Source organism: Pseudonocardia sp. C8 (assembly GCF_014267175.1).
Taxonomy (GTDB): domain Bacteria; phylum Actinomycetota; class Actinomycetes; order Mycobacteriales; family Pseudonocardiaceae; genus Pseudonocardia.
In genome coordinates, this window is the sequence record NZ_JACMTR010000002.1 from 4254704 (window position 1) to 4368324 (window position 113621).

General features: G+C 72.8%; 112 protein-coding genes and 2 tRNA genes (2 of these 114 running past the window's edge). 54 read left to right on the forward strand and 60 right to left on the reverse strand.

Annotation, left to right across the window (positions count from 1 at the left end):
• The 6 genes from H7X46_RS20235 to H7X46_RS20260 all read left to right on the forward strand — a co-directional run.
• A protein-coding gene (locus tag H7X46_RS20235; RefSeq protein WP_186360895.1) for an FGGY-family carbohydrate kinase crosses the window boundary here: on the forward strand, positions 1–615 show its 3' end. The gene continues 912 nt to the left of window position 1, outside the view; only the last 615 of its 1527 coding nucleotides appear in the window; the start codon falls outside the window, past its left edge; the stop codon is at positions 613–615.
• Positions 616–637: 22 nt separating this feature from the next.
• Positions 638–1999 carry an NAD(P)/FAD-dependent oxidoreductase gene (locus H7X46_RS20240; RefSeq protein WP_186360896.1) on the forward strand — a complete coding sequence of 454 codons (1362 nt, stop codon included), beginning with the start codon at positions 638–640 and terminating at the stop codon, positions 1997–1999.
• A 44-nt stretch (positions 2000–2043) separates the two neighbouring features.
• A complete protein-coding gene (locus tag H7X46_RS20245; RefSeq protein ID WP_186360897.1) occupies positions 2044–2928 on the forward strand; it encodes a dihydrodipicolinate synthase family protein in 885 nt (294 codons plus the stop codon).
• Between the two features lie 89 nt (positions 2929–3017).
• Positions 3018–3371 (forward strand): cupin domain-containing protein, encoded by a 354-nt coding sequence (locus tag H7X46_RS20250; RefSeq protein WP_186360898.1) that lies wholly within the window; start codon positions 3018–3020, stop codon positions 3369–3371.
• 139 nt (positions 3372–3510) lie between these two features.
• Positions 3511–4848: an MFS transporter gene (locus tag H7X46_RS20255; protein WP_370588874.1), complete on the forward strand. Its 1338-nt coding sequence runs from the start codon at positions 3511–3513 to the stop codon at positions 4846–4848.
• Positions 4849–4992: 144 nt separating this feature from the next.
• Positions 4993–5787, forward strand: a complete 795-nt coding sequence (locus tag H7X46_RS20260) for a GntR family transcriptional regulator (RefSeq protein WP_186360899.1) — start codon at positions 4993–4995, stop codon at positions 5785–5787.
• Positions 5788–5864: 77 nt separating this feature from the next.
• Here the strand turns inward: H7X46_RS20260 and H7X46_RS20265 are convergent, their stop codons facing one another.
• The 5 genes from H7X46_RS20265 to H7X46_RS20285 form a co-directional block, all read right to left on the reverse strand.
• The gene (locus tag H7X46_RS20265) at positions 5865–7895 is read right to left on the reverse strand and encodes an FAD-dependent oxidoreductase (protein WP_255426180.1); all 2031 of its coding nucleotides are present in this window, start codon (positions 7893–7895) and stop codon (positions 5865–5867) included.
• A gap of 205 nt (positions 7896–8100) precedes the next feature.
• Positions 8101–8490 carry a cupin domain-containing protein gene (locus tag H7X46_RS20270; protein WP_186360901.1) on the reverse strand — a complete coding sequence of 130 codons (390 nt, stop codon included), beginning with the start codon at positions 8488–8490 and terminating at the stop codon, positions 8101–8103.
• Positions 8491–8559: 69 nt separating this feature from the next.
• A complete protein-coding gene (locus H7X46_RS20275; RefSeq protein ID WP_186360902.1) occupies positions 8560–9453 on the reverse strand; it encodes an LLM class flavin-dependent oxidoreductase in 894 nt (297 codons plus the stop codon).
• A gap of 25 nt (positions 9454–9478) precedes the next feature.
• Positions 9479–11203 (reverse strand): choline dehydrogenase, encoded by a 1725-nt coding sequence (locus tag H7X46_RS20280; protein WP_222131370.1) that lies wholly within the window; start codon positions 11201–11203, stop codon positions 9479–9481.
• A gap of 121 nt (positions 11204–11324) precedes the next feature.
• Positions 11325–12365: a CdaR family transcriptional regulator gene (locus tag H7X46_RS20285; RefSeq protein ID WP_186360903.1), complete on the reverse strand. Its 1041-nt coding sequence runs from the start codon at positions 12363–12365 to the stop codon at positions 11325–11327.
• Between the two features lie 142 nt (positions 12366–12507).
• Between H7X46_RS20285 and pruA the strand changes: the two genes are divergently transcribed.
• Together pruA and H7X46_RS20295 are read left to right on the forward strand one after the other, a co-directional pair.
• On the forward strand, positions 12508–14133 hold the full coding sequence (gene pruA / locus H7X46_RS20290) for an L-glutamate gamma-semialdehyde dehydrogenase (protein WP_186360904.1): 1626 nt from the start codon (positions 12508–12510) through the stop codon (positions 14131–14133).
• Positions 14134–14238: 105 nt separating this feature from the next.
• On the forward strand, positions 14239–15399 hold the full coding sequence (locus H7X46_RS20295; protein WP_186360905.1) for an FAD-binding oxidoreductase: 1161 nt from the start codon (positions 14239–14241) through the stop codon (positions 15397–15399).
• Positions 15400–15486: 87 nt separating this feature from the next.
• On the opposite strand, the gene H7X46_RS20300 is transcribed toward H7X46_RS20295, so the two are convergent.
• The 7 genes from H7X46_RS20300 to H7X46_RS20330 form a co-directional block, all read right to left on the reverse strand.
• Positions 15487–16071, reverse strand: coding sequence for a TetR family transcriptional regulator (locus tag H7X46_RS20300; RefSeq protein ID WP_186360906.1), 585 nt, complete (start codon positions 16069–16071; stop codon positions 15487–15489).
• A gap of 134 nt (positions 16072–16205) precedes the next feature.
• A complete protein-coding gene (locus tag H7X46_RS20305; RefSeq protein WP_186360907.1) occupies positions 16206–17384 on the reverse strand; it encodes a pyridoxal phosphate-dependent aminotransferase in 1179 nt (392 codons plus the stop codon).
• Positions 17385–17403: 19 nt separating this feature from the next.
• Positions 17404–18201: an SDR family oxidoreductase gene (locus H7X46_RS20310; RefSeq protein ID WP_186360908.1), complete on the reverse strand. Its 798-nt coding sequence runs from the start codon at positions 18199–18201 to the stop codon at positions 17404–17406.
• Between the two features lie 50 nt (positions 18202–18251).
• Complete coding sequence (locus H7X46_RS20315; protein ID WP_186360909.1) at positions 18252–19253, reverse strand: biotin-dependent carboxyltransferase family protein; 1002 nt, start codon at positions 19251–19253, stop codon at positions 18252–18254.
• A complete protein-coding gene (locus tag H7X46_RS20320; protein WP_186360910.1) occupies positions 19250–19972 on the reverse strand; it encodes an allophanate hydrolase subunit 1 in 723 nt (240 codons plus the stop codon). Before H7X46_RS20320 ends, H7X46_RS20315 begins: the two co-directional genes overlap by 4 nt.
• Before the next feature lie 26 nt (positions 19973–19998).
• Positions 19999–20805 carry a 5-oxoprolinase subunit PxpA gene (locus tag H7X46_RS20325; RefSeq protein WP_186360911.1) on the reverse strand — a complete coding sequence of 269 codons (807 nt, stop codon included), beginning with the start codon at positions 20803–20805 and terminating at the stop codon, positions 19999–20001.
• 22 nt (positions 20806–20827) lie between these two features.
• Positions 20828–22162 carry an MFS transporter gene (locus tag H7X46_RS20330; protein WP_186360912.1) on the reverse strand — a complete coding sequence of 445 codons (1335 nt, stop codon included), beginning with the start codon at positions 22160–22162 and terminating at the stop codon, positions 20828–20830.
• A gap of 354 nt (positions 22163–22516) precedes the next feature.
• Between H7X46_RS20330 and H7X46_RS20335 the strand changes: the two genes are divergently transcribed.
• The 6 genes from H7X46_RS20335 to H7X46_RS20360 all read left to right on the forward strand — a co-directional run bounded on the left by H7X46_RS20335 (position 22517) and on the right by H7X46_RS20360 (position 28391).
• Positions 22517–23152: an RraA family protein gene (locus H7X46_RS20335; protein WP_186360913.1), complete on the forward strand. Its 636-nt coding sequence runs from the start codon at positions 22517–22519 to the stop codon at positions 23150–23152.
• On the forward strand, positions 23152–24219 hold the full coding sequence (locus tag H7X46_RS20340) for a D-2-hydroxyacid dehydrogenase (protein ID WP_186360914.1): 1068 nt from the start codon (positions 23152–23154) through the stop codon (positions 24217–24219). Before H7X46_RS20335 ends, H7X46_RS20340 begins: the two co-directional genes overlap by 1 nt.
• Before the next feature lie 12 nt (positions 24220–24231).
• Complete coding sequence (locus H7X46_RS20345; protein ID WP_186360915.1) at positions 24232–25002, forward strand: SDR family oxidoreductase; 771 nt, start codon at positions 24232–24234, stop codon at positions 25000–25002.
• A 12-nt stretch (positions 25003–25014) separates the two neighbouring features.
• Positions 25015–26064, forward strand: coding sequence for an L-idonate 5-dehydrogenase (locus tag H7X46_RS20350; RefSeq protein WP_186360916.1), 1050 nt, complete (start codon positions 25015–25017; stop codon positions 26062–26064).
• Between the two features lie 197 nt (positions 26065–26261).
• Positions 26262–27266, forward strand: a complete 1005-nt coding sequence (locus tag H7X46_RS20355; protein ID WP_186360917.1) for an isopenicillin N synthase family oxygenase — start codon at positions 26262–26264, stop codon at positions 27264–27266.
• Positions 27267–27437: 171 nt separating this feature from the next.
• Positions 27438–28391, forward strand: coding sequence for a LysR substrate-binding domain-containing protein (locus H7X46_RS20360; protein WP_370588875.1), 954 nt, complete (start codon positions 27438–27440; stop codon positions 28389–28391).
• Between the two features lie 93 nt (positions 28392–28484).
• On the opposite strand, the gene H7X46_RS20365 is transcribed toward H7X46_RS20360, so the two are convergent.
• From H7X46_RS20365 to H7X46_RS20375, 3 genes are read right to left on the reverse strand one after another with little or no spacing between them, the layout of a single operon-like run.
• Complete coding sequence (locus tag H7X46_RS20365; RefSeq protein WP_186360918.1) at positions 28485–29060, reverse strand: peroxidase-related enzyme; 576 nt, start codon at positions 29058–29060, stop codon at positions 28485–28487.
• Between the two features lie 17 nt (positions 29061–29077).
• Positions 29078–30073, reverse strand: coding sequence for an MDR family oxidoreductase (locus H7X46_RS20370; protein ID WP_370588876.1), 996 nt, complete (start codon positions 30071–30073; stop codon positions 29078–29080).
• Complete coding sequence (locus tag H7X46_RS20375) at positions 30070–30735, reverse strand: TetR/AcrR family transcriptional regulator (RefSeq protein WP_186360919.1); 666 nt, start codon at positions 30733–30735, stop codon at positions 30070–30072. Before H7X46_RS20375 ends, H7X46_RS20370 begins: the two co-directional genes overlap by 4 nt.
• 159 nt (positions 30736–30894) lie before the next feature.
• Here H7X46_RS20375 and H7X46_RS20380 point away from each other — a divergent pair.
• A protein-coding gene (locus H7X46_RS20380) for an IS5 family transposase (RefSeq protein ID WP_186362799.1) occupies positions 30895–31775 on the forward strand; the annotation gives its coding sequence in 2 pieces (ribosomal slippage) (positions 30895–31294 and positions 31294–31775; 882 coding nt in all).
• A 24-nt stretch (positions 31776–31799) separates the two neighbouring features.
• Here the strand turns inward: H7X46_RS20380 and H7X46_RS20385 are convergent.
• The 5 genes from H7X46_RS20385 to H7X46_RS20405 all read right to left on the reverse strand — a co-directional run bounded on the left by H7X46_RS20385 (position 31800) and on the right by H7X46_RS20405 (position 36071).
• Entirely contained in the window at positions 31800–32150 is a 351-nt protein-coding gene (locus H7X46_RS20385) for a 2Fe-2S iron-sulfur cluster-binding protein (RefSeq protein WP_186360920.1), read from the reverse strand.
• A gap of 1 nt (position 32151) precedes the next feature.
• Positions 32152–33510: a selenium-binding family protein gene (locus tag H7X46_RS20390; RefSeq protein ID WP_222131371.1), complete on the reverse strand. Its 1359-nt coding sequence runs from the start codon at positions 33508–33510 to the stop codon at positions 32152–32154.
• A 161-nt stretch (positions 33511–33671) separates the two neighbouring features.
• Entirely contained in the window at positions 33672–34511 is an 840-nt protein-coding gene (locus H7X46_RS20395) for a sulfite exporter TauE/SafE family protein (protein WP_370588877.1), read from the reverse strand.
• Complete coding sequence (locus tag H7X46_RS20400; RefSeq protein WP_186360922.1) at positions 34508–34849, reverse strand: rhodanese-like domain-containing protein; 342 nt, start codon at positions 34847–34849, stop codon at positions 34508–34510. Before H7X46_RS20400 ends, H7X46_RS20395 begins: the two co-directional genes overlap by 4 nt.
• Positions 34850–34874: 25 nt before the next feature.
• Positions 34875–36071: an FAD/NAD(P)-binding oxidoreductase gene (locus tag H7X46_RS20405; protein WP_186360923.1), complete on the reverse strand. Its 1197-nt coding sequence runs from the start codon at positions 36069–36071 to the stop codon at positions 34875–34877.
• 210 nt (positions 36072–36281) lie between these two features.
• Here H7X46_RS20405 and H7X46_RS20410 point away from each other — a divergent pair, with 210 nt between their 5' ends.
• From H7X46_RS20410 to H7X46_RS20435, 6 genes are all read left to right on the forward strand, one after another.
• Positions 36282–37646 (forward strand): rhodanese-like domain-containing protein, encoded by a 1365-nt coding sequence (locus H7X46_RS20410; protein WP_186360924.1) that lies wholly within the window; start codon positions 36282–36284, stop codon positions 37644–37646.
• Positions 37647–37748: 102 nt separating this feature from the next.
• Entirely contained in the window at positions 37749–38108 is a 360-nt protein-coding gene (locus tag H7X46_RS20415) for a BlaI/MecI/CopY family transcriptional regulator (protein ID WP_186360925.1), read from the forward strand.
• Complete coding sequence (locus H7X46_RS20420; protein WP_186360926.1) at positions 38105–39043, forward strand: M56 family metallopeptidase; 939 nt, start codon at positions 38105–38107, stop codon at positions 39041–39043. The genes H7X46_RS20415 and H7X46_RS20420 overlap by 4 nt, the downstream gene beginning before the upstream one ends.
• A gap of 138 nt (positions 39044–39181) precedes the next feature.
• Entirely contained in the window at positions 39182–39877 is a 696-nt protein-coding gene (locus H7X46_RS20425) for a DsbA family protein (RefSeq protein ID WP_370588878.1), read from the forward strand.
• A complete protein-coding gene (locus H7X46_RS20430; protein WP_186360928.1) occupies positions 39874–40734 on the forward strand; it encodes a cytochrome c biogenesis CcdA family protein in 861 nt (286 codons plus the stop codon). The genes H7X46_RS20425 and H7X46_RS20430 overlap by 4 nt, the downstream gene beginning before the upstream one ends.
• Positions 40731–41237, forward strand: coding sequence for a hypothetical protein (locus tag H7X46_RS20435; protein ID WP_186360929.1), 507 nt, complete (start codon positions 40731–40733; stop codon positions 41235–41237). The genes H7X46_RS20430 and H7X46_RS20435 overlap by 4 nt, the downstream gene beginning before the upstream one ends.
• A gap of 253 nt (positions 41238–41490) precedes the next feature.
• Here H7X46_RS20435 and H7X46_RS20440 read toward each other — a convergent pair.
• Positions 41491–41561, reverse strand: a tRNA-Gly gene (locus H7X46_RS20440).
• A 97-nt stretch (positions 41562–41658) separates the two neighbouring features.
• The gene (locus H7X46_RS20445; RefSeq protein WP_186360930.1) at positions 41659–42534 is read right to left on the reverse strand and encodes a hypothetical protein; all 876 of its coding nucleotides are present in this window, start codon (positions 42532–42534) and stop codon (positions 41659–41661) included.
• A gap of 205 nt (positions 42535–42739) precedes the next feature.
• Here H7X46_RS20445 and H7X46_RS20450 point away from each other — a divergent pair.
• A tRNA-Pro gene (locus H7X46_RS20450) sits at positions 42740–42816 on the forward strand.
• 80 nt (positions 42817–42896) lie between these two features.
• Positions 42897–43301, forward strand: coding sequence for a glutaredoxin domain-containing protein (locus H7X46_RS20455; RefSeq protein ID WP_186360931.1), 405 nt, complete (start codon positions 42897–42899; stop codon positions 43299–43301).
• A 115-nt stretch (positions 43302–43416) separates the two neighbouring features.
• On the opposite strand, the gene H7X46_RS20460 is transcribed toward H7X46_RS20455, so the two are convergent.
• The 8 genes from H7X46_RS20460 to H7X46_RS20495 all read right to left on the reverse strand — a co-directional run bounded on the left by H7X46_RS20460 (position 43417) and on the right by H7X46_RS20495 (position 49585).
• On the reverse strand, positions 43417–44142 hold the full coding sequence (locus H7X46_RS20460) for a (2Fe-2S) ferredoxin domain-containing protein (RefSeq protein WP_186360932.1): 726 nt from the start codon (positions 44140–44142) through the stop codon (positions 43417–43419).
• A gap of 49 nt (positions 44143–44191) precedes the next feature.
• The gene (locus H7X46_RS20465; RefSeq protein ID WP_186360933.1) at positions 44192–45004 is read right to left on the reverse strand and encodes an ABC transporter ATP-binding protein; all 813 of its coding nucleotides are present in this window, start codon (positions 45002–45004) and stop codon (positions 44192–44194) included.
• Positions 45001–46050 (reverse strand): iron chelate uptake ABC transporter family permease subunit, encoded by a 1050-nt coding sequence (locus tag H7X46_RS20470; protein ID WP_186360934.1) that lies wholly within the window; start codon positions 46048–46050, stop codon positions 45001–45003. Before H7X46_RS20470 ends, H7X46_RS20465 begins: the two co-directional genes overlap by 4 nt.
• Complete coding sequence (locus H7X46_RS29940; protein ID WP_370588879.1) at positions 46047–47039, reverse strand: FecCD family ABC transporter permease; 993 nt, start codon at positions 47037–47039, stop codon at positions 46047–46049. Before H7X46_RS29940 ends, H7X46_RS20470 begins: the two co-directional genes overlap by 4 nt.
• 56 nt (positions 47040–47095) lie before the next feature.
• Complete coding sequence (locus H7X46_RS29945; protein ID WP_370588880.1) at positions 47096–48130, reverse strand: ABC transporter substrate-binding protein; 1035 nt, start codon at positions 48128–48130, stop codon at positions 47096–47098.
• A 272-nt stretch (positions 48131–48402) separates the two neighbouring features.
• A complete protein-coding gene (locus tag H7X46_RS20485; RefSeq protein WP_186360935.1) occupies positions 48403–48792 on the reverse strand; it encodes a VOC family protein in 390 nt (129 codons plus the stop codon).
• A complete protein-coding gene (locus tag H7X46_RS20490) occupies positions 48789–49085 on the reverse strand; it encodes a metalloregulator ArsR/SmtB family transcription factor (protein ID WP_186360936.1) in 297 nt (98 codons plus the stop codon). Before H7X46_RS20490 ends, H7X46_RS20485 begins: the two co-directional genes overlap by 4 nt.
• 257 nt (positions 49086–49342) lie before the next feature.
• Entirely contained in the window at positions 49343–49585 is a 243-nt protein-coding gene (locus tag H7X46_RS20495; protein ID WP_186360937.1) for a hypothetical protein, read from the reverse strand.
• A 110-nt stretch (positions 49586–49695) separates the two neighbouring features.
• Here H7X46_RS20495 and H7X46_RS20500 point away from each other — a divergent pair, with 110 nt between their 5' ends.
• Positions 49696–50049 carry a UPF0158 family protein gene (locus H7X46_RS20500; RefSeq protein WP_186360938.1) on the forward strand — a complete coding sequence of 118 codons (354 nt, stop codon included), beginning with the start codon at positions 49696–49698 and terminating at the stop codon, positions 50047–50049.
• Between the two features lie 134 nt (positions 50050–50183).
• On the forward strand, positions 50184–50507 hold the full coding sequence (locus tag H7X46_RS20505) for a DUF4180 domain-containing protein (RefSeq protein WP_186360939.1): 324 nt from the start codon (positions 50184–50186) through the stop codon (positions 50505–50507).
• Positions 50508–50513: 6 nt separating this feature from the next.
• Here H7X46_RS20505 and H7X46_RS20510 read toward each other — a convergent pair whose 3' ends face one another.
• Positions 50514–51377, reverse strand: coding sequence for a universal stress protein (locus tag H7X46_RS20510; RefSeq protein WP_186360940.1), 864 nt, complete (start codon positions 51375–51377; stop codon positions 50514–50516).
• Positions 51378–51562: 185 nt separating this feature from the next.
• On the opposite strand from H7X46_RS20510, the gene H7X46_RS20515 reads away from it, so the two are divergent.
• Together H7X46_RS20515 and H7X46_RS20520 are read left to right on the forward strand one after the other, a co-directional pair.
• Positions 51563–53014 (forward strand): NAD(P)/FAD-dependent oxidoreductase, encoded by a 1452-nt coding sequence (locus H7X46_RS20515; RefSeq protein WP_186360941.1) that lies wholly within the window; start codon positions 51563–51565, stop codon positions 53012–53014.
• Between the two features lie 65 nt (positions 53015–53079).
• Complete coding sequence (locus H7X46_RS20520) at positions 53080–54558, forward strand: AMP-binding protein (protein ID WP_186360942.1); 1479 nt, start codon at positions 53080–53082, stop codon at positions 54556–54558.
• Positions 54559–54590: 32 nt separating this feature from the next.
• On the opposite strand, the gene H7X46_RS20525 is transcribed toward H7X46_RS20520, so the two are convergent.
• From H7X46_RS20525 to H7X46_RS20540, 4 genes are read right to left on the reverse strand one after another with little or no spacing between them, the layout of a single operon-like run.
• Complete coding sequence (locus tag H7X46_RS20525; protein ID WP_186360943.1) at positions 54591–54749, reverse strand: hypothetical protein; 159 nt, start codon at positions 54747–54749, stop codon at positions 54591–54593.
• 43 nt (positions 54750–54792) lie between these two features.
• Complete coding sequence (locus H7X46_RS20530) at positions 54793–55542, reverse strand: HAD-IIA family hydrolase (RefSeq protein WP_222132216.1); 750 nt, start codon at positions 55540–55542, stop codon at positions 54793–54795.
• Between the two features lie 55 nt (positions 55543–55597).
• Positions 55598–56416: an Fpg/Nei family DNA glycosylase gene (locus tag H7X46_RS20535; protein WP_186360945.1), complete on the reverse strand. Its 819-nt coding sequence runs from the start codon at positions 56414–56416 to the stop codon at positions 55598–55600.
• Positions 56416–56883: a ribose-5-phosphate isomerase gene (locus H7X46_RS20540; protein WP_186360946.1), complete on the reverse strand. Its 468-nt coding sequence runs from the start codon at positions 56881–56883 to the stop codon at positions 56416–56418. Before H7X46_RS20540 ends, H7X46_RS20535 begins: the two co-directional genes overlap by 1 nt.
• A gap of 18 nt (positions 56884–56901) precedes the next feature.
• Between H7X46_RS20540 and H7X46_RS20545 the strand changes: the two genes are divergently transcribed.
• From H7X46_RS20545 to H7X46_RS20580, 8 genes are all read left to right on the forward strand, one after another.
• Positions 56902–57576 (forward strand): DUF429 domain-containing protein, encoded by a 675-nt coding sequence (locus H7X46_RS20545; RefSeq protein WP_186360947.1) that lies wholly within the window; start codon positions 56902–56904, stop codon positions 57574–57576.
• Positions 57577–57595: 19 nt separating this feature from the next.
• Positions 57596–58330, forward strand: a complete 735-nt coding sequence (locus tag H7X46_RS20550) for an MBL fold metallo-hydrolase (protein WP_186360948.1) — start codon at positions 57596–57598, stop codon at positions 58328–58330.
• 246 nt (positions 58331–58576) lie between these two features.
• Positions 58577–59860: a sensor histidine kinase gene (locus H7X46_RS20555; protein ID WP_370588881.1), complete on the forward strand. Its 1284-nt coding sequence runs from the start codon at positions 58577–58579 to the stop codon at positions 59858–59860.
• Positions 59857–60297, forward strand: a complete 441-nt coding sequence (locus H7X46_RS20560; protein ID WP_186360950.1) for a roadblock/LC7 domain-containing protein — start codon at positions 59857–59859, stop codon at positions 60295–60297. Before H7X46_RS20555 ends, H7X46_RS20560 begins: the two co-directional genes overlap by 4 nt.
• A 17-nt stretch (positions 60298–60314) precedes the next feature.
• Complete coding sequence (locus tag H7X46_RS20565) at positions 60315–60692, forward strand: DUF742 domain-containing protein (protein ID WP_186360951.1); 378 nt, start codon at positions 60315–60317, stop codon at positions 60690–60692.
• Positions 60667–61308 carry an ATP/GTP-binding protein gene (locus tag H7X46_RS20570; RefSeq protein ID WP_186360952.1) on the forward strand — a complete coding sequence of 214 codons (642 nt, stop codon included), beginning with the start codon at positions 60667–60669 and terminating at the stop codon, positions 61306–61308. The genes H7X46_RS20565 and H7X46_RS20570 overlap by 26 nt, the downstream gene beginning before the upstream one ends.
• On the forward strand, positions 61301–62530 hold the full coding sequence (locus H7X46_RS20575; protein WP_186360953.1) for a styrene monooxygenase/indole monooxygenase family protein: 1230 nt from the start codon (positions 61301–61303) through the stop codon (positions 62528–62530). Before H7X46_RS20570 ends, H7X46_RS20575 begins: the two co-directional genes overlap by 8 nt.
• Positions 62531–62649: 119 nt before the next feature.
• Positions 62650–64548, forward strand: coding sequence for a prolyl oligopeptidase family serine peptidase (locus H7X46_RS20580; protein ID WP_186360954.1), 1899 nt, complete (start codon positions 62650–62652; stop codon positions 64546–64548).
• Here H7X46_RS20580 and H7X46_RS20585 read toward each other — a convergent pair.
• The 3 genes from H7X46_RS20585 to H7X46_RS20595 form a co-directional block, all read right to left on the reverse strand.
• A complete protein-coding gene (locus tag H7X46_RS20585) occupies positions 64535–66079 on the reverse strand; it encodes a serine/threonine-protein kinase (RefSeq protein WP_186360955.1) in 1545 nt (514 codons plus the stop codon). The two genes, H7X46_RS20580 and H7X46_RS20585, sit on opposite strands and share 14 nt — an antisense overlap.
• A gap of 154 nt (positions 66080–66233) precedes the next feature.
• Positions 66234–67922 carry a transglycosylase family protein gene (locus H7X46_RS20590; RefSeq protein ID WP_186360956.1) on the reverse strand — a complete coding sequence of 563 codons (1689 nt, stop codon included), beginning with the start codon at positions 67920–67922 and terminating at the stop codon, positions 66234–66236.
• A gap of 986 nt (positions 67923–68908) precedes the next feature.
• Positions 68909–69532, reverse strand: a complete 624-nt coding sequence (locus tag H7X46_RS20595) for a DsbA family protein (protein ID WP_186360957.1) — start codon at positions 69530–69532, stop codon at positions 68909–68911.
• A gap of 107 nt (positions 69533–69639) precedes the next feature.
• Between H7X46_RS20595 and pepN the strand changes: the two genes are divergently transcribed.
• Positions 69640–72255, forward strand: coding sequence for an aminopeptidase N (gene pepN / locus H7X46_RS20600; RefSeq protein WP_186360958.1), 2616 nt, complete (start codon positions 69640–69642; stop codon positions 72253–72255).
• 1062 nt (positions 72256–73317) lie between these two features.
• Here pepN and H7X46_RS20605 read toward each other — a convergent pair.
• From H7X46_RS20605 to rfbB, 9 genes are all read right to left on the reverse strand, one after another.
• The gene (locus H7X46_RS20605) at positions 73318–73671 is read right to left on the reverse strand and encodes a hypothetical protein (RefSeq protein WP_186360959.1); all 354 of its coding nucleotides are present in this window, start codon (positions 73669–73671) and stop codon (positions 73318–73320) included.
• A gap of 148 nt (positions 73672–73819) precedes the next feature.
• Positions 73820–75373 (reverse strand): HAMP domain-containing sensor histidine kinase, encoded by a 1554-nt coding sequence (locus tag H7X46_RS30830; RefSeq protein ID WP_186360960.1) that lies wholly within the window; start codon positions 75371–75373, stop codon positions 73820–73822.
• 81 nt (positions 75374–75454) lie between these two features.
• The gene (locus tag H7X46_RS20615; protein ID WP_186360961.1) at positions 75455–76120 is read right to left on the reverse strand and encodes a response regulator transcription factor; all 666 of its coding nucleotides are present in this window, start codon (positions 76118–76120) and stop codon (positions 75455–75457) included.
• 128 nt (positions 76121–76248) lie between these two features.
• Entirely contained in the window at positions 76249–76728 is a 480-nt protein-coding gene (locus tag H7X46_RS20620; RefSeq protein ID WP_186360962.1) for a DUF5130 family protein, read from the reverse strand.
• Positions 76715–76951 carry a hypothetical protein gene (locus tag H7X46_RS20625; RefSeq protein WP_186360963.1) on the reverse strand — a complete coding sequence of 79 codons (237 nt, stop codon included), beginning with the start codon at positions 76949–76951 and terminating at the stop codon, positions 76715–76717. Before H7X46_RS20625 ends, H7X46_RS20620 begins: the two co-directional genes overlap by 14 nt.
• Before the next feature lie 11 nt (positions 76952–76962).
• The gene (locus H7X46_RS20630; RefSeq protein WP_186360964.1) at positions 76963–78393 is read right to left on the reverse strand and encodes a DUF2252 domain-containing protein; all 1431 of its coding nucleotides are present in this window, start codon (positions 78391–78393) and stop codon (positions 76963–76965) included.
• Between the two features lie 65 nt (positions 78394–78458).
• The gene (locus tag H7X46_RS20635; protein WP_186360965.1) at positions 78459–79808 is read right to left on the reverse strand and encodes a UDP-glucose/GDP-mannose dehydrogenase family protein; all 1350 of its coding nucleotides are present in this window, start codon (positions 79806–79808) and stop codon (positions 78459–78461) included.
• A 9-nt stretch (positions 79809–79817) separates the two neighbouring features.
• Entirely contained in the window at positions 79818–80423 is a 606-nt protein-coding gene (locus H7X46_RS20640; protein WP_186360966.1) for a dTDP-4-dehydrorhamnose 3,5-epimerase family protein, read from the reverse strand.
• A complete protein-coding gene (gene rfbB, locus H7X46_RS20645; RefSeq protein WP_186360967.1) occupies positions 80420–81379 on the reverse strand; it encodes a dTDP-glucose 4,6-dehydratase in 960 nt (319 codons plus the stop codon). The genes H7X46_RS20640 and rfbB overlap by 4 nt, the downstream gene beginning before the upstream one ends.
• Positions 81380–81450: 71 nt before the next feature.
• Between rfbB and rfbD the strand changes: the two genes are divergently transcribed.
• The 4 genes from rfbD to H7X46_RS20665 all read left to right on the forward strand — a co-directional run bounded on the left by rfbD (position 81451) and on the right by H7X46_RS20665 (position 86205).
• A complete protein-coding gene (gene rfbD / locus H7X46_RS20650; RefSeq protein ID WP_186360968.1) occupies positions 81451–82287 on the forward strand; it encodes a dTDP-4-dehydrorhamnose reductase in 837 nt (278 codons plus the stop codon).
• Positions 82284–83177, forward strand: a complete 894-nt coding sequence (rfbA, locus tag H7X46_RS20655; RefSeq protein ID WP_186360969.1) for a glucose-1-phosphate thymidylyltransferase RfbA — start codon at positions 82284–82286, stop codon at positions 83175–83177. Before rfbD ends, rfbA begins: the two co-directional genes overlap by 4 nt.
• A 13-nt stretch (positions 83178–83190) precedes the next feature.
• Complete coding sequence (locus tag H7X46_RS20660; RefSeq protein ID WP_186360970.1) at positions 83191–85146, forward strand: hypothetical protein; 1956 nt, start codon at positions 83191–83193, stop codon at positions 85144–85146.
• Positions 85147–85524: 378 nt separating this feature from the next.
• Positions 85525–86205: a GPP34 family phosphoprotein gene (locus H7X46_RS20665; RefSeq protein WP_186360971.1), complete on the forward strand. Its 681-nt coding sequence runs from the start codon at positions 85525–85527 to the stop codon at positions 86203–86205.
• A 56-nt stretch (positions 86206–86261) separates the two neighbouring features.
• Here H7X46_RS20665 and H7X46_RS20670 read toward each other — a convergent pair whose 3' ends face one another.
• Positions 86262–89393 (reverse strand): BTAD domain-containing putative transcriptional regulator, encoded by a 3132-nt coding sequence (locus tag H7X46_RS20670; protein ID WP_186360972.1) that lies wholly within the window; start codon positions 89391–89393, stop codon positions 86262–86264.
• A 95-nt stretch (positions 89394–89488) separates the two neighbouring features.
• Here H7X46_RS20670 and H7X46_RS20675 point away from each other — a divergent pair, with 95 nt between their 5' ends.
• The 4 genes from H7X46_RS20675 to H7X46_RS20690 all read left to right on the forward strand — a co-directional run bounded on the left by H7X46_RS20675 (position 89489) and on the right by H7X46_RS20690 (position 91306).
• Positions 89489–89857, forward strand: a complete 369-nt coding sequence (locus tag H7X46_RS20675) for a cupin domain-containing protein (protein WP_186360973.1) — start codon at positions 89489–89491, stop codon at positions 89855–89857.
• Positions 89854–90207 (forward strand): nuclear transport factor 2 family protein, encoded by a 354-nt coding sequence (locus tag H7X46_RS20680; RefSeq protein WP_186360974.1) that lies wholly within the window; start codon positions 89854–89856, stop codon positions 90205–90207. The genes H7X46_RS20675 and H7X46_RS20680 overlap by 4 nt, the downstream gene beginning before the upstream one ends.
• A gap of 121 nt (positions 90208–90328) precedes the next feature.
• Complete coding sequence (locus tag H7X46_RS20685) at positions 90329–90751, forward strand: ester cyclase (RefSeq protein WP_186360975.1); 423 nt, start codon at positions 90329–90331, stop codon at positions 90749–90751.
• A 222-nt stretch (positions 90752–90973) separates the two neighbouring features.
• Complete coding sequence (locus H7X46_RS20690) at positions 90974–91306, forward strand: GYD domain-containing protein (protein ID WP_186360976.1); 333 nt, start codon at positions 90974–90976, stop codon at positions 91304–91306.
• Between the two features lie 67 nt (positions 91307–91373).
• On the opposite strand, the gene H7X46_RS20695 is transcribed toward H7X46_RS20690, so the two are convergent.
• Positions 91374–91967 carry a dihydrofolate reductase family protein gene (locus tag H7X46_RS20695; RefSeq protein WP_186360977.1) on the reverse strand — a complete coding sequence of 198 codons (594 nt, stop codon included), beginning with the start codon at positions 91965–91967 and terminating at the stop codon, positions 91374–91376.
• A gap of 26 nt (positions 91968–91993) precedes the next feature.
• On the reverse strand, positions 91994–92386 hold the full coding sequence (locus H7X46_RS20700; protein ID WP_186360978.1) for a DUF6463 family protein: 393 nt from the start codon (positions 92384–92386) through the stop codon (positions 91994–91996).
• Between the two features lie 63 nt (positions 92387–92449).
• On the opposite strand from H7X46_RS20700, the gene H7X46_RS20705 reads away from it, so the two are divergent.
• From H7X46_RS20705 to H7X46_RS20715, 3 genes are all read left to right on the forward strand, one after another.
• Complete coding sequence (locus tag H7X46_RS20705) at positions 92450–93043, forward strand: TetR/AcrR family transcriptional regulator (protein ID WP_186360979.1); 594 nt, start codon at positions 92450–92452, stop codon at positions 93041–93043.
• A gap of 272 nt (positions 93044–93315) precedes the next feature.
• The gene (locus H7X46_RS20710; RefSeq protein WP_255426182.1) at positions 93316–94473 is read left to right on the forward strand and encodes a Gfo/Idh/MocA family protein; all 1158 of its coding nucleotides are present in this window, start codon (positions 93316–93318) and stop codon (positions 94471–94473) included.
• A complete protein-coding gene (locus tag H7X46_RS20715) occupies positions 94361–95122 on the forward strand; it encodes a metallophosphoesterase (RefSeq protein ID WP_186360980.1) in 762 nt (253 codons plus the stop codon). Before H7X46_RS20710 ends, H7X46_RS20715 begins: the two co-directional genes overlap by 113 nt.
• A gap of 10 nt (positions 95123–95132) precedes the next feature.
• Here the strand turns inward: H7X46_RS20715 and H7X46_RS20720 are convergent, their stop codons facing one another.
• Together H7X46_RS20720 and rfbC are read right to left on the reverse strand one after the other, a co-directional pair.
• Positions 95133–96416 carry an NAD(P)H-dependent oxidoreductase gene (locus tag H7X46_RS20720; protein WP_186360981.1) on the reverse strand — a complete coding sequence of 428 codons (1284 nt, stop codon included), beginning with the start codon at positions 96414–96416 and terminating at the stop codon, positions 95133–95135.
• A complete protein-coding gene (rfbC, locus tag H7X46_RS20725; RefSeq protein WP_186360982.1) occupies positions 96413–96982 on the reverse strand; it encodes a dTDP-4-dehydrorhamnose 3,5-epimerase in 570 nt (189 codons plus the stop codon). Before rfbC ends, H7X46_RS20720 begins: the two co-directional genes overlap by 4 nt.
• A gap of 129 nt (positions 96983–97111) precedes the next feature.
• Here rfbC and H7X46_RS30835 point away from each other — a divergent pair, with 129 nt between their 5' ends.
• The 4 genes from H7X46_RS30835 (at position 97112) to H7X46_RS20745 (ending at position 101715) form a co-directional block, all read left to right on the forward strand.
• Positions 97112–97756: a phosphatase PAP2 family protein gene (locus H7X46_RS30835; protein ID WP_186360983.1), complete on the forward strand. Its 645-nt coding sequence runs from the start codon at positions 97112–97114 to the stop codon at positions 97754–97756.
• Between the two features lie 265 nt (positions 97757–98021).
• Positions 98022–99767, forward strand: coding sequence for a nucleoside-diphosphate sugar epimerase/dehydratase (locus tag H7X46_RS20735; protein ID WP_222131375.1), 1746 nt, complete (start codon positions 98022–98024; stop codon positions 99765–99767).
• A complete protein-coding gene (locus tag H7X46_RS20740) occupies positions 99764–101005 on the forward strand; it encodes a DegT/DnrJ/EryC1/StrS aminotransferase family protein (protein WP_222131376.1) in 1242 nt (413 codons plus the stop codon). The genes H7X46_RS20735 and H7X46_RS20740 overlap by 4 nt, the downstream gene beginning before the upstream one ends.
• Positions 101002–101715 carry a sugar transferase gene (locus tag H7X46_RS20745; RefSeq protein WP_186360985.1) on the forward strand — a complete coding sequence of 238 codons (714 nt, stop codon included), beginning with the start codon at positions 101002–101004 and terminating at the stop codon, positions 101713–101715. Before H7X46_RS20740 ends, H7X46_RS20745 begins: the two co-directional genes overlap by 4 nt.
• On the opposite strand, the gene H7X46_RS30840 is transcribed toward H7X46_RS20745, so the two are convergent.
• Genes H7X46_RS30840 through H7X46_RS30845 form a run of 7 tightly spaced genes read right to left on the reverse strand, consistent with a single transcriptional unit; the run spans position 101688 to position 108978 of the window.
• Positions 101688–102638: a GNAT family N-acetyltransferase gene (locus tag H7X46_RS30840; RefSeq protein WP_186360986.1), complete on the reverse strand. Its 951-nt coding sequence runs from the start codon at positions 102636–102638 to the stop codon at positions 101688–101690. The two genes, H7X46_RS20745 and H7X46_RS30840, sit on opposite strands and share 28 nt — an antisense overlap.
• Positions 102635–103582, reverse strand: a complete 948-nt coding sequence (locus tag H7X46_RS20755) for a hypothetical protein (protein WP_186360987.1) — start codon at positions 103580–103582, stop codon at positions 102635–102637. The genes H7X46_RS30840 and H7X46_RS20755 overlap by 4 nt, the downstream gene beginning before the upstream one ends.
• Entirely contained in the window at positions 103579–104610 is a 1032-nt protein-coding gene (locus H7X46_RS20760) for an NAD(P)-dependent oxidoreductase (RefSeq protein WP_186360988.1), read from the reverse strand. The genes H7X46_RS20755 and H7X46_RS20760 overlap by 4 nt, the downstream gene beginning before the upstream one ends.
• Positions 104607–105197: a GNAT family N-acetyltransferase gene (locus H7X46_RS20765; RefSeq protein ID WP_186360989.1), complete on the reverse strand. Its 591-nt coding sequence runs from the start codon at positions 105195–105197 to the stop codon at positions 104607–104609. Before H7X46_RS20765 ends, H7X46_RS20760 begins: the two co-directional genes overlap by 4 nt.
• The gene (locus H7X46_RS20770; protein ID WP_186360990.1) at positions 105194–106429 is read right to left on the reverse strand and encodes a glycosyltransferase; all 1236 of its coding nucleotides are present in this window, start codon (positions 106427–106429) and stop codon (positions 105194–105196) included. Before H7X46_RS20770 ends, H7X46_RS20765 begins: the two co-directional genes overlap by 4 nt.
• A gap of 3 nt (positions 106430–106432) precedes the next feature.
• Complete coding sequence (locus H7X46_RS20775; protein WP_186360991.1) at positions 106433–107722, reverse strand: hypothetical protein; 1290 nt, start codon at positions 107720–107722, stop codon at positions 106433–106435.
• The gene (locus H7X46_RS30845) at positions 107722–108978 is read right to left on the reverse strand and encodes an O-antigen ligase family protein (RefSeq protein ID WP_186360992.1); all 1257 of its coding nucleotides are present in this window, start codon (positions 108976–108978) and stop codon (positions 107722–107724) included. Before H7X46_RS30845 ends, H7X46_RS20775 begins: the two co-directional genes overlap by 1 nt.
• Before the next feature lie 158 nt (positions 108979–109136).
• Here H7X46_RS30845 and H7X46_RS20785 point away from each other — a divergent pair, with 158 nt between their 5' ends.
• Entirely contained in the window at positions 109137–110573 is a 1437-nt protein-coding gene (locus H7X46_RS20785) for a Wzz/FepE/Etk N-terminal domain-containing protein (RefSeq protein ID WP_186360993.1), read from the forward strand.
• A gap of 13 nt (positions 110574–110586) precedes the next feature.
• The gene (locus H7X46_RS30850) at positions 110587–112152 is read left to right on the forward strand and encodes a DUF4091 domain-containing protein (RefSeq protein WP_186360994.1); all 1566 of its coding nucleotides are present in this window, start codon (positions 110587–110589) and stop codon (positions 112150–112152) included.
• On the opposite strand, the gene H7X46_RS20795 is transcribed toward H7X46_RS30850, so the two are convergent.
• Positions 112136–112954, reverse strand: coding sequence for a GNAT family N-acetyltransferase (locus H7X46_RS20795; RefSeq protein WP_186360995.1), 819 nt, complete (start codon positions 112952–112954; stop codon positions 112136–112138). The two genes, H7X46_RS30850 and H7X46_RS20795, sit on opposite strands and share 17 nt — an antisense overlap.
• A 433-nt stretch (positions 112955–113387) precedes the next feature.
• Between H7X46_RS20795 and H7X46_RS20800 the strand changes: the two genes are divergently transcribed.
• Positions 113388–113621: the beginning of a glucose-1-phosphate cytidylyltransferase gene (locus H7X46_RS20800; RefSeq protein WP_186360996.1), read on the forward strand. 564 nt of this gene lie beyond the right edge of the window; the window shows 234 of its 798 coding nt (coding positions 1–234); its start codon is at positions 113388–113390; the stop codon falls past the right edge of the window.

The window sequence follows — 113621 nt, forward strand, 5'->3', positions numbered from 1 at the left end:
GTCATGCGCTGGTACCGCGACCAGTTCTGTGCCAGCGAGGCCGACATCGAGCGGCTCTGCGGCATCAACGCCTACTACCTCATCGACCAGGAGGTCGCCGAGGTCGAGCCGGGCTGCGAGGGCCTCGTGGTCGTGCCGCACCTGCAGGGCTCGGGGCCGCCCGACCTGGACCCGAACGCCCGCGGCGTGATCTTCGGGCTCACCCTCGCCCACGGCAAGCAGCATCTCGCCCGAGCCATCATGGAGGGCGTCGCGATGGTGCTGCGGCGAATGATCGACTCCACCGCGGGCCTCGGAGTGGAGGTCAAGGAGATCATCTCGCTCAGCGGTGGTTCGAAGAGCGACGCCTGGTGCCAGATCAAGGCCGATGCCACCCAGCTGCCGGTGCGCACCCTCAGCGGTGCCGGCAGTGCGGCGTGCCGGGGGGCGGCGCTGATCGCGGGCGTCGGTGCGGGCGTCTGGGAGTCCGCCGTGCCCGTCGCGCGGTCCGCCGTCGACTACGACCGCACGTTCGAGCCCCGGGCCGAGAACGCCGAGGCCTACGAGCAGCTGCTCACCCGGTTCACCACGCTGCAGGAGCTGCTGAAGCCGCTCCTGCGGCCGGCCGACAAGTAACCCCACCCGTTAGGAGCGTCCGATGAAGGATGCAGTGATCATCGGAGGCGGCCTCGCGGGTCTGTCCGCGGCATGGCGCCTTCGCCACTGGGACATCCAGGTCCTGGAGTCCGACCACCGGATCGGCGGCCGGATCATGTCCGAGAAGCGCGGCCCCTACGTCCTCAACTGGGGCGGCCACATGTTCGCCGGAGAGGGCAGCTCCACCACCGCGCTGCTCGCGGAGACCGGCACCCGCTCGATCCGGATCCCCGGCTCGTTGCAGGGCATGGCCATGAACGGCAAGTTCATCACGACCGGCCCGGTCCAGACCTACCCGTTCCGGTTCCCGATGCCGTTGTCCTCGCGGCTGTCGATCCTCAAGACCGGCGCCAAGCTCGGAATCGACGTGCTCCGCTACACCCGCGCGGTCAAGTCCCGTCCCGGTGAGACCGGCGAGGTCCGCCAGCAGCGCATCTACGACTTCGAGAACGACCGCACGTTCGCCGACTACATCGGACACCTCAACGAGGATCAGAAGAGCTTCTTCCTCCCGCCGGTCACCCGGTCCGCCGCCGACCCGGACCAGCTCTCCGCCGGTGCCGGGATCGGCTACTTCAGCCTGATCTGGAACATCGGTCAGGGGCTGGGCCGCAGCATTCTCGGTGGCGCCGCCACGCTCACGGAGGGCATCGCCCAGTCCGTGCGCGACCGCATCGATCTCGGCGCCGATGTCCACGAAGTCGTCCAGAACGCCGACCACGTCGTCGTCCGCTACTCCAAGGACGGTGTGTCGCACGAGGTCAAGGCGCGTACCGCCGTGCTCGCCACCCCGGCCCCCATCAGCCACAGGCTCGGGGTCAACCTGCCCGATGATCTCCGCGAGGCCCTGTCGAAGATCGTCTACGGCCCGCACGTCGCCGGGGCGTTCCTCACCGACGAGACCGGCCGGATGCCCTACGACAACACCTACGGCATCGCCGTCGCGAACAAGTCGTTCAGCGTCGCCCTCAACCAGGGCAACATCGTGCGCGGCCGGGAGGCGGTGCGCCAGCGGGGCGGCAGCATGATGACCTTCTCTCCCGCCAGCCTCGGCCGGCGCCTCTGGGACCAGGACAAGGACGCCATCGCCAAGACCTACATCGACGAGCTCGACGACATCTTCCCGGGCTTCGCCGACATCGTCACGGAGGCCCGCGTCGAGAAGTTCGAGTTCGGGTCGCCGTACTGCTTCCCGGGCCGCAGGCACCTGCAGCCGATCCTCACCCGGCCGTCGAAGCGGGTGTTCCTGGCCGGTGACTACCTCGGAACGCTCTACACCGAGACCGCCATCAACTCCGGGTTCTCGGCGGCCCAGGAGGCACTGAGCCTGCTGTCCACGCAGCAGCAACGCCCCACGACCTGACACCTCGGCGACATCCCGTCCCGGAATCGGAAAGGACCCATTCCATGACCGAGAGTTTCGGTGGCATCCTCACCGCACTCGCCACCCCGTTCGACGAGAGCGGCAAGGTCGACGACACCCTGCTGCGCCGGCTCGTCGACCGCTCCGTCGACGGTGGGGTGGACGCGCTGGTCGTCGGCGGCGGCACCGGCGAGTTCACCACGCTGAGCGAGGAGGAGCGGCTGCACTTGTTCGACGTCGTCGTCGAGCACACCGCCGGGCGGGTTCCCGTGGTCGCCCAGACCGGTGCGATCACGACCTCGGCCGCGATCCGTCTCTCCCGAGCCGCAGAACGGACCGGCGCGGACGTCCTGATGCTGTCCCTGCCGTACTACGAGCCGCTGAGCCCGGGCGAGGTCCGTCGCTACATCACCGAGGTCGCGGGGTCGGTCGAGCTCCCGATCATGCTCTACAACAACCCCTCCACGACCGGCGTGAACATGGATGCCGGGACGCTCGCGGCGTTCGGGCGCGAGATCGAGAACGTCCGCTACGTCAAGGACTCCAGCAAGGACTGGGAGCAGGCGCTGCGCCTGATCCATCACCACAGCGACGACATCGGCCTGATCATGGGCTGGGACAGCTACAGCTTCAGTGCGCTCCTCGAAGGAGCCACCGGCGTGATGGTCGGCGCCGCGAACGTGGTACCCGAAGAGATCTCCGCCGTCGCCCGGGCGATCCGCGCCGGCGACGTCGCGACGGCTCGTGAGGAGTGGCGCCGGGTCTACCCGGTGATCGACGCGATGCTCGCGGTCCCGTTCGTCCAGGCCGTCAAGGCCGGCTTGCGGCTGCGTGGCGAGCCGGTCGGTGCACCGCGCGAACCACTCGAGGAGCTCGCGCCCGAGGACGTGGCCAGCCTCGAGGCCGCGCTGAACGCGCTCTACCGCTGAACGACCGCACCGCGTCGGGCCCCGGGCACCACCCGGCTCCGGGGTCCCGCGCGGTGTCCCTACCCCAACACGTGCGAGGAGGAAGAACCATGAGCGAGTCCCCCACCGTCGTCGTGCGCAAGACCGACACGACGCCCTTCTACGAGGGCCCCGAGGAGTGCCGCGAGTACTTCCGCAACGAGGACTTCTGGTTCGGCAGCTCGCTGGTCCACCCCGGCGACGTCGGGGCCGTCGACCCCGGCCACGTCGGCGCCTGGGAGGTCTTCTACTGCGTCTCGGGCGAGGCCGTCATGGACGACGGCGAGAAGGAGTACACCGTTGCCGCCGGCGACACGGTCGCCTTCCCGCCGAGCGTGCCGCACCGGATCCACAACCGGGGCACCGAGCCCGTCCTGATGGTCTGGGCGGGCGGCCCCGGACCGGGCGAGCCGCCCGCGAACTGACGGCGCATCCGCACCGTTTCATCTCGGCCGCCGATTCCGTCTCCCCGGCTACCGGGAGCCACACATGCACAAGCGACCTCGCCCGAGGCCGCGGACAGGGTAGTCCCATGTCACTGAACCGGACCGACTGGAGCAACCAGTGTCAACCATAAAGAACACGCCCACCGGGCAGAGCGCGCTCACCCCGAGCCAGCGACGACGATTCCGGATCAGGCTGATCGTCGTCCTGCTGGGCGGCATGGTCCTCGACGGCTACATCCTCGGCATCGTCGGGCCCGTCTCGGACACGCTCTCCGACGATCTCCAGATCTCGGCGCTGACCGAGGGCCTTGTCGTCGCCGCCGCGCTGGTCGGCATCTTCGTCGGTGGACCGCTCGGCGGGTGGCTGGCGGACAGGGTCGGGCGCAAGCCGTTGTTCACCTTCGACATCGCCCTGTTCACCGTCGCATCGTTCCTGCAGCTGTTCGCCGAGTCCGCGGTGCTGCTCATCGCGATCCGCCTGCTCATGGGCCTCGCGATCGGCATCGAGTACGCCGTCGGCTGGCCCCTGATGAGCGAGTTCGCCCCGGCGAAGCTGCGTGGTCGCCTGCTCGGCGCCATGTCGATCGGTTTCTACGGCGGATTCATGATCGCCTTCACCATCGGTTACTTCCTCAGCGAGTACGTCCGACTGGATTGGCATCTCATCCTCGGAACCAGCACCGTGCTGTCGGTGGCGCTGCTCATCGCCCGGATCGGGATGCCCGAGTCACCCCGTTGGCTGTGGAGCAAGGGCCGGCAGGACGAGGCGCGCGCCATCGCCCACCGATACCTCGACGACGACGCGCTCTTCGACATCGAACAGGAGCACGTGAAGAAGGGCAATTTCCGCGAGCTGTTCTCCCGTCGCTACTGGCGGGCGACGTTGTTCACGTCGATGTTCTGGTTCTGCGCCGTCACCCCGTACTTCGCGATCGCCACCTTTGCCGACAGCGTCCTGGCCCAGTACGGCCTGAGCGGTGGGCTCGCCGGTGGTGTGGGCCTCTCGGCGGTCGCCGTGGCGGGTGTCGTGGCCAGCGTCGTGCTCATCGACAAGGTCGGGCGGCGGGTGCTCACGGTGCCACCCCAGTGGATCGGCGCCGCCGTGCTCGCCGTCATCGCCCTCTGGGCGGGTGCGCCCCCGATCGCGATCCTGACGCTGTTCCTGGTCTTCTCCTTCGTCAACGCGCTGTACACCACGCTGACGGGTGTCTACCCGGGCGAGGTGCTGCCGACCGAGATCCGCGGTGCGGGAACCGGGTTCGCTGCCGCGATCAGCCGGATCGGGGCCGCGATCGGGACGTTCCTGCTACCGGTCTCGATGGAGACGCTCGGCGCCTCGGTCACGATGCTGTCCGCCGCGGGAGTCGCCGTACTCGGTGCCGCGTTGTCCCAGTGGCTGGCCCCGGAGACACGGGGCAAGAGCCTCACGGAGGCGGCGGAGAGCTTCGCGCACTGACGCCGGCCTCAGCCGTCTCACCAGCACCGATCCGGCTCCCGGAAGCGCTCCGAGTGGCCGTGGGGAATTCCCTACGGCCACTCGGAGCGTTCCGGTTTTGTCTGGTTGGAAGACAGTTGTCCTACTTCTAGGTAGCCTGGCTGCATGTCCGAGAGTACCGAGGTCGGGGACCAGGTCGGCGGTCGAGCCGCGTCCCCGCGCCGGCAACGTCCCAGCGTCACCGCGTCCGTGGTCCACGTCCTGAAGCGACGGATCGCCCAGGGCGACTGGGCTGCCGGCGACCGGATGCCGTCGGAGCCCTCGCTCGCCGACGAGCTCGGCGTCAGCCGGGTCACCGTGCGCGCGGCGCTCGCCCAGCTGGAGAACGACGGGATCGTCAACCGGCGGCACGGCTCCGGAACCTATGTCAACTCGATCCGACCCCTCGTGAGCAGCCTGCACCTCAACATCGGCTCCGACCAGATGATCACCTCGAGCGGGCGGACCTCCGGGATCGCCGAGATGTCATGGCGCCAGGAGGCCGCCGGCCAGGACGTCGCCGACCGGCTCGCCGTCGAGGCCGGTACCCCGGTCGTCCACCTCTACCGCGTACGCACGGCCGACGGTGTCCCGGTCACGGTGTCCGACGACTACTTCCCGGCCGAGTTCCTCCCCTCGGAGTCGGTCACGCTCGGCCCGTCGCTGTACTCCTTCCTGTCCAAGGTCTGCGGCATCGACGTGGAGTTCGGCATCGCCACCCTCACGCCCGCGCAGGCGGGGCCGACCCTGGGCTCTGCACTGGGTGTCGGGGAGGACGAGCTGTGCATGGTGATCAGGCAGGTGGACTACGACGCGGACGAGCAACCCGTGTCGTACTCCGTCGAGCACCACCTGGCGAGCGCGCTCACGTTCCAGCTCGTCCGGCAGGGTCCTCACGGGGGGCGCACCCCCGGACGGTAGATACGGCACCCTGTCGGCTACCCCGTCGTCGCGGCCCCGGTGGCGACGACGTCGCCCGCGCGGTCCAGGTACCGACGTCAGATGGCCCGGCACAACCGGGCGGCGTCGAGGATCGCCGCGTGGACGTTCCGGCTGCTCACGGCGTCACCGATCCGAAACAGCCGGAAGGAACCGTCCGGGTTGGACACCGCGGTCTGCTCCCGCAGCGCGAGGAGGTCGTCGGGGCGGACCTCGCCGCCGTTGCGGGAGTCCGCCCGCAGCTCGGTGTACAGCTCGTCGTGCGGCGTCGTCCCGCACTCGGCGACGACCAGATCGTAGGTGCGGACCTGGTACCAGTCACTGCCGTCGATGCCGAGTTGGACCGTGTAGCCGCCGCCCTCCCTCCTGGCAACGCCACGAAGCCTGCGCAGCACGGCGATGTCGATTCCCTGTTCGGCGAGCGCGGCGAAGTAGAAGGACGCGACGAGCCCACCGACATCGGGTGACACGGTTCGTTCCGGCGTCACCACCTCGACGGACGCGCCACGGCGAGCGAGTGCCTCGGCGACGTCGAGCGCCTGGTTACCGCCGTGGTCGTCGTACACCATGACCCGTCCCGAGACCGGGCGTTCCTCGGCCAGCACGTCCCAGGAGTCCAGGACCAGCTCGCCGCCCGGCACGTCCGGCTTCGCCGGGAGGCCACCGGTGGCGACGACGATGTCGTCGTAACCCGCCGCACGCAGGTCGTCCGCCTCGACGTAGGTGTTCAGCCGCACCTCGACGCCCAGCCGGGCGAGCTCCTGGCGGCGCCAGTCGATGACGCCGCGCAGGTCGCGCCGGCGCGGTGCCAGAGCCGCCATCCCGAGCTGCCCGCCGACCGCCGACCCCGCCTCGAACAGCGTGACCTCGTGCCCGCGTTCCCCGAGCACCCGGGCGGCCTCGAGGCCGGCCGGCCCGGCCCCGACGACGGCCACCCGGCGCACGGTCCCGGCACGCTCGACCGTGTGCGGCAGCTCCAGTTCCCGACCGGTGGACGGGTTGTGGATGCAGTGCGCCCGGCCGGTCTGGTAGATCGCGTCGATGCACATGCTGGCCCCGACACAGGGCCGGATCCGGTCGCTGTCGCCCCGCTCGAGCTTGCGCACCAGGTGCGGGTCCGCCATCAGGGCGCGCGTCATGCCGACCATGTCGAGCAGGCCGTCACGGACGGCATAGCGGGCGGTCTCCAGGTCGGCGATCCGGCTGGCGTGCATGACCGGGACGGTCAGCTTCTGCTTGATCGCGCCGGCGAACTCGAGGTGCGGGGCCGACGGGGTTCCCATCGGCGGGATCAGCCGGGCGGACTCGGCGTCGGTGGCGATGGAGCCACGGACGACGCTGATGAAGTCGACACCGGCCGCGCACACCTCGTCGGCGATCGTCAGGGCCTCCTCGGTCCGCAGTCCCGGCTCCCGCTGCTCGTCGAAGCTCATCCGGGAGCCGATCAGGAAGTCCGGGCCGACCGCCTCGCGGATCGCGGTGATCACCTCGAGCGGGTAACGCATGCGGTTCGCGTGGCTGCCCCCGTACTCGTCGTCCCGGTGGTTCCAGTACGGCGTCCAGAACGAGTCGAGGAACTGGCCGTAGAGCATCAGCTCGATGCCGTCCAGGCCGGCCTCCCGGCACCGCTGCGCGGCGGCGACGAAGTCGTCCCGGATCCGGTCGAGATCCCACTTCTCGGCCGCCTTCGCGAAGGCGCGGTGGGCCGGTTCCCGGGTACCACTCGCCGAGACGGCCGGCAGCCACTCGTCGGCGTAGTTGCTGGTCCGGTGCCCGAGATGGGTCAACTGGCACATGACGGCGCACCCTTCGGCGTGGACCTCGTCGGAGAGCTGCCGCAGCCAGGCGACGCTCTCGTCCTTCCACAGCTTCAGGTTCCCGAACGCCGGAGCACTGTCGCGGCTGACCAGCGCGCTCCCGCCGATCATGGTCAGGGCGGCACCGCCACGTGCCTTCTCGACGTGGTAGGCACGGTAGCGGTCCGTCGGCAACCCGTCCTCGGCGTAGGCGGGCTCGTGCGAGGTGCTGACGATGCGGTTCCGGAGGGTGAGGCCCTTCATGGTGAACGGGCTCAGCAGCGGGTCGGCCATGAGGCCCTCCATGCGACACGGGTTCGGTGCGAGGGTCCGGGCGACGCCGGACCCGGGATGACGTGGTGGTTCGCCGGATCCCGTCGCTGCCCGCGTCGTCACGGACCATGAGCTGAGACACTGCCAAGAGCGGGCCGTCGCGGTCTTCCTCCGCCTGTCTGAACTTGGCGGCGAGCGTCCGACAGCTGGTCGTTCGTCATCCCCGTTACTGCGCTCGGGCAGCGGACCCCGCACCGCCCGTACGCGGGTCGGTGTAAACGAGCAGGACGAGTCCGCCCTCCTCGCTCCAGGTCGCGTGGTCGGCCCCAGGCGGGCGGACCAGGTAGTCCCCGGCGCGGTAGGTGCCGGCGTCGTCGGAGAAGGATCCCTCGATGACGTAGATCTGTTCGATCTGCTCGTGCGAGTGGACGGCCGCGGACGCGCCGGGGTCCATCTGCATGAGGGTGGTGGTCTCGCCCGCGACCGGGTCCTGGAACAGGGTCCGGGTACGGAAGCCCGCCACCTCGGACTCCTCCCAGTCACCGGCATCGCCCCGCACGACGACGGTCCGCTCGCGGCTCGCGTTCCCCGACGGCTGTCCGAAGATCTCCTGCATCCGATTCAGCTCCTCTGCTGCTGGAATGTTTCTGGCTCCCGGGTGCCGGCACCGGCCGTCCCGGGATGCTCAGCGGGCCCCGGCTCGGTGGCCGGGACAATGCCGGCCCAGGATCTCGTCCAGCATCGCCCGGGGGATGCCGGCCCCGTCCGTACGCGGCCAGGGCAGGCACACGTCGTCGACACCGGCCTCCTCGAGGCGCCCCACGACGTCGTCGTAGCACTGCACCGACTGCAGGGGCGACCGGTTCGCCAGGCCCACGAGCACGGTCCGGCGGATCCGCCGACCGGGTGCGTGCTCGGCGGCGACCGCACCGAAGCGCCGGACGTGCTCGCACACCGTGCCGAGCCACGACTCCAGGTCCTCCACCGGGCCGGGGGCACCGTTGGTGACCCACCGGTCGGCGTGCCGCGCCGCGATCCGCATCCCGGCCGGGCCGGTGGCGGCGACGGTCACGGGCACCCGCGGCCGCTGCACGCAGGCGGGGAGCAACCGCGCCGCGTGAGCCGAGTAGTAGCAGCCGTCGGCCGAGAAGCGATCCTCCTCCAGGGCACCGAGCAGCACGGTCGTCCACTCACCGAACCGGGCCGTGCGCTCCTTCCGGGACCACGCCGGCTCGCCCAGCACGTACGAGTCGTCGCCCTCGGTACCGGCCCCGATTCCGAGCTCGAATCGCCCGTGTGACATCCGGTCGAGCGTCACGATCTCCTTGGCGAACGGCACCGGGTGCCGGAAGTTCGGGGTGGCGACGAGGGGCCCGAGCCGCACGGTCGTCGTCGAGACGAACGCAGCGGCGAGCATCGGCACCATCGAGAACCAGTCCTGGTCGCGCTGGGGCGACCAGGCGAGGTGGTCGAACGTCCAGACCCGTTCGATGCCGTGGTCCTCGGCCTCCCGGATCCGCGTGACGAACTCCGTACAGTCCACATCGGGCAGTACGACCGCCGACAGGTCCAGCGTCACTGCTCGGTCTCCCTCGGGTCGGGGCTCACCGCTCGGGGCCACCGTAGAAGGTCGCGTCCCCCGGCGGGAGCGGGGTGATGCCGCGGATCCGGTCCGCGAGCTTCTCGGCCATCATCATCACGGGTGCGTTCAGGTTGGCGGTCACGACCCTCGGCATGATCGACGCGTCTGCGACGCGGAGGCCCCCGATGGTGTTGACCCGCCCGTGCTGGTCGACCACGGCGTCGTCGTCGACACCCATCCGGCACGATCCCGAGCCGTGGTACGACGTGTTGCAGGCCGACCGGACGAACGCCTCGATCTCGCGGTCGGAGGTCACGTCGGGACCGGGATTGAGCTCGACCGGCCTGAACCGCTGCCAGGCCTGCTGCTTGACCAGTGTCTCGCGGGTCAGTTTGACACCGTCCACGATGTCCTCGAGGTCCTGGCGTGCCTGGAGGTGGTTGAACACGATCGACGGCGGATCCTGCGGGTTCGCCGAGCGGAGCGACACGGAGCCCCGGCTCTCCGGACGGGACAGGTCCATCCAGACCTGGAAGCCCGGCACCGGTACGAGCTTGCCCTTGACCAGTCGCCGGGTCAGCGGCAGGAACTCGTACTGCATGTTGGGGAACTCGACGTCGTCGCGAGTACGCAGGAACGCGCCCGACTCGAAGAAGTTGGTGGCGCCGAGGCCCCGACGGCGGAGGAGCCAGTCCACGCCGATCTTCGCGCGGCCGGCGAGCGACAGCTCCGCGGTCAGCGAGTCCTCCGAGGCGGTCCCGAACTGGACGTCGACACCGGGATGGTTCTGCAGGTTCCGGCCGACCTCGGCCCGGTCGGAGACGACCGGTATGCCGTGGCGCGCCAGCTCGTCGGCCGGACCGATCCCGGACAGGAGCAGCAGCTTCGGTGAGTTGAACGCCCCCGCAGCCAGGATCACCTCTCGCTCGCACGGGATCACCCGGGTGTCCGTTCCGACCCGCACCCGAATCCCCGTCGCCCGGCCGTCGTGGATCTCGATCCGCTCGACCGTGGCCCGCGCCAGCACGGTCAGGTTGGGGCGCCAGGCCGCAGGGCGGAGGTAGGCACGGCTCGCGCTCCAGCGCACACCCTGGTGGATGAACACCTGGGCGATGTGCATGCCCTCCTGCCGGTAACCGTTGTGGTCCGGGGTGACCGGGAACCCCGCCTGCTCGCCGGCACGCAGGAACGTGTCGTGGAACCGGTGCGCGGCAGGGGCCCGTCCCACATGGACCGGACCGTTCGCGCCGCGCCACTCGTCGGGTCCGTCGGAGAACGACTCGAACTTGCGGAAGTAGGGCAGGACGTGGGCGTAGTCCCAGTCGTCGAGGCCGTCCTTGGCCCAGCCCTCGTAGTCCAGCGGGTTGCCCCGGTTGAAGATCATCGCGTTGATCGACGAGCCACCGCCGATGATCCGGCCCGCCTTCTCGTCGATCGTCCTGCCGTCCAGGTACGGCTCCGGACCGGACCGGTAGCCCCACCCGATGCGGGTGTTCTGGTACACGAACGGCAGCGCCCCGGGCATGGTCAGCATCGGGTTGCGGTCGTGACCGCCGGCCTCGACCAGCAGGACCGTCGCCGACGGGTCCTCGCTGAGGCGGGAGGCCAGGATGCAACCGGCCGTACCGGCGCCGACCACGATGTAGTCGTAGGACGCAGCCATCTCGGGCTCCTCGGGGTCGTCGTGCGGCAGCCCGGGGATCGCGTCGCGGCGGCGTCGCCGTCGCCGCGGAACGGTCCGGGTCACGGTGCGCCGAGCCTAGGTTCGGCGACGCTCGGCTCTCTGCGACAGCGGCGAGGAACTCTCGCACAGCCGTTCCGACAGTTGTCGAACGCGGGGCCCGGACCTCCGGCCGGCCGGACCGGGCTCACGCCCCCGCGGTGCCGCCGGCCTCCCGGTAGGCCGTCAACCAGAGGGCCAGCTGCAGGTCGGTCCGCCCGGCACCCTGGCGCAGGTCCACCCCGGTCAGCTCCTGGATCCGGTCGAGACGGTAGTAGAGCGTCGTCCGGTGGACATGGAGCTCGGTCGCCGCCGTGGTCATGTCGCCTCCGAGGTCCAGGACGACCCGCGCTGTCGTCCGCAGCTCGAGCCGGGCCTGGTCGGAGAGGATCTCCGCACCCGGGTGCACGTCGGCAGCAGCCAGCGATGCAGGTGCATCGACGACCAACCGCCAGGCGCCCAGCGCGTCCCAGCTGGCCGGCTCGGGGCGGGCGCCGGCGGCGATTGCCCGCGCGGTCGCCCGGGCCCGGCGGACGGCCTCGGCCAGGTGCATCAGCGGTAACGGGGCCCCACTGGCCGCCATCCGGCGCGCGCGACCGGTCACGGGGTGCACGCTCAGGTCGTCGGCCAGGGCCCAGCCGCCCGGGCTCCGGGGGTGCTCGACCTGCACCTGAACGTCCAGCGGCAGCCGTTCCCACACGGCGAGTTCCCTCGCCGTCTCCGGGTCCGAGGTCTCCAGCAACCGTTCGACGAGCGCGTCTCGGCGGCGACGCATGTCCTCGACGGACCGGGTCCGCCGGGCGAGCACGGTCCCCGCCAGCTCGGCGCAGTCGACCAGCGGTCCGAGCTGATCCGGGGTGACCTTGCCGTCCGGGTCGAGCACCCACAGGTAGCCGTGCAGCCGCCCCTCATGGCGCACCGGTACGCACCACCGGGCCCACATCCCGCGCTCCGGCATGGCCGGGGTCCGCACGGGCTCGGTCGCGCGGTCGAGGCCGAAGCTGCCCACGACCTCCGCCGCTGCCGGCTCGACGTGGCGGCCGAGGATGGTCGTCGTCCGGGCATGATCGACCGGCCCCTTGGTGGACCACCAGATCGGGCGTTGCTGCCGGTCCTCGACGAGCACCGACAGCTGGAGGTCCGACGCGAGCTCGTCGACAGCGGACTGGACATCCGGCTCGCCTGCCATCGTCACCTGACCTCTCGTGCGGTGATCCTACAACTGTCGAACTCGCGGCCGGGGTTTCCGGCGTCGCGCCGAAGCCGGTCGGGGACGGTCCTCCCTAACGTTCGGGGTCCCGCCCCGATCCGTCCGCCGAGGGAGATCCGACATGACGATTCCCGTAGACCGGGCCGCAGAACTCCTCACCGAGGCGACTCCGGCACGGTCCTACGCCGTCGGTACGCCCGAGCGGATCAGGCTGGAAGCCGCACTGACCGAGGTCTGCCGCCACGGCCACGACCTGCCGGTGGTCGTGGGTGGCAAGGAGATCCGAACCGGGCGGACCTTCCCGCTGCGGCTCCCGCACGACCACTCGACCGAGCTCGGCCGTGCCCACCGGGCCTCCTCGGAGGAGATCGAGTCGGCGATCGCGGCAGCGTCCGACACGGCGGGCGACTGGGGCCGCGCCCACTTGGCGCATCGCGTGGCCCCCTTCCAGAAGGCCGCCGACATGCTGGAGTCCGGCCCCTGGCGGGAACGGCTGGTCGCAGCCACCATGCTGGAGCTTTCGAAGACCGCGGCGCAGGCCGACGGTGACGTGGCAGAGGCCGTCGACTTCCTGCGGGCCAACATCGTCAACGCCGGCGCACTGGAGCAGGTCCAGCCGCACTCCCCGGCCGGCATCACCAACCACATGGAGTACCGACCGCTCGAGGGCTTCGTCTTCGCGATTTCCCCGTTCAACTTCACCGCGATGAACAACCTGGCGTTCGCGCCGGCGCTGCTCGGCAACAGCGTGCTGTGGAAGCCCGCGGAGAGCGCGACCCTCGTCGCGCACCTGTCGCTGCGCCTGTTGCGCGAAGCCGGCCTGCCCGACGGTGTGATCAGTCTGCTGCCCGGCCGTGGGGGTGAGGTCGGCGATCCCGTCCTCCGTCACCGCGACCTCTCGGCGGTGCATTTCACCGGCTCGACGGCGACATTGCGCCACATCTGGCGGACCATCGGTTCGGGAATCGACCGGTACCGCGACTACCCGCGGATCGTCGGCGAGGCAGGCGGCAAGGACTTCGTGATCGCACACCCGTCGGCCGACGTCGAGGCACTTGCCGTCGCCTGCGTGCGTGCCGCCTACGACTACCAGGGCCAGAAGTGCGCGGCGGCCTCGCGCATCTACGTCCCCCGCAGCCTGTGGCCGGAGGTCCGGGACCGCATCGTCGCGCTCACCGAGGGACTGGCGGTCGGTGACCCGACGGTCCCGGGCGTCCACCTCGGGGCCGTCATCAACCGGAGCCAGTTCGAGAAGCACGAGGCTGCGCTGGCGCGGGCGCGCGACCAGCAGGTTGTGCTGGCCGGCGGGCACACGGACGGGGCCTCGGGCTGGTTCGTCCGCCCGACCCTGCTCCAGGTCGACGACCCGCACTCGGAGTTCATGGAGGAGGAGCTCTTCGCGCCCGTCATGGCCGCCTACGTCTACGACGACCGGCGATGGCCGGAGACCCTCGAGCTCGTGGACGGCACCACCGGGTACGGGCTCACCGGCTCGGTGTTCGCGAACGATGAGGGAGCCGTCGCCCAGGCGGACCGGGTGCTGCGCTACTCGGCCGGGAACTACTACGTCAACGATCGCCCGACCGGCGCGACGGTGGGCCAGCAGCCCTTCGGCGGTGCCCGCGCCTCGGGCACGAACGACAAGGTCGGCACCGTCTGGAACTCGATCAGGTTCGTCAGCCCCCGGTCGGTGAAGCACACCCACGACCTCGACCGGGACGCCCGCTTCCCGGCGCTCGAGGGCTGACCACCGATCCGTCGTGCCCGACCGCCCCACCGACGAGGGTCCATCGTGGACGCCGATACCCACCCGCACGATCCTGCCAGCGAGCCGAATGGAGCGCCGATCACCATGCCCGACGTCCTGATCATCGGAGGAGGCTGCATCGGCAGCGCCGCCGCCTTGCACCTGCTCAAGCGCAGCCCCGGCACGGCGGTCACCGTGCTCGAGCCGGATCCCACCTACACCGAGGCCGCGACGACCCATGCCACGGGCGGGGTACGGCAGCTGTTCACCCGGCCAGAGAACATCGAGCTCTCCCGCTACACCCTCGAGGTCATCGCGAACTGGCAGGACTACCTTGGGCTGGACGGCACCGCGCCGGACCTGGCATGGAAGGAGAACGGCTACCTCTTCGTCGCCCCACCCGAGCACACGGCGACGTTCGAGCGGAACTTCGCCACCCAGGTCGAGCTCGGTGTCGAAGCCGAGTGGCTCGATCCCGGTGAGCTGACGCAGCGGTATCCCTTCCTGCTGACCGACGACCTGGGGCCCGCGGTTCTGTCCCCGCGGGACGGCTGGCTGGACCCGCACTCGCTGCTGCACGGCCTGCGCCGCGCCGCACAGCGGCTGGGGGCCGAGTACCGCACCGACCGCGCCGTGGATCTCACCGTCCGCGGCGGCCGCGTCGAGGCGGTGCAGCTGGAGTCCGGGAGCACCATCGAGGCCGACTGGGTCATCAACGCCGCCGGCGTCCGGGCACCGCAGCTGGCCGAGCTCGCCGGCATGCCGGTGCCGGTCGACCCGATGCCGCGCCAGGAGCACTACGTCGAGGCTTCCGGCGACTACACGGCCATGCCGTTCATCAAGGACCCCTACGGCCTGGCCATCCGCTCGGAGGGCGAGGGACTGTCGGTCGGGCTGGTCGACTTCGACACGCCGGCCAGCAGGGAGCTGCCCCGCGACAACAGCCACTTCGAGGAACGGGTCTGGCCCGCGCTTGCCCACCGCATCCCCAGCCTCGACGCGCTGCGGCTCAAGTCGACCTGGGCCGGTCACTACGACCAGAACCGCCTCGACGGGAACATGATCATCGGCAACCGTCCGGGGACGGTCGACAACTTCCTGACCGCCTGCGGCTTCTCCGGGCACGGGCTGATGCACGCCCCCGGGGTCGGCCGCGCCCTCGCCGAGCTGATCGTCGACGGTGACTACACCACCATCGACCTGACCCGGTTCGGCTACCAGCGCATCATCGACGAGGAGCCCTACCAGGAGCTCGGCGTGCGCTGAGCCGTCTCCCGGCGACGCCGCACCCGCCCGGCACGGGGTTCGGGCGGGTGCGGCGAGCCGGGTCGGTCGTGGCCTGCGGCTGCGAACTCAGCGGGACGCCGCCCCGGCACTCCACCCGCGCAGGCTTCCGCAGAACGCGGCCACCAGCCTGCGGGTGGTCTCTGCTTGGCTCATGCCGACGGTGTCGAGCAGATCGAAGATCTCGCGCGGGTCGAACAGGATGTTCCAGAGGAACAGCCCTTCCTCCCCCGGTTCCGGGATGCCGAGCTCGGCCGCGGCCTCGGCGATCGGACGCTCCATCGCCTCGGCCTGGACGCTGATGTGCCGAGCACCCGCGCGTAGCCGGGCGAGGTAGCCCTCGTCCGAGCGCGTGTGGACCATGGCCCGGCCGTGCTCGACGACGAGGCGGACCCATTCCGCGCAGACGTCCTCGAGCAGCCGCAGGCCGTGGTGGTCCGACCGGCGGCTGTGCGTGAGCAGCCGGAGCCCGACGTCGAACCGGTACACGGCGAGGATCTCGTCGACCGAGCCGAAATGCCGGTAGGCGGTGGCGGCGGCGACCTCGGCCCGCTCGGCCACCTCGGTCATCTTGACGGCGGTGCCGTGCCGTCCGGCGAGGTAGGCGGCTGCGTCGATCAGTCGCCGCCGGTTCCGCTCCGTGTCACTGCGCACGGCCCGTCGAGCCCTCCGTTCACCCGTGAACGGCTGTCGGCGCCCGTCGTCCGGGCCACGCCGTCCTTCCGGCACAGGGTACCGACGGTGTGGCGACGGCTGCCGCGTCCCCGAGGTCCCGGGCCGGTCCGGTGTCACGGCACCAGGGTTCGGCGGAGTGTGTCGAGCCCCTCGGCCAGCCGCGCCACACCGGTCCGGATGGCGTCCTCGCTCGCGGCGTAGGACAGGCGCAGGTGGTGTTCTCCGTGCGCTCCGAACTCCGAGCCCGGGCGGACCGCGACACCGAGCTCGCGCAGCCGTGTCACGAGTTCGGCCGACGGGATGTCGAGGTCATAGTGCGGGAACTGGTAGAACGCGCCCTCCGGGGCGCTCGGGGTGAGCCCGTCGATCCCGGACAGGCCCTCGAACATGATCTCGGCCCGGCGGGCGTAGGCGGTCCGCATCGCCGCGACGTCGGCGTCCGCGGTGCGGACCGCGGCCAGCGCGGCGTCCTGCACGACGGTGTTCATCGACCCGTTGACCGTGTTGTGGATCCGTGCCGCCGACGCGATCAGCGGCTGCGGTCCCCAGATGTACCCGACCCGCCAGCCGGTCATCGCGTAGCTCTTCGAGAACGTCTGGCAGTAGATGGTCCGCTCGGGCAGGCCCTCGATCGACACCGTCGAGGTGAACGGTTCGCCGGTGTAGGTGAGGTCGGCGTAGGCCTCGTCCGACACGACGACCGTGGACGTGCCCTCCAGGAGCCCGGCGAGCGCGTCGAGCTCGGCCCGGGAGTGGACGATCCCGGTCGGGTTGCCCGGATTGCAGAACACGAACAGCTTCGCGCCGGGCAGTGCGTCGGCCAGCCGGTCGAGGTCCCAGTGCAGGTCGGCGCCCAGCGGCACCGGCACGGGGACGCCGCCGGCCATGCTGACCAGGTCGGCGTAGAGCGAGTAGGTGGGGTCGGGGAACACGACCCGGTCCCCCGGGTCGACGATCGAGAGGATCGAGGCGGCGAGCCCTGCGGTCCCGCCGTGGGTGATCAGCACGTCGTCCGCCGACACCGGCCCGCCGGTGAGCCCGCCGATCCGCTCGGCCAGCGCAGCACGCAGGTCGGGTTCGCCGCGCAGCGGGGAGTAGTGCGTGCGTCCGGCCCGCAGGGACGCGACCGCCGCATCGACCACCTGTGCCGGGGTGTCGAAGTCCGGCTCGCCCATGGCCAGCGACACGAGGTCGTCGGAGGACTGCGGCTGCTGCACGCGGCGGGACGCCGCCGCGATCCGGGCGACGGCGGCCGCCGGGGCGAAGGCGGCCGGTGCGGTACTGGTCGACATGCTCTGCTCCTGGGTGGGATCAGGACCGGGTGGCCGGCCGGTGCGGGGCGCCGATGTGCCGGCTGATCTCGAGGTCGGTGGCGGTGTCGCGTTGCCGGGTCGGCGCGACGACGATCTCCTGGAGGACGACCCGCTGGGGCAGGACGACCGCGAGCCGGATGGCCTCCGCGACGTCCTCGGGCTGCACCATGTGCGCACGCTCCTCGGCCGCGGGCGGGCGGGCGCGGTTGTCCAGGATCGGGGTGTCGGCCTCACCGGGCAGGACCGTGATCGCGCGCAGGCCCTGGTTCCGGAACGTGGTGTGCAGGAAGGTCATGAAGTTGCGGACGCCGGCCTTCGCCGCGCCGTACGCCGCCCCGCCCAGCAGGTTGGGGTTCACCGCGGCGAGCGAGGAGACCGTGACGATCGTCCCGGTGCCCGACTCGAGCATGTCTGGCAGGACCGCCTGGCAGAGCCGGAACACCGCGCTCAGGTTCACGTCGAGAACCTGGGCCCACTCCTCGTGCGGGAGGTACTGCGGGTTGAGCACCGACGAGGCGCTGCCCGCGTTGTTCACCAGCACGTCGACCACGCCGAGTTCGGCCCGGACCCGCTCGAGCAGCCGTGTCACCTCGGCGGTGTCGGTGATGTCCGCGGCGATCGGCAACGCGACGCCGCCGCCGGCGCGGATGACCTCCGCGGCGGCGTCCAACGGCTCCTGGCGGCGCCCGACCAGCACCACTGCCGCGCCGTCACCGGCGAGCAGCCGGGCGGTCTCCCGCCCCATGCCGCTGCCGGCGCCGGTGACCAGCGCGGTCCGTCCTGCCAGGTTGTACACGGATCACCTCTCCATGAACTGCGACGCTATTCGCAAATGACACTATATTCTCATTCGGTGGGGCGGCAAGGGCCCGGCAGCCCCAGGGCGGCGAACGCGTCGGACGTCGCACTCTCCAGGGCGCGGAGTGCCGCTTCCTGCTCCGCCGACCGGCGCACCGCGGTCTCCCGGTCGACCCATCGGAAACGCAGCCGCCTGCCCGGCCCGGCCTGCCCGAGCACCGGCAGGCACGCCCTGGCCGCGACGCCGATGATCGGGTATCCGGCAGTGAGCGTGCGGTACCGGCCCAGCACGATGAGCTCGTCCGCGTGCGGGATCTCCAGCGCCCCGATCGGCACGCCGTGCGAGACGATCTCGGTGTCGTCGTCGGGGTGCTTCACCGGGCCGTCGAGTCGCAGACCGACGTGGTCGGACCGGACGGTGACGGTGTAGAGCGAGTCCGCCACGAGCTCCCGGATGCCGGAGGCAGCACCGGCTCCGTGAGTCGGCACGACGTCGACCGGCCGGTCGAGCGCACCCGGCCGGAACCCCGGGAGCGGCAGGCGCAGCAGGGGCTGTCCGAAGTGGCCGTACGACCAGCCGCGCGACACCGTCCGCACCCGGACCTCGCTTCCGGGGCCGAGCACCTGGCCGAAGCCCATCCGGGGGTCCGGAGCCGCGCTGCCGAGGAACCGCGCCGCGTCGACCCGGCCGTGCACGGCGAGGTAGCTGCGCACGCCGCGCCGCAGCTCGTGGACCCGCAGCTCGCATCCCTTCGGGACCAGCACCGGTGACCACGTGGGCACGGCGGCGCCACCGACGGTCACCCGGCTGTCCGCCCCGGTCACGGCCACCAGCACGTCGGCGTCCGGGACGACCGCGAGCCCACCGCCGAGGCTCTCCAGCAGCGGGGCGCCCCGCGGGTTGCCGACGAGCAGGTTCGCGACGGCGGCGGAGTACTGGTCGGCGGCACCCCCGGTGGGCACGCCGAGACGCTCGGCGTCCTGCCGGCCGAGGTCCTGGTAGGTGGTGGACCAGCCTGCGCCGGTCACCGCGATCGCGACCGTGCTCACGGGGCAGCGCCCTCCGGGAGCAGGAAGCCACCGCGCAGCCGGGCGGCCCGCGCACGGTCGACCGGGACGAACCGGACGGTGTCACCGGGCGCGAACGACACCGGCTCGTCGCGCGTGATGTCGACGATCGTGTGCGGGGTCTCGCCGACCACGCGCCACCCGCTGGGACCGGGGAACGGCTGGATGATCGCGCTCGTCCCGGCGATCATGATCGCACCGGGCGGGACGTCGGTGCGTGGCTCGGCCCGCCGGCGGACCGGCCGGGGGACGGACAGCCCGTCCATCATCGGCGCCATGGCCGCCGCGAGCAGCGCGACCGTGAACGTCGATCCGGTGATCGCGGCGACGACGTCGGCCGGGGCGAGACCGAGCTCGGCACCGACCTCCGCGAGGTCGGGCCCGGTGACGTCGTCGAACACGACCGGGATCGTGAACCGGTGGGCCGGACGTCCCGGCGCGGCTGCGCCCGCTCCGACCTCGGCGAGCAGCTCGACCGCGTACGCGATGTGCTCGGGTGCGGTTCGCAGCGGGTCGAACTCGACGAGCAGCGACTCCATCCCGGAGACCACGTCCAGCACGCCGTGCGGCCGCCGGGCGAGCAGCCGGTCGCGGAGCCGCCGGATCGCCGCCCGGCGCACGCCCGGGCCGTCACCGGGAACGGTCACCATGACCGCCGAGTCCCCGAACGGCTCGACGATCACGGCAGCGAGCTCGGTCATGTCGGTATCTTCGTCGGCGTGCGGGTTCACCCCGCCAGCGCCGGCTGGTCCTTCCCGGCCAGGACCTCCTGCAGGCCGGCCGCCCGGATCCCGGCGGCCTCCAGGGCGGCACGCAGCGCCCGGCCGTTGTCCAGGACCGTCGGGTGGTCACCGTGCAGCAGCAGCACGTCGGCGTCGTGGCCGAGCGGGACGTCGTTGCCGTCCACCGAACGCACCGTGCCCTCCTGCACGACCTGCACGCACCGCCGGCCGATCAGCCCGGGGTCGTGGATCAGGCCGCCCGGGTGCGAGCGCGGAACCGGCATGCCGTCGTCGCCGTAGCCCCGGTCGGCCAGGAAGACGTACCCGACCCTCAGGTTGCGCTTACGGGCCTCCTCGGCGAGCAGGCCCCGCTGGCAGATGACGATGTAGTTCGGGTCGTACGCGGCGACGGCGTCGGTGATGGCGCGGGCGTGCACCGGGTCGGTCTGGGCGATCGACCCCATCCGGCCGTGCGGCGCGACGTGGCTGATCGTGCCGCCGTGCACGCGGGCGAACGCGTCGAGCGCGCCGATCTGGTACAGCACGTCGGTGCGGATCTCGTTCTCGGTGGCCTCGATCAGCCGGCGCCCGAACCCCACGAGGTCCGGGTAGCCGGGGTGCGCGCCGAGCTCGATACCGCGTGCCACGCACTCGGCGACTGTCCGGTCGATGACCCGGGGGTCACCGCCGTGGAAGCCGCACGCGATGTTGGACGTGGTGACGAGGTCGAGCAGGGCGTCGTCGTCGCCGATGGTGTAGTTGCCGAAGCTCTCGCCGAGGTCGGCGACCACGGCGACGGTGCTGGATCCCATCATGTCTCCCGGATGTCGTGTGTCAGCTGTACTGCAGCGGACGTCCCTTGGTCTCCGCGACGAAGACCAGTGTGACCAGCGTGATGCCCGCGGACACGATGCACGCGAACGCCGGGATCATGTTGGACCCGGTCGCCTCCATCAGCGCCGTCATCACGAGCGGCGCGCTGCCGCCGAAGATGATCGTCGAGACGCTGAACCCGATGCTGTAGGCCGAGTACCGCACGCTCGTCGGGAAGATCTCGGCCAGCACGGTGTGGATCGACGCGGCGTGGCCCGCGAACGCGATCGCGAGGATCGTCGTGCCGAGACACGCGAGAAGGAACTGCCCGGTCGCGATCAGCAGGAACGACGGGTAGGCGACCAGCGCGGACGCCACCGCGGACAGGGCCAGCACGGGCTTGCGGCCGATCCGGTCGGAGAGCCGTGCCATCAGCGGGATGGAGATGACGATGGCGACCAGGCTGATCGCGGTGACCACCAGTGCCTGCAGCATCGAGAAGTTGTTCTCGCCCAGGGACTTCTTCAGGTACGTCGGCATGTAGACGAACAGCAGGTAGTAGCCCGGCCCGTTCAGCGCGGGCAGCAAGATCGTGATCGCGATCGCCCGCAGGTGCCGCTTCGAGGTGAACGCCACCCGCAGCGGGTTGCGCACCACCGCGTTCTGCCGGCGCGCCGCGGCGAAGACCGGCGTCTCCTCGAGCCGGCTGCGGATGTAGAAGCCGATGTAGCCGAGCGGAACGGCCAGCAGGAACGGGATCCGCCAGCCCCACGACGTCATCGTGTCGTCACCGAGCACCGTGATGAGGAGCGCCGAGAACGCGCTGCCGAACATCAGCGCCACGAAGGAGCCGACGGCGACGAAGCACATCCGGTAGTTCCGCTCACCGTCCGGCGAGTACTCACCGACGAACGACATCGCCCCGGCGACCTCGCCGCCGGCCGAGAAGCCCTGCAGCACCCGCAGTGCCAGCAGGAGGACCGGCGCGGCGACGCCGATCGTCGCGGTCGTGGGCAGGAGCCCGATCGCCGCGGTGGATGCCGAGATCAGCAGCAGCAGGGTCGCCAGCAACGAGCGCCGTCCCATGCGGTCACCCAGGTAACCGCAGATGACACCGCCGAACGGCCGTGCGATGAAGCTGACGAGGAAACCGATGTTGGCCAGCAGGAGGCTGCCCGCCTCCGCGCCGCCGGCCAGGTTGACCGCCAGGTAGGTGACCAGCAGGCCGTAGATGCCGTAGTCGTACCACTCGACGAAGGAGCCGATGGCACCCGCGACCGTGGCCTTGCGGACGGTCTTCTCGTCGGGGACGACGACCTCGACCGGATCCGGCTCGAGGCGATCTGACGTTGTCATGGGGTTCACCTTCGGTGTCGCGGGGCCCGGCGTTGGACCCCTGGGAGCCGTGCTCTCACCGTGATCGCGGCCGGCGAGCAGTGCGAATCAGTTCTCATATGAGGTTATGGTCGCGTTTTACGATGGGTCAAGACCGGATGTCGCCGGGCCGGGTAACAACTTGGCCTCCGTCACCACGCCTGCACAGACCGTGTGCCGCGACGCACGGCGCCGCGACGAGGCCTTGCCTGGAGCCGCCGCTCCAGGCACTATCCTCGCATCAAAACGCGAACGTGTTCGCATTTCGGGCCAGGGCTGCGTCCGCCGGTCCAGCGGCGGAACCCGGGCGCACGACCGCATCGAGGAGAGACACCGATGGCACAGGACAACGTCCGGGTGGCGCCCGGCTGGGACCGGGTCGAGCCGAACGTACTCGATCGGCTCCGCACCCATTCGGCCGCGAACCTCGGCGACGCGCTCGACCGGCTCAACATCGTCGACGGCGGGATCGCCCCCATCTGGCCCGGGGCCCGCGCGGTCGGCACCGCACTGCCGGTCCTGACCGTCGCCGGGGACAACCGGGCCGTCATCGACGCCCTCGACCACATCCGCCCCGGCGACCTCGTCGTGATCAACGCACTCGGCTACGACGGCCGCGCGATCATCGGCGACAACCTCGCCCAGCGGTTCGCGGCCTTCGGCGCCACCGGCGCGGTCGTCGACGGCTACGTCCGCGACCGGGCGATCATCGAACGGCTCGGGGTACCGGTGTTCGCCCGGGGCCTCACCCCGGCCGGCCCGTTCAAGAACGGGCCGGGGACCATCGGCGAGCCGGTCGCGATCGGCGGCGTCGTGGTCCACCCCGGTGACGTCGTCGTCGCCGACGACGACGGGGTGATCGTCATCCCGCCGCACCGGATCGAGGAGGCCCTGACCGGGGTGGAGGACATCGTCGCCCGCGAGGCCGAGCTCGACGCCGAGGTGGCCGCCCTGCGCGAGCAGGTCGCCTGATGACCGACGCGACGCGCCCGGACGGGCCGCTGCGGGTGGTGGCCGCCGCACCGCTGGCCGCGGCCGACCGCACCCGGATCACCGAACTCGAACCTCGGCTCGACCTCGTCGTGGACGACGAGCTGCTGCCCCCGATGCGCTGGCCGGCCGACTTCGTGGGCGACCCGGACTGGCATCGGACCCCGGCGCAGCAGCGGGCCTACGAGTCCCTGGTGGACTCGGCCGACGCCCTGTACGGGATTCCCGACGTCGACCCGGCCGCACTCGCCCGGACCGTGCGGGCCAACCCGCGGCTGCGCTGGGTGCACACCATGGCCGCCGGCGGCGGCAGCCAGGTGGCCGCGGCCGGCCTGACCGCCGACGAGCTCGACCGGGTCAGCTTCACCACGTCAGCCGGGGTGCACGGTGGCCCGCTCGCCGAGTTCGCGCTCCTGGGCGTTCTGGCCGGGGCGAAGAACCTGCCCCGGCTGACCCGCCTGCAACGCGACCGGGAGTGGAGCGGGCGCTGGCCGATGGGCCGCGTCGAGGGTTCCACCGTCCTCGTGCTCGGCCTCGGCGGGATCGGGCGGGTGGTGGCGACGAAGCTCGCTGCGCTCGGCGCCACCGTCGTCGGCACGCGCCGCAGCGGCGCCGCCGTTCCGGGAGTCGACCGGGTGGTGCACCCGGACCGGCTCGTCGAGGTGGCCGGCGAGGTCGACGCCGTGGTCAACACGCTTCCGGGCACGGCGGCCACCGAGAAGCTGCTCGGGGCCGACGTCCTCGGTGCCCTGCGGCCGGGGACGACGCTGGTCAACGTCGGCCGGGGCACCGTCGTCGACGAGGACGCGCTGCTCGAGGCGCTGGACGCCGGGCGCGTCGGCTTCGCCGCCCTCGACGTCTTCGCGACCGAACCGCTTCCCGCCGACAGCCCGCTGTGGAACCACGACCGGGTCCTCGTCAGCCCGCACACCGCGGCCCTGGATCCCGGCGAGGAGCGGCGCATCGCCGAGCTCTTCGCTGCCAACGCCACCCGCCTGCTCGACGGCCACGACCTGATCAACCGGGTCGACACCGTCGAGTTCTACTGAGAGGGACCCGGAATGACACCGGCATTCGACCTCCACGACCGGATCGCGCTGGTCACCGGATCCAGCCGCGGCATCGGGCTGGGCATCGCCGAGGGGCTCGCCGCCGCCGGCGCGACGGTCGTGCTCAACGGCGTGGACCCCGAGCGGCTCGAGGCGGCCCGCGTGGCGCTGGCGTCGCGCCACGGCACCGACCGGGTCCATGCCCGGGCCTTCGACATCCTCGACGAGCAGGCGGTCGCCACCGCCGTCGCCTCGATCGAGGACGAGGTGGGCCCGATCGAGATCCTGGTCAACAACGCCGGCGTCCAACACCGCGAGCCGCTGCTCGAGGTGAGCCTGCACGACTGGCGCCGCGTCGTCGACATCGACCTCACCGGCGCGTTCGTCGTGGGGCGGGTTGTCGCCGCACGGATGGTCCCCCGCGGTCACGGCAAGATCGTCAACATCTGCTCGGTACAGACCGACCTCGCCCGCCCGACCATCGGCCCCTACACCGCGGCCAAGGGCGGGCTGCGCAACCTGACCCGGGCCATGACCGCCGAGTGGGCGCGTCACGGCATCGGGATCAACGCGATCGCGCCGGGATACATCCACACCGAGATGACCCAGAAGCTCGTCGACGACCCGGCGTTCAACGACTGGGTCCTCGGCCGGACCCCGGCCGGACGTTGGGGATCGGTCGCCGACATCGTCGGCCCGACCGTGTGGCTGTCCTCCCCTGCATCGGACTTCGTCAACGGACAGGTCGTGTTCGTCGACGGCGGCATGACCGTCGTCGTCTGAAACGGAGGAGACATGACCAGCACCCCCGCCACCCCGGCGGTCGTCGCACACGGTGTCGACGACGTCCGGGTCGACCACATCGCCGTCCGCGACCCCGCGCCCGACGAGGCCGTCGTCGAGGTCACCTACGGCGGGATCTGCGGATCCGACCTGCACTACTGGCGACACGGCGCCGTCGGCCAGTCGGTCCTGCGCGAACCGATGGTCCTCGGCCACGAGATCGTCGGCGTCGTCGCACGCGCGGCCACCGACGGCAGCGGCCCACCCCGCGGGGCCGCCGTCGCCGTCCACCCGGCCACCCACGAGCACACCGACGTGCGCTTCCCGCCCGACCGCCCCAACCTCTCCCCCGGTGTCCGCTACCTCGGCTCGGCGGCGCGCCTGCCGCACACCCACGGCGGCTTCGCCCGCCGGGTCGTGCTGCTCACCCGGATGCTGCGCGCCCTGCCCGACGGGCTCGATCTCCGGACCGCAGCCCTCGCCGAACCCGCCGGAGTGGCCTGGCACGCCATCGCCCGGGCCGGCGACCTCACCGGTAAGCGGGTCCTGGTCGTCGGATGTGGGCCGATCGGATCGCTGGCCGTCGCGGTGGCCCGGCGGGCCGGTGCCACCGAGATCGTGGCCACCGACCTGCACGACACCCCCCTCGGGATCGCCCGCGCAGTCGGCGCGACCCGGACCCTGCGCGCCGGGGACACGAACGCGATCGCCGCCGTAGACGCCGACGTGGTCGTCGAGTCGTCGGGCAACCACCGTGGGCTTACCTCCGCGATCGCCGGCGCAACCCGCGGGGGCACGGTCGTCATGGTCGGGCTGCTGCCCGACGGCGAGCAGCCCGTCCCCATCGCCTCGGCCATCACCCGCGAGCTGCACCTCATCGGCTCGTTCCGGTTCAACGACGAGATCGACGACGTCATCGCGGCCATGGCCGACGGGTCGCTTCACGTGGACCCGATCGTCACGCACACCTTCGGGCTGGACCGGACCCTGGACGCGTTCGCCGTCGCGGCCGACGCCGCGATCTCCGGCAAGGTGCTCCTGGACTTCACCGAGGCTCGCTAGCGGCCCTGGCGCGGGCTCGGGCCACACGCCGGAATGCTGTCTTCAATCCATGCAAAGATTTCGCACGGTCACGTCGAAATTTGTGCGCTTTACTTGAGCTATGGGCTGCGCGACCATTTCTGTGTCGCCTTCGAAAGCCCGCCCCGGCGGTGACCGCGACACATCGGATCACCGAACAGGCCCATTGGAGTTGCCTCATGTCCGACGCACCCGTCGTCAACCGGTTCGCCAGCAAGCAGACCGCCTTTCACGAGATTCCGGTCATCGACATCGCGCCCCTCATCGATGGAAGCGACCCTGAGGGCGTTGCACGTCAGATCGGCGAGTCCTGCGAGCAGGTCGGGTTCTTCTACGTGAAGAACCACGGGGTCCCCTCCGAACTGGTCAAGCGCATGTACGCGGACACCGAGAAGTTCTTCGCCCTTCCCGAGGACGTCAAGGAGAAGATCCACGTCGCGAAGTCCGGCCCGACGGCGCGCGGGTACATTCCGGCGTCCGCCGAGAATGCGGACCGGAACAAGGCCACCGCCGACCTCAAGGAGGCCTTCGACTACGGCGCGAAGCAGGGCACCGTCTCGCCTTTCTTCGGACCGAACCTGATGCCGGCCGAGTTCCCCGAGTTCGAGGCGACCTGCGACGAGTACTACGCGGCGATGCGCGCCCTGGCCCGCAAGCTGGTCAGTGCGTTCGCGATCAGCCTCGGCCTCGACCCCGAGTACTTCGAGCGCAAGCAGCGCAACCCGATCACCATCCAGCGTCTGCTGCACTACCCCCCGCAGACGGAGGACGACAACGCGATCGGCATCGGTGCCCACACCGACAAGGGCATCCTCACCATCCTGTCCCAGGACAGCGTCGGCGGGCTGCAGGTGCAGAACAAGGACGGCGAGTGGATCAGCGCCCCGCCCGTCGAGGACGCGTTCGTCATCAACATCGGTGACCTCGTCGCGAAGATGACGAACGGGAAGTACTCGTCGACGGTCCACCGCGTGGTCAACGAGAGCGGCGCCGAGCGTTACTCGGTCGCGTTCTTCATCGACCTCGATTTCGACGCGCTCGTCGAGACCGTGCCGACCTGCGTCGATGCCGACCACCCTGCCGACCCGAACCCGTTCACCTGCGGCGAGTACAAGACCCAGTGGTTCACCACGGTCTACCCGCACCTGAACGACGATCCCTCGATCCTCGCCACGACCAAGTAGGGTGTGACGGACGCTCGGCAGTGGGGCTTCGACAACGGTCGAAGCCCCACTGCCGTCGCTCCACCGGAGGTCGTGGAACTCCCGCGACGGGGCACTACCGTTCCCACATGGAGGCGAGAGTCATGTCCGGACGCCGTGGTGCTTGATCCGAGGCTCAAGGTCCTCCAGGCCGTGGACCACTACGGAACCGTCACGGCTGCGGCAAGTGCCCTGGCCTACACCCCGTCGGCGAGCTCCTATCAACTCCGTCAGCTGGCGGAGCTGCTCGGGGTCACGCTGATCGAGCCGTCCGGCCGCGGTGTCAAACTCACCCCGGCGGCACGCATCATCCTGCGCCACACAGCCATCATGCAGGCCCAGTGGGAGGCCGCACGCAGCGAGCTCGCGGCCGCCGCGGACGAACCCTCGGGGCAGTTCACCCTGTGCGGGTTCTCCACTGCGTCCACGCAGTTGTTGCCCCACGCCGCGGCGGCCCTCCGTGATCGCCACCCTCGTCTCGACGTCCGCCTGGTCCAGGCGGACCCTGCCGAGTGCTTCGAGCTCGTCGAGATGGGAACGGCCGATCTTGCGCTGGTCATGGTGACCACCGACTCGCCACCGTTGGGCGACCTCCGCTTCGATCAACAGCTGCTCGTGGACGATCCGCTGGACCTGGTGGTCCCCACGAGCCATCCGTTGGCCTCGCGCGAGCGCGTCACCCTCGCCGACGCCGCTGGGGAATCGTGGATCATCAGCAGGCCGGAGAGCGCCTATCACCACCTCACCGTCGCCGCCTGTGTCGCTGCGGGTTTCACGCCGAACCTGGTGCATCAGGCGGACGAGTGGGAGACCGGCGCCGCGATGGTGTCGCAGGAGCTGGGCGTCACGCTGGTGCCGCGGCTGGGCCGGCTGAGCTCGGAATGGGCCGTCACCCGCCTCCGCTTGTCGGGTGAGCCCGTGCCGGCGCGCCGGATCGTCGCCGCCACACGGAAGGGCGCGTCGAGTCACCCGCTCGTCGCGGAGACCCTGGCGCTGATCCGATCCAGGTGCACGAGCCTGTACTCGGACCCATCCGGCGGAATCAGCCCAGCCGGACCCCACACCACAGAAGATGGTGGAGACACTACGCGTGACGAGACTGCCTGAACTGCCGGCTCGCGGTGTGACGCGTCCGCGGCAGCGGGTCGGGTAGTGGACTCGGCTCCGTGATCATCTCGCGAGCGCAGTCGTGCGTGGTTTTCAGCCGCGACCCATGCCGTAGAACTCCGGATTCGGCTTCATGTTCGTCACGTTGGCGATGCGGTTGGAGAGTCCGAAGAACGCCGAGATGGCGGCGATGTCCCAGACGTCCTCCTCGGTGAATCCGTGCGACGCCAAGGTGGCGAAGTCGTCCTCGGAAACCCTGTAGGCCTCCCCCGACACCTTGATCGCGAAATCGAGCATGGCCTTCTGCCGGTCGGTGATGTCGGCCTTGCGGTAGTTGGCCGCAACCTGGTCGGCGATCAGGGGGTCCTTGGCCCGGATCCGCAGGATCGCACCGTGGGCGACGACGCAGTACTGGCACTGGTTGGGGCTGGACGTCGCGACCACGATCATCTCGCGTTCGGCCTTGGTCAGGTTCCCCGGCTTGTCCATCAGGGCGTCGTGGTAGGCGAAGAACGCGCGGAACTCGTCCGGCCGGCGGGCGAGCACGAGGAAGACGTTGGGGATGAAACCGGACTTCTCCTGGACGGCAAGAATGCGGTCCCGCACGTCCTCGGGCAGGTCGTCGAGCGCGGGGGTCGGGAAGCGGCTGACATCGGTCGAATCCGTCATGGATCGGTGTCCTTCGGCTAGTCGTTGGAGATCGGGACGATTACCCGGCCGCGCACCGCGCCGGCGATCAGCTCGTCGGCGACGGGAATGCACGCATCGAGCGCGACGCTCTGGGTCACCGGGCCGAGGATCGTAGGGTCGAGGTCGCGGGCGAGCCGCTGCCAGGCCTCCCGTCGCTCGTTCCGGGGGCACATGACGCTGTCGATCCCGGCGAGGGTGACACCGCGCAGGATGAACGGGGCCACGGTTGCCGGGAGGTCCATGCCACCGGCCAGCCCACATGCGGCCACGACGCCGCGGTACTGCATGGAGGCGCACACGTTGGCCAGCACCTGGCCGCCGGCCACGTCGATCGCGCCGGCCCACTGCTCCTTGGCCAGCGGCCGGCCGGGCTCGCTGAAGTCCGAGCGGGGAAGAACCCGTCCGGCACCCAGGTTCACGAGATAGTCGGACTCGTCGATCCGCCCGGTGACGGCGGCGACCTGGTATCCGAGCCTGGCCAGCACCGCGGTGGCGATGCTGCCGACCCCGCCCGCAGCCCCGGTCACCAGCACCTCCCCGGAGTCGGGAGTGATCCCGTGGCGCTCCAGCGCCATGACGCACAGCATGGCGGTGTAACCGGCCGTGCCGATCGCCATGGCCTGGTCGAAGGTGAAGGCCGGCTCGAGCGGGATCAGCCAGTCGCCCTTCACCCGGGCGTACTCGGCGAGCCCACCCCAGTGACGCTCCCCCACACCCCAGCCGTTCAGCACGACGCGGTCACCCGGCGTGAAATCCGGGTTCGTGGACTCCTCGACCGTGCCGGCGAGGTCGATACCGGGGACCATCGGGAAGCTCCGCACCACCGGGCTCTTCCGCGTGATGGCGAGCGCGTCCTTGTAGTTCAGGGTCGAACTGGCGACCCGAACCGTGACGTCTCCTTCGGGCAGTTGGTCGGTCGGGACGTCGGTTACGCGCACCGACTGCCCGCCGGTGCCGTTCTCGATCAGCACGGCGGTGAACCGGTCTCTCACAGTGGTCCTTCCTGATTTCCCGCTCGGATCATCGCGAGGTATCCCTCCGCGAACGTGTCGAGCGCAGCGGGGTCTCGCTCGAGCTTGGCGCGCAGCACGGCGCCCTCCCAGCCGATCCAGAAGAACTGCGCGAGCATCGCGCAGTCGACGTCCTCCGGGATCTCGCCTGCATCCTGTGCCGCGCGGAGGCAGCGCGCCGTCCGCTCCTCCCAGTCCCGAAGGACCACGGCGAGGCGATCGCGAAACGGCTCCGGCAGGACACCCATCTCCTGCCCCAGGTTGCCCACCAGGCACCCTCGCCGGTAGTCGAAGCGCGCCATCCCGTCCCGTGCATCGGCGATGAAGTCACGCAGCCGGTCGAGCGGGCGCCGCTCCTCGTCGGTGAACCAGCGATCGAGCTTCTTCGCGAAGAAGTCGGCATACGCATCGATCAACGCGAGGCCGAAGGACTCCTTGGTGTCGAAGTAGTGGTAGAAGGACCCCTTCGGCACCCCGGCCGCGGCGAGGATCTCCTCGATCCCCACGGCGCTGAACCCCTTCTCGGTCAGGATCGCGACGCCCTGACGCAGCAGCCGGGCCCGTGGCGCGTCCGGCTGGGTCTGGTCCTTGCGGGGACGGCCGCGCCGCCGCCGCGGCTCGGTAGATGCGGTGGCCCGGTGCACGCGATTTTTTCTAGACCGATCGACTCGCAAAGTCAACGCACATCGAGGCGGCGGTCGACACCACTGGAGGCAGACCGCCCTCAGAGAGTGTTGTGAATCCGGGTGATCGCGTGGCGTGGGAGCCGTGGTATCGGCGTGGTTGTCGTGATCATCCGGTCGGTGTGCGTTTGTGTCTGCAAGCCTGCCTATGACTCGTCGCTGACCGATGCTCAGTGGGCGGTGATCGAGCCGCTTCTGCCGACGAGGAGCCCGGCGCTGGGCGGGCGCCCGCTGGTGCACTCGCGGCGGCTGGTGATCGACACGATCCTGTATGTGCTGGTCAGCGGGTGTGCGTGGCGGCTGGTGCCGCACGACCTGGCACCGTGGGGCACCGCCTACCGGTGGTTCGCCGCTTGGACCGCCGATGGCACCTGGGCGCGGGTGCATGACACGCTGCGCGACCGGGTCCGAGTCGCTGACGGCCGGGACCCGCAGCCCTCGGCCGCGGTGCCCGACTCCCAGTCGGCGCGCAGTTCCGAGGGCGGCGAGGCCATCGGCTACGACGCCGGTAAGCGGGTCCGGGCCGCAAGCGACACCTGCTCGTCTACACGTGCGGGCTGCTGCTGCGCACGATCGTGCACTCGGTTTCGGTGCAGGATCGGGCCGGCGCCAAGCTCGTGCTCGGTGATCTACGGACACTGTTCCCGCAGGTCGGGCTGGTCTGGGTGGACGGCGGTTACGTCCACTCGGTCGATGCCGGTCTCGTCCGGTGGGCGCACGAGCAGGAGAATCTCGAGATCGTGTGCGTTCCGCGGAACGCGGACGTGAAAGGCTTCCAGGTGCTGCCCCGTCGCTGGGTGGTGGAACGAACATTCGGCTGGATCACGAGGTGCAGACGCTTGGCCCGCGACTACGAACGCAAGACCGCCCACGCCGAGGCCATGATCCAGGTCGCGATGATCCGGCTGATGGCCGTTCGGCTGGCCGGCGAGGAGATCGAGCCCCGCGGCCCGATCGAGACCGAGGCCTCCCGCCGCCTAGCAGAAGACCTCGCCGACTGATCAACCAGGATCCGAGACACTCTCTCAGAGCTCGGTGCACGACACCCCGCGGCGGCGGCCACCGTGGCGGAACGGGTTGACGTAGAGGTCGCGCCGGACCCCGACTTCGACCACGCAGTCCGACCGCGGCCGGGCCACGCAGAGCAGGACGTACCCGTCGGCCTCCTGCTCCGGCCGGAGCGCGTACGAGCGGCCCTGCGACTGGTCGACCGTTCCCTCGATGATCGTCGCCGCGCACGTCAGGCAGGCCCCGAACCGGCAGCCGTGCGGGAGGCGCAATCCGGCGGCCTCCAGCTCGTCGAGCAGGAACCGGTCGGCGTCGACCCGGACCACCCGGCCGTCACGGTTCCGGACCGTGATGTCGTAGGCGGGCACCTCAGAGCCAGATGTCGGAGGTGCAGTCCCCGCCCGGGTAGCGCATCTCGTGCGCGCGGGCCGGGCCCGCCGGCTCCGCGCCGAAGTCGACCAGGAAGTTCGGGTCGATCTCCATCCCGCCGTTCTCCGGATCACAGTTGATCTTGTACATGCGGGAACCCTGCTCGGCCATCGCCGGGTAGAACTGGTTGTCCCAGCTGCTGAACAGCGAGGTGGTGGTGTAGAGCCGCCTGCCGTCCAGCGAGAGCTGGATCATCTGGGCGGCACCGGCGACCGGCCGCCCGTTGACCTCGTCGGCCTTGCCCAGCAGACCGCCGATCCACACCTGCCCGGTCTGCCGCGGCCGGGACGGGTCGGTGATGTCGTACTGATTGACGCTGCCGTGCAGCCAGTTCACGAAGTAGAGGTACCGGTCGTCCATCGAGACGAGGATGTCGGTCATCAGGCCGGGCACCGGGAACGACCAGCCCTCGATCTCGACCGGCGGGACGTCGATGACCTTCTCGACCTCCCACTGCCCGTTCGGCTTATGCCAGTGGAACATGTTCGAGCTCAGCGCGGCCCCGACGAAGCCGTGCGTGCTGGCCGGGTCGTGGTGGAACCGGACCTCCAGCGGGATCATCCCCTCCTCGCCGAGGTCGACGCTCCGGGTGAGCGTGCGGTTCTCCCAGTCCCAGAAGTGCAGCCGGCGACCGTACTTGCCCGCCTCGACGTCGGCCAGGTCGAAGCCGCCCAGGTAGGTGTTCGGCGCCGCCCACTCGCTCGAGATCATCACGTCGTGCCGCGGCTGATACCAGAAGTCGTAGCCGAACTCCATGCCGGTCGCGTCGCGCTCCCACCGGCCCGCGATCTCGAAGTCGGAGTCGAGCAGCAGGAACCCGCCCGGCCCGTTCCCCTTCCCGTCACCCAGCATGCTGATCATGACGTGGCCGTCGGCCAGGCAGTGCACGGTGTGCGGCGCGGTCAGGTCCGCCTTCTCGATCACCTCAGCCGGTTCGATCACCTTGTGCATCCTCGGCGCCCGGGGATCCGCGGTGTCGATCACATGGATACGGCCCGAGCGCTGCCCACCGGCGATCAGGAACCGGCGCTCCCGGCTGGCGTCACCGTGACACGAGCTGCACGCGTTCCACCCGAAGTGGTGCAGCTCGTCACCGACGTTGGGCATCGGCAACCGGTGCACGACCTCCGAGTACGTCGGCGACTCCGGGTCGAGGTCGACTGTGGCCAGGTAGTCCGGCTCCACCACATCGGTCCCGGTGTACAGCGCGATCGTGTAGCCGAGCTTCTCCGGCTCGGCGCGCGTGGCCTCCGCCGGTGTCGCGTACCCCGGGCCACAGCATGCCGACGACTCACTCACGACGCATCTCTCCTTGGAGACGGGTTGGTGCACCACAGCGATCGAATGTCCGCACATTCACGCTAGCCGTGTGATCTATGCCATGCAAGGCTTGACCATGGGCCGGGCCTGCGACCACACACCGGACATTGTCTGTCTACGTGACCCAGATATGGGTACTCTTACGCGGCCGCGCCGAGCCCCAGCGCGCTCTCCACCCCGACGGCACCTCCGACGAGGAGCAGCAGCAGGGCGAAACCGCGGTGCAGCGACGCCGACGACAGGCGGTTCCCCGCCAGCTTGCCCGCCATGGCACCGAGCACCGCAACGGCGACGAACGGGCCGAGCACGCGCCAGTCCACCTCCAGGTCCCCCGCGCGCGCGGCCAGGGAGCTGACCGCGTTGAGGGTCAGGACCAGCAGTGACGTCCCGATGGCGGCGGGCATCGGCATCCCGAGGACGACCACCAGCGCGGGGACGACGAGGAACCCGCCGCCGACGCCCAGGAAGCCGGCCAGGAAGCCCACTACCGCTCCCGCGCTGCCCACCCGCAGGGCGCGCACGACCGCCGTCCGCCGCCGAGGCGGCGCGTCGGTCACGGTCCCGCTCCCGCCCGCACCGCCGGGACCCGGCGGGCCGGGCTCGGGACCGGGGCCGGTGGCGGACCGGCTCCGGAACAGCATCAGCACGGCAACGGCCACGGTGAGCACCGAGAACGACAGCAGCAGCACCGACTGGGACACGTTCCGGTTCAGCAGGGTGCCGGCCCATGCCGTGGGGACGCCGGACGCGCCGAACGCGATCCCGGTCCGCCAGTCGATGGTCCGCTCCCGGAGCCGGGCGAGCACGCCGACCACCGAGATGATGCCGACGACGACGATGCTGCCGGTGGTCGCCGTCCGGCCGTCCTGACCGAGTGCGTAGACGAGCGCGGGAACGGCGAGCACTCCCCCACCGCCGCCCAGGGTGCCGATGACCAGTCCGACGACCAGTCCCAGCGCACCGGCCAGGGCACCGGTCACGCGACGGTCCCGGGCTCGCCGTCCTCGCCGGCGAACGGCAGGCCCGCGGCCGCCCAGGCCTTCATGCCCCCGGCCAGGTTGCGGGCGTCGACGCCGGCGCCGGCGAGCGCGGCGGCGGCCGTGGCGGAACGGTTCCCGGAGCGGCAGATGGCGACGACCGTCCGGTCTCGGTCGAACCGCGCCGGGTCGAGGTCGCCGAGCGGGGCGTGGAATGCGCCCTCGATGTGCCCGGCCCGCCACTCCTCGGGCTCGCGCACGTCGAGGAGCAGCGCACCCCGGGCGGCGAGCTCGCGGGCGCCCGCCGGATCGGTCTGCGGGATCTCGTCGGGTGCAGTCATCGTCGGGTCCCTTCTGGACGGTCGATCAGGCGAGCCCGCGCAGCATCGCGTTCCAGTACAGGGCCGGCAGCCCGTACCGCTTCAGGTACCACATGTCGCGGCGCTCCTTGATCGTGTCGATGTAGGGCAACGACGGCGTCGGCGTCATCGAGTAGTCGAACTCGGCGAGCAGCATGTGCTTCCGCGACGTCGTGAGGGGGCAGGAGGCATAGCCCCCGTAGCGGGCACCGGGAGCACGGCCCGCCATCACCGCGCGGAGGTTCTCCACGACGACCGGGGCCTGCTTGCGGATCGCGGCGCCGGTCTTCGAGTTCGGTGACGAGCCGGCGTCCCCGAGTGCGAAGACGTTCGGGTAGCGCGTGTGCTGCATCGTGTGCTTGTCGATCTCGACGTAGCCTGCGGGCGAGTTCGGGTCGGCCAGGGCCGTCTTCTTCACCCAGTCCGGGGCACTCTGCGGGGGCACCGCGTGCAGCACGTCGTAGGACAGGGTCGTCGTGGCGTCGCCGGCGGCATGGTCGACGACGGCGATCTCCTTCTTGGCGGTGTCGACCGAGGTCATCTCGCTCTGGAAGTGGACGTGGATGCCGTACCGGTTCGCGACCCGCTCCAGGACCGCCGCAAACTCGGGCACGCCGAACATGCCCGGGGTCGGCAGTACCAGGTGCACGTCGATGTCACGCAGCACCCCCTGCTGCCGCCAGTGGTCGGCCGCGAGGTAGGCGATCTTCTGCGGGGCTCCCGCGCACTTGATCGGACCGCTGGGCATCGTGAACACCGCGCTGCCCCGGCGGAGCTCGCGCACGAACGACCAGGTCGCGGGGGCGAGCTCGTAGCGGTAGTTGCTGGACACCCCGTCCCGCCCCAGCGCGTCGGACAGCCCGGTGACCTTGGCCCAGTCGAGCTGGATGCCCGGGCACATCACGAGGTAGGAGTACTCGACGCTCGTCCCGTCGACGAGGTCGACCGTACGGGCGTCCGGATCCACCGACACCGCGGCCTTCCGGATCCAGGTGACCCCCTTGGGCATCACCGACGCCTGCGGTCGCGCACTCTCTTCCACCGGCGCCCGTCCGCCGCCGACCAGGGTCCATAGCGGTTGGTAGTAGTGCGTGACCGCGGGCTCGATCACCGCGACGTCGTGCTCGCCGGCCCGGCGCAGGCGCGCCGCGACGCTGATACCGGCACTGCCGCCGCCGACGATCAGGATCCGGTGTCCAGACATGTGCCCGCCTCCTCTAAATGTACGGACATCATAGCGTAGCGCCCTGTGCAACGCCCCCACAATCACCTGAAACGGACAGGGATGCCCGCAACATCGCGCTCTCAGGTGACATGGGCCATACTCACCGGTGGAATGTTCGCTCATTTACTGCCGTTGAGCAGGTGCCTTGTGGGCGTGTCGCGCCCGTCGATGAGAGGACCGGACCGAGCGATGATCACTGTTCTGACCGTCGAGACACCCAGCCTGGGGGACCGCAGCTACCTCGCACACGACGGCGAGGTCGCGCTCGTGGTCGACCCCCAGCGCGATCACGACCGGATACGGGCGCTCGCCGCCGAGACCGGCGTCCGGATCACGCACGTCTTCGAGTCGCACATCCACAACGACTACGTCACCGGCGGGCACGCCCTCGCCCGCGCGACCGGCGCGCAGTACCTGGTCAACGCCGACGACCCGGTCTCCTTCGAGCGCGTCGGCCTGCACGACGGCGTCGTCGTCGCGGTCGGAAGCATGCGGATCCGGGCCCTGCACACCCCCGGGCACACCCACACGCACCTGTCGTTCATCCTGGCGGGCGCCGACGGCGAGCCGGTCGCGGTGTTCACCGGCGGTTCATTGCTCTACGGCTCCACCGGCCGCCCGGATCTGCTGGGGCCGGAGCACACCGCCGACCTCGCCCACGCGCAGTGGCACTCCGCCCGGCGGCTGGCCGCGGAACTCCCCGACCGCACCGAGATCTACCCGACCCACGGGTTCGGCAGCTTCTGCTCGGCCACCCAGTCCGGGGGGACCGCCAGCACCATCGGCGCCGAGAAGCGGGCCAACCCGGCACTGAGCCAGGACGAGGCGACCTGGGTCGAGAACCTGATCGCAGGCCTGGAGGACTACCCCGCCTACTACGCGCACATGGAGCCGGCCAACCTCGCCGGCCCGACCGAGATCGACCTCTCCGCCCCGGCCGAGGCCGACCCGGCCGAGCTGCGCCGCCGGATCGGGGCCGGCGAGTGGGTCGTCGACCTGCGTACGCGTACCGCGTTCGCCGCCGGGCATCTCGCCGGCACCGTCAACCTCGGGCTGGACGGGCAGTTCGTCACCTACCTCGGCTGGCTCCTGCCGTGGGGCACGCCGGTCACGCTGCTCGGCGAGACCGCAGCCGAGGTCGCCGAGGCCCAGCGCGAGCTGGTCCGCATCGGCATCGACCGGCCCGCGGCCATCGCCACCGGCAAGCCCGAGGACTGGGCGGGCGACGCCTCGCTGCTGCGCGGATTCCCGCAGGCGACCTTCGCCGACCTCGCCGACCGCATCGGGCGTGGGGAGCCGCCGGCCGTGCTCGACGTCCGGCGGGCGGCGGAGCGCGCACCCGAGTACATCGAGGGGTCGGTCGGCATCCCGATCCACGAGGTCCTGCAGCGCCTCGACGAGGTTCCGCCCGGCCAGGTCTGGGTGCACTGCGCCGCGGGCTACCGCGCTGCGATCGTCGCGAGCCTGCTCGACGCCCGCGGGCACGACGTCGTCGCCGTGGACGACGCGTTCGGCAACGCCCGGGCGGCCGGGTTGCCGATGGCCCACGGCTAGGCCGACGGCCCGCGCCCGGGGTCATCCCCGGGCCGGGGTCGACGCGATCAGTGCGCGCGCCGGAACTCCCCGTATTCTCGCCCCGGAAGCAGGGAGGTCGGCGTGCCGGGACTGGGCGAGCTCGAGAGTCGGGTGATGGCCGCACTCTGGGATGCGCACGGCCCGCAGACCGTCCGGGCGGTGCACACCGCCCTGTCCGGTGAGCGGTCGCTGGCCTACACGACCGTCATGACCGTGCTGGACAACCTGCACGGCAAGGGCTGGGTGCATCGCTACCGGGAGGGCCGGGCCTGGGCCTACGTCCCGGCACGGGCCCGGGAGGAAGCCGGTGCCGAGATGCTCCGCGAGATCCTCGACTCGCTCGGCGATCCGCAGGGCGTGCTGTTGCACTTCGCTCGCGGCATGGACGAGCGCGAGTCCGAGTTCCTGCGCCGAGCCCTGTCGGAAGAGGAGGCCGAGTGACGATCGCGCTCGCGCTGCTGCTCGCCGCCGGCGCGCTGGGCGTGACCGGGCCGTGGTACCTGCGCCCGGCCGGAAATCCGCGGGTGCATCCGGCACTCGCGCTGTCGGCCTGGGTGGTCACGCTGGTGACGGCGGCGTCGTCGGCCGTCACGGCCGCTGCGGTGCTCGTGCTGCCCGATCCCTCTGTGCCGGACGGCATGCTCGGGATCGCGGTGGTCTGCTGGCAAGCGGTGTCCCGAGGCGCCGAACTGCCGTGGCTGCTGTTCGCGCGGCTCGTCGCGGGGATCACGCTGCTCGTGCTGCTGACCCGGGTCGCAGCGCTGTTCGGTCGCGCCCTGCGGACCGAGCGGCGGCACCGGATCGATCGCGTCGGGGCACTGCGCGCGGTTGCGGAGGTGCGCGACGGGGTCTGGTGGATCCCGTCCGACGACCCGGTGGCGTTCTCGGTCGGCGGTGGCCGCCGCGGGATCGTCGTCGCCTCGACCGGGCTGCGCCGGTTCGACGCCGACACGGTCGCGGCAGTGCTCGCTCACGAGCGGGCCCACGTACGGGGGCGGCACCACCTGGCCGTCGCGCTCGCCCACGCCGCGGCGGCGGCGTTACCGCACGTCCCGCTCTGCCGGCAGGCGCCGGGTGCGATCGGTGTGCTGTGCGAGCTCGCGGCCGATGCCGCCGCCGTGCGGCGGTGCGGGCCGGAGGCGGTGACCCGGGCGGTGCAGGTACTGGCGACCGGACCGGGCGCTCCGCGCGGCGCCGTCGGCTTCGACGCGTTCCCCGAGGCCCGGCGGTCCTGGCTGAGCTCCCGGCGCTCGGCCCTGCTGCGCGGCGCCGGTGCGGCCGCCCGGGTCACGACCGGCGGGATGGCGCTCGTGCCCGCCGCACTGCCCGCGGCCGGCGCGATCGCGCTGGTGCTCGCGGTCTGCGTGTCCGCCTGACCCTCACGCCGGGACCCAATTGACCGGACATTCACACGGCCTACTACCGTCCTCACGGTAACTACTATTTCGTTAGTAGAAGGGGTCGGTGTGGGACGCACATCCGGAACACTCGAACGGCGGGGCCGGCGTCGGGACGTGGCGATCGTCGCCGTCCTGGTGGTCGTGGCCGTCGCCCTGATCGGGTACCTGGTCACCGGCGGGCCCGGCTCGGACCCGGCCGAGGACACGGAGGCCGCACCGGCTGCGCCGTCCGGGGCGAGCGCCGAGGTCGGGCCGCTGGGCGACATCGCCCGCCGGCAGGAGGGCGACCCGCTCGCGCTGGGCCGGGCCGACGCGCCAGTGGTTATGACGATCTTCTCCGACTACCGCTGCCCGTTCTGCGCGAAGTTCAGCCGGGAGACCGAGCAGCAGCTGATCGACGAGTACGTCGACGACGGCCGGCTGCGGCTGGAGTGGCGGGACTATCCGATTTTCGGGCCGGAATCCACGGTCGCCGCGCACGCCGGTCGGGCGGCCGCGTTGCAGGGAATGTTCTGGGAGTACAACCGGGCGCTCTACGCCGACACACCCGAGCGCGCCAAGCCCGACCTGCCGGAAGACAAGCTGATCGCCTACGCCGAGCAGATCGGTGTCCCGGACATGGCGAGGTTCCGCGCCGACATGGACTCGCCCGAGGTGGCAGGGGCGGTGGACAGGGATCTCGACGAGGGCAGCGCGCTCGGCGTGCCGAGCACTCCGTCGTTCGTGGTGAACGGGTACCCGATCATGGGCGCGCAGCCGGTCGAACGGTTCCGTGCGCAGATCGACCGGGCGCTGGCGGCCGCGTCGTGACCGGCGTCGGTCTGCTGACGGCCTTCCTGGGCGGATTGCTGTCCTTGATCAGCCCGTGCGCGGCGCTGCTGTTGCCGTCGTTCTTCGCCTACGCCTTCGACCGGGTGGGAACGCTGGTCGGTCGTACGCTGACGTTCCTCGCCGGCCTGCTGACCGTGCTGGTACCGCTCGGCGCCGGCGTCGCGCTGGTCGGTGCGATGATCACCCAGTACCGGGGTGCCGTGACGGCCGCCGGTGGGCTCCTGCTGGTCGGATTCGGCGTGCTCAGCATCCTCGGGATCGGCTTCGGCAGCACTACCGCGGGCCGGCTCGCCGGGCGGATCCGGATCTCCGGTCCGGTCTCGACCTTCACGCTGGGCACGGTCTACGGTCTCGCCGGCTTCTGCTCCGGTCCGCTGCTCGGCAGTGTCCTGACCGTCGCCGCGGTGGGGTCCGAACCCGGCTACGGCGCAGCGCTGCTGGCCGCGTACGCGGTCGGGATGGCTGCTCCGCTGTTCGTGCTCGCGTTGCTGTGGGACCGCTTCGGGCTGTCCGGCAAGCAGTGGCTGCGCGGCCGGGAGGTGCGTCTCGGACCGCTGCGCAGCCACTCGACGAGCCTGATCTCGGGCTTGCTGTTCGTCGGGATCGGTCTGCTCTTCCTGCTCACCGAGGGCACGGCCGGTCTCGTCGCGCCCACCACGGTCGACCAGCAGGCCGATCTCCAGAACACCGTCGGGGACCTGTTCGGCGGTGTGCCCGACGCGGCCGTCCTGCTGGGGATCGTCCTGGTCGCCCTGGCGATGATGGCGTTCCGGCTCCTGCGTCGCCACGGCTCACCGGCCGCGACCGACGAGCGGGAGCGGGAGGGGACACGATGAAGACGCTCGCCGTGCTGAAGACCTGGACCGCCCGGCAGTGGACGGTCGCGGCCGTGGCCACGATCGCGACAGCCGTGGTCGTCGCCGTCCCGACCGCGGTGCTGCCGACCCCGCTGTTCTGGCGGCAGATCCCCACCCCGGCCTGGGCCTACCCGGTACTCGGGCTGGTCGCGGTGCTGTCCGGTCTCGTCGCGGCCACCTACGTCCGCGCTCCGGGCGGGCCGGGCGGCCGCCGGGCGTCGGCCGGGGCGTTGCTCGGCTTCTTCGCCGTCGGATGCCCGGTCTGCAACAAGCTCGTGCTGCTCGTGCTCGGGTACACCGGCGCCATGGCCTGGTTCGAACCGGTGCAACCGATGCTGGCCGTGCTCGCCGTGATCGGGCTGGCCGCGGCGCTGCGGGTTCGGCTGCGCGGAGCCGCGAGCTGCCCGCGACCGGGGGCCGGGTCCGCGAGCTCCACACCCACTCGCGATACCGGGCTCCCCTCCGCGAAGGAGACCTCGTGAGAGCCACCGACCGCCCGTGGCGCCCGGCCATGGTTGCGGTCTGCCGATGCACCGGACGGGCCACGGCTCGATGCGCGCCGGCCTGATCTACCAGCGCGCGAGGAAGGCGCGGAATCGGGTCATCGCCGAGCAACTCGCCACGCTCGCCCAGGACGACGAGGACGCAGGCAAGTTGCACGTTAGTTCACGGAACGCGAGCGGCACCCCTCCCATGATCGGGAGTGGGCGCCGTTTTCGCTGGTCGACCAGTGTGAGCGGGCGACGGGAATCGAACCCGCGTAGCCAGTTTGGAAGACTGGGGCTCTACCATTGAGCTACGCCCGCATGCCCGGCTGCTACGACCGGACGTGCACGAGGGTAGCCCACGCCGCCGCGGTGACCATCCCCCGCCCCCTCGGATCACGCCGTACGGCAGCGGCGGTCAGTGTCCGGCCCCGAAGACGTCGCGCACCATCGCCTCCCAGGCGATCACCGCGCTCGCCGGTGGCAGGCCGAGCTGCCCGATCATCGCCAGGCAGCAGCCGTCCTCACCGGTCAGCAGCACCGTCGACACCGGGCCCTGCGGGCCGTGGGTGCGGACCACGCGGACCGCGTCGACGTCCCCGGACCCGAACGCGAACCGGGCGGGCCCGGAGGCGACCCCGACGACGTCGCCGGCCTCGACGTGATCCACCCACCCGACCGACGCCTGCAGGCAGCCCCGGTTCGCCACGGCGAACCCGGCCGGGACGGCGTGCTCGCACAGCAGCCCGAGCAGCTCCACGACCGACCGGAATCCGGTCACCGGGGACGCCGGCGGAGCGAACCGCTCGATCGGCTCGCCGGTGACGGCGGCGTCGAGCAGGCCGATCTGGTCGAGCTCGCCGGGCGGTGGGAGCCCCACACCGGCGGAGCCGGGCGGCTCGGCGCGCGGCGCCAGCGCCATCAGATCGACCACCGTCGGCGCCGGTTCGGAGACCAGGTGCGCACGGTGCACGGCCGCGCCGTCGGCGTCGAACATCCACAACCCAGCCGGCTCGCGGGCCTCGTCGTCGGGCGCGGTGGTGACCAGTTCGGCGACCGCCGACCTGGACAGCCGCAGGTTGACCCGGTCGGTCCGGATCCCGAACGCCTCCCCGGTGAAGCTCGGCTCGGCGTAGGGGGCGAGGTCGCCGAGCAGCGCGCTGCCGTTCGCGGTGGTCGCGACCACCTCGTCGAGCAGCGGCAGGTGGCGGACGAGCGAGTCGGGGTCGAGATCGAGCCGGGTACCGACGCGGTGTGCGAGCAGCACGTCCAGCTCGGTGCGGGGCAGGGTCACGGGCACTCCAGTGCTCGGTGGACGTCACGGAGGCAGCCGGGATTGGCGGAACTGCACTTCTCCGTCGAATTAGGAGAGCCTTACCTTAAAAATGGGGTCGGTCGTCGATCAACGAGCGGCCGCTGTCGCGCGGAACACACCGGGTGCTGGCCATGAACCGACGTCGCCGTGGGCCTGCAGTGAGGCGGGGCTAGACTGCGGGCGACGGGGTGTGGCGCAGCTTGGTAGCGCACTCGCTTTGGGAGCGAGGGGCCGTGGGTTCAAATCCCGCCACCCCGACCAGTGGGACATCACGTGAGCGCCAGCTCCCTGCCTCTCCAGGCTCTACGCTGCCGTCCGTGGAGCGTCGAGCCTGGATCATCATGCTGCTGCTCGGCGCCGTCATGGGCGGACTGCTGGTTCGTCAGTCCGTCCTGATCGCCGTGATCGTGGCGACGGTCCTCTTCTCCGTCGCCTACTGGATGGCGCCGTGGCGGGGCGGCCGATCGATCGGACACGACGAGCTGGACTCGCTGCCGGCCGAGCAGCGACGCGTGGTGATCTACTGGCGCCCCGGCTGCGCGGCGTGTTCGAGCCTCAGGCACGCCCTCGGCCGGCACCGTGCCAACGCCGTGTGGGTCAACATCTGGCAGGACGAGGGCGCTGCCGCCTTCGTCCGGAGCGTCAACGGCGGTGACGAGACCGTGCCGACGGTGGTCATCGACGACGAGCCGTACACCAACCCGCCCCATCGTCTGGTTCTCGAGCATGTCCGCGAGCCGGGCTGACCCCGCCGACGGCCGCCCGGGTGTGTTGCCGATGTCCTGCGCCATGGGCTCGTCGAGTTCAGGCAGCTGATCGCCGCGGGCACGGGCGGTTTTCGCCCCGGGCACCGGGCACGAGTCAGTGCCGGCCTCGCTCCGGTCCGGCGTCGGAGCCGAGGCCACGCGATCCGGGCCTGCGGGGGCGGCGACCGGACGGGCTGTCGGCAATGATCGTGGCGGCGTCGGCGGCCCCGACCTGTGTGTGCCAGCTGTCGCCTTCGACGACCAGTGGGCCGAGGTTGCAGGGGCCCAAGCATCCGCACGGTGTCACCTGTGTGGTGGTTCCCCGTGCGGCGGTCGCCAGGGTGCGGTGGGTGGCGCCGGCTCCGTACACCAGGCAGCGCGGCCCGCGGCAGACGAAGAGGTGGCGCCGTGGCACGTCGAGCACCGACCAGGCGGGGGCTGCGAACCCGGACGGGGACGCGGTAACGGGTTCTCCGTCGGTGGTCGCCAGTCTGGTGACGGCGTCGACGGTGACGTCGGTGCGACCGGAGGCGATCCTCACCTCGCACGGGGAGGCTGTGGCGGATCGCCAGTGCGCGACCGCCCGGCCGATCCACGTCCGCAGGTAGCGGTCGGTGGGCAGGGCCAAGGGGACGCACAGGACGTCGGTGACCCCGGTGGCAGTGAGCTCGTCGAGGACCGCGGGGATCGACGGGTCCAGCTGGTCCAGGTGGGCGACCCGCACTGTGGCGCGCACCCGGCGGGCCACGTCGACGGCCAGCTGGTCCAGCGAGCGTTCGTCCACTCCGGAGGGTGTCGGCCGGGCGACGAGCACGAGGGCGCGGGTCGGCGGGTCGGTCATCCGGGTGCTCCCGTCCGCGAGGGGCAGCGCAGTACCCGGCACGCACGCATCAGATCGGGCGCGGTCGTGGGAGAACCAGCGGTGTCCCGGTGAGCGGGTCCGGAGTGATCAGGGCGTCCACTCCGAACACCCGCCGCACGGTGTCCTCGACGACGACGTCGGCCGGCGGTCCGGCGGCCGCGACGCGCCCGTCCCGCATCGCGATCAGATGGTGGGCGTAGCGGGCGGCGAGCTCCAGGTCGTGCAGCACCAGCACGATCGTGCGGCCCTGCTCGGCGTTCAGCCGGCGCAGCAGTTCCAGTACATCGAGCTGGTGGGCGAGGTCGAGGAAGGTGGTGGGCTCGTCCAGCAGCATCGTCGCCGGGTCTTGGGCGAGGGCCAGCGCGATCCACACTCGCTGGCGCTGGCCGCCGGAGAGCTCGTCCACCCCGCGATCGGCCAGATCGGACAGCCCCGTCGCGGCGAGCGCCGACACGACGGCGTGCTCATCGTCGACCGACCACTGTCGGAACCAGCGCTGATGCGGGTGTCGGCCGCGGGCGACGAGGTCGGCGACCGTGACCCCGTCCGGGGCGAGCGGCTGCTGGGGCAGCATCCCGAGCCGGGTCGCAAGGGCGGCCGGTGGTAACCGGGCGATGTCGGCGCCGTCGAGCAGGACGGTGCCCGACCGGGGGCGCAGCAGCCGAGCGAGCCCGCGCAGCAGTGTGGACTTACCGCACGCGTTGGGGCCGACGATCGCGGTGACGGCTCCCTGGGGCACCGCGACCGACAGGTCGTCGACGACGAGCTGTTCGGGTCCGTAACCGAGCGTGAGGCTGCGGGCTGCCAGGGCCGGCCGGTGAGGGGTGGAGGTCATGGTCATCCGCTTGCTCCGATCTTGTTGGCCCGCACCAGAAGGGACACCAGCAGCGGGGCGCCCACCAGCGCGGTGAGCACGCCGGCCGGTAGCTCGTAGGGGCTGAACGCGGTCCGGGCGACCAGGTCGGCACCGTTGACGACCAGAGCCCCGACGGCGGCCGAGGGCAGCAATCCTGGCGGACGGCCGCAGAGGAGGCGCCGCACGATCAGTGGGGCGACCAGGGCGACGAATCCGATCGGCCCGGCCGACGCGGTGGCCAGCGCCGCGAGCCCGACCGCGGCGGCCAGCAACCCGATCCGGGGTGGCTCCAGGCGCGGGGCCAACGACCGGGCCAGATCGTCGCCCAGCTCCAGCAGGCGCAGCATCCGTACCAGCCCGACCGCCACCGGGGCCAGAACGGCGACCGCGACCCCGGCCGGCACGACATCCGGCCAGGTCCGACCGGCCAGGCTGCCGACCTGCCAGGCCGCGGCCCGGTAGGCGGCGTTGGTGTCGGCCCGGCTGAGCAGGAAGGTGGCGACCGCGGTCAGGATCGCCGCGACGCCGATCCCGACCAGCACCAGCCGGTAGCCGGTGAACCCGCCGCGGTGCGCGATCAGGTACACCGCCAGCGCGGCCACCCCGGCGCCGACCAACGCGCCGGCCGTCACGCCGAACCCTGCGCCGCCGAACACCAGGATCACCAGGACCGCCCCGGCCGCAGCTCCCGCGTTGATCCCGATGACGTCCGGGCTGACCAGTGGATTTCGCGCGAGCCGTTGCAGGATCGCCCCGGAGATCCCGAACGCCGCCCCGACCAGCACTCCGACCGTCGCGCGTGGGATGCGGTGCCGCACCACGACGTCGTAGGTGATCATGGTGCCGTTCCCGGCGATCGTGTCGAGCACGGTGTCCAGCGGCATCGGGTAGTCGCCGACGGCGATCCCGCACACCGCCACGCCCAGCGCCAGCAGCCACCCCGCCGTCGCGACGGTGATCGCGCGCACGTCGACCCGGGCCGAGAAGCCGCCGCGACGCAGCACCAGGGCCGGCCCGTGAGCGGCGGTCACAGCGCCGGGACCTTCCGGGTCCGGACCAGGTGCAGGAAGAACGGGCCGCCGACGAGAGCCGCGGTGATCCCCAGCTGGATCTCCTCCGGGGCGATCAGCACCCGGCCGGCGACGTCGGCCAGCAGCGCCACCGTGGCCGCGACCAGCCCGGACAGCGGCAGCACCCACCGATGGGCCGTCCCGGCCAGACCGCGGGCCACGTGCGGGGCGACCAACCCGACGAACGCGACCGGACCGGCCAGCGCGACCGCCGTCCCGGCCAGCACCACCACCGCGACCAGCCCGGTGACCCGGACTACGGTCGGGCGGGCACCGAGGCTGCGAGCGGTGTCGTCACCGAGGGCGAGCGCGTCGAGCCGCCGGATCAGCACGACCGCGACAAGCAGACCGGCCGCCAGGAACGGTACGGCCTGCCCGACCGTCGCCAGGTCCGCGCGGGTCAGCGAGCCGATCGTCCAGAACCGGAACCGGGCGAACAGGTCGTGGTCGAGCAGGACCAGCGCGTTGACCATCGCCAGCAGCAGCGCCGACACCGCAGCGCCCGCCATCGCCAGCTTCACGGGGCTCGCCCCGCCGCGGCCGGTGGCGCCGATGGCGTAGACCGCGAGCGCGGCGACCGCACCACCGGCGAACCCGGCCCACACGTAGGCACCGAGGTCCTCGGCACCGAAGGCGAGCATCACCGCCACGATCGCGAACGAGGCGCCGGCGTTCACACCGAGCGTGCCCGGGCCCGCGAGGGGATTGCGGGTCAGCCCCTGGGCCACGCAGCCCGCGACCCCGAGCGCGGCCCCGGCCGCCAGCCCGGCCAGCGTCCGTGGCAGCCGGACGTGCCGCACGACCAGATCGGACTCGGTACCGGAGAACCGCACGAGCCCGTCGGCGAGCGCCCGCCAGGACACCGCGGCCCCACCGACCTTGAGCGACAGCACCGTGGCCGCGACCAGCACGACGACCGCGCAGGGCAACGCCATCGGCGCGGGCAGCACGCCGCGCCACCGCGCCGGGGCCCCGGCACGGGCGCCCGCCGGCCTCGCCGTGACCGTCACCGCGGATGCACGAGGTCGGCGACCGTCTCCACGGCGTGCGGCACGCGGACTCCCGCGGCACGATCGGCGAACAGGAACGGATGCACCCGCCCGTCCCGCACCGCGTTCACCTGAGCCAGCGCCGGGTTGTCGCGCAGCTTCTGCGCGTCCGGCTCGCCGTCTGCCCGGGTGTAGGTGCCGTCGCAGCAGGTGGAGGTGAGGATGACGTCCGGGTTGCGGGCGATGATCTCCTCGACCCCGACCGGGATGTTGCGCTTCGCCCTGAGGTCGGCGAACACGTTCCCGGCGCCGGCCATCTCCAGGATCCGGGTCACGAAGTCCTGGCCGCCGGCGACGCTGAACGTGCCGTCGTCCTTGGGACTGATCACCGCAACCCGCACGACCGGCATGTCCGCGGTCCGCGATCGCACGGAGTCCAGCCGCCGGCGCATCTCGGCGACCACCTGCTCGGCCCGCTCGGACACCCCGAACAGCCGCCCCAGCCCGCGCACGTCGGCGTAGACGTTGTCCATGGTCACCGCGCGGGGGTCGATGGCCTCGTCGGCCAACCCGTCCGCGGACGGGCACAGCGGGCCGAACACCCAGCTCTGGACCCCGAGCCGGGCTAGGTCGCCGCGGGTGCCGAGGGTCTCGGACCCGGAGGTGGCAAACACCCCGTTGTACCCGGACACCACGAAATCGGGCGTCGCGGCCAGCAACGCCTCCCGGCTCGGCAGCTCCGGCAGGTAGTCCATCTCCGCCTGCGCCGGCGCGTAGTCGGGCAGCACCTGGGCGTCCAGGAACGCCGTGCCGACCACTCGGTCGGTCACCCCGAGCGCGTGCACCATCTCGATCGCCGGCTGGTACAGCGCGTAGATCCGCCGCGGTGGCTCCGGCACGGTCACCGGCAGACCGCAGTTCGTCTCCGTCACCGCTCCCGACGCCATCACGGCTCCGGGCCGGGGCGGTCCACCGCAGGCGGTCAGGACGAGCGCGGCGGCACAGCTCAGGGTGATGATCAGCCGGCGGCGGTGACCGGACAGCGCGGGCACGAGACCTCCTCGACACCAGTTCACCCGCGCAGTTTGCCACAATTGAAGAGCTGTTCACATGTCCCATTCGGATAGGACACACCGCGCCCGGTCACGGGCACCGACCGCAGCGCGGCACGCAGGCATCGTCCCGCCCTGCTGGCAGATTCGTCCGCATCGGCCCGAGCCTGGACTGGCACGGCCTCGGTGCCGGCAGGCAGACCCAGACTGGCACCACATCCAACCGCGACCTCACCTCGGCTGCGGAATGCCGGCCCGTCCGAACGGGCGTTTCACTTCATGGTGGCGAGTTGGATCAGATTGCCGCAGGTGTCGTCGAGGACAGCGACGACGACTGGGCCCAGGTCGGTCGCCTCCTGGGTGAACTCGACCCCCAGCCCCTTGAGCCGCTCGACCTCGACGTGCACGTCGTCCACGGCGAACTGGGTGAACGGGATGCCGTCGGACACCAGCGCCTTCTTGAACGGCCCCGCGGCCGGGTGACCGTCGGGCTCCAGGAGCAGCTCGACCCCGTCCGGGTCGGCGGGCGAGACGACGGTGAGCCAGCGGGCGTCACCGGCGGGCACGTCGGTCTTCTTGATGAAGCCGAGCTTCTCGGTGTAGAAGGCCAGTGCCTTGGCCTGGTCGTCGACGAGCACGCTGGTGACGTTGATGCGGATCATGGGTTCGGCGCCTTTCGATCGAGGGGCCACCGCTCGACGATCGAGCGCAGCGGGCTCGTGTCGATGTGGTGGAACTTGTACCGGCCTTGCTTCCGTGCGTGCACCAGGCCGGCCTGTTCGAGCACGGCGAGATGCTGCGAGATGGCCTGGCGGGTGGAGGCCAGGCCGTGCTTCATGGCCAGGCGGCCGCAGATCTCGAACAGTGTCTGGCCGTCCTTGTCGATCAACTCGTCGAGGATGGTGCGTCGTGTCGCGTCACCGATCGCCTTGAAGAGCTCGGGGGCTGCGTCCACGACCCTTTATAGGCAAGTACCTACTTGCCTGTCAAGGCTCCGCCCGCAGGCGGCGCCGGATCGTCCGAAGGACCGTCCCGACGCGGCGCCGGACTCGCTGCCCCCGCCCGGGGTTCGGCCCGGCCAGGTGCGCGACGACCGCCGTGGCCGCCGACCGGGCACCGCGGCCGGCGCGCGCTCACGCGATCCGCGCCCTACGGTGTCGACGGCGGCACGCGGAGGTTGTGATGATCGACCGGCGGGAACAACGAACGCAGCTACGAGCCGCCGTGTACGGCGGCGACGGCACGGAGCTCGTCGCGCTCCTCCAGGCGAATCGCCTGCTCGACGACGGGCCGCTGCAGTTGATCGGGGATGGCCAGGTGGCCGCCCTGGCGAACCAGGTGGAGGGCGCGGCCGAGCTCGCCGCGACCTGTGCCGAACGGCTGCGGGGACGCGGCTGGCTCGGGGACGACGAGCTCGCCGAACAGCTCGAGTCGCGGCTCGGCACCCGCCCACACCGATGCTCCGCCCGTTGCCCGTTGCCCGTCGACCTCGACGAGCTCGCGATGGTTCTCGAGGGTGATCCGCTGTCCGGGGGTGGGCGCATCGACCTGCAGAGTGGCGAGGTGTGGCCGCAGGCCGCGATCGAGTACGCCGTCGAGGTCGGCGAGGAGCCGGCGGACGAGGAACCCGTCCGGACCGGTGGCTGTACGTCGACTGCGAGGGCTCCCGGCAGGGGTACCGAGACATGGAGGCCTTCATCGACAGCCGCACCGACCCGGAGCGGGCGGAGCGCCTGAGCATCGCGATTCAGGGTCGCGGTGCCTTCCGCCGGTTCAAGGACGTCCTGTCCCGGTCACCGGGCGAGGTCGAGGAGTGGCACTCCTTCTCGGACGAGCGACAACGTGGCCGGACCCGAGCCTGGCTCGCGGACGAAGGTTACTGCGTGGCGCCGAGGTCGCCAGGACGGCTGGCGACCTGACGCCGGCTCGATCCGGAACGGCTGGTGCGGGAGCCGAGTCGGCTCCGCGGATCCGCCATGAGCACCGGACCCGCTCCGACCGCGGAGCGGCAATTCCGTTGCCGACCGCCGGCCCACCTGCTGTCCTCGCCCACGTGCCCCGCATCCTCACCCTGCCCGCCGACGGCCCCGTGATCGCCGGGGAGTCCGACGCGACCGACCTGCTCGGCGACGCGTTCGCCCACGAGGCCGAGCTGGTCGCGATCCCGGTGGAGCGCCTCGACCCCGAGTTCTTCCGGCTGCGCAGCGGGCTGGCCGGCGCCGTGACGCAGAAGTTCGCGCAGTACGGCGTCCGGCTCGCGATCGTCGGGGACGTCTCGCGCTGGACCGCCGAACCCGGCCCGGTCGCGGACTGGGTGCGCGAGTCGAACGCGGGCCACCAGCTCCGGTTCGTCGCCGACGCCGCCGACCTCGGCTGAGCCGGGTCAGGCGAGCTTCTTCGCGTGCGGCCCGGCCAGCAGCACCGGGCAGTGCGCCCGCTGGATCAGCGAGAGCCCGGTCGAGCCGAGCAGCAGCCCGGTGAACCCGCCCCGGCCGCGGGTCGCGACGACCACGAGCCGGGCCGCCTTGCTGTGCTCGGCCAGGGCACGCCCCGGCTCGGACCGCTCGATGACCCGCTCGACGGCGACGTCCGGGTAGCGGTCGGACCAGCCGGCCAGCCGCTCGGCGAGCGCCCGCTCCTCGGCCTCGAGCAACCGGTCGAACGCCCCGGCGGCGCGCAGCGCCGGGGACTTCCCGTCGTGCCAGGCGTGCAGCGCGACGAGTCCGGTGTGGTGCGCCGATGCGGCGGCGAAGGCGTGCGCGAGGGCCGTCTCGGACAACGGACCGTTGTCCACACCGACCACGACCGGTCCTTCCTGGACGGTCCCGCGGACAACGACGACCGGGCACTCGGCGTGCGAGGCGACGGTGAGCGTCACCGACCCGAGCGCGTAGCCGAGCGCTCCGTGCCCGGCGTGCCCGAGCGCCACCAGCAACGCCGTCCGCGACTCCTCGATCAGGGCGGCCGCGGGCGCCTCCCGGGCCGTCCGGGTCCGCACGGACACCCCCGGCGCGATCTCGGCGGCGGCGTCCCGGGCCGCGCCCAGGATCTCGTCGGCCTCCTCGCGCAACCGCTCCTCGACGTCGTCGAGCATGGGGGCAGCGGCCGAGTCGGCGTAGAGCCCCGCAACGTCGAACGCGTGCACCAGCAGCAGGTCGGCGTGCTGTTCGGCGGCCTCCCGCGCGGCCCAGCGGACCGCGTCGAGGGACGGCTGCGACCCGTCCACCCCGACAACGACGGCACTCATCGTGAGCAACTCCCTCCTGCGGCCGCTCCGGGCGTCTCCGGCCGCTCCTCCCCCAGCCTGCTCCAGTCACGCGTTGCGCGCAGCGCGTCGCCGCATGTGGGGTCCGTCCGGGCCGGACACGGCACCCGCGGCCCGGGCGTCGATCGCTACGGTGATCCGGGGCACGAACGAGGAGGTGGTCCCCCGTGCATGCACCGAGCGTCCTCGTGGTCGGCGCCGGGTTCGGCGGCATCGCGGCCGCGATCGAGCTGCGCGCACACGGCATCCGCGGCGTGACGATCGTCGACGCGGGCCCGGACATCGGCGGGACCTGGCTGCACAACACCTACCCGGGCGCGGCCTGCGACGTCCCGAGCCACCTGTACTCGTTCTCGTTCGCGCAGCGCACCGACTGGACCCGGCTGTGCTCGCCGCAGCCGGAGATCCTCGCCTACCTGCACGACGTCGCGAAGGAGTACGGCGTCGCCGACCTGGTCGAGACCGGCACCCGGGTCGTCGCCGCCGACCGGCCGCGCGCCGACGGCCCGTGGACGGTGACCGCCGACGACGGCCGGACCTGGACCGCCGACGTCCTGATCCTCGCGACCGGGCAGCTCAACCGGCCGGTCGTGCCGGACATCCCGGGCGCGGACACGTTCGGCGGGCACACGTTCCACTCGGCCCGCTGGGATCACGAGCACGATCTGCGGGGCCGGCGCGTCGCCGTCGTCGGGACGGGGGCGAGCGCGGTCCAGTTCGTGCCCGAGATCGCCCCCGAGACCGGGCACCTGACCGTGTTCCAGCGGTCCGGCAACTGGTTCCTGCCGCGCCGCAACCGCCCGTTCCCGCGCTGGTGGCGGGCCGCGGTCCGGCACGTGCCGGGGCTGCAGCGCTGGCGCCGCCGGTTCATCACCGAGTACTGCGAGTCGATCACGCTCATGATCCGGCACCCGTCGACCTGGGGCCGGGTCGGGCGGCTGTACTCGACTCTGTTCATGCGGATGCAGCTGCGCGACCCGGAGATCCGGCGCAAGGTGTGGCCGGACTACACGTTCGGGTGCAAGCGGATCCTGTTCAGCTCGCACTGGCTGCCGGCACTGCAGCGCGACGACGTCACGCTCGTGACCGAGCGGGTCACCGGGATCGTCCCGGAGGGCGTCCGCACCGCCGACGGCCGGACCCACGAGGTCGACACGATCATCTGGGGTACCGGGTTCGCGGCGACCGACTTCATGTTCCCGATGGAGATCACCGGCCCGGGTGGACGGTCCCTCCAGGACACCTGGGCGGACGGTGCGCACGCGTACCTGGGGATGACCGTGCCCGGCTTCCCGTCGATGTTCGTCCTCTACGGACCGAACACGAACACCTCCGGCGGGTCGATCATCCGGTACCTGGAGCACCAGGTCCGCTACGTCCGGGAGGCGCTGCAGGAGGCGCAGCGGCGCGGGGCGCGCGGCGTGGAGGTGCGGGAGGACGTCGAGCGGGCCTACGACGCCGAGGTCCAGTCCCGCTTCCCCGGCACCGCCTGGACCCGCTGCGACTCATGGTACCGGGACGAGACCGGCCGGATCGTCACCAACTGGCCCGGCTACATGCGCGAGTACGACGACCGCACCCGCCGCGTCGAGCCCTCCGAGTACGAATTTCACTCGTGAGTGGTTACGAGGGCTCTGACCCTGATAACCACTCACGAGCGCGGCAGCGCATCTAGGGTGGCAGGGTGGCCACCGCCCGCTTCCCGCACCCGCCCGTCGCACCGGGTTCGACGGCGCTGAGCGCCCGGCTCCGCGAGCTCGTCGCCGCCGCCCCGGACCGGCCGATCGCCTCCGACGGCGACACCACCCTGACCCGGGCCGCGTTCGACGCCCGCACGAACCGGCTCGCCCGCGCCTTCGCCGACCGGGGCGTCACCCGCGGCGACCGGGTGTCGATCGCCCTGCCCAACACCGTGCACCACCTGGAGTGCTCGGTCGCGGCGTGGAAGCTGGGGGCGGTCCCGCAGCCGTTGTCGGCCCGGCTTCCGGACGCCGAACGCGCTGCGGTGCTGGAGGTCGCGCGGCCCGCGCTCGTCGTCGGGTCCGACGTGGACGCAACCGGGTACGACGACGACCCGCTGCCCGACGTCGTCGGACCGTCCTGGAAGGCGCCGACCTCCGGCGGCTCGACCGGCCGCCCGAAGCTGATCGTGGCCGGTCAGGCGGCCTGCGTCGAGCAGGTCCTGGAGCGGGTGGACGGCCTGCGGATCGAGCGCGACGGCGTGATGCTGTGCACCGCGCCGCTGTACCACAACGCGCCGTACATGTTCTCGCTCATGGCGCTGCTGCAGGGCCACCACGTCGTGCTGATGCAGCGGTTCGACGCGGCCCGCACCCTCCGGCTGATCGGTGAGCACCGCGTGACCTGGCTCTACGTCGTGCCGACGATGATGGGCCGGATGCTGCGGCTCCCCGCCGAGGACTGGGCGTCCGCCGAGCTGGGGAGCCTGCGCACCGTGCTGCACGTCGGCGCACCCTGCCCGCCGGAGGTCAAGCGGGGCTTCATGGACCGGGTCGGCCCGGAGACCGTGCTCGAGCTGTACTCCGGCACCGAGTCGCAGGCGGGGACGGCGATCGACGGCCGTGACTGGCTGGCCCGGCCCGGTTCCGTCGGGCAGGTCGTCCGTGGTGAGATGCGGATCTGCGACGACGACGGCCGCGAGCTCGGCCCGGGCGAGATCGGCGAGATCTGGATGCGCTCCACCGGGCCGGCGACCTACCACTACCTCGGCGCGGTCCCCCGCGAGCGGGACGGCTGGGAGTCGCTCGGCGACATGGGGTACTTCGACGCCGACGGCTGGCTCCACCTGGCCGACCGCCGCTCGGACATGATCCTCGTCGGGGGCGCCAACGTGTACCCGGCCGAGATCGAGGCCGCGCTGGCGGCGCACCCGGAGGTGCGCGACGCCGTCGTCGTCGGGCTACCCGACGACGACTACGGCCGGATCGTGCACGCGATCGTCCAGCCGGTCGCGGGGTCCTCCGGGAACGGTCTGCCCGAGCGGCTGGACGCGCACTGCGCGGACCGGCTCAGCCCGTACAAGCGCCCGCGCAGCTACGAGATCGTCGACCACCCGCTGCGGGACGACGCCGGGAAGGTTCGCCGCTCGGCGCTGGCCGAGGCCCGCCGCCGCGCACCCGCCGAGTACGTCTACGACTCGTGAGTGGTTATGAGGGTCCTGACCCTCATAACCACTCACGGGCGCGCCAGCGCCGCCTCCCAGGTCCACTCCTCGGCCATCGGGTCCGCGCAGTCCGGGCACGGCACCGCCACGCCCGTGGTCTCCGTCGCCGGCAGTTCCGCCTCCGCGCCGCAACCGGCGCATCGGCACCAGGTCACCTCGGTTGCGTACATGTGTTCGATGGTGAACCACACGCGTGTAGTTCGCAAGCCGGTGCTACACGTCGTCGAGCAGGTCGGCCACCGAGTCCACCACCCGGGACGGCCGGAACGGGAACCGGTCGATCTCGGACTCCTGGGTGATCCCGGACAGCACCAGCACGGTGCGCATCCCGGCCTCCAGCCCGGCGAGGATGTCGGTGTCCATCCGGTCGCCGACCATCACCGTGGACTCCGAGTGCGCGCCGAGCCGGTTCAGCGCGGCCCGCATCATCAGCGGGTTCGGCTTGCCGATGAAGTACGGCTCCACCCTGGTCGCCTTGGAGATCATCGCCGCGACCGACCCGGTGGCCGGGAGGATGCCCTCCGGGGACGGCCCGGTCGCGTCCGGGTTGGTGGCGACGAACCGCGCGCCCCGCTCGACGAGCCGCATCGCGGTCGCGATCGAGGAGAAGCTGTAGATACGGGTCTCACCGAGCACGACGTAGTCGGGGTTGCGGTCGGTGATGACGTAGCCGATGTCGTGCAGCGCGGTCGTCAGCCCGGCCTCGCCGATCACGTAGGCGCTGCCCTGCGGGCGCTGGTCGTTCAGGAACGCCGCGGTCGCCAGCGCGGAGGTCCAGATCGCCTCCTCGGGGACGTCCAGGCCGGTGGCCTGCAGCCGGTACCGGAGGTCCCGCGGGGTGTGGATGCTGTTGTTGGTCAGGACGAGGAACGGGACGTCCTTCTCCCGCAGCCGTGCCAGGAGTGTGTCCGCACCCGGGATGATGCTGCCCTCGCGGACGAGGACACCGTCCATGTCGGTCATCCAGCACTCGATCGGCTTGTGCTCCACCACGCCACCGAACACTAGTTGTGCCCACTCACCCGCGGTGTTCCGGCTGGCATGTGGGGCACCAGAACAGGTTGCGCGCCGCGTGTGCGGCGTGCCGGACCTCGGTGCCGCAGACCAGGCAGGGCAGGCCGGCGCGGCGGTAGACGTACACCTCCCCGCCGTGCCGGTCCTTGCGGCCGGGCTCGCCGCGGCGGCGCGGGTCGTGCTCGGGCCGGACGGTGTCGATCCGGCCGGTCCGCACCCCGTCGCGCATGAGGGCCACGAGGTCCGGCCACATCGCGTCCCAGGTCTCCCGGTCCAGGGACCGGCCGGGCAGCAGCGGGTCCAGGCCGTGCCGGAACAGCAGCTCGGCCCGGTAGACGTTCCCGACGCCCGCCACCACGGACTGGTCCATCAGCAGCGTCGCGAGCGGGCTGCGTGAGCGGGCGATCCGGTCCCGGACGCGGTCCGGGTCGGCGTCGCGGCGCAGCGGGTCCGGGCCGAGCCGGGCCCGCAGCGCCCGCGCCTCCGCCGAGGTGATCAGCTCGCACGCCGTCGGGCCGCGCAGGTCGGCGTAGTGCGTCTCGCCGACCAGCCGCATCCGCAGCTGCCCGACCGGCTCCGGCACCGGGAGCTCCCCCTCGGCGAACGTGCCGTACAGGCCGAGGTGGACGTGCACGACCCGGTCCCGCCCGTACCGGTGGAACAGGTGCTTGCCGTGGGCCTCGGCTCCGGTGAGCACCTGGCCGTCGAGCAGCCCGGCGGAGGTGGCGAACCGGCCCTGCGGGCTGGACACCGAGACCGGCCGGCCGGCGAACAGCTTGCGGTGCATCCGCGCCAGGCGGTGCAGCGTGTGGCCCTCCGGCATCAGCCGGGGAGGTGGTACTCGCCGGTCCGCTCGTAGTCGAGCATCTGGTCGATCCGCCGCTGGTGACGCTCGTCGCCGGAGAACGGGGTGGCGAGGAAGGCGTCGACGATCGCGGTGACCTCCTCGAACGAGTGCTGGCGGGCACCGACGCCGATGACCTGGGCGTCGTTGTGCTCGCGGGCCAGCGTCGCGGTGGCCTCGTTCCACGCCAGCGCGGCGCGGATGCCCTGCACCTTGTTCGCGGCGATCTGCTCGCCGTTCCCGGATCCGCCGAGCACGATGCCGAGGCTGCCGGGATCCCCGACGACCCGGCGGGCGGTCTCGATGCACCAGGCGGGGTAGTCGTCGAGGGCGTCGTAGGTCGGAGCCCCGACGTCGACCGCATCGACGCCCTTCCCGGTCAGGTACTCGACGAGCTTGCCCTTGACCTCGAAACCGGCGTGGTCACTGCCCAGGTAGACGCGCACGGGGCAGGATCCTCCCCCATGCGGGTCGGCGGCGTCGACGGGGTCCCCACGGGATGGGTGGTGTGCGTGCTGTCCGGGACCGGGCGGTCGCGGCGGGCGGACTGGTCGGTCGTCCCGGACGCGGCGGCCGTGCTGGCGGTGACCGAGGGGTGTGACGCCGTGGGCGTCGACATCCCGCTCGCCGTGCCGCCCGGCCCGGACCGGCGCGACGCCGAGGTCCACGCGGCCGCCCGGCTCGGGACGGCCCGCTCCTCCCTGTTTCCCACGCCGCCCGCACCGGTCCTCGACGCCGGGTCCTACGAGGACGCCTGCGCCGCCGCCGTGCGGGTCACCGGGAAGAAGATCAGCATGCAGGCCTGGAACATCGTGCCGAAGATCCGCGAGTTCCGGCGGGTGGAGCTGCCGGACCCGGTCGTCGAGGCGCACCCGGAGCTGTCGTTCCGCACGATGGCGCCGGGGACGGCGTTCGCTCCGAAGCGGACCGCGCGCGGCGCAGGGCAGCGGATCGCCGCGCTCGCGTCCTGGGTGGACCCGGGCACAGTGCTCGGTGACCTGCCGGCCGCGACCCGGCTCGACGACGTCCTCGACGCCCTCGCCTGTGCCTGGACCGCCGAGCGGGTGGCCCGCGGCACCGCCGAGCTCCTCGGCCCGGGCACCGACGCCCGCGGCCGGTCCACCGCGATCGCGGTCTGAGGACCGGCAGGATCGGCTCGTGGACGGACGCTGGATCGGCCTCGCCGACGGGGTGTACGCCCGCCGGCACGCCGAGCTCGACCTCACCACCGGGCTCGTGCTGGGCGCCGAGCGGGCGCTCGTGATCGACACGCGGGGCGACGACCGCCAGGGCGCCGAGCTGGCCGCCGCCGTCCGGGCGGTCACGGCGCTGCCGCTGCTGGTGGCGATCACGCACGCACACTTCGACCACTGCTTCGGGACGTCGGCGTTCCCCGGCGTGCCGGTGTACGCCCAGGCCGGCTGCGCGGCGGCGCTGCAGGTCACCGCGGCGGCGCAGCGCGCGGTGTGGGCCCGGCACTACCGGGACCGGGGTGACACGCGTACCGCGGACGCGCTGGCGGGCACCGTGCCGGTGCTCCCCGACCGGCCGGTCTGTCCCCGCCCGGGATCGGTGCACGCCCTGGACCTGGGCGGGCGCGTCGCCGAGCTGGTCCACCCCGGCCCCGCGCACACCGGGCACGACCTCGCCGTGCACGTCCCGGACGCCGGGGTGCTGTTCGCCGGGGACCTGCTGGAGAACGGTGCGCCGCCCTCGGCCGGGCCGGACGCGTACCCGCGGGACTGGGCGGGCGCGGTCGCCATCCTGCGGCAGCGGGTTGCGACGACGTACGTCCCCGGGCACGGCGCCCCCATGAGCCCGGCCGAGGCGGCCGTGCAGCACGCCGAGCTCGCCCGCTGGAACGCGTTCCCGGGCTCGCGTCAAGAGGAATGAGCCGACCGGACGGCTCGGTGCGACCACGGTCGACTACTACCCTGAAAGGGGGTATTTCTACGCCGAGTGGTCCAGTCGGGCAGCATTCGACAAGCCTCCGTCACTCTGATTCGATGTCGCGTGTCTCCGGGGAATGACCGCCCCGACACACACCGTGACTACTGCGACAGAGGTGGGCGCATGGCGACGCGAGCGCGGGCTCGTGAGATCTTCGACCGATCACGGGTGTTACTGGGGCGCTCGCGCGTGGCCGCGGCGCACCTGCTGGACCCCGACCGGCACCCCCCGCTGAAGACGATCGAGGCCGCCCCGAGCGCCCCGGCCGTGCGGAGCGTGCCTGCCGGAGAGCCCCGGGACGAGTCCCTGGTGGAGCTGTGCGCGAGCATCGCGCTCCGCGATCTCAACCTCATCGACACGCTGCTGTCGGACCTCGAGCAGATGGAACGCCACGAGGACGACAGCCACCGGCTGGGCCAGCTCTACCGGCTCGACCACCTGGCCGCGCGGCTGCGGCGCAACGCCGAGAACCTGCGCGTGCTGGCCGACCACGACGCCGACTCCGACACCGGCGAGACGCTGTCCGTCCTCGACACGGTGCGGGCGGCCATGTCCTCGATCGACGAGTACGCGAAGGTCAGCATCGGCCGCGTGGCGTCGCTGGGCGTCGTCGGGTTCGCGGCGAACGACCTGAGCCGGGTGCTCACCGAGCTCCTCGACAACGCCACCCGGCACTCGCCGCCGGACGCGGACGTGCGGGTCAGCGCCCACCTCACCGAGCAGGGCAGCGTCCTGGTCCGGATCGAGGACGACGGCATCGGCCTGCCCCCGGAGCGCCTCGCCGAGCTCAACGACCGGCTCTTCCGGTCGCACCGGCTCGACGACTCCGCGGTGCGGCACATGGGGCTGACCGTGGTCCGCCGGCTGGCCGAGCGGCACGGCCTGCGGGTCTCGCTCGACCACCGGATGCCGAACGGCACGACCGCCACCGTGCTCCTGCCGCCGTCGCTGGTGACCGAGCTGCCCGAGGCGAACTGGTCCGGGACGCGGACCGTCCCGACCAACGGCCGGCACCACCTGGAGCGCCTGCCGCACCGGCGCGGCCCGGCCGCGGGGCCGAACGCGGCGGCGAACAGCACCGTCCCGGACACCCCGGCGGACGTCGCGACGAACGCCGCGCCGGACACCGCGGTCCCGGACACGCCGGCGACCGCCGTTCCGGACACCCCGGCGACGGCCGCGCCGGACACCCCGGCCACCGGCGACCCCGCCGACCTGCCCGAGCAGCGGCCGTCCCCGATCCCCCGGCGGCCGTCGCCCGCGGTGGGCGGCACCACCGCGAGCGGGCTGCCGCGGCGGGTCTCGCGCAGCATCAAGCCCGAGGCCGCGGGTGGGTCCTCGGCGGCCGGCTCGTTCGACTCCCCGGCCAGCGAGGGCCAGGACGAGTTCCTCGCCGACCTCGACGGCTTCACCGACGGGGAGATGGCCGCCCGCGCCCAGGAGGACGCCACCGAGGGCGGGGACCAGAAGTGACCTCCGACACCGCGTCGTCGTCCCGCGAGTTCGGCTGGCTCGTCAACGAGTTCGTCAGCCGGGTGCACGGCGTCACGCACGCCCTGGTCCTGTCCGCCGACGGGTTCCCGCTCGCCGCGTCGGACACCGTCTCCACCGACGACGCCGAGCAGCTCGCGGCCATCGCCAGCGGCCTGCTCAGCCTCGCCCACAACAGCGCCGCGCTGTTCGACAAGGGCGGCTGCGAGCAGATCATGATCAGGATGACGCGTGGCTACTTCCTGTTCATGGGGATCGGTGCCGGGGCCGGGATCGCCGTGCTGACCGCCCCCGGCTGCGACATGAAGGTCGTGGGGTACGAGATGACCCAGTTCGTGCGCAACGCGGGCCACGCCCTGACCCCCGAAGTCCGTGCCGACCTGCGCCGCGTGCTCTCCGCGCGGCGGGCGCAGGCCTGACCCGGGAGGTGGCCACCATGCCGTCCGACACGTCGCCGGAGGGACAACCGAGGATGCGCAGCAAGCGGATCCGGCCCTACACGCTGACCGGGGGCCGGACCAGGGCTCGGCACGAGCTGCTGGTCGAGGCGCTGGTCTCGGTACCGGACTACGACCCGAGCCTGCCCGAGACGTTGATGCCCGAGTCGCGGATGCTCTACGAGCACGCCCGGTCCCGGGCCTCCATCGCCGAGCTGTCGGTCGCCGTCGGCGCCCCGCTCGGCGTGGTGCGGGTGCTGATCAGTGACCTGGCGGCGCAGGGCGCCGTCTACGTCCACCCCACCGCCCACACCTACCACCACGACCGCGAGATGCTCGGAAGGATCCTCGATGGACTCCAACGGCTACCGGTCTGAGCCGCCGGCGGTGGCTCGCGGCAGCATGCCCGACGACCAGGTCACGATCTCCGCGAAGATCGTCGTCGCCGGGGGGTTCAGCGTCGGCAAGACCACGTTCGTCGGGTCCGTGTCCGAGGTTCCGCCGCTCAACACCGAGGCGTGGATGACCGAGGCGGGCACCGGCATCGACGAGCCGGTCGAGGCGGGCAAGTCCACCACCACGGTGGCCATGGACTTCGGCCGCATCACGCTGGACTCCGACCTGCTGCTCTACCTGTTCGGCACGCCGGGGCAGCCGCGGTTCTGGTTCCTCTGGGACGACCTGACCCGCGGCGCGCTCGGTGCCGTCGTCCTCGTCGACACCCGCAGGCTGGAGCGGTCGTTCGCCGCGATCAACTACTTCGAGAACGACTCGGACCTCCCCTTCATCGTCGCGGTGAACACGTTCCACGGGGAGCTGCACCACGACCTCGGTGACGTGCGCGAGGCCCTCGCGCTCCCCGACCACATCCCGTTGATCACCGTGGACGCCCGTGAACCGGCGTCCACCGTCGAGACCCTGCGGCGGCTCGTCACGTACGTGCTGTCGCTGGGCGACATCGCACAGCCAGGAAGGGCGCAAGCACATGCCTAAGGTCCTCATCGTCGGCGCGGGGCAGTCCGGCCTCCAGCTCGCGCTGACGCTGCGGGAGCACGACTACGACGTCACCGTGATGTCGGCGCGCACCCCCGACGAGATCCGCCGCGGGCGGGTCATGTCCACCCAGTGCATGTTCGCCGACGCGCTGGCGATCGAGCGCGACCACGGGCTGAACCTGTGGGAGGAGCAGGCCGAGCGGGTCGAGGGCCTCGGGGTCTCGGTCGCCGGACCGGACTCGAGCCGGGTGATGGACTGGGTCGGGAAGCTCGACGCCTACGCCCAGTCGGTCGACCAGCGGGTGAAGATGGCCGGCTGGCTGGAGCTGCTGGAGAAGCGCGGCGGCAAGGTGGTCACCCACGGGGTCACCACCGCCGACCTGGACCGGCTCACCGCGATGTACGACCTGGTGATCGTCGCGGCCGGCAAGGGCGAGCTCGTGCAGCTGTTCGACCGCAACCCCGACCGGTCCCCGTTCACCCGGCCGCAGCGGATCCTGTCCCTGGCCTACGTGCACGGCCTCCCCACCCGCCCGGAGCACCCCGACTTCCGCGCGGTCCGGTTCAACCTGATCCCCGAGGTCGGGGAGCTGTTCGTCATCCCGGCCTACACGCTGTCCGGCAACTGCGAGATCCTCTTCTTCGAGGGGATCCCCGGCGGGCCGCTGGACTGCTGGGACGACCGGCCGGGGCCGCAGGAGCACCTCGACCGGATGCGCGGGCTGATGCAGAAGTTCCTGCCGTGGGAGTACGAGCGGGCGAAGGACGTGACGCTCACCGACCCGCTGGCCACCCTCACCGGCGGGTACACCCCGATGGTCCGGTACCCGGTCGGCGAGCTGCCCTCCGGTGGCGCCGTGCTCGGGATGGCCGACGTCGTCGTCGCCAACGACCCGATCACCGGGCAGGGCTCGAACAACGCCGCCAAGTGCGCGGAGGTCTACCTGAACTCCATCCTGGAGCGGGGCGACCAGCCCTACGACCGGGAGTGGATGAGCGCGACGTTCGAGCGGTACTGGGACTACGCCCAGCACGTGACGGCCTGGACCAACGCGCTGCTGGGGCCGCCGCCCGAGCACGTGCTGAAGATCCTCGGGACGGCGCAGGTCAACGACACCGTGGCCCGCCGGTTCGCGAACGGCTTCAGCGACCCGTCGGACTTCCAGCACTGGTTCATGGACCCGGACAAGGCCGAGGCGTACCTGGCGGAGGTGGCCTGACGCACACCGCGGCGGCGGTTCCGGGGCTCGGCCCCGGCCGCCGTACCGGGTACGTTCCGCTCCGGGCCGACGCGGGGACACGGGTTCCGGAACGGAGGTAGTGGCTGGTGGCGGATGGCGTGCGTGCGGAACCGGCGACGCCTCCGTCCTCCGAGCGGCACGGGCGGGCGGGTGCCGCCGCCGGCCACCACAGCCCGGCGGTCTCCCCGGACGGCACCCGGCTGGCCTGGATCTCCGACCTCACCGGCCGCCCGCGGGTGCACGTCGCACCGCTGCCCGCACACGGGCCGGTGGACGTCGACGACGCCGCCGTCCTGACCGCCGGCGGGGACCAGCCCGACGTCACGGCGCTGGCCTGGTCCCCGGACGGCACCCGGATCGCGGCCCAGATCGCCCCGGGCGGCGGGGACCGGTCCCGGGTGGCGCTGCTCGACCCGGACGGCGGACCCGCGCGGGAGATCGCCCCGGCGGCCGTCGCGGTCGAGCTGGGGGCCTGGGCTCCGGGCGGGCGCTGGCTCGGCATCACGATCCTCTCCGACACCGGCACCCCGGACTCGGACGGCTACGGCGACGGCACCGCCTGCCTGGTCGACGTCCGCGACGGTTCGTCGGTCGTGCTGGGACGCGGCCCGGGCGCCGCCGTGCAGGCGGTCTCCGCGGACGGGCGCCGGGTCGTGCTGCGCACCGGCCCGCGGGGCGCGCGGTCGCTGGAGCTGCTGGACCTGCGTACCGGTGCCCGGGACCGGATCGCCGGCGGGCCCGGCGGCGCGCTGACCGCCGTGGCCCGGTTCGGCACCGGCCCCGGCATCCTGTGGGTGCACACCGACGCCGACCGGGAGCACGCGGCGCTGCTCGCCGTCCCGATCGCCCCGGGCGCCGACCCCCGGATCGCGCCGGCCCGCCCGGTCGCCGTCCGGCCCGGTGCCGACCTGGACCTCGTCACGCTGGACCCGACCGGGCCGCGGGCCGCCCTGGTCTGGAACGCGGGCGGCCTGGCCGCGCTGGAGGTCGCGGACCTGCGCGGCGGGCGCCCGCAGCGGCTGCCCGCGCCGTGCGACGTCGTCACCGGGGTGTCGTTCACCCACGACGGCGCGGCGCTGCTGGTCGCGGGACACGGGCCGGGGGTCCCGCCGCACGTCGTGCGGGTCCCGCTCGGCGGCGGGCACGCCACCGCGCTGCTGGGCGGGACCGCCCCGCTCCCCGTGCCGCCCCGCCCGGAGCGGGTCACCTTCCCCGCCGAGGACGGGCTGCGGATCGGCGGCTGGCTGCACCGCCCGCAGACACCGACCGGTGCCGGGTTCGTCTGGCTGCACGGCGGCCCGGAGTCCGAGGAGCGGCCCGGCTGGGCGCCGCTGCTGCAGGAGCTCGTCGCCCGCGGGATCACCGTCCTGACACCCAACATCCGCGGTTCGTCCGGGCGGGGCCGGACGTTCGCCCGGCTGGACGACGGCCCGCTCCGGCCGTCGTCGATCACCGACGTGCGGGCGGCCACGCGGCTGCTCGCGAGCGTCCCGGACGTCGACCGGCGGCGGATCGTCGTCGGCGGCCGGTCCTACGGCGGGTTCCTCACCCTCGCCGCGCTCACCCGCTTCCCCGACCTGTACGCCGGCGGGGTCGACGTGTGCGGGATGTCGGACCTGACCGCGTTCTACGCCGACACCGAGCCGTGGATCGCCGCGCAGGCATGCACCGAGTACGGCGACCCGCGCACCGACGCCCCGCTGCTGGAGGAGCTCTCCCCGCTGCGTGCGGCGGCACGGATCGACGCGCCGCTGCTGGTGGTGCACGGCGAGCACGACACCAACGTGCCGCTGTCCCAGTCGCTGGCGGTCCAGGCCGCGCTCACCGGGCGGGGCGCCGCGACGGAGCTGCTGCAGATTCCCGGCGAGGGCCACCAGGTGCACGACCGGCACACCCGGGCGTGGGTGACCGGGCGGATCGCGGACTGGGTGGCCGGGGTGACAGGGGCCGATCCCGGGCCGGTGGCGGCCGCCGACGGCTCGCTCAGGCCTGGCTGAACGACTGCAGGATCTCCTGGCCCTGCGCGTTCGTGCCGACGACGAACCGGTAGTTCTCCCGGCTCGTGCTGCCGTCGGTGCGCATGAACACGACGGTCGCGGTCACCGTGTTCGGGCCCGCGTTGCGCAGGTTCTCGGCGTACACGGTGCGCATCCCGCTGTAGAAGCTGCGGTACGCCTCGAACCCGCCGGATGCGCTCTGCGCCTGCGGGCTGAGCCGGGCGAACGCCCCCGCGATGTCACCGGGCAGCATCCGGTAGTAGTTCTGCACGAACGCGACCGGGTTCTGCACCTGGCCGGTGCCGGTGGTCGGCGTCGGTGTGGGTGTGGGGGTCGCGGACGTCGTCGGGGGCGTGGTCGGGGCCGCACTCGTCGCGGGGGTCGCGGACGTCGGCGGTGCCGCCACCGGCGGCGGCGACTCGGAGTTGGTCAGCACCCCGAACGCGATCCCGCCGCCCACGACGAGCAGTGCCGCCACCGCGGCCAGCACGATCGGCAGCCGGCGGCGCCGCCCACCACCCGCGGCCGCCGCGGCGCCGCGCGGGCGCCCGCCGTTGCCGCCGCCCGGGATGACCTGGGGGGCCCGCACGGCCGGTGAGTCGACGACGGTGCCGGCGCCCTCAGCCTCGGCCTTCGCCCCCGAGTCGGAGGCGTCCATCACCGCGGTCGCACTCGACGGCGTCGCCAGGCCGGCGACCGACTGGCCGGCGGCGATCCGGGCCAGCGCGTCGCGGGCCTGCGCGGCGCTGGGCCGCTCGGCGGGATCGTTGGACAGCAGCCGCATCAGCAGCGCCGTCAACGGCCCGGCCTGGGTCGGCGGGCTGATCGCGCCGGTGGCGACCTTGTGCAGCAGCGCGTAGGCGTTCTCGTCCAGGCCGAACGGCGGCTCGCCCTCGACGGCGGCGTACAGCGTGGCGCCGAGCGCGAAGACGTCCGAGGCGGCGGTCGGCTCCTGGCCGCGTGCGACCTCCGGGGCGAGGAACGCCGGCGTGCCCGCGATGACACCGGTCCGGGTCAGCTGGACGTCGTCCACCGCCCGGGACACGCCGAAGTCGGTGATCTTGGACCGGCCGTCCTCGGCGATCAGGACGTTGCCGGGCTTGATGTCGCGGTGCACCACGCCCGCGGTGTGCGCGGCCGCCAGCCCGTCCGCGACCTGGCGGCCGATCGCCGCTGCCTCGGTCGGGCTCATCGGCCCCTTCTCCGCCAGGACGGCGGCCAGCGAGCGCGACGGCAGGTACTCCATGACCAGCCACGGACGCTCGTCGTGGACGACGACGTCGAACATGCTGATCACGTGCGCGTGCTGCAGCCGGGCCCCGATCCGGCCCTCGCGCAGGATGCGCTGCCGGGACTCCTCCATCTGGTCCGCCGACGGCAGTGCGGCTGCGAGCAGCTCCTTCACCGCCACCGTGCGGTTGAGCAGCTCGTCCGTACCACGCCACACCGCGCCCATCGCACCGGCGCCGATCCGCTCGTCGAGCCGGTAGCGGTTCCCGATCCGGCGGGTCTCGGGGGTGGGCGAGCTCATGAGGTCCAAGGGTAGGGAATCGGGCCGGGACGGCCGCCAGCAGGGCACCGGCCCCGAGCCACCGGGCGGGGGACCGTCGAGCCTACGCGCCGGCCGACGGCGGTTCCAGGGAGCGAGCGCGACATCACCGAACGCGACACCACGGGGTGGCGCCTCAGCGCGCCAGGCCCAGCTTGCGCGCGCACGCCGGCCACGATCCGTAACCACCGCGGGCATCCCGGACCTTCGTCGCGATCTCGATCTGCTGCTCCTTCGAGGCGCCGTCGGCGGTCGGGGCGTACGCGGTGCCGCCGAAGTCGCTCCACGTCGCCTTGTCGAACTGCAGGCCGCCGTAGTAGCCGTTGCCGGTCGAGATGCCCCAGTCGCCGGAGGACTCGCACCGGGCGAGGCGGTCCCAGTCGGTGGGCTGGGTGCCCTGCTTCGGCGCGGCCGGCTTGCGGGGAGCCGGTTCGTCCGGGGCGGATCGTCGCGGGGCGGGCTTCCCGGCCTTCTCGGGAGTGGGCTTGGCGGGGGTGGGCTTGTCGCGGGCCGGCTGCTCGCGGGCGGGCTTGTCGGACGCGGGCTTACCGGACGCGGGCTTGCCGGGCGCGGGCTTGCCGGGCGCGGGCTTGCCGGGCGCGGAGCCCGGGAACACGCGATCCTCCGGGGCGGTCTCCGACGCGGGGGCCTCCCCGGCGGAGGGAACGTCGTCGCGAGGACGCGTATCGCCCGTGCCGGCCGGGCCCTGGCCGGCTCCCGTGCTGCGTTCGATGTCGGCGCGTTCACCGGTGCCGCGCTCACCGGTACGGCCTTCTTCGGGACCGCGATCACCAGTGCGGCGCCCACCAGTACCGCGGTCAGCGGTGCTGCGATCGCCGGTACCGGGCTCACCGGTGCTGCGCTCACCGCTGCTGCGGTCACTGGCGCTGTGCTCACCGGTGCTGCGCTCACCGGCACCGCGCTCACCGGCACCGCGGTCACTGGTGCTGCGCACATCACCGTGCTCGTCGCTGCTGCGCTCGCCGGTCGTGTGGTTGCCGGTGGAGCCACCGCGCGACTTCGGTGTCCCACCCGCAGCACCGTCGTCGCCCGCACCAGCGCCGCCGTCGTGGTCCGATCCCCGGTCGAGATCACCGTCCGCCGTTGCTCGTTCGCCACCGCCAGAGGTTCCGGACACACCGTCTCCCTCGCTCCGGCCGGCCTCGGAGCGGTCCGCTGCGTCCCCGTCCGCGGCCGGACGCTCCCCGGGGTCGGCACCGGACCCGCGGCCCTCGGTGTCCCGCTCGGCCCCGGCGTCCGGGGAACCGGATCCACCACCGTCCGTGCCCGTGACCGCGTCTCCTGCTCCCCTGCCGCGGCGACCGGACGGTCCGTCGTCCCGCGCCGACCGCAGTGCCTCGGCCACCGCACCGGCGTCGGGCGCGCCGTACCCGGCGCCGGCGTCGTCGAGCACCAGAACCCAGGCCGTCGGGCCGCCCCCGGGTACCGGGAACCGCGCGATCCCCTCGCTGACCAGGTCGGCGAGCTGCACGGTCCGCCCGCTCGACGGGTCCACCCACCACGGCCGCGCGGTGTCGCCGGCCAGCAGGCCCAGGTCCAGGACGACGTCCGAGCCGGCCGGGGTGTGCCCGAGCACGTACGAGCCGTCCTCAGCGCTCGCGATGTCGACCCGGGCGTCGACGGCCGCGGCCCGCACGGTGAACGCCCCGTCCCGGTACGGGCTCAGCGCCGTCCTGACCGCTGTGTCGGGCGGGGAGCCGAGCGCCGTGCCGATCGCCAGCTGCCCGCCACCGAGCGCGCCCACGACGAGCAGCGCGGCACCGGCCATCGACGTCCACCCGCGTCGTTCCCACCAGGAGTCCACGGCCCGGCACTGTGGGGGTCGGCAACGCCGGCCACGGCCGAACCGGCCGGACCGTTCACGATCGCGAGCCGGCGTCCGACGGGGTCATCGCCCGCGCTCACCTCACCGCCGGGCAGGCGCGGGCGATGCCGTGCACCTCTCCGCGCGTGCACCCCCCCAGTGCTCTGCCGCACCCCGTCCTCGCGTGCCGCACCCCCTCCCCGCGTGCCGCACCCCCTCCCCGCGTGCCGCACCCCCCGTCCTCGCGTGCCGCACCCTCCCCGAGGGGTGCAGCAGCGCCCCGGGGTGCAGAAGGAGGCGCGGTAGCGGGTGCGGCAGCGCGGAGTCGAGCGGCGCCCCGGCGACCTCGCACGAACCGCTCCTTTCCGCCCATCGGCGGACAGAACGTGCAGCTCGGCCGCGAGTCTTCCGTCGATCAGCACCTTCCTGCCGACCCCGGGACGCCACCGTGCAACTCGACACCACCGCGACCATCGATCAGCACACTCCCGCCCTGGCCGGGACGGGAACGTGCACGTCGACCGCGACCCGCGAGTCGATCAACGCACTCCCGCCCGCGCCAGGGCAGAAACGTGCATCCCGAGCGCCAACCACGAGTCGATCAGCACGCACCCGCCCTGGCCGGGACGGGAACGTGCGCGTCGACCCCGACCCGCAAGTCGATCAACGCACTCCCGCCCGCGCCAGGGCAGAAACGTGCATCCCGAGCGCCAACCACAAGTCGATCAGCACGCACCCGCCCCGAGGGGGTGAAGACGTGCATCTCCGACCCGAGCCACGAGTCGATCAGCACACTCTCGCCGCGCCCGGAGCCGAAACGTGCGGATCGGGCGCTCGCCACGAGTCGATCAGCACACACCCGCCCACCCCGGGGCGAGACCGTGCCGCTCGACACCGTCCCGGGCACATGCGCGGGCCCGCCCATGGTCGGTGCAACGCCGTCACCGGGGCGCGACCCGCCTGCGCACGAGGGCATTGCGTCGCGCTCAGTAGTCGAAGGACGGGTCCTCGGTGCGGGTGCGCTTCAGTTCGAAGAAGTGCGGGTTCTCCGCCATCAGCCGGGCCCCGTCGAACAGGCGCCCGGCCGCCTCGCCCTTCGGCACCCGGGAGATGACCGGGCCGAAGAAGGCGACGCCGTCGACGTGGATGGTGGGGGTGCCGACGTCGAGCCCGACCGGGTCCATCCCCTCGTGGTGGCTGGCCCGCAGCTTCTCGTCCCATTCGGTGGAGTGCGCGGCCTCGGCCAGCGACGCGGGCAGGTCGAGCTCCTTGAGCGCGCCGGCGATCACGTCGTCGAAGTCCTTGTTCTGCTGGTTGTGGATCCGCTCGCCCATCGCGGTGTAGAGCGGGGCGAGGATCTCGAGGCCGTGCTGTTCGGCGGCGGCGATGCAGACCCGGACCGGGCCCCACCCCTTCGTCATCAGCTCCGCGTACTGCTCGGGCAGGTCCTTGCCCTCGTTCAGCACGGCGAGGCTCATGACGTGCCAGGACACGTCGACCTCACGCACCTTCTGCACCTCCAGGATCCAGCGGGAGGTGAGCCAGGCCCACGGGCACAGCGGGTCGAACCAGACGTCGACGCGGGCGGGGGCGTCAGCAGCAGTCGTCATGTCCGGGGCAACGACGCCCGCGCACCGGTGATTCCGCGGGCCGCCCGGCACTGACACGTGATTGGATGCGGGCCGACCCCACCCCCCGGAGAGGACCGACCACCTCGATGACCCCGCCCAACCTCACCCGCACCCAGGCCGAGGAGCGCGCCGCGCTGCTCGACGTCTCGACCTACGACGTCACGATCGACCTGACCGACGGCGCCGGCGCCCCGTCCGAGCGGACGTACGCGGTCACCACCACCGTCCGGTTCGCCGCGGCCGAGCCGGGCGCGTCCACGTGGATCGAGTGGGTCGGCGAGGGCATCACGTCCGCGACGCTCAACGGCGCCGCACTCGACGTCTCCACCTGGACCGAGTCCGACGGCCTCGCCCTGCCGGAGCTCGCCGCGGACAACGAGCTGACGATCGTCTCGACCGGGCTCTACACGAACACCGGCGAAGGGCTGCACCGTTTCGTCGACCCGGTCGACGGGGCCGTCTACCTCTACTCCCAGTTCGAGACGGCCGACTGCAAGCGGCTGTTCCCCTGCTTCGACCAGCCCGACCTCAAGGCCCGGTACACGATCACCGTGACCGCTCCCGCCGACTGGAAGGTCGTCTCGAACGCCGTCTCCGAGGTGGGCGAGCCGGACGGCTCGGGCGCCCGGGTGCACCGGTTCGCGCAGACCGAGATCCTCTCGACCTACCTGGTCGCGCTGATCGCCGGCCCGTACGCGAGCTGGCACGACACCTACCGCGACGAGCACGCCGAAATCCCGCTGGGCATCTACTGCCGCGCCTCGCTGGCCCCGCACATGGACCACGAGCGGATCTTCACCGAGACCCGGCAGGGCTTCGACTTCTACCACCGCAACTTCCGGGTGACCTACCCGTTCGGCAAGTACGACCAGCTGTTCGTGCCGGAGTTCAACGCGGGCGCGATGGAGAACGCCGGCGCGGTCACGTTCCTGGAGGACTACGTCTTCCGGTCCCGGGTCACCCGCACGCTCTACGAGCGCCGCGCCGAGACCATCCTGCACGAGATGGCGCACATGTGGTTCGGCGACCTCGTGACCATGCGCTGGTGGGACGACCTGTGGCTCAACGAGTCGTTCGCGACGTGGGCGTCGGTGCTGTGCCAGGCCGAGGCCACCGAGTACACGAACGCGTGGACGACGTTCGCGAACCTCGAGAAGTCCTGGGCCTACCGGCAGGACCAGCTGCCGTCGACGCACCCGATCGCCGCGGACATCCCGGACCTGCAGGCCGTCGAGGTCAACTTCGACGGCATCACCTACGCCAAGGGCGCCTCGGTGCTCAAGCAGCTCGTCGCCTACGTGGGGCTGGAGCCGTTCCTGGCCGGGCTGCGCGACTACTTCGCCGCGCACGCCTGGGGCAACGCCACGTTCGACGACCTGCTGGCCGCCCTGGAGAAGGCGTCCGGCCGGGACCTGTCCGACTGGGGCGCGCAGTGGCTGCGCACCACCGGGCTGAACCTGCTGCGGCCCTCGTTCGGCGTCGACGAGGCCGGGAAGTTCACCGCGTTCGACGTCGTGCAGGGCGGTGCCCGGCCCGGCGCCGGTGAGCTGCGCACGCACCGGGTCGCCGTCGGTGTCTACGACGACGACCCGGCCACCGGCAAGCTCGTCCGCACCCACCGGGTCGAGCTCGACGTGTCCGGTGAGCGGACCCCGGTGCCGGAGCTGATCGGGATGCCGCGCGGCAAGCTGGTCCTGGTCAACGACGACGACCTCACCTACTGCGCCCTGCGCCTCGACCCGGGCTCGCTGGCCACCCTGGTGGACCGGATCGGTGACATCGCCGAACCGCTGCCGCGGACGCTGTGCTGGTCGTCGGCGTGGGAGATGACCCGCGAGGCCGAGCTGAAGGCCCGCGACTTCGTCACGCTCGTCGCGGGCGGGTTCGACACCGAGTCCGAGATCGGCGTCGTGCAGCGGTTGCTGCTGCAGGCGCAGACCGCGACGGCGTCGTACTGCGTCCCGGAATGGGCCGACGAGCGCGGCTGGCCGCTGCTGACCGACGCGCTGCGGTTCCGGCTGGACACCGCGCCGCCCGGCTCGGACGTCCAGCTGGCCGTGGTGAACGCCCTCGCCGCGTCGGTACTGCCGGACGCCACCCTCGAGGCGTTCCAGGGCTGGCTGCTGGACGTGCGGGTCCCGGACGGGCTGACCGTGGACACCGACCTGCGCTGGCGGCTGCTGCACGCGCTGGTCGCGCACGGGAAGGCGGGCGAGACCGAGATCGCCGAGGAGGAGCAGCGCGATGCGACCTCGACCGGGGCCCGGCAGGCCGAGCGGGCCCGCGCGCTGATCCCGACCGCGGAGGCCAAGGAGCGCGCCTGGCAGCGCGCCGTGCACGACGACAGCCTCCCGAACGCGATCAACGAAGCCGCCATCGCCGGGTTCTCGCACCCGGCGCAGCGCGGGCTGCTCGACGGCTACGTCGAGCGGTACTTCGCCGAGATCGACGGCGTCTGGGAGCGGCGGACCTCGGAGCTGGCGCAGAACGTGGTCGTCGGGCTGTTCCCGTCGTGGGCGGTGCGCCAGGAGACCGTCGACGCCTCCGACGCGTGGCTGGCCGACGAGTCCAAGCCGGCCGCGCTGCGGAGGCTGGTGTCCGAGGGTCGCGCGGGCATCGTCCGGGCACTGGCCGCCCGCGAGTTCGACGGCCAACCGACGCCGAGCACCCCGGACCAGGCGACCGCCGTGCAGCAGCCGTAACGCCCCGGGGGGCGGGAACGAGGTGTGCCGCCGGGTGGACCAGGAGGTCGATCAGCACGTTCCGGCCCCGGCGCGGGGTGGAACGTGCGCGTCGGTCACGAGGGCCCAGATCGAGCAGCACCCTTCCGTCCGGGCCCCCGCCGCAACGTGCGCGTCGACCGCGGATCGGGGTATCGATCAGCGCGTTCCCGCCTCGGCCGGGGCGGGAACGCGCTCGTCGACCGCATCCCCCGAGTCGATCCACTCCCGCCCGCGCCAGGGCAGAAACGTTCCCCTGGAGCGCGAACCGCAAGTCGATCATCACCCTGCGGCCCCGACGACGGCGAGAACGTGCGTCTCGACCGCGGACCGGGTATCGATCAGCACGCTCCTGCCCTGGCCTTGGCGGGAACGTGCATCTCACGCGCGACCCGTGAGTCGATCAGCACGCTCCCGCCCCCGCCGAGGTGGGAACGTGCATCTCGAACGCGACCCACAAGTCGATCAGCACACTCCCGCCCGCGCCAGGGCAGAAACGTGCCCCTGGAGCGCGAACCGCAAGTCGATCATCACCCTGCGGTCCCGACGACGGCGAGAACGTGCGCGTCGACCGCGCACCAGGTATCGATCAACACACTCCCGCCCTGACCGCGCCGGGAACGTGCATCTCGAACGCGACCCCCGAGTCGATCAACACACCCCCGCCCGCACCAGGGCGAAAACGTGCACCTCACGCGCGAACCGTACCTCGATCATCACCCTTCGGCCCCGACGACGGCGAGAACGTGCGCGTCGACCGCGCACCGGGTATCGATCAGCACGCTCCCGCACTGACCGGGGCAGGAACGTGCATCTCGACCGCGACCGACAAGTCGATCAGCACGCTCTCACCCTGGCCGCGGCGGGAACGTGCATCTCGACCGCGACCCGCAAGTCGATCAGCGCGCTCTCGCCGCGCCCGGGGCTGAAACGCGCAGATCGACCGCACGCCACGAGTCGATCAACACACTTCCGCCCGCGCCAGGGCGTCAGCGCGCGTCTCGTCCCAGCGACGGGGACCGATCCGGCAGTGAGAGCAGGCGGTCAGCGGCGGCGGCGCAGCAGCCGCGCCAGCGGGTTCCGCGGGCGTTCGGCGCCCTCCGGCCGGAACGCGCCACAGGCGCGCGCGCCGCAGGAGCCGCAGTCGGTGCCCGGCCGGTAGTGCTCGTGCATCTCCTCCGGGTGCCCGCAGGCACACAGCCGCTGGCCGGTGGCGGCCGGCGGCGGGGTCGGCTCGACAGGGGTCCGCTGCTGCGGGATGTGCGGTGCGGCCGTGGGTTCGACGGCAGGCAGCCCGGTCGGCGGCGTGAGCACCGCGGCTGAGGGGGTCGAGGGGTGCGAGCGGGCCCGGCGTCCGTCCGGACCCGGGGCGGCCGCACGGTCGTGCGTGTGCGCCATGGTGACCTCCTTCGTACGGACGGTGTACCCCGCGTCGTCGCCGGGCATGCCGTCGCGGCCCCCAGTATGCGATCACCAAGGGCGTCGGGGGAATGACTGTTCGGGTTGAAGTTGCGCCGGGTGGACGAATCCGGCGTGGTCCGTCCGATCAGTTGACCGCCGGAAGAGTGAGGACGGCGAGGCATCCCTGCGGCTCGTGAGCCGTACGGAGGACGAGCTCGCCGCCGTGCTCGTGCGCGAGCTGGGCGCTGATGTGCAGGCCGAGCCCGGAACCGCCCGCCGATTCGTCGTGCACCCCGCGGGTGATCACGAGCGTCTCCTGCCCGCCGGGCAGCCCCGGGCCGGCGTCGCGGACCTCCACGGCGACGAACCCGGGGGCGTCGGCCGTGCGCCCGCGGACCTCGACCGGCGCGCCGGGCGCGTGCCGCGCGCAGTTGGCGAGCAGGTTGGTCACGACCTGCCGGGTCACGGCCTCCGGGGCCGCCACGACCGGCAGGCCGGCCTCGACCTCGAGGGTGATCTCCTGCTCGGGGCGCAGCTCGACCAGCTGGCGCAGCACCGGTTCGACCCGGTGCGAGCTGCCGTTCGCCGCTGCCGGCGCGCCGTTGCCGGCCGGCTCGAAGTCCGGGCCGAGGTCGAGCAGCGCGGCGTCCCGGTCGTCGATCATCGGGTCCGGTCCGTCGAGGACCGGGTCCGGGTTCTCCAGCATGTGGCGCAGCCTGCCGAGCTCGGCCAGCACCGCGTCCCGGAGCTGACCGGTCCGCCCGTCGCCGTCGCTGTACGAGAGCAGGTACGCCGCGCCGGCGAGACCGGCGAGGCCGTTGCGCAGCTCGTGGTCGCGCTCGGCGGCCTGCCCGGCCGCCTTCTCCAGCAGCCGGGTCGCGTCGCCGAGGGTCTCCTGCAACCGGTCGTAGTCGTCCTGCAGGTCGGACACCGCGCGCAGCGCCATCGTCAGCAGCGCGGACAGCACCACCGCGGTGCCGAGGATCCGCAGCGCGGGGTACACCAACCCGGGTGCGGGCCCGCCGGGCACGATCTCGCGGTACAGCTGGGACACCGCGATCACGACGAGGCCCAGCCCGAGCCGGGACCGGATCCGGCTCTGCCGCCGGTAGCCGTCGAACAGGAACAGCAGCGCGACGGCCGCCCAGCCGGTCTGCACCAGCACCGACGGGAGGGGGCTCCCGGCCAGCAGCATGGTCAGCCAGCTCTCCCCCTGCAACGCGACCACGCCGCCGCTCGCCAGCGCGACCCCGAACAGGGCCCAGCCGCCCCAGGCCCCGAGCCGGGCCGGTGGGCGCAGGGCGACGATCAGGATGCACATCCCGACCGCGAGCATCGCCAGCACCGCGAGCCGGGCGACCCCGGCCGGCTGGTCCTGGAGCACCAGCGCCGAGGTGGGCAGCACGATCACGCCGTAGAGCAGCAGCGCCGCCCCGAACCAGGACGGCCGCGGGTCACCGGTCAGCCGCCCGGTGACCAGCGCGACGATCGCGGCGGCGGACCCGACCGCGGCGGCGACCAGGGTGAGGATCGACGTCGACGACGCGACGTCGATCCGCCCGTCGACGACGGCGGGCCGGGTGATCGCGGCGACGAGCACGCACAGGGAGCCGACGACGAGCAGGTCGCCCAGGTGCCCGGCGACGAACCGGGCCCGGCGGTACCGCCCGAGGACCCCGCTGAAGCTGCCGGACGCCACGCTGACCCTCCGTACCCACCACCTTGACGAGAACCCATCGTAGGACCCACCCCCGACACGAACGAGGGTCCTCCGGCCGGGTCAGACCCCGGCGGCCTTCCGGTAGAGCGCAACCGCTTCCAGCTGCGAACCGACCTCGAGCTTGGTGAGGACCGCCCGGATCTGGGTGCGGACGGTCGCCAGCGACACCACGAAGTGGTCGGCGACGGCCTGGGCGCGCTTCCCGCCGGCCAGCAGGGCCAGCACCTCGCGCTCCCGCTGGGTGAGCTTGGAGAGCTTCGCGTGCAGGTCGTGGCGCTCGCGCTCGCGGTCGCGGAACAGCTTGATGAGCTGCTCCCGGCGGCCCGGCGGCATCACCGAACGCCCCACCCGTGCCTCGCGGATCGCGTTGAGCAGGGCCGGGAACGGCGCGTTCTTCGGGACGAACACGAACCCGCCGGCCTCCAGCGCCGCGCCGACCCGGCCGGCGTCCGAGCTCCCGGACAGGACCACGACCCGCCAGCCGATCTCGACCAGCGGGCCGACCAGCCGGGAGCCGTCGATCCGGTGACCCTCCGGGTCCCGCCCGAGGTCCAGGTCGAGCACGATCAGCCCCGGCCCGGTGCGGCGGGCGTGCTCGAGCACGCCGGCGGCCGTGCGGACCGGCAGGAAGGTGGCGTCCTCACCCTCGACGCGCAGGTTCAGCGCGAGGGCCGAGCCGACCAGCTCGTGGTCGTCGACGATCAGGATCGGGCTCGCGGTGGCCATCGGCGAGGCCACTCCCGGGGATCGCGACATACGGACACCTTAGAACCGGCCGGTGGTCCGTCGTTCCACCGACCGGTCCAGCCCGCGTCCGCCATCCGGCCGTGGGCCGGTGACGGGGAGAGGGCGGTTCAGCCCCGGGTGCCGGCCTGGTCGGCCAGCATCCGCAGGCCGGAGAGCAGCCCGCCGAACAGGTCCCCCTCCTTGAAGGAGGCGACCATGCTCATGAGCGCGAGCTTCGCGCCCCGGTCCGGGAGGCGGACCTTCGCCTCCGCACCGGTGACGATCTCCAGCCGGCGCTGCTCCGGGCTGACCGCGACGAGGACGGCCTCGTCGTGGCCGTCGACCCGGCCGTGCAGTTCGACCGCGGTCGCCCGCGCGTCCGTACCCAGGTCGCCCAGGTACAGCGCGAACCGCAGCCCGGTCTCCCGGCTGGTGAGGGTCAGCGCGTCGTCCAGCCGGGCGAGCTGCACCGGCGTGAACGGATGGTCGGACTGCTTGGGCTCGTGGAACTCCTCGGCCACCGACAGCCGGCCCGAGTTCGTCACGACCGCGCCCTCGGGCAGCTCGTCCTCGTTGCCCTCGAAGACGGCGACGCTACCACCGGCCACCGGTACCTCCTCGCTCGTCGCTGCCGCCGACCGGGGCGTGCGGCGCGTGGTGGCCGGCGCCGGCCGGGTTGGCGATCCAGAACAGGGGCTCGTACGGCCACGGCTCACCCGCCTCGTGGCGGGGGCGGCCGCTCCGGTTGCGCACCGCGATCCCGATCCAGATCGCGAGGTACAGCACCACCGGCGCGACCACGAACACCAGCAGGGTTTCGACGACGGTCACGGGATGAGAACCTATCCGATCGCTCCGCCCGGCACGTGCTCAGGTGTCCGATCCGACAGGCGCCCGGACCGGATCGCGCGCAGCAGCGCGTCGTGGTCGGCCTCGGTCTGGTCGGCGTAGGCCCTGGCGAACGTGCAGAGGGCGTCGGCGACCTTGCCGCCCCGGCCGACGTACCCGGCGATCATGGAGGCCCCGGACGTCCGCGCGTGTCCCTTGGCCAGCAGTTTCCCGCAGACGTCGGCGTAGTCGGCCAGGGCGGGCGCGTCCAGCTTGTCCGGGACGATGGCGCCCTTCATGTCGCGGAACTGGCGGACGTAGTACTGGCGGCCGTTGACCGTCGTCCAGCCGAGCAGCGGGTCGGAGACGGTCTGCAACGCCTGCTGGTACTCGACGACCCGCTGGCCCTGGTGGGCGTGCCAGGCCTCGTCGCCGTGCACGTACGGCGCGATCACGGACCGGCGGGCCTGCTTGAGCTGCAGGAACAGCACGTCGTCCGGGCTGGATCCCTCGCAGAGCACCAGGTAGGCGCGCAGGCCGACCGAACCGACGCCGACGACCTTGTGGGCGACGTCGGTGGCGTGGTAGCCGCCGAGGATCCGGGCCCAGTGCGGCGGCAGCGTGGCGAGGTAGTCGTCGAGGGCGGCCAGGATCCGCTCGGTGTGTTCCTCGTCCGGGTGGGTGATCAGCGGCGGCTCGGTGACGATCCGGCGCTCGCCGCCGTCGTCGGTGACGAACCGGGGCAGCGCGCGGTCGCTGGTCCGGCTGCGGGCCCGCTCGGCCGCCTTGTCGATCGCGTGGCGGGACTTCGCGTGGCCGGCGTCGGAGCGGAGCGCGTCGACGTCCATGATGTCGAACGACCGGGCCAGCAACGGCTGCTCGGCCAGCGTCCGCAGGTGCTCGGCGTAGGCGTGCACGCAGCGGGTGACGGCCTCCGCGCACTGCCGCTCCCCCGCGCCGGAGTCCCTGCCGGCGACCCAGGTGGAGGCGACGAGCCGGCGCAGGTCCCACTCCCAGGCGCCGGGGTGGGCCTCGTCGAAGTCGTTGAGGTCGAAGACGAGCTCGCGCTCCGGGGACGCGTAGAACCCGAAGTTCCCGAGGTGCGCGTCACCGCAGATCACCGGGCGGATCCCGGTCGCGGTCAGCACCGCGAAGTCGGCGGCGTGCAGGGCCGCCGCACCCCGAAGGAACGCGTGCGGGGAGGCGCTCATCCGCTGGATCCGCAGCGGCACGAGCTCGGGCACCCGGCCGGCGTTCGTCAGCTCGACGAGATCGATCGGGTCGACCCGCCGCAACGCCGACGACCAGGACGCCAGCCGCGACCGGGGTGCGGACCGCCGCAGGTCCTTACCGATCCGGTACCGCTCCTCCCGCGGTGTGGAGCGGCGGTGCAGCGAGCCGAACGAGTCCCGGTCCGACCCGGCGAGCACGAGGTGCGAGGTCACGCCCGCGTTTCTACACCCACGCGGTGCCGATGCGCGCTCCGCGAAGCTCCGCGCTCGCGGCGCTTTCAGGCGTTCCGGCGACCGAGGGCGCGGTAGGCCCATCCCGCCGCCTCCCAGGCCTCCCGGTCGAGTGCGTTGCGCCCGTCGAGCACCCGCCGGGTCCGCACGACCTTCCCGAACGTCGCCGGGTCGAGCTCGCGGTACTGCCGCCACTCGGTCAGCAGCAGCACCACGTCGGCGTTCTCCGCGGCCTCCTCCGGCGACGCGACGAAGTCGAGCTGGCCCCAGTGCTTGCGCACGTTGTCGCCGGCCGCCGGGTCGGTGACCCGCACGTCGGCGCCCTGCAGCTGCAGCTGGGCGGCCACGTTCAGCGCCGGCGAGTCCCGGATGTCGTCCGAGTCCGGTTTGAACGCCGCCCCGAGCACCGCGATCCGCTTGCCGAGCAGCGAGCCGTCGCACACCTGCCGGGCGAGCTCCACCATCCGGATCCGGCGCCGCATGTTGATGTTGTCGACCTCGCGCAGGAAGGTCAGCGCCTGGTCGGCGCCCAGCTCACCGGCCCGCGCCATGAACGCCCGGATGTCCTTGGGCAGGCAGCCCCCGCCGAACCCGAGGCCGGCGTTGAGGAACTTGCGGCCGATCCGGTCGTCGTGCCCGATCGCGTCGGCCAGCTGCTTGACGTCCGCGCCGGTCGCCTCGCACAGCTCCGCCATCGCGTTGATGAACGAGATCTTCGTGGCCAGGAACGAGTTCGCCGCGGTCTTCACCATCTCCGCGGTCGCGTAGTCGGTGACGACCTTCGGGGTGCCCTCGGCGACGATCGTCGCGTACACCCGGTCCAGCAGCGCCTCCGCGTCGACCGTCCCGTCGAGTCCCGACAGCGCGGGGACCCCGTAGACCAGCCGGTCCGGGTGCAGCGTGTCCTGCACGGCGTAGCCCTCGCGCAGGAACTCCGGGTTCCACGCCAGCGCCGCCCCGGGCACCCGCTCGGCGACCCGCTCGGCCAGCCGCGCCGCGGTCCCCACCGGGACCGTGGACTTGCCGACCAGGAGCTCCCCCGGGCCGAGCACGTCCAGCAGCGACGACGTCGCCGCCTCCACGTAGGTCAGGTCGGCCGCGTACTCGCCGCGGCGCTGCGGGGTGCCGACGCACAGGAAGTGCACCGCGGCACCGGTCGCCGCCGCGATGTCGGTGGTGAAGGTGAGGCGCCCCGAGTCGAGGGCGCGGCGCAGCAGGTCGGAGAACCCGGGCTCGAAGAACGGCACCCGGCCGGCGGCGAGGAACTCGACCTTCTCGGCGTCGGTGTCGACGCCCACGACCTCGTGGCCCAGCTCGGCCATCGACGCCGCGTGCACGGCGCCGAGGTAGCCGCAGCCGACGACCGAGATCCGTAACGGCGGGGTGCGCTCCGACATGGGCGGAGACTAACCGCCGGCCCGGAGCTGCGCGTACCGGGCGTCGCAGGCTTTGCGCGTGGGTAACAGCCCGGTGTCCAGCGCGTGCGCCACGGTCACGGCGTCGCGGTCCTTCGCCGACAGCACCGGCTCCAGCCCCTCGGCCCACGGCAGGGCGAGGTCCGGGTCGAGCGGGGAGACGCCGTGCTCGGCGGCCGGGTCGTAGGGGGTCGAGCACAGGTACCCGACCACCGCGCGGTCGGTGAGGGCCTGGAAGGCGTGCCCGAGGCCCTCGGCCAGGTAGACGGCCCGCGGGTGCGCGGCGTCGAGCTCGACGACCTCGTGCCGGCCGAACGTCGGCGACCCCACCCGCAGGTCCACGACCACGTCCCGGACCGCGCCCGCCGCGACGTAGAGGTACTTGGCCTGCCCGGGTGGCACGTCGGCGAAGTGCACCCCGCGGATCACGCCGCGCCGGCTCACCGACTGGTTGGTCTGGGCGACCTGCAGGTCGAACCCGAGCGCCGCGCGGAACGCCGGGCCCTGGAACGGCGCGGTGAACGAGCCCCGGTCGTCGGGGAACGTGGTGGGCTCGAACAGCCAGGCGCCGTCGATGCCGAGCTCGGTCGCCTTCACGCCCACCAGCTCCGGTGCTCCCGGTACCAGGCCACGGTGTCGGCCAGGCCCTGCTCGAACGGGACACGCGGGGCGTACCCCAGCTCGTCGCGGATCTTCGACCAGTCCACCGAGTACCGGCGGTCGTGGCCCTTGCGGTCCGGGACGTGCTCGACGCGGGACCAGTCGGCGCCGACCGCGGCCAGCAGCCGCCCGGTCAGCTCGCGGTTGGTCAGCTCGGTCCCGCCGCCGATGTTGTAGATCTCCCCGGCCCGCCCCTTCGCCGCGACCAGCGCGATCCCGTGGCAGTGGTCGTCGACGTGCAGCCAGTCGCGGACGTTGCCGCCGTCGCCGTAGAGCGGCACCCTCCCGCCGTCGAGCAGCCGGGTGACGAACAGCGGGATCACCTTCTCCGGGTACTGGTAGGGGCCGTAGTTGTTCGAGCAGCGGGTGATCACCACGTCCAGCCCGTGGGTGCGGTGGTAGCTGCGCGCCAGCAGGTCGCTGCCGGCCTTCGCGGCGCTGTAGGGCGAGTTCGGTTCCAGCGGGTGGTCCTCGGGCCACGAGCCGTCCTCGACGGAGCCGTACACCTCGTCCGTCGAGACGTGCACGAACCGGCCCACGCGTGCGTCCACAGCGGCCTGCAGCAGCACCTGGGTCCCGACCACGTTGGTGGTCACGAAGTCCGCCGCCCCGGCGATCGAGCGGTCCACGTGGGTCTCCGCCGCGAAGTGCACGACCAGGTCCGCGCCGGGCAGCACCTCGGCGACCCGCCGCGGGTCCCGGATGTCACCGCGTTCGACGCGCAGCCGCGGCGAGTCCGCGACCGGCGCGAGGTTCTCGGCCCGCCCGGCGTAGGTGAAGGCGTCGAGCACGACGACCTCGGCGGTGTCGTACCCCGGGTAGCCCTGCCCGAGCAGGGTGCGCACGAAGTGCGAGCCGATGAACCCGGCTCCCCCGGTGACCACGATCCGCACCCGGACCTCCTTCATCCCGCGTCCGGCCAGCGTGTCAGAGTCGGCGGGTCGGACGACGAGGAGGTGGGCACGTGCGCGCCTGCGTGCTGGGGGCCCGGGGGCAGCTCGGGCGGGCGCTGGTCGCGGCCCTGCCGGACGCGGTGGCGCTGGGCCGGGACGACCTCGACGTCGGCGACCCCGACGCCGTCGCCGCGCACGACTTCTCCCGGTACGACGTGGTGTTCAACGCGGCCGCCTACACCGCCGTCGACCGGGCCGAGACCGAGCCTGCCGCCGCCTGGCGGGTGAACGCGCTCGGTCCCGCGCACCTCGCCGCCGCGGCCGCCCGGCACGGCGTGACGCTGGTGCACGTCTCCACCGAGTACGTCTTCGACGGCACCGTGCCCGGCCCGATGCCCGAGGACACCCCGCTCGCGCCGCTCGGCGTGTACGGCGCCTCGAAGGCCGCCGGCGAGCTGGCGGTGCGGGCCGCGCCCCGGCACCTGGTCGCCCGCACCAGCTGGGTGGTCGGCGACGGCGGCAACTTCGTCGCGACGATGGCCCGGCTCGCCCGCGACGGGGCCTGCCCGGCCGTCGTCGACGACCAGGTGGGCCGTCCGACGTTCGCCGGTGACCTCGCCGCCGCGCTGGTCGCCCTCGCCGGCCGCGGGGAGACCGGCACCGTCCACGTGACCAACGACGGCGAACCGGTCAGCTGGTACGGCCTGGCCACCGAGGTGTTCGCGCACTGCGGCCGCGACCCGGGTGACGTCCGGCCGGTCACGACCACCGAGTACGCCGCCGACAAGGCGCACCTGGCCCGCCGGCCCGCGAACTCGGTGCTGGACCTGAGCCGGCTGACCCTGTCCGGGGTGGCGATGCCGCCGTGGCGGGACGCGCTCGCCCGGCACCTGGGGGCGGCCCGGTGAAGGGCATCGTCCTCGCCGGCGGCACCGGCAGCAGGCTGTTCCCGCTGACCCGGGCGGTGTCCAAGCAGCTGCTGCCGGTCTACGACAAACCGATGATCTACCACCCGCTGACGACGCTGATGCTGGCCGGCATCCGGGAGATCCTGCTGATCTCCACCCCGCACGACCTGCCCGGCTTCCAGCGCCTCCTCGGCGACGGCTCCGACCTCGGCCTGCAGCTGACCTACGCGGCCCAGGAGCAGCCGCGCGGGCTGGCCGAGGCGTTCGTCATCGGCGCCGACCACGTCCGCGGCGGCCCGTCGGCGCTCGTGCTGGGCGACAACATCTTCCACGGCGCCTCGTTCGGTGACCTGCTCCGCCGCCAGGTCGCCCGGGTCGCCTCCGGTGACGCCGGCTGCGTGCTGTTCGGCTACCCCGTCCGCGACCCCGAACGCTACGGCGTCGGCGAGGCCGACGACGACGGGAAGCTGATCTCCATCGAGGAGAAGCCCGCGCACCCCCGCTCCGACCGGGCCATCACCGGCCTCTACCTCTACGACGACCAGGTCGCCGACATCGCCGCGAAGATCGAGCCGTCGGCCCGCGGCGAGCTCGAGATCACCGACGTGAACCGCGCCTACCTGGAGCAGGGCCGCGCCCGGCTGCAGGACCTCGGCCGCGGGTTCGCCTGGCTCGACACCGGCACCCACGAGTCGCTCATGGAGGCCGGCCAGTACGTCCGCGTCCTGGAGAACCGCCAGGGCGTGCGGATCGCCTGCGTCGAGGAGGTCGCCCTGCGGATGGGGTTCATCGACGCCGACGCCTGCCATGCGCTCGGCGCGCGGCAGGCGGGCTCCGGCTACGGCGAGTACGTCATGCAGGTGGCCGATCAGTTCCGCCGCCCGCGCTGACAGGGTGAGTGCCGTGAACGAGCCGACGCCCGTGCGGCGCTTCCAGCACGCCCTGTTCCGGATCGGTCAGTGGCTGCTCGGGCACCGCGGCGGCCCGGAGGGCGACATCGAGCCGGGCCTGGCCGTCGTCGGGAAGGACGCCGGGCCCCGGCACGTCCGGCTGTGGATCGGGACCCTGGTGCACGGCTGCGACGCCGACACCCTGACCGCCACGGTGACCGTCACCGGCGGGGCCGGCGACGCGACGGTCACGACGACGCTGCTGCGGTTCGGCTTCGACAGCGAGCGCGCCGTCACCGGCTGGAAGCCGACGACCCGGTTCTTCCACGGACACGTCGTCGTCGACCACCTGGCGCCGGACGCCTGGGGCGAGGCGACCGTCGAGCTGGCGCCGGCGCCCGGTCTGCGCGAGGAGCACTGCCGCGCGTCCTGCCGGGTGCGCACGCTGCCCGCGCGGATCCCGGTCGGCGGCGCGCTGACCGCGCTGGTCGGGTCCTGCTACGACGCCGACACCGACTCCACCAACGCGCTCGACACCGCGTTCCGGACCCTGCGCGACCGGGTCGCCGCACCGGACCTGACGCTGCTCACCGGCGACCAGGTCTACGCCGACGCGCCCGCGAAGTTCTACGGCACGATGGCCCGCCGCACCCCGCGCACCTACGGGCTGCTCGAGTACTGGACGTCCTGGGGCATGCAGACCTACGGACACCGGCGCCGTGTCCACAAAGGGATGGGCGCGCTGCTGCGCCACGGCCCGCACTGGTTCCTGCCCGACGACCACGAGTTCTGGAACAACTGGCCGCACGCCTCGGTGACCGCGCGGCACTCCTACGCCAACATCGCGCGCGCCGGGCGCGGCGGGCTGCGGCGCCGGCTCGCGGTGCTGCGCCACGAGAGCGGGACGGAGGTGCCGGTCCCGGAGGACCCGGGCCCGCCGCCGTCGGACCCGCTGGTGCAGAGCTACCACCCGGTGCACCCCGACGAGTGGGACGCGTGGGGCCGCGCCGCGTTCGACCTGTTCGGCTCGTTCCAGACGCCGAGCGTGCGCGACCGCGACACCGGCCGGATCACCCGCGGCGAGCTCGACGACACCGACCCGCACCGCCCCCCGCGCCACGACCCGCGGGGCGAGGTGCACCGGCCCCTGAACCAGGTCGTGCAGCGGATCGACCTCGACCAGGTGCAGGTCGTCCTGCTCGACACCCGCACCCGCCGCACCCGGCAGACCGAGGACCCCCGCTACTCGAGCTTCGTCGACGACGCCGCGGTCGACCGGGTGCTGGCCATCGCCGCCGACGCCCCGGTCCTCGTGCTGGTGAGCCCGCAGCCGATGCTCGTCCCGCCGTACCGGACGCGGCTGCGCGAGCGCCCGATCGGCGCCCGGGTGGAGAAGGCGCTCGACGTCGGGATCGCCGACTACCCCGACCAGTACGCCCGGCTGTGGGACGGCCTGGTGACCGCCCGGGACGGACGGCCGACGGTCACCGTCGGCGGCGACATCCACTCCAGCTACGTGGGTCACGCGCCGTCGCTGCCGCTGCTGGAGGTCGTGTCGTCACCGATGTCGCTGGTCGCCGGCTCCACCCTGTTCGAGACCCTGTTCGCGATGCCGGCCCGCCTGTTCCGCGCCATGTCGGGTGGTTCGGCGACCCGCGACCCGTACGCACCGGGTGCCCCGCTGGCCCGGGTCGGGGACCTGCGCAGCCGCGGCGTGCCGCTGCTGCGGCCGGACGACACGGCGGTGTCGCTGGACGGGCTCGGCCGGGGCAACCCGGAGGCGCTCGGGCTGCTCTCGCTGTCCCGGCCGGAGGAGCACCGGTTCGTCCTCACCGCGGCGCTGCACCGGCGGGCGTCGCTGGTGGCGGGGCACACCCGTGGTTCGCGGGAGGTGACGGTCGAGCTGCGCACCGACCGGCGCGGGCCGGAGGCGATGGGTGTCCCGGAGGTGATCCGCCGGGAGCCGTGACGGGGCGTGGCCGGGGAGCCGCCCCGCCGACCGGCGGGGCGACGTCCGGCGTGCTCGAGCGACCGGGTTACCAAGCGTGCACACGGGGTGCCGTGTGGACGGTCTCGGCGGCAACAGCCGGTTGTCGGCTGCTGACGCAGACCCACGGCCCCCTTACCTTCTCGCGGCGTGCTTCGCGTGGGTGCCCGATGGCTCGAACCGGAGACTCCGGCCGGGAGGGCGAGCCTTCTCCTCCGGCTCGACCTTGGCCTGCCGACGTCCCGGCGAGGATTGGTGTACTCCCTCCGCCCGTCGTCGGCAAGTCACGGCTGCGCGCACCCGGCGAGCTCGTTCTCCGGGAGGAGGCGTGGACCGTCCGGTACGGCTACGGTCGCCGCCATGGGGGATCTGCTGCTCAGCGAGGAACTGCTGCTCCTCGGCCTGCACGACGAGACCGGCAAGCCCGACGGCTGGTTCCAGCCGAGCACCTTGCACGGCGCGCTGCTCTGCGACCTGATCGAGCGGGGCGCGGTCACCGTGGACGGGAAGAAGCGGCTGCACCCGGGCGACCGGGCGCCCGAGCACCCGGCCCTGCGGGCGGTCCACGAGACCATCGCCGCCGACGCGAAGCCGCGCACGGTGGCGCACTGGACGGGCGCGCTCCCGTGGAAGCATGCCAAGCCGGCCGAGCTCGTCGCCGCGCGGCTGGTCGACGACGGCGTCCTCACCCGGGAGGAGGGGAAGGTCCTCGGGATCTTCCGCACCACCCGGCTCCCCGAGGCCGATCCGCGGCCGGAACGCGCCCTGCGCGAGCGGCTGCGCGGGATCCTGGTCACCGGGGTGGAGCCGGACGCGCACGACGCCCTGCTCGTCACGCTGCTGAACACGACGTCGCAGGTGCGGGCGGCGCTGTCCGACGTGGACTCCGAGCAGCGGAGGGCCGGGCTCCGGCGGGCGAAGGAGATCGCGAAGGGGCTGAAGGACAACCCGGTCGTCAAGGCCCAGTACGACGCCGCGATGGCCGCGGTGATGGCGAGCGTCGTCACCACCACGGTCGTGGTGACGGCCGGATCCGGCTGATCGAGCCGGGGGCCGTGACGCGGCTCGTGGCCGGGTTCCGCGGCGGGCCGGGGCCGTCACCGTCCTGGTGACGACCGGGACGGGAGGCCGGCGTCGAGCCCGGGGGCGAGCCGGAGCAGCCGCGCGACCGATGCGGCGTGCCCTCCGGCGCGGGCGGCGTCCAGTGCCGTGGCGGCGAGCCGGTCGGCGTCCGCTGCCCCTTCTGCCACGGCCAGCTCGACGGCGGCGAGCCGGGCCTCGTAGTGGCCCAGCGCGGGCCCGGTGGCGAGCGCGCGGCGCACGAGCGGTGCCGCGGGTGCGAGCCGGCCGGTCTCGACGGCGACCAGCGCGGCGCGGGCGGCGGCCCACGAGGCGAACAGGGCGAGATCGTCGCCGGCCGCGGCGGCGGAGGCGGCGTAGGCCGCGGCGGCGTCGTCGAGCCGGCCGCGGGCCTCCAGCGCGATCCCCCGGGCGCGGTGCGCCGTCGCGGTCCAGCCGCGGTGGCCGAGGGACCGCGCGAGCCGCAGCGCCTCGACGGCGTCGGCCTCGGCCTCCTCCCCCCGGCCGAGCGCGGACAGCGCCTCGGAGCGATGCCACAGGGCGTAGGCCTGCGCCTCGGGGGCGTCGAGATCCCGGGCGATCCGCAGCGCCGCCGAGGTCTCGGCGAGCCCGTCGGCAGGGCGTCCGTGGAACACCAGCCCGTGCCCGCGGGTCGAGCGCGGGGTGACCACCCGCAGCAGGTCGCCCGACTCGGTGAACAGCTGCGCGACCCGCTCGAACACCGCGAGGGCCGGGACGATCCGGCCGTCGAGGAACGTGGCCATCGCCCGGCCGTCGAGGATCCGGGCCACCCCGCGTTCGTCACCGAGCCGGCGGAACAACGCCAGGGCCGCGTCGGCCCGCTCGGTGGCCCGCTCGGGCCGCCCGAGGTTCATGTCGAGGATCGCGGCGGTCTCCAGCGCGACCGCGCGGGCGGCGTCGTCGTCCGCCGCACCGATCAGCGCCAGCTCGGCGAGGTCGGCGGCGCGGTGCGGGTCCTGCGCACCGGAGGTGAGCATGGCCAGGCGGGCCAGCCGCCGCGCCCGGTTCCCGCCGGTGGACAGGGGCACCGCGGCGCGCAGGTCGGCGAGCGCGCCGGCGAGGTCGCCGTGTGCGGCCCGCGCCTCGGCCCGCACGTCGAGCAACGTGGCGCGGACGGGCGGGCGCGGATCGAGCGCGAGCCCGGCGTCGGCGAGCGTGCGGGCCTCCCGGGTGGCATGGCCGTCGAGCGCGCCGGTCGCGGCGGACGCGTACGCGGCTGCGGCCGCCGCGGCGTCACCGGACTCCCGGTGGTGCCGGGCGATCTCGGACGGGTCGGCGTCGCCGGTCTCCAGGGCACGGGCCAGCGCGCCGTGCAGCCTCGCTCGCTCGCCGGCGGGCAGCCCGGCGACGACGGTCTCGCCGACCAGGTCGTGCGCGGTGGTCCAGCCACGCCCGCCGAGCCGCAGCAGCCCCGCGTCCGCCAGCCCGGCCAGCTCGTCCATGGTCGCGGCCTCGCCGTGTCCGGTGGCTGCGGCGACGGTGCGGGCCGGGGCCTCCCTGGCCAGCAGGGCGACCACGGCGAGTGTGTCCGCGCCGGCGGCGTGCCGCTCCACGCGGCGGTGGATCGCCCGGCGCTGGCCCGCGCGCCCGAGGTCGACCGCCAGCCCGGCCACGTCGTGCTCGCGCGGGTGCCAGCCGTCGGGACCGGCGTCGACCGCGTCCCGCGTGACCAGCTCGCGCAGTACCTCGGCGACCGCGAACGGCGTGCGGTCGGTCGACTCCCCCAGCGCCTGCGCGAGCTCGGCGTTGCCGACGAGCGCGCCCAGCGCCGATGCGGAGAGCGGCCCGAGCGGCACGTCGGACATCTCCCGGACCGCACGCAGGTCTGCCAGCACCCCCGGGCGCAGCTCGTCGGGGCGGAACGCGAGGACGGCGGCCAGCCGCGGCAGCCGGGCCAGCGCGCTGCCCAGCAGGCCGAGGCTGGACGGGTCGGCCCATTGCAGGTCGTCGACGACGAGGAGCGCGTCGGCCGCCGCCGCGGCCTCCAGCATCCGCACTCCGCCGGCGAGCTGCAGGGCGCGGCGGGTCTCGCCGTCGAGCACGACGGGACGGCCGCCGAGCTCGGGCAGCAGCCCGGCCAGCGCGTCGCGGGCCAGTGCCGGGACCGCGGCGGCCACGGCGTCGTCGACGGCCAGGGCCGCGCGCAACAGCGACCCGGCCAGTCCCCAGGCGTCGGCCAGCTCCGGCAGGACGGCGCGTGCGGCGACCACCGGCCGCCCGGAGCGGCGGACCACCTCGGCCAGCAGCCGGGACTTGCCCACGCCCGCGACCCCGGCCACGGCCGCGACCCCGCCCGCCGCGAGGGTCCGGTGCACGGCGGCGAGCTCGGCGTCCCGGCCGACGAAGGGCAGCTCCCCGAACGCCGACGGCGACGCCTGCCCGGTCGGCGGCAGGTCCCCGTGCAGCAGCGACCGCTGCAGCGCCGCGGCCCGCGGCGACGGGTCGACGCCCAGCTCGTCGGCCAGCGCCCGGCGCAGGTCGGCCAGCCGGGCCAGTGCCCCCGCCCGGTCGCCGGCCGCGGCCAGGGCCCGGGCGAGCACGAGCACCGCCGGTTCCCGCAGCGGGTCGGCGGCCACCGCCCGAGCCGCGTGCCCGGCGGCGGCGCCCGGGTCCCCGAGGGTCAGCGCCGCCTCGGCGGCGGCCTCCAGCGCCTCGACCCGGGCCCGCAGCAGCCGCTCGCGTGGCTCGCGGGCCCAGTCGGCGTAGGTGTCCTCGGGCAGCGGCTCACCCCACAGCTCCAGCGCGACGGTCGCCGCACGCAGCGCGCCCGCCGGATCCGCTGCGGCAGCGCGGCGGGCCCGCGCCGTCGCCGCCAGGAACTCCTCGGCGTCCACCGTGCACGGACCCAGCGCGTACCCGCCCGGCCCGGTGACCACGAGCCCCGGGTCGCCGACGGCGGTGCGCGCCCGGTGCACCAGCACGTTGAGGTTTCCTGCCGGGTCGGCCGGTACCCGGTCGGGCCAGAGGGCGTCGGCCAGGACGTCGTGCGGGACCAGGTCGGGGCGCCGGACGGCCAGCAGCCGCAGCAGGGTCCGTACCTTGCGGCCGCCGAACGCCGGCGGCGGCACCTCGACGCCGGCACGGAGGACGCGGAACCGCCCGAGCAGCTCGAGGCGCGTTCCGGCCATCCGCCCATCGTCCTCGCCCGCCAGCGAGCTGCAAGGTCCTCGCCAGGCCGGCTGCCTAGCGTCCACGGCACCCGATTCCGAGAGCGGAGGGCATCATGAACATCCCCTACGAGCAGTCGGACTTCGCCAGCCCCGACGAGACCCGCGAGTTCCCGCACGGCAGCCTCGACCTGGTGCGCATCGGCGGTGGCGAGGTCGGCCGGCTGACCCTGCAGCCGGGCTGGCGGTGGTCGAACGACGTCAAGCCGCTCGCCGGCACCGACTGGTGCGAGGCGCCCCATTTCCAGTACCACGTGGCCGGGACGCTGCGCGTGCGGTCCCGGGACGGGCAGGAGTTCGACGCGACGCCGGGCCAGGTCACCGCGCTGCCGTCCGGGCACGACGCCTGGGTGGTCGGGGACACGCCCGTCGTCGTGATCGACTGGAACGGGGTGTCGCACTACGCGCAGCAGGAGGAACGATGACGACCGCCTCCGCGACCGCGCTCGACGCGGTAGGGCGGTTCACCACCGCGTTCGACGCCAAGGACGTCGACGCCGTCATGGCCGCGATGACCCCGGACTGCGTCTTCGAGGACACGACACCACCCGACGGCCGGCGGCACGTGGGAGCGCAGGAGGTCCGCGCCGCCTGGGAGGCGCTGTTCGCGAGCTCGCCCGGCGCCGTGTTCGAGACCGAGGAGATGTTCGCGGCCGGCGACCGCGTCGTCGCCCGGTGGCGCTACACGTTCGCGGGCGGCCATGTCCGGGGCGTCGACGTCTTCACGGTCCGGGACGGGCGGGTCGCCGGGAAGCTGTCGTACGTGAAGGGGTGACGCTCCCGAGCCGTCGAGTCCGACCCGTAACCCGGTCCGGAGGGGGTGCGAGTACCGCATGCCGATCGGTGCCCGACGGAGCCCAGGAACGGCGCACCGGCGGCTCCGAAGGGAGCGCATCATGAGCAACGTCGACAAGCACCGGGACGCGCACGAGGCGTTCAACCGCCGGGACTGGGACGAGGTGATCCGCGATTTCGCCCCGGACGCCGAGTACGTCGACCACCCGCGCGGGCTGACCGTCAAGGGCGCCGGGCAGTTCGTGGACTACCTGCGTTCCGGCTGGGTCACCGGGTTCTCGGACGCCGCGGTCACCGACGTCCGCTACACCGAGGGCGCCGACCGCAGCATCGCCCAGTTCACCGGGACCGGGACCAACGACGGCGCGCTCGGCCCGATGCCGGCCACCGGCCGCAGCATGAGCATGCCCTTCTGCGAGATCATGAGCTACGACGCCGACGGCCGGATCGTGCGCGGCGAGCTGTACTACGACCAGGTCAGCATGCTGGTCCAGCTCGGGCACATGCCACCGCCGCACGGCTGAGCCGGCCCGGGCCGGTTTGGTGGACCGGCCCCTGGCCACGACCGCGGCGGCCGACGCAGGTCGCCGCGGCCGGTCGTGCCTGGCCTCCTGCCGCCGGGCGGCGCTCGCCCGGAACCCGGCTGCGTCCCGGCAGGTTCGCGACCGCGCCCGGATCGCCAGCCCGTAACCCGGGGCCGGGAGCCGGCGAGTTCGGCAGCGACCGGCCGACCAGACGGAGGCGTGATGACCAGGTACGTGCTGTTCTTCTCCTACACCCCCGAAGCATGGCGCAAGATGATCGACAATCCCGGGGATCGCGCCGCCGCGGCGCGGGCCGTGCTGGAGCCCGTCGGCGGCACGTTGGAGTCCCTCTACTTCATGTTCGGGGAGACCGACGGGATGGCGATCTGCGACGTCCCGGACGCCGAGGCCGCCGCTGCGGCGGCGATCGCGGTGGCGAGCAGCGGGGCGTTCCGCAACGTCCGCACCCACGAGTTGATCGAACCGGAACGGTTGCGCTCGGTGCTGGGCAAGGCCGGCCAGGCAGCGGGTTCCTATCCAGCACCGGGGACCTGACCCCGGAAGGTCCGACCGAGCACGAACGGGCACCGGTGCGGCAGCCGCGTCGAACGAGGGCGGCTGGTCAGCGCCGCCAGGTCACGTGCGTGACGTGGGGTGTGGTCCGGGACGACAACGGCCGGAGCGACAGCTCACCCACCCCGTCGAAGATCCGCAGCCCCTCCCCCACCGTGATCGGCGCGATGTGCAGCCGTAGCTCGTCGACGAGCCCCGCGCGCAGGCCGGCGTTGATCGTGGTGGGGCCGCCGGCGATCGCGACGTCCCCGTCGCCCGCCGCGCGCACGGCCTGCGCGACCGCGGCCTCGACGCCGTCGGTGACGAAGTGGAACGTCGTCCCGCCGTCCATCTCCACCGACTCCCGCGGCCGGGAGCAGACCACGAAGACGGGGCCGTGGTAAGGCGGCTCGGGGCCCCACCAGCCCGTCCAGTCGAGATCCCACTCCCCGCGGTCGGGGCCGAACATGTGCCGGCCCATGACATACGCGGCCGGCGCGGTCATCGCCGCGAGCTCGTCGGCGTTGTCGTCGGGGTGCTCGAACATCCACGCGTGCAGCTGCTCGGCGTCGCCCAGCCGGCTGCCGAACGGGTGCTCCCGGGTCTGGTCCTCGCCGGCGGCGATCAGATCCAGCGAGACGGACAGGTCCACGGTCACGGCCATCGTGGCGTTCTCCTCCGTGCGTTCGGTCAGGTCGCCGCGGGCGCGGGGCGCGCGGCCGCGGTGTTGCGCCGGGCGAGCCAGGCGATCGGGAGGAACAGCCAGAAGCCCGACACCGGGGTGAGCAGCACGCCCCACAGGCCGGTCGCCGCCATGGCCGGGGCGAACCCGCGGGGCACCCCGTCACCGCGCCGCTCCGCCGCCGTCACCCCCGCCCCGACGAGCCCCAGCAGCAGGCCCGCGGTCGCGTACCAGAAGGCCGCACCGCGCACGGTCGCCTGCGCCGGGTCGGCGTCGAGGGCTCCGAGCACGCCGGCGTCGACGATGCTGCGGGCCGAGTCGCGGTAGACCACCGGTGTTGCGGCCACGTGGACCGCCGCGAGCACCACCGTCCAGAACCCCGCGCACCTCGACAGCTTCATGCCGCCGCCCTTCTGTCGATGCCGTACCATACCTCATGGTATGGCCGATCGGAGGTCCTGGCGATGCGCCGACCGCGTGAGAGCGCCCCGGCGGCGACACCGCGGCGCCGGTGGCTCGACGCGGGCCTCGACCTCCTGGCGACGTCCGGCATCACCGCCGTGACCATCGAGGCGCTCTGCGAGCGGCTCGGCCTGAGCAAGGGCTCCTTCTACCACCACTTCGCGGGCATGACCGGCTACCGGACCGCGCTGCTGGAGCACTTCGAGGAGCGCGAGACCCGGGCGTTCATCGACCTCGTCGAGGAGCTCCCGGCGGCCGACGGCACGGAGAAGCTGCGCGCGCTCGTCCGGGCGATCGTGGCGGACGACGCCCACGACACCCTCGAGCCGCGGGTCCGCACCTGGGCCGGCCAGGACGACGAGGCGCGCCGGCATCTCGAGCGTGTCGACCGCACCCGCGTGGCGTACGTCCGGCGGCAGTGCCGGGCCGCCATCGACGACACCGAGCTCGCCGACGACGTCGCGACGATGATCTATCTCGTCATGGTGGGAGCCGGGCACACGGTGCCGCAGGTGCTCGTGGCGGAGCAGGCGCGCCTGTGGGAGCGGTTGATCGAGGTTCTGGAGGCGCGGGGCGGGGAGCGCGACGAGCCGTAGTGCGACGCCCGTGAGCCGGAACCGACCCGGCCACGCCCCACTCGCCTCCTGGTCGAGACCAACATTCATGACACGCAGTTGCCAGTGCGGCCGTCGTACACCCTTTCAGTCGAGGCACGCACCCCGTTTGGCCCAACCACGCCTGGAATGTCGCTCCCCTCCGTAACACCCTGCGCGATGGTCACGACCGTCACCGCGCCCCACGCGGGCACGACACCATCCACCAGACGGCCCGCTGGGCTGCGCTCCGCCGACGAACGAAAGGGCGGGACATGACTGATCCGACCGGATGCACCCGTGTGGCGGTGGTCGGTTACGGCTACTGGGGGTCGAAGCACGTCCGTGTCCTCAGCACGCTTCCGGGCGTCGAGGTGATGGTGGTGGATGCCGACGACGACCGGCTGGCGGAAGCAGCTGCCCAGTATCCGGCGGCCGAACGCTGCCGGTCCCTCGACTACGCCCTCGACCGCGTGCACGCCGTCGTCGTCGCGGCCCCGCCGGGTTCACACGCCGAACTCGCGCGTACCGCGCTCTCGGCGGGTCGGCACACGCTCGTCGAGAAGCCCCTGACGACGAGCGTCGAGGACGCCGAGGATCTCGTCGACCTGTCCCGGCGAAGCGGTGCGCTGCTGATGACCGGGCACACCTTCGAGTACAACCCGGCGGTCTGGAAGCTGAAGGAGGTGGTCCGGAGCGGCGAGCTCGGCCGGGTCCTCTACATCGACGCTCAGCGACTGAGCCTGGGCCGGTACCAGGCGGATGTGGACGTCGTGTGGGACCTCGCGCCGCACGACATCTCCATCGTGTCATTCCTGCTCGACGAGATGCCGTCCGCGGCATCGGTATGGGCCAAGCGAAATCTCGGGGTCCGGCACTCCGACATGGCGTACCTCCGCCTCGATTTCGAGACGGCCCGGACACACGCGTTCGTCCACGTCAGCTGGCTCAACCCCCGGAAGGTCCGCACGATCACCGTCATCGGCGAGCGGAAGATGGCCGTCTACGACGACATGTCCGACAACGAGCGGATCCGGATCTACGACATCGGGGTCGACCCGGCCTGCATCGACGACCCGAGCGCGGCCCATTCGGTGCCGATGACCTATCGGACGGGGGACATCGTCTCGCCCTTCGTCCCGTTCCGGGAACCGCTCCTGGTGCAGGACCAGCACTTCATCGACTGCGTCCGCACCGGTGCGGAGTGCCGGACCCCCGGAGAGCGCGGGCTCGACGTCGTTCGCGTGCTGTCCGCGGCCGACCGGGCGACCATGCTCGGCGAGCCGGTCCGCGTGCGCGACTTTCGGAGTCATCAGCGATGTGCACGCCAACCTGCCCGCCCTACGCACCGCGATCGACGGGCTCCGCAGGATCGGCGTGGACGGGTGGCTGTGCGCGGGCGACGTCGTGGGCTACGGGCCGCACCCCCATGAATGCATCGAGACCATCGCCGAGCTCGGTGTCGTCTGCGTCGCGGGCAACCACGACCTGATTGCCGTCGGCGCGCTCGACGACGGCGGCGCCGGCCCACTGGCCCGCCGGTCCCTGCGCTGGACGCGCAACGTCCTCCGGGTGGAGCACCGTGCGTGGCTTGCGGCGCTGCCGCGGTCGATCGACGGCACCGACTTCGTCCTTGCCCACGGAGCTCCCGCCGACCCGCGCGAGTACGTCCGTGACCGGTCGCGTGCCCGGGAGCTCCTCGAGGATCTGCCGGGGCCGGACGTGCGCGCGCTCGTGCTCGGCCACACCCACCGGTCATGGGTGTGCACTACCGGGGCGACACTCGTGCGCGCGCACGACGGGCGCCGTGACGTGACGGTGAGGCCGGACCCGGGCGGGCCCGTCCTCGTCAACCCGGGCGCGGTCGGCCAGTCGAGAAACCTGGAGCGACGGCCGCTGGTGCGGTTCGCCGTGGTCGACACCGACCGCAACGAGGTGCGGCTGCGGGCCGAGCCGTACGACCCGACGGCGACGTTGCGGGCGCTGCGAGCCGTCGGGCTACCAGCGGTCGTGCAGCGCCGCCCTCGTCCGTGGCGATACGTGCGCCGACACGCCCGGCGTGCGGGAGCACCGAGGCCATGATTGCGCACCGTCAGGAGAAGAGCTTCTCCTGCTCCTCCCGCAGCGCATCGATCAGCCGCCCCGGGGGCAGCGTCACGTCGTCGTAGGTGAGCACCGCGTCCTTGGCGACGTCGCGGGTCAGCACGCATCCCTCGGCGACGCCCATCGGCAGCAGCCGCTCCGAGCGGGTCACCGGCGAGGCCTCCGCGACGCCGTAGGTGTCGTAGCCGCCCAGCCCGTCGAGCGTGTGCCCGGCCTTCAGGTCCTGCTTGGCGGTGGCGACGACGTCGACCCGCTGCCCACCGGACGGGGTGAGCGCGGCGTCGGCGAAGTCCACGGCCCGCACGATGGTGTTCGGGACCTCGAAGTGGCACAGGTGGTACGGCGTGTAGAAGCTGTACAGCGGGCCCTCGCCGAGCTTGTACAGGTTCAGGTAGTGCCGCTGCTTCGGGTCGTCGTGGGTGCCGAGCACGTAGACGCCGGGGCCGGGTTTGGCCCCGACCACGTAGTCCACGACCCCACCCAGCGCGCGGAGCTCGTCGACGTCGTACAGCTGGGTCAGCTCGTCGACGTGGCCGTGGTGGTCCCGGCCGTACATGCCGCGCTTGCCGACGGTGAACCCGTGCGCGTTGGCCACGATCGCCTGCTCGAACGACACCTTGGTGCCGTCGGCGAAGCTGGTGACCATGTACGGGTCCTGGCCCCACTTCTCGGCGAACGCCTTCTGGGTGGTGGGGGTGCGGTACTCGTCCTGCAGGCCCTTGATGTTGCCCGCGACCAGCGGGGTCACGCCGAGGCCCTTCACGAACCGCAGCAGGTTCCCCTGGACGCCCGGCTGGTCTCCGTCCGCCCCGGTGAGCACGACGCCGGCCTCCCGCGCCCGGTGCGCGAGCAGCGGGCCGACGGTGCCGTCCAGCTCGGCGTTCATGGTGACGACCGGCAGGCCCCGCTCGATCGCGGCGACGGTGACCTGGGCGCCGAACTCGACCGCGCCGGTGACGTCGACGAGCACGTCGATGTTCTCCGCCGCGAGCAGCGCGAACGCGTCACCGAGGACGGCGGGGGTGCCCGCGGCGATCGCGGCCTCCACCTCGGCCGTCGTGGAGACCTCGGTGGGCTCCAGGCCCGCCTCGGTGTAGGCCCGGACGGCGGTCGGCACGGTCCGGTTCGCGATCGCGACGACGTCCATGCCCGGGGTCGAGTTGACGATCTGGTTGACCAGGCCGCGGCCCATGAAGCCGGCCCCGACCAGGCCGACGCGGATCGGCCGGTTCTCGGCGGCGCGCTTGGCCAGTGCGGTGTCCAGGATGATCATCGGCGGGCTCCGGAGAGGGTGTCGGCGAAGTCCGGGTTGTCGGCCAGCAGCGGCCAGTTGGCGTCCTTGTCGGACACGGTCGTGACCTCGACCGGCCACTCGACACCGATCGTCGGGTCGTTCCAGCGCAGGCCCCGCTCGGCGCCCGGGGTGTACGGCGTGGAGACCTGGTAGATCGTCGTCGCGTCCGGGGTGAGGGTCAGGTAGGCGTGCGCGAAGTTCCGCGGCACGTACATGGCCCGGTAGTTGTCCTGGGACAGCTCGGCCCCGAACCACTGCAGGTAGGTGTCCGAGTCGGGCCGCAGGTCGACGATCACGTCGTAGATCGCGCCACGGACGCAGCGGATGACCTTGACCTCGGCGTTGGGCTCCAGCTGGTAGTGGAAGCCGCGCAGCGTGCCCGCCTCGTGGTTGTACGAGAGGTTGCACTGGGTGATCGTGGGGTCGAGCCCGGCGTCGACGAACTCCTGCTCGCAGAACGCGCGGGCGAAGAACCCGCGGTCGTCCTCGAGGCGCTTGAGGTCGATCAGCGCCGATCCGGGGAGCGTGGTCGGGTGGATGTCCATGTTCCTAGGGTCGCCCATCCCGGCGGAGGCGTTGCTCCCGCCCCGCACTTCGTGAGCGACGGTACAGGTGCCGGGCGCCCTCCGGAGCCGGGCGCTCACCGGGGCGGCACGTCGTAGGCTGGCCGTGACGTGGACGACGCCTCTCTGATCCGGTACCGCCTGGACGCCGCAGCCACGACGGCGGTCGCGACGGCGGTGCTCGCGCTGCTCGCCGTCCGCTACCACGGTGTGACCGGGCCGGACCGCTGGGACCTCCTGGTCGACGCGGCCGTCGTGTCCGCCGCGGGCGCCTGGTCGGACGCATTGCGCCCGACGATCCTCGTGCTCGGACCGGTCGGCACGACCGGGATCTGCGCGCTGCTGGCCCTGGTCGCGGCCGCCCGCCGGATGTGGCGGTGCGTCGCCCTCGCCACCGCAGGGCCCGTGGCCTGCGGCGCGGCGGTCCTGCTCCTGCAACCCGCGATCGGCCGGACCCTCAACGGCGGGGACGCACTGCCCAGCGGGCACACCACGGCCGCGGTGTGCACCGCGATGGTCGTGCTGCTCGTCGGCCCCCGGCTGGCCGGGCGCCGGGTTCCGCGGGTGGCGGGCGCACCGGTCGTCGTCGCGGTGACCGTGATCATGGGAACGACGCTGATCACGAACGGGCTGCACGTGCCGAGCGACATCCTGGCCGGTGCCGTCGCCGGCGTCGCCGGCGTCCTTTCGACCGCGTTCCTCATCGACCGAATAGCCGAAAGACAGCACGCAAAAGGGCCGCGAATTTCGGACTGATCGGACCATCCGCATCGAGCTACATTCTGCCGTTCAGCCTCATCCGGAAAAAATGACCTGAGCACGCTAACGCTTACGCCGCGATCCGAGAGTCCCCCTCCGCCACGGGTGACAGGGGGAACTGATGTTGTGGAATCCGGCGTCCGAGAGACTGCGGTGGGTTCGACGGGACACCCCCGTCGGCCTCCCGACCGAGGCCGTGACCTGGGCGCCTGCCGTGCTTGCAGCAGGTTGGCTCCGCCTCGACTCGGCTCTCTGGTCGACCGTGTCCCCGGATGCGTTGCTGGCCACCGCCCTCGTCGCGATCGGCCTTCAGGTCGTCGTCTCGGTCGCCGCGGGACACATTCGCGGACGACACGTCGTCGGCGCGGCCGACGACGCGCTGCACGTGAGCGGAACGATTCTCGTGACCGGATCGACGCTGTTCGCGATCGGCCTGACGCCGTTGCTGTCCATTCCCCGATCGATCCCGTTGATCGCCGTCCTGGTCGCGATCCCGCTCGCGGTCGGCCCCCGGGTCGCCGCCCGCCTGCTCCGGGAGCGCCGCAACCGTCCGGACCCGGCCTCCGCCGACCAGGTGATCGTCTTCGGTGCGGGTCAACGCGGCCAGCAGATCATCCGTTCGATGCTCGGGGAGACCGGTTCCGGCTACCTCCCGGTCGCACTGATCGACGACGACCCCCGCGCTCGCCGGCGCCGGATCTCCGGCGTGCCGGTCCTCGGGTCACGCGCGGATCTGCCGCGGATCATCGGGGAGACCGGGGCGACGCTGCTCGTCGTCGCGATCCACGACCTCCCGGTGGACGTGATGCGCGAGGTCAGCCGGGTCGCCACCGGTGCCGGGCTGCAGGTGAAGGTCATTCCCGCGCTGATGGACGTGTTCCGGCCCTGGATCGGCCTCACCGATCTGCAGGACCTCGACATCGCGGATCTGATCGGGCGGACCCCGGTCGAGGTCGACGTCGGCGCCATCGCCGAGTACCTGGCGGGCCGGACCGTCCTGGTCACCGGCGCCGGCGGCTCCATCGGCTCGGAACTCTGCCGCCAGGTTCACCGGTTCGGGCCCGCCTCGCTGCTGATGCTGGACCGGGACGAGTCGGCACTGCACGCCCTGCAGCTCTCGATCAGCGGGCGTGCCCTGCTGGACTCGCCGGACGTCATCCTCGCCGACATCCGCGACGCCGACACGATCCGGCGGGTCTTCCTCGAGCGGCGGCCGGACGTCGTGTTCCACGCCGCCGCACTCAAGCACCTCCCGATGCTGGAGCAGTACCCCGCCGAGGCGTGGCAGACGAACGTGCTCGGCACGCGCAACGTCCTCGACGCCGCGCGGGAGGCCGAGGTCCGGCGGTTCGTCAACATCTCGACCGACAAGGCCGCGAACCCGACCAGCGTGCTCGGGATGTCGAAGCGGATCGGCGAACGCCTGGTCGCAGGCATGGACGGCGTGGCCGACGGGGCGTACGTCTCGGTGCGGTTCGGCAACGTGCTCGGCAGCAGGGGATCGGTGCTCACCACGTTCTCCGAGCAGATCGCGGCCGGCCGACCGATCACGATCACACATCCCGACGTGACCCGGTTCTTCATGACGATCCCGGAAGCCGTCCGTCTCGTGATCCAGGCCGGTGCGGTCGGGGAGCCCGGCGAGGTGCTCGTCCTGGACATGGGCGCGCCCGTCCGGATCGTCGACATCGCCCGCCAGCTCACCCTGCTCGCCGGGCGGTCGGTGCAGATCACCTACACCGGCCTGCGGGACGGCGAGAAGCTGCACGAGGACCTGTTCGGCGACGGCGAGCCCGACGTCCGTCCCGTGCACCCCGCGGTGTCACACGTCCCGGTCCCGGCGTTGCCCGGGACCGCCCTGCCACCCGACCCGCCCGCGGGCGGCACGGTTGCCGTGCTGCGGGCGCTCGCGGACCGTGCACCGGACACCGATGCTGCGGTGACGGACGGTCCCGGCTCCCGCGTGGCCGGCCGGGCCACCGTCGTCTCGCTCGGGGACCGGCGGTGACCGCCGCCCCGGTGCGGCCGTCCACCGGGCCACGCACCGGGCTCGCCATCACCGGCGGGACCCCGGTGCGGACGGCGCCGATGCCCGGCTGGCCGCATTTCGAGGTCGAGGACGCCGCCACGGTGTCGGAGATCCTGCTGTCCGGGCGGGTGAACTACTGGACGGGCGAGCAGGGACGGGCGTTCGAGGCCGAGTTCGCGCGCTGGGCCGGGGCCCGGCACGCGGTCGCGATGGCGAACGGGACGGTCGCCCTCGAGATCGCGTTGCGGGCGATCGGCGTCGGCCCGGGCACCGAGGTCGTCGTGCCGGCCGCGACGTTCATCGCGACCGCGAGCGCCGTCGTCGCCTGCGGGGGAGTGCCGGTCGTGGTCGACGTCGACCCCGACTCGCAGGCGCTCACGCCGGCGACCGTGGAACCGGCGCTGACCCGACGGACCCGTGCCGTGGTGGCGGTGCACGTCGGCGGGTACCCGGCCGACACCGCGGCGCTCGCCCGGCTCACCGCGGACCGCGGGATCGACCTGGTCGAGGACTGCGCACAGGCGCACGGTGCCCGGCGTGCCGGGCTCCCGGTGGGCACGCACGCCCGGATCGCCGCATGGTCGTTCTGTCAGGACAAGATCATGAGTACCGCGGGCGAGGGCGGTGCGGTCACCACGTCCGACGACGATCTCGCGCGACGGTGCTGGAGCCTCAAGGACCACGGCAAGGACCATGCTGCCGTCCACGGGCCCGCGGCGGCCCCCGGCTTCCGCTGGCTGCACACCACGTTCGGGACGAACGCCCGGATGACCGAGATCCAGGCGGCCGTCGGACGGCGGCAGCTGCACCTGCTCGCCGGCTGGGTCGCGCGGCGCCGGGAGCACGCGTGTGTGCTGCGGGATGCGCTCGGCGGCCTTCCCGCACTCCGGCTCCCACGGGTCCCGGACGACGCCGAGCACGCCTACTACCGCTTCTACGCCCACGTCCGGCCGGCGGCCCTCGGCCCGGGCTGGGACCGCGACCGGGTGGTCGCGGCGATCGTCGCCGAGGGCGTCCCGTGCGCGTTCGGCGGATGCACCGAGATCTACCGGGAGCGGGCGTTCGACCGGACCGGGCGTCCGGCCGGGCGGCTGCCGGTCGCCCGGGAGCTCGGCGAGACGTCACTGGTCCTCCCCGTGCATCCCACACTGTCCGCGGACGACGTCGGCGACCTGGCGGCCGCCACCCGAAAGGTGCTCGCGGAGGCGACGGCATGAGGCGGGTGCTGGACGTCGTGGTGTCCCTGCTCGCCGGCCTGCTGCTGTTGCCGGTGATCGCCGCCGTGGCGCTCGCCGTGCTGGTGACGATGGGCCGCCCGGTGCTGTTCCGGCAGGAGCGCGCGGGCCTCGGCGGCGTGCCGTTCCGGTTGCTGAAGTTCCGGACGATGCGCCCGCCGTCGGAGTTCGGGCAGCCCGACGCGGCACGGACCCCCGCGGTGGGCCGGTTCCTGCGCGCGAGCAGCCTCGACGAGCTGCCGCAGCTGTGGAACATCCTGCGCGGGGACATGTCGCTGATCGGCCCCCGGCCGGCACTGCCCTTGCAGGTGGAGCACTACACGGCCCGCCAGCGCGGACGGCTGGCCGTGCGGCCGGGCCTGACCGGCTGGGCCCAGGTCAACGGCCGCAACGCGATCAGCTGGCCCGAACGGATCGAGCTGGACCTGTGGTGGATCGACCATCGCGGGGCGGGCCTGGACCTGCGGATCGTCGCGCTCACCGCCCTCCGGACCGTCCGGCCCTCCGGGGTGCACGGCGTCGATGGGATCAACGACGGGTTCCCGACCGCCTCCGGCACGGTCGTGGACTTCTGGGGCGCCCGCCCTGCAGCCCCAGGCTCGGCGCACGGGAGCGTCCCGGCCCCGCGTGCGGAACCGGGGGTCCCGGACGCGCCCGCAACGGATCAGGCCCGGACCGCGGGCGACCGGTAGGCGGGGAAGAAGTCACCGGCCTCACCGGACCGCCGGGCGAGGCGCCGGTAGGCCTGAGGGTCGCCGACGAGGTCGTGGGTGGCGAACACGCCGGTCGTGTTGGCGAACAGGCTCTTGAAGCGGTGCAGGCTGTCCCCCTCGGTCATCCCGCCGCCGAGGTTGAGCGGGACGCCCACCGTCTCGGCCAGTTCCGTCATGGCGATCATCATGTTCTTCGCCGGGGACGCCGCTCGGTGGGCGTCGGCGGTGCCGCCGAGGTGGTAGTGCAGTACCCCGTCGCTGCGGACGACCAGCGCGGCGGCCGCGACGTCACCGTCCGGGCCGTGCACCACGACCAGCCAGGACGAGTCCTCGGTCAGGCAGGCCGCCAGGTAGGCCGGCGAGTAGAGGTACCGCGCCGCCGCCCCGACGCCGACCATGGTCTCGGTGTAGGCGGTGTGGAAGCCGGCGAGCAGGTCCGGCCCGGCCTGCGGACCCGGAACCACGGCACAGGCGTAGCCGGCCCGCTCGTTGCTGCGGGCCTTCGTCGCGGTCCGCCGGTTCAGCCGGCGCGGGAGCGCCGGGTCGTGCAGCAGCACCGGCTGCCGCGGCCGGGCACCGTGCACTGCGGGTGTCCCGAGCCGCTCCCGCAGGAACACGCTGACCAGCCCGGTCGGACGGAGGTCCAGGTCCCCGGCGGTGACCTGCGGACCTTCGCACCGGGCACCCGGATAGCCGTAGGGGGAGATCGCGTCGTACCCGCCGTCGCCGGGGATCTCGCGGACGATCACCGGCACCGCGAGCCGGCCGTCCTCGGTGACGACCGTGTGCGTGACCCCCTCCGCACGCAGGAAACCCGCGCTGCGGAAGAACTCGGCGTCCGTCGCGGCGGCACCGCCGTCGGCCAGCAGGGCGGTGCCCACGGTGCGGGCCGGGGCGGTCACGACGCCAGCCGGGCGTCGCGGCGGGCCCGGGACGCGTCGAGCAACCCCGGCGCCACCCGGTCGCAGTAGTCGGCCTGGGTGAGCACGTCGCACCGGCCGGCGTCACGCAGCCGGACGACGTCGGTGACGATGTCGCGCAACAGCTCCAACGTCCCCGGGCCGGATGCCAGGTTCTCCGGGTGGGTCCAGACGTGCACGACGCCGCCGGTGCGCGCTGCGGTCGACAGCGACCGCCGGAACCGGGACCGGGTCACCCGGGGTGGGACCGCCCGGCGCGGACCGGAGCGCCAGTTCAGGAAACGGCCGGCCGGGATCCGGACCGGGACGTCGGCCGGCGGGTCGGTGTCCGGCGCCGCCGGGGACAGTTCCTCGAACAGCGCCCCCGGTCGGGACCGCGATGGGCGGGCGTCCCGCGCGCCCGCGATGCCGAACTCGGCGAGCACCTGCCGGTGCGCCACCCGGTTGCGGGGGTAGACGAAGGTCCGCACCTGGCGGGCGAGCTCGGGCGCGGCGTCGAACGCGAGCTGCAGCTCCGCGCGCGCGGCGTCCGCGGTGAATCCCGGGTGGTCCCACGGCACGTGAGTGGCCCCGTGCAGGGCGAGTTCGTGCCGGGTGCGCGCGGACCGCACCGCGTCGAAGGCCCACTGCCCGGACCACCCCTCGCCCGCGCAGGCCCGTTCCGCGTGCTCCACGTAACCGGGCAGCCGGGCCGCGGCGCGGCGCAGGTCCGGGCGCAGCGCGCGGAGCCGGTCGGGCGGCAGGGTGAACGCCGCCACGAAGGCGAACGTCGCGGGGACCGCCGCGGCGTCGAGTACCGCGAGCAGCCCGTGGTAGGCCTCGCGCAGTGCCCGGTCGGTCAGCGCGCGGGCGTGCGGGGAGTCGAGGAGGTCCGCGACACCCCACCGTCCCTCGCAGTCGAGCGACAGGATGAACCGGGCGGTCACACCACGGCCCTCGCCCGCTGCGCGGCGAGCACGCCCAGCAGGTGCCGGACGTTGTGGTGCTCGGGACTCCGGTGGTCGTGCCACTCGCCGCGCTCGTAGGCCGCGGCGACGTCCGCCATGGCCCGGGCCACGGTGCGGGTCGCCCGGAAACCGAGCGTGCGGGCCAGCTTCTCCGAACTGACCACGTAGGACCGCTCGTCGTCGCGAGCCGGTTCGTGGGTGAGCGTGACGGGACCGCGGCCGTCGGCCTGCACCACGTCGCGCGCGGTCGTCGCGAGCTCGAGGATCGACGTGTTCTCCCCGCCCACGTTGAACACCTCTCCCCCGATGCGGTCCCGAGGCGCGTCGAGCAGGAGCTCGACGAGGTCGCAGACGTCGTGCAGGTGCACCTGCGGCCGGCACTGCTCACCGCCGACGACGGTGATCCGCCGATACCGCAGTGCCTCACCGAGCAGCAGGTTCGCGACCAGGTCGAACCGCATCCGGGGCGACCAGCCGCACAGCGTGGCCAGCCGGAGGTTCACCGTCGTCATCGACGGCGAGTCGTACGAGCGCACGAGCGGCTCGGCGTCCGCCTTGCACCGGGAGTACTCGCGCAGGCAGTTCAGCGGGTCGTCCTCGGTGATGTTCGGCCGGACGGCGATCCCGTACACCGAGAACGACGACGCGTTCACGAACGTCCGGACCCCCGCCTCCCGGCAGGCCTCGAGCAGCGGCGCGTACACGTCGAAGTTGATCGAACGGGTGAGCGCGCGGTCCAGGTCCCCGGACGGGTCGTTGGCGACGGCGGCGAGGTGCACCACCGCCTCGGCCCCGGTCAGCACGGCCCGCAGGACCGGAACGTCCCGGACGTCGACCGGCACGACCTGCAGCCCGGGATCGTGTCGGACCGAGGCCAGGCCGTGGTCGCCGAAGGTCAGGTCGTCGATCACGGTCACAGGACGCCCGGCCGCGAGCAGCCGCCGGGTCATGACCGACCCGAGGTAGCCGGCCCCGCCGGTCACGACGACCGGGCCCCGGCCGCTCATCGGGCCGCCCCGGCGGGGGCCGGCACCGACGCCTCCCAGTATCCGGTCTCCTCGACCAGCCGGTGGTAGTCGTCCCGGGTCACCCCGACGACGACCCGGTCCCAGTACCGGCCGTCCCGGTGGTACCAGTTGCGCAGCCGGCCCTCCTCTACCCAGCCGCACTTGCCGCAGTACAGCTTGATCGACGCCAGGTTGTACTCGATCATCGCGCCGTCCAGGCGCTGCAGCCGCAGCTCGTCGAACGCGTACCGCATCACGGTCATGACCGTGTCGACGCCGAGGCCGCGGCCGCGCAGCTCCTTGCTGCCGAGCAACATGCCGTGGAACGCGTGCCCGTCCCGCCAGTCGATGTCCACCAGGTTCGCGGTGCCGATCAACCCGAGATCCGATGTGTCGACGGCGAACCGCTGGTTGCGGGCGTCGTCCTTGAGCCCGTCGAACCACCGGCGCTGCGAGTCCCGCGAGTGCGGGAAGTGCCAGCCGGCCAGCAGCCTCCCGATCTCGGGGTCGTTGGCCCAGTCGTGCAGCGCCGGGAGGTCCTCCTCCTCGACGGCGCGCAGCCGGACGGTCCTGCCGATGATGTTCATGATGCCTCCCGACGCTGGGACGGACCGGGGACCCGGTCGAGCGCGACCGGTGGGACGACGGACGACTCGTCGCCGTCCCGGGGCGTGTTAGCCGCCCGCAGCAGGGCCCGCAGGTACCCCTCGTGCGCCCGGTGTACGAGGGGTGCCGCGAACTCCGCGACCGCGCGTTCGCGGGCCGCCCGCCCGAGCCGGGACCGCTCCACGGGAGCGGTGAGCAGCCGCTCCAGCGCCGCGGCCAGGGCGCAGGCGTCACCGACCGGAACGACGAGACCGGTGCGGCCAGGGACCACCGAGTCGACGGCGCCGGTCGCGTCGGTGGTCACGGTGGGCAGCCCGCACCCCGCGGCCTCCAGGCACACGTTCGGGAAGCCCTCGCGCCACGTCGGCAGGCAGTGCACGTCGAGCACCCGGTAGATCGGCAGCGGGTCGGCGCGGCCACCGAGCAGCAGGATCGGAAGTCCCTCGTCGTCGCGGGCCCGGCGGACCCGCTCGGCGGTGCCCGGATCCTCGGCCGGGCCGGCCAGCAGCAGCCGGGCGGTCACCCCGCGGACACGGAGCAGCCGCATCGCGTCGACGAGCTCCGGCACCCCCTTGTCGGGGGTGATCCGGCCGACGAACCCGACGACCGGGCCCCCACCGAGCGCTGCGAGCGCGTCGTCGAGCTCCGGGTCACCGGGTGGTCCGGGGGTGAACCGCTCCACGTCGACACCGTGCGAGCTGCCCGCGCCGAGCACGTCGAGCCGGCCGGCCGCGATCATCCGGAGCCGGACGAGCTCCCGGCCGAGGCTGCCGCTGTTGGCCAGTACCCGGTGCGCCGCCCGGGCCGACAGCGTCTCCAGGCCACGCACCAGCAGCCGGGACGGGCCGGTGAGGGTCTCGCTGCGCAGACCCCACGCCAGGTGCACGACCACCGGTACCCGGCACGTCCGTGCGGCCAGCGTCGCCAGCAGTCCGGCCTTGGGGGTGGCCGCCAGCACCACGTCCGGGCGCAGCTCGCGGAACGCCCGGAACAGCAGGTGAAGCGAGCGCAGGTCACCGGGCGCCGGGTCACGTGCCATCGGCACCTCCCGCACCTGCACTCCCGCCCCGGTCAGGGCGGCGAGCCCGGGACCGGGCGCGCACAGAACCGTGACCCGCCAGCCGGCCGCGGCGAGATGCCCGGCCAGGCCCGGCAGGAAGGACACGGCGGTGGCGTGGCTGGTCACCGCGATCGCGACGTGAGGTCGGGGCATGCGTCACCTCTCCGGGAGGGGGCCGGCCCGGCCGGCCGGCTCGTCGGTGCCGGCGGCGACGCCCGCGGCGTCGTCCCGATCGGCCTGCCGGGCCGCGCCCGGAACCTGCGCCCACGCCAGGGCGGCGCACAGCGCGTGCCCGGACAGCAGGCCGGCCGCGGCTCCCTCGGCCCCGGCCAGCGCCCCGCCGGCGAGGGCGAGCACCAGCAGCACCGGTGCAGCCACCAGCCGCGCCCGCACCATCCGCCCGGGCCGGCGCAGCGCACCCATCGCGGTCATCGCGCCGTAGACGACCCCCTCGGCGACCAGGCTGATCCCCAGCAGCAGCCGCGTGGAACCGGTGAGCTCCCACGTGGAACCCATGAGCAGTCGCCCGGCCGACGACGGCAGCAGCACCGCGAGAACGCACCAGAGCGCGCCGATCCCCCCGAGCGCGGCCGAGACGAACCCGGCGACCCGGACCGTCGCGGCCGGCGTGCCGGCCCGGACCGCGTCCACCATCGCCAGCGCGTAGACCGAGGCGAACAGCGTCGCGATCGGCCCGAACAGCAGGTAGGCGGCGCGGAGCACCCCGGTCTCGGTGAAGTCGGAGACCAGGGGCATCGCGAGCATGACGATCTGCGGCGGCAGCGTGTTCAGCGCGTAGGCGCCCAGCAGCGGCACGGTCAGGGCGCGGTGCCGGAGCAGCCAGCGGTGCGGCAGCGCGCGGGCCGGGACCAGCCGCCTCCGCCGCAGCCCGGCGAGCGCCGACACCACCGCCCCCGCGCCCCAGGCCGCGACGAACGTCCACATGGGCGGCTGCGTGGACACGGCCATCACGACGGCGGTCAGCCCGATCTGGACACCCGCCCACAGCGCGTCCAAGCCGGCCGCAGACCGCGGCCGGCCCGCCGCGACCGACACCCCGCGCAACGCGTCCTGGAGCAGGACGAACGGGAACACGACCGCCAGCACGACCAGCACCGCCCGCATCGCCCCGGTGACGGGGACGGCGGCGACCAGGCAGCAGGCCGCGGCCAGCGTCCCGACTCCGGCCGCGTAGCCGGTGCTCTGCCGGCCACCACGGCACAGGCCGTCGCGATCGCCGGAATGGGCGATCGTCAACACCGTGTTCCCGGTCTCGCGAACCAGCGCCACGGCCAGGATCAACAGGACCAGCACCAGCGCGAACCGCCCGAACTCGGCGGCCGGCTGGGACCTGGCGACGAGGAACGACAGAAGGAAGTTGGTGCCCGCGTTGAGGCCCTGGGACAGCACGCCCCAGTGCGCCTGCCGCAGCGACGACCGGGCCATCAGGTGCGTACCGCGGCGCGCTCGGTCGCGCCCGCCGGGCGGCGTGCCGACAGCGACCAGGCGGCGGCCCCCAGCCCGATCACCAGCCACCAGTGCCGCTGGTAGAAGGCCTCGATGCCGACCGAGAGCCCGAGCATCGCGGCGTGCGCGGCCAGCAGCGCGAGGGCGAGCGGCCGCTCGTCCGGCGGGGCCAGCCGGTGTGCGCCGAGCAACCGGGACGCGACGCTCCACACCAGGGCCAGGAACACGAGCAGGCCGACGAGTCCCAGCTCGGTCAGGAACCACAGGGTCGTGTTGTGCACGATCACGCCGTGGCGCTCCTGGTAGGTCCCGACGCCGGTGCCGAGCAGCGGCGACCGTGCCAGCTCCGCCAGCGCGTCCTCGCCGATCGACAGCCGGGACTGCACCTGGTCGGGGCGCTGGATCAGCCCCAGCGGGTTCGCCAGCAACAGCGCGAGGAACGTGCCGAGCAGCGGGACCGCGAGCAACGCACCGGCGACCATCCGGCGCAGCGGACGGGCGGCCGCCCGCGGCCGCAGTGCGGCGAGCGCGAGCACGCCGGCGGTGAACCCGATCCAGGCCGAGCGGGAGAACGTGAGCAGCAGCGCGACCGGCAGGACCACGTCGGCGACCCGGGCGACGGGGCCGGTCAACAGCGGCCGGGCCGCGGTTGTCGTGACCAGGTGCATCAGCAGGGCGACGGCAACGAGACCACCGAAGGCGTTCGGGTCGATCAGGAATCCCGTCAGGCGGACCCCCGGGAACGGCTCGTTCAGGACCGGGATGACCGTTCCGGCTGCGGCGGCGAGGACGTACCCGAACACCCCGGCCGTCGCGTTCAGCAGCACCGAGACCATGAAGACCCGGAGCAGACCCCGCAACCGGTCCCAGGAGCGCGCGAAGTCGACCAGGCAGGCGAACCCGGCCAGCAGGATCACCAGCCCCGCCGCCTTCTGGAGGTAGGCGTACTGGGTGAGGTATCCCGAGCGGACGTAGGCGACCAGCATTCCGGTGCCCATCAGTGCGGGCAGTACCAGGAGCCATGCGCTCCAGGCCCGCGGGACGTACCGGATCCGGGGCAACGCGACGACCAGGTAGGCGGCCAGGGCGACGTCGGACGGGGCCAGTCGCAGCGGCAGGCCGAACGAGCCTGCCTCGAGCTGGATCGGCATGAGGGCGACGTAGGCCGCGAGGAGGACGCCCGGCAGGGTCCGGAACGGCCGGTCGGCCTGCGACGCCGCGCCCCGTCGATCCACGCGACCCCTCCCGATCCGGCCCTCCCCCGGCGGCGGGAAGGGACGCCGGAGGGCTCGGCGCCGCACCCGGCTCCGTTACCGCCCTAACGCCGGGTCGGGATCCGGCGAGTCCGCCGGGGAGAGCGGATCGCGACGACGTGACGGAAAGGTCGGTGTCCATGGCCGACGTGCAGGCCGACGAGGCCGAGTTCGGGTTCTGGCGGCGGGTGGTCCGACGCCGGTGGGCGCTGATCCTCACGATCGTGCTGGTCGGGACCGCCGTGGCCGCGCTTCTGGCGGCGCTGATGCTCCCGGCCTACAGCGCGTCCGCCCAGGTGACCGTGCGTAACGGCGACCCGGTGACCGAGACCCAGTTCCTCGGGAGCAGCGCCGTGCAGGACGAGGTGGCCGACCGGCTGGGGTTCCGGCCGGATGTCGTCGTCACGGGAGCGGAGGGCACGATCCTCACCGTGACCGCCAACGCCGGGTCCGCCGAGCAGGCGGTGCTCGCCGCGAACACCTACGTCGACACGGCCGTCGCCATGCGGGCACGGTCGGCCGGCAGCGAGCGCGCCCAGGTGGCGGAGGCGTTCGCCCGGCAGATCGCCGAGGTCCAGGCCGAGCGGGAGGAACCGCGGACCCCGCCGGACCGGGTACGGCAGCTGGACCAGGAACGGGCCGCCTACGAGCAGGCCGCCGCGGCGGCGCAGGCGACACCTCCCGCAGCCATCCCGACCGTGCTCGCCCGGGCGACCGCGTCCGACGTGACCCGTCCGGACCCGGTCCTCTACACCGCCGGTGCGGCGGTCGTCGCGCTGCTCGCCGGGCTGGCGATCGCCGGGGCGGCCGAGCACGCCGACCGCCGGGTCCGCGGGGCGGAGTCCGCCGCGGCCGCACTGGCCGGCACACCGCTGGGAACGACCCCCGGCGCGGGTGACGCGAGCGGGGCGACGCGCTGGTGGCGCCGGCTCACCGGGACGTCGCGGCGGGGCGGGATCGCCGAGCCGGGTTCGGCCGATGCCGACGCGTTCACCCTGGTCCGCCGCCGGTTGCAGGGCCGGGGTGATCTCGAGCCGCACGGCGCGCTGCTGGTGTGCGCCGCGGACGCGCGGGACTCGGCCAACGCCGTCGTCGTCGGGGTGAACCTCTGCCAGAGTTTCGCGCGGGCGGGGCTGAAGGCCGTCCTGGTGTCAGCCGACTTCCGGGGCGGCGACACCGTACCCGCGGTCCTGCACCTGTTCGCCGAGGGCGACGGTCTCGGCGGGGTGCTCGCCGGGGGCGACCCCGGGGCCGCCCTGCAGTCGACCGTGACCCCCGGGATGCAGGTGCTGCCGGCCGGCCGGGTCCCCGGCGGTCCGTACGACGCGCTGACCGGAGACCGGTTCGCCCACGCGCTCGACGAACTCCGCCTGCTGGCCGACGTCCTCGTCGTCGTCGCACCGCCGCTCACGTCCCATCCGGACGCGTTCGCCGTGGCCGAGATCGTCGACCTGCGGCTCGTCGTGGCCGGTCCGGATGCCCGTGTCCCGGAGCTGGAGCGCGCGGCCCGCGAGCTGGCGCGGACCGGGACGTCCGTCGACGGAGTGATCTACACAGCCGGCCGTGCACGGACCTGAGGGACGCCCGGGTGTGCGGAAGCCGTCACTCGTCCTGCTCGCCGCCGCGCTGCTCGTCATCGTGATCGGGTGCGCCCCGGCACCACCGCCGGAACCGCCGCCGACCGGGGCGGCGTCGGCGTGGGTGACCGACTCGCTGACCCGGGTCGGCCTCCGGGACACTCCGCGGACCGGCTCGGAGGCCCTGATCACGGCCCTGCGCGGGGAGACCGAGTCGTTCCAGATCGTGGTCTCCGGCGGCGCCACCGGCGCTGCCGGGCTCGACCTCGTCGTGAGCGACCTGGTCGGGCGGGCGGGGACCGTCCCGGCGTCGGCGGTGACCCGGTTCCGCGAGCACTACGTCGAGGTCACCGAGAGCAGCCCGGACGGCGGCGGCCGATCCCGACCGCAGCCCGCCGGGCACTTCCCGGACGTGCTGGTCCCGTTCACCGACCCGGACACCGGTGTCGCACTCCACGGGCGCGTCCGGGCGGCGGGTGCCAGCGTGGCCGCCGGCCGCAACCAGCCGTACTGGGTGGACGTCACGGTGCCGCCGGACGCGGCACCGGGCGAGTACACCGGGCGCTGGACGGTCCGCGGCACGGGTGGCTTCACCGCGTCCGGCACGGTGCGGCTGAGCGTGGTGGACGCCGCCCTACCGGCGCGGCCCGCGCTGCACAGCGCCGTCCTGAACGGGTCGGGGCGGCCGGCGGTGAGCCGGGAGCTGCTGCGCAACCGGATCACGCCGACATCGGCGCGCCCCGGCCCCGGTGATCCGCTCTCCGCGGCGGTCACGACGACCGACACCGGTTTCTTCAGCGGCGCCGACCAGTACGTCTGCCGGCTCGACCCGCCCCCGACCCCGGCCGAGGTCGCGGCGGTGGCCGCACGGGCGGCTCCCGGCACGCTCCTGTTCAACTACACGGCCGACGAGATCGGCAACTGCCCGGATCTGCGGGCCGAGGTGCAGGCGTGGGGCCGGGCGCTGCACGGGGCCGGCGTCGCGCAGCTCCTCACCCAGACCCCGGACCCGGCGCTGTTCGACGACGGCACCGGGCGGACCGCGGTCGACATCTGGGTGGTGTTGCCCAAGCAGTACGACGCCGATCCCGCCGCCGTGCGGGAGGCACTCGACCGTGGCATGCAGGTGTGGTCGTACAACGCGCTCGTCCAGGACGGCTACTCGCCGAAATGGCTCATCGACTTCCCGCCGGTCCACCTGCGGGTCCAACCGGGGTTCCTCAACCAGGCACTCGGCCTGACCGGGCTGCTCTACTGGCGGGCCGACAACTGGGTGCAGGACGTGTGGACGGACGTGCACACCTACGCCGGTGGCTATCCGGGCGAGGGTGTGCTCGTCTACCCCGGCGAGGAGGTGGGCCTGCCCGGCGGCGCGGTCCCGTCGATCCGGCTGAAGTGGCTCCGCGACGGCGTCGACGACTACGACTACATCGACCTGGCCCGGGCGGGCGGCCACGAGCGAGCGGTCACCGAGATCGTGTCGACGGTCGCACGGTCATGGTCGGACTGGTCACCCGACCCGGTGGTCCTGCGGGCGGCCCGGGCCGAGCTCGTGCCGCTCGTCACGAACGCCGGCTGAGCGCGCCCCGGGTGCGCTCGGCCGCATGCAGGACGGACTTGGCCGTGGTGCGCACCCGGGGCGGGCCGAACTGCACACGGTGCTTGGCCGCGACCAACGCGACCCGGACCGCGAACCGCACGGCCCCGGCCACCGTCCGCGGCTCGTCGATCCGGTAGACGATCGGCCTGCTCTCGACGCCCCATTCGCGTTTGTAGTCCGACTCACCCGTCATGAAATCGAACTCCACGCATCGCGGACGCTCCACCAGGTCCTCGATCAGCTTGGTCACGAGAATCTTTCCCACGCTGTGTCGGCGGTACTTCTCGCGCTGCGTGGCGGCGTGCTGATAGAAGTAGTAACACCCGTCCTCGACGAGCGCGTAGACGAACGACAGGACGATTCCGTCGCCCTCCAGGACGGCGAGCTCGGCCCGGCCGTCCGCTGCCAGGTCGACCATCGCGTCGGCGTAGGGCGCGAAGCCCTCCGGGGTCTTCCAGCAGAACGAGGTGTACTCCCCGGCCCAGCGCTCGGCGAAGAGATGCTGCACTTTCGGCAGGACGTCCCGAAGCTCGTTCTCCCTGGTCACCACCCTGAAGCGAAGGTCGTCCACATCGGCGCGCAGGCGGCGTTCCTTGCGTCGGACCGTGGCCCACCACTTCCGGCCGTGGCAGGCCTCGAGTGCCGACCGGTCGGCCGGGACGCGAAACGAGAGCGCCCGCGAGTACGGGAGGTCGCGCACCCAGCGCCCGGCCGGGCGGGCTCCCGGGTCGAGCACGAGAACGGGACTCGGATTGTACTCGTTCCGGATGTACTCGAACATCGCGACCTCGGATTCCCGTGACCCTGCGGACCCGATCCTACCGTCTCCCGGAGTTCCGGAACACCATTACGGGTCGAATTCGAGAACTGCGCGATCCGGCCGCCGTGGCACACCACGCCGTCCGGATCCGCCCAGGTGCGGGGCGCCGCCCGGTATCCGGCTGACGTGGCTGCTCCGGTCGACGCAGCGCCCGCCGAGGCCGTCGCTTCCGGACCGGAAGCATCCGGCCAACCGAGAGCCCCCGACCGCTTCCGCCTCCCACCACCACCCGCGTGACCAGCTGTGACCATCCCCGCACGACGCGTGCCCGGAACGCCCCGGTGTGACCCGGTTCGCTGGCCGTGATCGATAACAATGCGGTAGTGGTGTTCGGTTGGACAACCAGACGCAGCCGGCACCCGGCACGCTCCCCAGCAGTCACGGAGAGGACCGCATGAACCCCGAGACCCCCGTCGTCATCCTCTGCGGAGGCAAGGGCACCCGGATCCGGGAGGCCAGCGAGAGCCTCCCCAAGGCCATGGTCGAGATCGGCGGCCGCCCGATCGTCTGGCACATCATGAAGATCTACCGCCAGCACGGCTTCCGCCGCTTCGTGCTCTGCCTCGGCTACAAGAGCTGGGCCATCAAGGAGTACTTCCTCGACTACCGGGCCCGGCTCTCCGACTTC

Coding starts and splice junctions, on each gene's coding strand:
- H7X46_RS20240 (WP_186360896.1), top strand. CDS start 638: ATGAAGGATGCAGTGATCATCGGAGGCGGCCTCGCGGGTCTGTCCGCG.
- H7X46_RS20245 (WP_186360897.1), top strand. CDS start 2,044: ATGACCGAGAGTTTCGGTGGCATCCTCACCGCACTCGCCACCCCGTTC.
- H7X46_RS20250 (WP_186360898.1), top strand. CDS start 3,018: ATGAGCGAGTCCCCCACCGTCGTCGTGCGCAAGACCGACACGACGCCC.
- H7X46_RS20260 (WP_186360899.1), top strand. CDS start 4,993: ATGTCCGAGAGTACCGAGGTCGGGGACCAGGTCGGCGGTCGAGCCGCG.
- H7X46_RS20265 (WP_255426180.1), bottom strand. CDS start 7,895: ATGGCCGACCCGCTGCTGAGCCCGTTCACCATGAAGGGCCTCACCCTC.
- H7X46_RS20270 (WP_186360901.1), bottom strand. CDS start 8,490: ATGCAGGAGATCTTCGGACAGCCGTCGGGGAACGCGAGCCGCGAGCGG.
- H7X46_RS20285 (WP_186360903.1), bottom strand. CDS start 12,365: ATGGCAGGCGAGCCGGATGTCCAGTCCGCTGTCGACGAGCTCGCGTCG.
- pruA (WP_186360904.1), top strand. CDS start 12,508: ATGACGATTCCCGTAGACCGGGCCGCAGAACTCCTCACCGAGGCGACT.
- H7X46_RS20295 (WP_186360905.1), top strand. CDS start 14,239: ATGCCCGACGTCCTGATCATCGGAGGAGGCTGCATCGGCAGCGCCGCC.
- H7X46_RS20305 (WP_186360907.1), bottom strand. CDS start 17,384: ATGTCGACCAGTACCGCACCGGCCGCCTTCGCCCCGGCGGCCGCCGTC.
- H7X46_RS20320 (WP_186360910.1), bottom strand. CDS start 19,972: ATGACCGAGCTCGCTGCCGTGATCGTCGAGCCGTTCGGGGACTCGGCG.
- H7X46_RS20325 (WP_186360911.1), bottom strand. CDS start 20,805: ATGGGATCCAGCACCGTCGCCGTGGTCGCCGACCTCGGCGAGAGCTTC.
- H7X46_RS20330 (WP_186360912.1), bottom strand. CDS start 22,162: ATGACAACGTCAGATCGCCTCGAGCCGGATCCGGTCGAGGTCGTCGTC.
- H7X46_RS20335 (WP_186360913.1), top strand. CDS start 22,517: ATGGCACAGGACAACGTCCGGGTGGCGCCCGGCTGGGACCGGGTCGAG.
- H7X46_RS20340 (WP_186360914.1), top strand. CDS start 23,152: ATGACCGACGCGACGCGCCCGGACGGGCCGCTGCGGGTGGTGGCCGCC.
- H7X46_RS20345 (WP_186360915.1), top strand. CDS start 24,232: ATGACACCGGCATTCGACCTCCACGACCGGATCGCGCTGGTCACCGGA.
- H7X46_RS20350 (WP_186360916.1), top strand. CDS start 25,015: ATGACCAGCACCCCCGCCACCCCGGCGGTCGTCGCACACGGTGTCGAC.
- H7X46_RS20355 (WP_186360917.1), top strand. CDS start 26,262: ATGTCCGACGCACCCGTCGTCAACCGGTTCGCCAGCAAGCAGACCGCC.
- H7X46_RS20365 (WP_186360918.1), bottom strand. CDS start 29,060: ATGACGGATTCGACCGATGTCAGCCGCTTCCCGACCCCCGCGCTCGAC.
- H7X46_RS20400 (WP_186360922.1), bottom strand. CDS start 34,849: ATGACTGCACCCGACGAGATCCCGCAGACCGATCCGGCGGGCGCCCGC.
- H7X46_RS20405 (WP_186360923.1), bottom strand. CDS start 36,071: ATGTCTGGACACCGGATCCTGATCGTCGGCGGCGGCAGTGCCGGTATC.
- H7X46_RS20410 (WP_186360924.1), top strand. CDS start 36,282: ATGATCACTGTTCTGACCGTCGAGACACCCAGCCTGGGGGACCGCAGC.
- H7X46_RS20435 (WP_186360929.1), top strand. CDS start 40,731: ATGAAGACGCTCGCCGTGCTGAAGACCTGGACCGCCCGGCAGTGGACG.
- H7X46_RS20455 (WP_186360931.1), top strand. CDS start 42,897: ATGCTGCTGCTCGGCGCCGTCATGGGCGGACTGCTGGTTCGTCAGTCC.
- H7X46_RS20460 (WP_186360932.1), bottom strand. CDS start 44,142: ATGACCGACCCGCCGACCCGCGCCCTCGTGCTCGTCGCCCGGCCGACA.
- H7X46_RS20465 (WP_186360933.1), bottom strand. CDS start 45,004: ATGACCATGACCTCCACCCCTCACCGGCCGGCCCTGGCAGCCCGCAGC.
- H7X46_RS20485 (WP_186360935.1), bottom strand. CDS start 48,792: ATGATCCGCATCAACGTCACCAGCGTGCTCGTCGACGACCAGGCCAAG.
- H7X46_RS20510 (WP_186360940.1), bottom strand. CDS start 51,377: ATGAGTGCCGTCGTTGTCGGGGTGGACGGGTCGCAGCCGTCCCTCGAC.
- H7X46_RS20525 (WP_186360943.1), bottom strand. CDS start 54,749: ATGTACGCAACCGAGGTGACCTGGTGCCGATGCGCCGGTTGCGGCGCG.
- H7X46_RS20530 (WP_222132216.1), bottom strand. CDS start 55,542: ATGACCGACATGGACGGTGTCCTCGTCCGCGAGGGCAGCATCATCCCG.
- H7X46_RS20535 (WP_186360945.1), bottom strand. CDS start 56,416: ATGCCGGAGGGCCACACGCTGCACCGCCTGGCGCGGATGCACCGCAAG.
- H7X46_RS20545 (WP_186360947.1), top strand. CDS start 56,902: ATGCGGGTCGGCGGCGTCGACGGGGTCCCCACGGGATGGGTGGTGTGC.
- H7X46_RS20565 (WP_186360951.1), top strand. CDS start 60,315: ATGCCGTCCGACACGTCGCCGGAGGGACAACCGAGGATGCGCAGCAAG.
- H7X46_RS20570 (WP_186360952.1), top strand. CDS start 60,667: ATGGACTCCAACGGCTACCGGTCTGAGCCGCCGGCGGTGGCTCGCGGC.
- H7X46_RS20575 (WP_186360953.1), top strand. CDS start 61,301: ATGCCTAAGGTCCTCATCGTCGGCGCGGGGCAGTCCGGCCTCCAGCTC.
- H7X46_RS20585 (WP_186360955.1), bottom strand. CDS start 66,079: ATGAGCTCGCCCACCCCCGAGACCCGCCGGATCGGGAACCGCTACCGG.
- H7X46_RS20595 (WP_186360957.1), bottom strand. CDS start 69,532: ATGACGACTGCTGCTGACGCCCCCGCCCGCGTCGACGTCTGGTTCGAC.
- pepN (WP_186360958.1), top strand. CDS start 69,640: ATGACCCCGCCCAACCTCACCCGCACCCAGGCCGAGGAGCGCGCCGCG.
- H7X46_RS20605 (WP_186360959.1), bottom strand. CDS start 73,671: ATGGCGCACACGCACGACCGTGCGGCCGCCCCGGGTCCGGACGGACGC.
- H7X46_RS20615 (WP_186360961.1), bottom strand. CDS start 76,120: ATGGCCACCGCGAGCCCGATCCTGATCGTCGACGACCACGAGCTGGTC.
- H7X46_RS20635 (WP_186360965.1), bottom strand. CDS start 79,808: ATGTCGGAGCGCACCCCGCCGTTACGGATCTCGGTCGTCGGCTGCGGC.
- H7X46_RS20665 (WP_186360971.1), top strand. CDS start 85,525: ATGGGGGATCTGCTGCTCAGCGAGGAACTGCTGCTCCTCGGCCTGCAC.
- H7X46_RS20670 (WP_186360972.1), bottom strand. CDS start 89,393: ATGGCCGGAACGCGCCTCGAGCTGCTCGGGCGGTTCCGCGTCCTCCGT.
- H7X46_RS20675 (WP_186360973.1), top strand. CDS start 89,489: ATGAACATCCCCTACGAGCAGTCGGACTTCGCCAGCCCCGACGAGACC.
- H7X46_RS20680 (WP_186360974.1), top strand. CDS start 89,854: ATGACGACCGCCTCCGCGACCGCGCTCGACGCGGTAGGGCGGTTCACC.
- H7X46_RS20685 (WP_186360975.1), top strand. CDS start 90,329: ATGAGCAACGTCGACAAGCACCGGGACGCGCACGAGGCGTTCAACCGC.
- H7X46_RS20690 (WP_186360976.1), top strand. CDS start 90,974: ATGACCAGGTACGTGCTGTTCTTCTCCTACACCCCCGAAGCATGGCGC.
- H7X46_RS20695 (WP_186360977.1), bottom strand. CDS start 91,967: ATGGCCGTGACCGTGGACCTGTCCGTCTCGCTGGATCTGATCGCCGCC.
- H7X46_RS20700 (WP_186360978.1), bottom strand. CDS start 92,386: ATGAAGCTGTCGAGGTGCGCGGGGTTCTGGACGGTGGTGCTCGCGGCG.
- H7X46_RS20705 (WP_186360979.1), top strand. CDS start 92,450: ATGCGCCGACCGCGTGAGAGCGCCCCGGCGGCGACACCGCGGCGCCGG.
- H7X46_RS20710 (WP_255426182.1), top strand. CDS start 93,316: ATGACTGATCCGACCGGATGCACCCGTGTGGCGGTGGTCGGTTACGGC.
- H7X46_RS20720 (WP_186360981.1), bottom strand. CDS start 96,416: ATGATCATCCTGGACACCGCACTGGCCAAGCGCGCCGCCGAGAACCGG.
- rfbC (WP_186360982.1), bottom strand. CDS start 96,982: ATGGACATCCACCCGACCACGCTCCCCGGATCGGCGCTGATCGACCTC.
- H7X46_RS20745 (WP_186360985.1), top strand. CDS start 101,002: ATGAGGCGGGTGCTGGACGTCGTGGTGTCCCTGCTCGCCGGCCTGCTG.
- H7X46_RS20760 (WP_186360988.1), bottom strand. CDS start 104,610: ATGAGCGGCCGGGGCCCGGTCGTCGTGACCGGCGGGGCCGGCTACCTC.
- H7X46_RS20765 (WP_186360989.1), bottom strand. CDS start 105,197: ATGAACATCATCGGCAGGACCGTCCGGCTGCGCGCCGTCGAGGAGGAG.
- H7X46_RS20770 (WP_186360990.1), bottom strand. CDS start 106,429: ATGCCCCGACCTCACGTCGCGATCGCGGTGACCAGCCACGCCACCGCC.
- H7X46_RS20775 (WP_186360991.1), bottom strand. CDS start 107,722: ATGGCCCGGTCGTCGCTGCGGCAGGCGCACTGGGGCGTGCTGTCCCAG.
- H7X46_RS20785 (WP_186360993.1), top strand. CDS start 109,137: ATGGCCGACGTGCAGGCCGACGAGGCCGAGTTCGGGTTCTGGCGGCGG.
- H7X46_RS20795 (WP_186360995.1), bottom strand. CDS start 112,954: ATGTTCGAGTACATCCGGAACGAGTACAATCCGAGTCCCGTTCTCGTG.